At 53.7% G+C, this 115,343-nt stretch carries 101 protein-coding genes and 1 tRNA gene (1 of these 102 running past the window's edge); 39 read left to right on the top strand and 63 right to left on the bottom strand.

From position 1 onward, the window contains the following. Positions 1–6: 6 nt before the first annotated feature. The 5 genes from OH144_RS16295 to OH144_RS16275 all read right to left on the bottom strand — a co-directional run bounded on the left by OH144_RS16295 (position 7) and on the right by OH144_RS16275 (position 3,520). Positions 7–213, bottom strand: coding sequence for a hypothetical protein (locus OH144_RS16295; RefSeq protein ID WP_266203335.1), 207 nt, complete (start codon positions 211–213; stop codon positions 7–9). Positions 214–232: 19 nt separating this feature from the next. Continuing rightward, positions 233–412, bottom strand: a complete 180-nt coding sequence (locus OH144_RS16290; protein ID WP_266203334.1) for a hypothetical protein — start codon at positions 410–412, stop codon at positions 233–235. Between the two features lie 48 nt (positions 413–460). Continuing rightward, the gene (locus OH144_RS16285) at positions 461–1,168 is read right to left on the bottom strand and encodes a methyltransferase domain-containing protein (protein WP_266203333.1); all 708 of its coding nucleotides are present in this window, start codon (positions 1,166–1,168) and stop codon (positions 461–463) included. Further along, positions 1,143–2,270 (bottom strand): type III polyketide synthase, encoded by a 1,128-nt coding sequence (locus tag OH144_RS16280; RefSeq protein WP_266203332.1) that lies wholly within the window; start codon positions 2,268–2,270, stop codon positions 1,143–1,145. The genes OH144_RS16285 and OH144_RS16280 overlap by 26 nt, the downstream gene beginning before the upstream one ends. Before the next feature lie 131 nt (positions 2,271–2,401). Then, a complete protein-coding gene (locus OH144_RS16275; protein ID WP_266203331.1) occupies positions 2,402–3,520 on the bottom strand; it encodes an NAD(P)/FAD-dependent oxidoreductase in 1,119 nt (372 codons plus the stop codon). Between the two features lie 170 nt (positions 3,521–3,690). Between OH144_RS16275 and OH144_RS16270 the strand changes: the two genes are divergently transcribed. After that, positions 3,691–4,077 carry a T9SS type A sorting domain-containing protein gene (locus OH144_RS16270; RefSeq protein WP_266203330.1) on the top strand — a complete coding sequence of 129 codons (387 nt, stop codon included), beginning with the start codon at positions 3,691–3,693 and terminating at the stop codon, positions 4,075–4,077. A 75-nt stretch (positions 4,078–4,152) separates the two neighbouring features. Here the strand turns inward: OH144_RS16270 and OH144_RS16265 are convergent, their stop codons facing one another. From OH144_RS16265 to OH144_RS16245, 5 genes are all read right to left on the bottom strand, one after another. After that, positions 4,153–4,497, bottom strand: a complete 345-nt coding sequence (locus tag OH144_RS16265; RefSeq protein ID WP_266203329.1) for a hypothetical protein — start codon at positions 4,495–4,497, stop codon at positions 4,153–4,155. Positions 4,498–4,655: 158 nt separating this feature from the next. Further along, the gene (locus OH144_RS16260; protein WP_266203328.1) at positions 4,656–5,711 is read right to left on the bottom strand and encodes an ArsO family NAD(P)H-dependent flavin-containing monooxygenase; all 1,056 of its coding nucleotides are present in this window, start codon (positions 5,709–5,711) and stop codon (positions 4,656–4,658) included. A 141-nt stretch (positions 5,712–5,852) separates the two neighbouring features. Further along, positions 5,853–5,924: transfer RNA gene (locus OH144_RS16255), tRNA-Arg, on the bottom strand. 294 nt (positions 5,925–6,218) lie between these two features. Continuing rightward, entirely contained in the window at positions 6,219–8,405 is a 2,187-nt protein-coding gene (locus OH144_RS16250; protein WP_266203327.1) for a TonB-dependent receptor, read from the bottom strand. A gap of 83 nt (positions 8,406–8,488) precedes the next feature. After that, a complete protein-coding gene (locus OH144_RS16245) occupies positions 8,489–8,788 on the bottom strand; it encodes a DUF6660 family protein (RefSeq protein ID WP_266203326.1) in 300 nt (99 codons plus the stop codon). 199 nt (positions 8,789–8,987) lie between these two features. Between OH144_RS16245 and OH144_RS16240 the strand changes: the two genes are divergently transcribed. Continuing rightward, positions 8,988–9,629 (top strand): trimeric intracellular cation channel family protein, encoded by a 642-nt coding sequence (locus OH144_RS16240; protein WP_266203325.1) that lies wholly within the window; start codon positions 8,988–8,990, stop codon positions 9,627–9,629. A gap of 101 nt (positions 9,630–9,730) precedes the next feature. Here the strand turns inward: OH144_RS16240 and OH144_RS16235 are convergent, their stop codons facing one another. Next, positions 9,731–10,933 (bottom strand): Pycsar system effector family protein, encoded by a 1,203-nt coding sequence (locus OH144_RS16235; protein WP_266203324.1) that lies wholly within the window; start codon positions 10,931–10,933, stop codon positions 9,731–9,733. Between the two features lie 378 nt (positions 10,934–11,311). On the opposite strand from OH144_RS16235, the gene OH144_RS16230 reads away from it, so the two are divergent. Together OH144_RS16230 and OH144_RS16225 are read left to right on the top strand one after the other, a co-directional pair. Beyond that, positions 11,312–15,130 (top strand): metallophosphoesterase family protein, encoded by a 3,819-nt coding sequence (locus tag OH144_RS16230; protein WP_266203323.1) that lies wholly within the window; start codon positions 11,312–11,314, stop codon positions 15,128–15,130. Between the two features lie 75 nt (positions 15,131–15,205). Next, positions 15,206–16,222 (top strand): DUF6268 family outer membrane beta-barrel protein, encoded by a 1,017-nt coding sequence (locus tag OH144_RS16225; protein ID WP_266203322.1) that lies wholly within the window; start codon positions 15,206–15,208, stop codon positions 16,220–16,222. A 1,084-nt stretch (positions 16,223–17,306) separates the two neighbouring features. Here the strand turns inward: OH144_RS16225 and ppk1 are convergent. From ppk1 to OH144_RS16205, 4 genes are all read right to left on the bottom strand, one after another. Next, positions 17,307–19,427, bottom strand: a complete 2,121-nt coding sequence (gene ppk1, locus OH144_RS16220) for a polyphosphate kinase 1 (RefSeq protein WP_266203321.1) — start codon at positions 19,425–19,427, stop codon at positions 17,307–17,309. A 45-nt stretch (positions 19,428–19,472) separates the two neighbouring features. Next, entirely contained in the window at positions 19,473–19,967 is a 495-nt protein-coding gene (locus tag OH144_RS16215) for a SixA phosphatase family protein (protein WP_266203320.1), read from the bottom strand. 191 nt (positions 19,968–20,158) lie between these two features. Further along, positions 20,159–21,346, bottom strand: coding sequence for a GTPase HflX (hflX, locus tag OH144_RS16210; protein WP_266203319.1), 1,188 nt, complete (start codon positions 21,344–21,346; stop codon positions 20,159–20,161). A gap of 3 nt (positions 21,347–21,349) precedes the next feature. Then, a complete protein-coding gene (locus tag OH144_RS16205) occupies positions 21,350–22,078 on the bottom strand; it encodes a c-type cytochrome (protein WP_266203318.1) in 729 nt (242 codons plus the stop codon). A 139-nt stretch (positions 22,079–22,217) separates the two neighbouring features. On the opposite strand from OH144_RS16205, the gene rfbC reads away from it, so the two are divergent. Then, positions 22,218–22,760 (top strand): dTDP-4-dehydrorhamnose 3,5-epimerase, encoded by a 543-nt coding sequence (gene rfbC / locus OH144_RS16200; RefSeq protein ID WP_266203317.1) that lies wholly within the window; start codon positions 22,218–22,220, stop codon positions 22,758–22,760. A 379-nt stretch (positions 22,761–23,139) separates the two neighbouring features. On the opposite strand, the gene OH144_RS16195 is transcribed toward rfbC, so the two are convergent. Further along, positions 23,140–24,438: a UDP-N-acetylmuramoyl-tripeptide--D-alanyl-D-alanine ligase gene (locus OH144_RS16195; protein ID WP_266203316.1), complete on the bottom strand. Its 1,299-nt coding sequence runs from the start codon at positions 24,436–24,438 to the stop codon at positions 23,140–23,142. A gap of 164 nt (positions 24,439–24,602) precedes the next feature. Here OH144_RS16195 and OH144_RS16190 point away from each other — a divergent pair, with 164 nt between their 5' ends. Together OH144_RS16190 and OH144_RS16185 are read left to right on the top strand one after the other, a co-directional pair. Continuing rightward, positions 24,603–26,840 (top strand): FG-GAP-like repeat-containing protein, encoded by a 2,238-nt coding sequence (locus tag OH144_RS16190; RefSeq protein WP_266203315.1) that lies wholly within the window; start codon positions 24,603–24,605, stop codon positions 26,838–26,840. Continuing rightward, positions 26,840–27,226: a hypothetical protein gene (locus OH144_RS16185; protein ID WP_266203314.1), complete on the top strand. Its 387-nt coding sequence runs from the start codon at positions 26,840–26,842 to the stop codon at positions 27,224–27,226. The genes OH144_RS16190 and OH144_RS16185 overlap by 1 nt, the downstream gene beginning before the upstream one ends. 801 nt (positions 27,227–28,027) lie before the next feature. Here the strand turns inward: OH144_RS16185 and OH144_RS16180 are convergent. From OH144_RS16180 to mfd, 8 genes are all read right to left on the bottom strand, one after another. Then, on the bottom strand, positions 28,028–28,804 hold the full coding sequence (locus tag OH144_RS16180; protein ID WP_266203313.1) for an amidohydrolase: 777 nt from the start codon (positions 28,802–28,804) through the stop codon (positions 28,028–28,030). Between the two features lie 83 nt (positions 28,805–28,887). Next, positions 28,888–30,036 (bottom strand): methionine aminotransferase, encoded by a 1,149-nt coding sequence (locus OH144_RS16175; protein ID WP_266203312.1) that lies wholly within the window; start codon positions 30,034–30,036, stop codon positions 28,888–28,890. A 56-nt stretch (positions 30,037–30,092) separates the two neighbouring features. Beyond that, a complete protein-coding gene (locus OH144_RS16170; protein ID WP_266203311.1) occupies positions 30,093–30,671 on the bottom strand; it encodes a uracil-DNA glycosylase family protein in 579 nt (192 codons plus the stop codon). Between the two features lie 142 nt (positions 30,672–30,813). After that, positions 30,814–31,245: a hypothetical protein gene (locus tag OH144_RS16165; RefSeq protein WP_266203310.1), complete on the bottom strand. Its 432-nt coding sequence runs from the start codon at positions 31,243–31,245 to the stop codon at positions 30,814–30,816. A 199-nt stretch (positions 31,246–31,444) separates the two neighbouring features. Beyond that, positions 31,445–32,272 (bottom strand): hypothetical protein, encoded by an 828-nt coding sequence (locus OH144_RS16160; protein ID WP_266203309.1) that lies wholly within the window; start codon positions 32,270–32,272, stop codon positions 31,445–31,447. A gap of 163 nt (positions 32,273–32,435) precedes the next feature. Continuing rightward, on the bottom strand, positions 32,436–32,843 hold the full coding sequence (locus OH144_RS16155; RefSeq protein WP_266203308.1) for a response regulator: 408 nt from the start codon (positions 32,841–32,843) through the stop codon (positions 32,436–32,438). A gap of 406 nt (positions 32,844–33,249) precedes the next feature. After that, positions 33,250–34,857: a PAS domain-containing protein gene (locus OH144_RS16150; RefSeq protein WP_266203307.1), complete on the bottom strand. Its 1,608-nt coding sequence runs from the start codon at positions 34,855–34,857 to the stop codon at positions 33,250–33,252. A 144-nt stretch (positions 34,858–35,001) separates the two neighbouring features. Next, positions 35,002–38,379, bottom strand: a complete 3,378-nt coding sequence (gene mfd, locus OH144_RS16145) for a transcription-repair coupling factor (RefSeq protein ID WP_266203306.1) — start codon at positions 38,377–38,379, stop codon at positions 35,002–35,004. 285 nt (positions 38,380–38,664) lie between these two features. Between mfd and OH144_RS16140 the strand changes: the two genes are divergently transcribed. Next, positions 38,665–39,057, top strand: coding sequence for a hypothetical protein (locus tag OH144_RS16140; protein ID WP_266203305.1), 393 nt, complete (start codon positions 38,665–38,667; stop codon positions 39,055–39,057). Between the two features lie 90 nt (positions 39,058–39,147). On the opposite strand, the gene OH144_RS16135 is transcribed toward OH144_RS16140, so the two are convergent. The 4 genes from OH144_RS16135 to OH144_RS16120 all read right to left on the bottom strand — a co-directional run bounded on the left by OH144_RS16135 (position 39,148) and on the right by OH144_RS16120 (position 43,067). Then, positions 39,148–40,332 (bottom strand): IS4 family transposase, encoded by a 1,185-nt coding sequence (locus OH144_RS16135; RefSeq protein WP_266203304.1) that lies wholly within the window; start codon positions 40,330–40,332, stop codon positions 39,148–39,150. A 188-nt stretch (positions 40,333–40,520) separates the two neighbouring features. Continuing rightward, a complete protein-coding gene (locus OH144_RS16130; protein ID WP_266203303.1) occupies positions 40,521–41,066 on the bottom strand; it encodes an REP-associated tyrosine transposase in 546 nt (181 codons plus the stop codon). A gap of 254 nt (positions 41,067–41,320) precedes the next feature. Next, positions 41,321–42,379 (bottom strand): coiled-coil domain-containing protein, encoded by a 1,059-nt coding sequence (locus OH144_RS16125; RefSeq protein WP_266203302.1) that lies wholly within the window; start codon positions 42,377–42,379, stop codon positions 41,321–41,323. Between the two features lie 61 nt (positions 42,380–42,440). Continuing rightward, the gene (locus tag OH144_RS16120; RefSeq protein WP_266203301.1) at positions 42,441–43,067 is read right to left on the bottom strand and encodes a hypothetical protein; all 627 of its coding nucleotides are present in this window, start codon (positions 43,065–43,067) and stop codon (positions 42,441–42,443) included. A 370-nt stretch (positions 43,068–43,437) separates the two neighbouring features. On the opposite strand from OH144_RS16120, the gene OH144_RS16115 reads away from it, so the two are divergent. Continuing rightward, positions 43,438–43,821 carry a nuclear transport factor 2 family protein gene (locus OH144_RS16115; protein ID WP_266203300.1) on the top strand — a complete coding sequence of 128 codons (384 nt, stop codon included), beginning with the start codon at positions 43,438–43,440 and terminating at the stop codon, positions 43,819–43,821. 115 nt (positions 43,822–43,936) lie between these two features. Here the strand turns inward: OH144_RS16115 and OH144_RS16110 are convergent, their stop codons facing one another. Together OH144_RS16110 and OH144_RS16105 are read right to left on the bottom strand one after the other, a co-directional pair. Continuing rightward, positions 43,937–44,383 (bottom strand): PepSY-like domain-containing protein, encoded by a 447-nt coding sequence (locus tag OH144_RS16110; protein ID WP_266203299.1) that lies wholly within the window; start codon positions 44,381–44,383, stop codon positions 43,937–43,939. A 105-nt stretch (positions 44,384–44,488) separates the two neighbouring features. Further along, on the bottom strand, positions 44,489–45,889 hold the full coding sequence (locus OH144_RS16105; protein WP_266203298.1) for a mechanosensitive ion channel family protein: 1,401 nt from the start codon (positions 45,887–45,889) through the stop codon (positions 44,489–44,491). 219 nt (positions 45,890–46,108) lie between these two features. Here OH144_RS16105 and OH144_RS16100 point away from each other — a divergent pair, with 219 nt between their 5' ends. The 4 genes from OH144_RS16100 to OH144_RS16085 all read left to right on the top strand — a co-directional run bounded on the left by OH144_RS16100 (position 46,109) and on the right by OH144_RS16085 (position 50,114). Then, complete coding sequence (locus OH144_RS16100) at positions 46,109–46,633, top strand: DUF2911 domain-containing protein (protein WP_266203297.1); 525 nt, start codon at positions 46,109–46,111, stop codon at positions 46,631–46,633. A 950-nt stretch (positions 46,634–47,583) separates the two neighbouring features. Then, positions 47,584–48,549, top strand: coding sequence for a DUF2157 domain-containing protein (locus OH144_RS16095; protein WP_266203296.1), 966 nt, complete (start codon positions 47,584–47,586; stop codon positions 48,547–48,549). Beyond that, the gene (locus OH144_RS16090; RefSeq protein ID WP_266203295.1) at positions 48,539–49,627 is read left to right on the top strand and encodes a DUF4401 domain-containing protein; all 1,089 of its coding nucleotides are present in this window, start codon (positions 48,539–48,541) and stop codon (positions 49,625–49,627) included. Before OH144_RS16095 ends, OH144_RS16090 begins: the two co-directional genes overlap by 11 nt. After that, positions 49,617–50,114, top strand: a complete 498-nt coding sequence (locus tag OH144_RS16085) for a GDYXXLXY domain-containing protein (protein ID WP_266203294.1) — start codon at positions 49,617–49,619, stop codon at positions 50,112–50,114. Before OH144_RS16090 ends, OH144_RS16085 begins: the two co-directional genes overlap by 11 nt. 534 nt (positions 50,115–50,648) lie before the next feature. On the opposite strand, the gene OH144_RS16080 is transcribed toward OH144_RS16085, so the two are convergent. After that, on the bottom strand, positions 50,649–51,575 hold the full coding sequence (locus tag OH144_RS16080) for a glutamate--tRNA ligase family protein (protein ID WP_266203293.1): 927 nt from the start codon (positions 51,573–51,575) through the stop codon (positions 50,649–50,651). Between the two features lie 49 nt (positions 51,576–51,624). Further along, a complete protein-coding gene (locus OH144_RS16075) occupies positions 51,625–51,951 on the bottom strand; it encodes a hypothetical protein (protein WP_266203292.1) in 327 nt (108 codons plus the stop codon). A 211-nt stretch (positions 51,952–52,162) separates the two neighbouring features. Here OH144_RS16075 and OH144_RS16070 point away from each other — a divergent pair, with 211 nt between their 5' ends. Then, positions 52,163–53,137: a sterol desaturase family protein gene (locus OH144_RS16070; protein WP_266203291.1), complete on the top strand. Its 975-nt coding sequence runs from the start codon at positions 52,163–52,165 to the stop codon at positions 53,135–53,137. Between the two features lie 92 nt (positions 53,138–53,229). On the opposite strand, the gene OH144_RS16065 is transcribed toward OH144_RS16070, so the two are convergent. From OH144_RS16065 to OH144_RS16010, 12 genes are all read right to left on the bottom strand, one after another. Beyond that, a complete protein-coding gene (locus OH144_RS16065) occupies positions 53,230–53,868 on the bottom strand; it encodes a hypothetical protein (RefSeq protein ID WP_266203290.1) in 639 nt (212 codons plus the stop codon). A gap of 71 nt (positions 53,869–53,939) precedes the next feature. Then, on the bottom strand, positions 53,940–54,407 hold the full coding sequence (locus tag OH144_RS16060) for a hypothetical protein (protein WP_266203289.1): 468 nt from the start codon (positions 54,405–54,407) through the stop codon (positions 53,940–53,942). A gap of 39 nt (positions 54,408–54,446) precedes the next feature. Further along, the gene (locus OH144_RS16055) at positions 54,447–54,893 is read right to left on the bottom strand and encodes a GNAT family N-acetyltransferase (protein ID WP_266203288.1); all 447 of its coding nucleotides are present in this window, start codon (positions 54,891–54,893) and stop codon (positions 54,447–54,449) included. 154 nt (positions 54,894–55,047) lie between these two features. Further along, on the bottom strand, positions 55,048–55,632 hold the full coding sequence (locus OH144_RS16050; protein ID WP_266203287.1) for a hypothetical protein: 585 nt from the start codon (positions 55,630–55,632) through the stop codon (positions 55,048–55,050). A gap of 48 nt (positions 55,633–55,680) precedes the next feature. Then, positions 55,681–55,935, bottom strand: coding sequence for a hypothetical protein (locus OH144_RS16045; protein ID WP_266203286.1), 255 nt, complete (start codon positions 55,933–55,935; stop codon positions 55,681–55,683). A gap of 102 nt (positions 55,936–56,037) precedes the next feature. Continuing rightward, on the bottom strand, positions 56,038–56,646 hold the full coding sequence (locus OH144_RS16040) for a DUF7010 family protein (RefSeq protein ID WP_266203285.1): 609 nt from the start codon (positions 56,644–56,646) through the stop codon (positions 56,038–56,040). A 146-nt stretch (positions 56,647–56,792) separates the two neighbouring features. After that, the gene (locus OH144_RS16035; protein ID WP_266203284.1) at positions 56,793–57,500 is read right to left on the bottom strand and encodes a toll/interleukin-1 receptor domain-containing protein; all 708 of its coding nucleotides are present in this window, start codon (positions 57,498–57,500) and stop codon (positions 56,793–56,795) included. Positions 57,501–57,609: 109 nt separating this feature from the next. Beyond that, positions 57,610–58,179, bottom strand: a complete 570-nt coding sequence (locus OH144_RS16030) for a hypothetical protein (RefSeq protein ID WP_266203283.1) — start codon at positions 58,177–58,179, stop codon at positions 57,610–57,612. Positions 58,180–58,284: 105 nt separating this feature from the next. Further along, on the bottom strand, positions 58,285–58,515 hold the full coding sequence (locus OH144_RS16025; RefSeq protein ID WP_266203282.1) for a hypothetical protein: 231 nt from the start codon (positions 58,513–58,515) through the stop codon (positions 58,285–58,287). 3 nt (positions 58,516–58,518) lie between these two features. After that, positions 58,519–58,728 carry a hypothetical protein gene (locus OH144_RS16020; protein WP_266203281.1) on the bottom strand — a complete coding sequence of 70 codons (210 nt, stop codon included), beginning with the start codon at positions 58,726–58,728 and terminating at the stop codon, positions 58,519–58,521. Positions 58,729–58,914: 186 nt separating this feature from the next. Then, positions 58,915–59,472 carry a lipocalin family protein gene (locus OH144_RS16015; RefSeq protein WP_266203280.1) on the bottom strand — a complete coding sequence of 186 codons (558 nt, stop codon included), beginning with the start codon at positions 59,470–59,472 and terminating at the stop codon, positions 58,915–58,917. A 9-nt stretch (positions 59,473–59,481) separates the two neighbouring features. Then, positions 59,482–59,913 (bottom strand): GNAT family N-acetyltransferase, encoded by a 432-nt coding sequence (locus OH144_RS16010; protein ID WP_266203279.1) that lies wholly within the window; start codon positions 59,911–59,913, stop codon positions 59,482–59,484. Positions 59,914–60,257: 344 nt separating this feature from the next. Between OH144_RS16010 and OH144_RS16005 the strand changes: the two genes are divergently transcribed. From OH144_RS16005 to OH144_RS15995, 3 genes are all read left to right on the top strand, one after another. Then, positions 60,258–60,755 carry a YajQ family cyclic di-GMP-binding protein gene (locus OH144_RS16005; protein ID WP_266203278.1) on the top strand — a complete coding sequence of 166 codons (498 nt, stop codon included), beginning with the start codon at positions 60,258–60,260 and terminating at the stop codon, positions 60,753–60,755. Between the two features lie 173 nt (positions 60,756–60,928). Next, positions 60,929–61,714: a TerC family protein gene (locus OH144_RS16000; protein WP_266203277.1), complete on the top strand. Its 786-nt coding sequence runs from the start codon at positions 60,929–60,931 to the stop codon at positions 61,712–61,714. A gap of 930 nt (positions 61,715–62,644) precedes the next feature. After that, complete coding sequence (locus tag OH144_RS15995; protein WP_266203276.1) at positions 62,645–64,957, top strand: M20/M25/M40 family metallo-hydrolase; 2,313 nt, start codon at positions 62,645–62,647, stop codon at positions 64,955–64,957. A 209-nt stretch (positions 64,958–65,166) separates the two neighbouring features. Here OH144_RS15995 and OH144_RS15990 read toward each other — a convergent pair whose 3' ends face one another. The 4 genes from OH144_RS15990 to OH144_RS15975 all read right to left on the bottom strand — a co-directional run bounded on the left by OH144_RS15990 (position 65,167) and on the right by OH144_RS15975 (position 67,997). Then, on the bottom strand, positions 65,167–65,829 hold the full coding sequence (locus OH144_RS15990) for a hypothetical protein (protein ID WP_266203275.1): 663 nt from the start codon (positions 65,827–65,829) through the stop codon (positions 65,167–65,169). Positions 65,830–65,938: 109 nt separating this feature from the next. Further along, positions 65,939–66,124, bottom strand: coding sequence for a hypothetical protein (locus OH144_RS15985; RefSeq protein WP_266203274.1), 186 nt, complete (start codon positions 66,122–66,124; stop codon positions 65,939–65,941). A gap of 184 nt (positions 66,125–66,308) precedes the next feature. Continuing rightward, positions 66,309–67,325 carry a dipeptidase gene (locus OH144_RS15980; protein ID WP_266203273.1) on the bottom strand — a complete coding sequence of 339 codons (1,017 nt, stop codon included), beginning with the start codon at positions 67,323–67,325 and terminating at the stop codon, positions 66,309–66,311. A 111-nt stretch (positions 67,326–67,436) separates the two neighbouring features. Continuing rightward, a complete protein-coding gene (locus OH144_RS15975; protein ID WP_266203272.1) occupies positions 67,437–67,997 on the bottom strand; it encodes a DUF4864 domain-containing protein in 561 nt (186 codons plus the stop codon). Between the two features lie 139 nt (positions 67,998–68,136). Here OH144_RS15975 and OH144_RS15970 point away from each other — a divergent pair, with 139 nt between their 5' ends. The 3 genes from OH144_RS15970 to OH144_RS15960 all read left to right on the top strand — a co-directional run bounded on the left by OH144_RS15970 (position 68,137) and on the right by OH144_RS15960 (position 70,994). Further along, on the top strand, positions 68,137–68,928 hold the full coding sequence (locus tag OH144_RS15970; protein ID WP_266203271.1) for a phosphatase PAP2 family protein: 792 nt from the start codon (positions 68,137–68,139) through the stop codon (positions 68,926–68,928). A gap of 45 nt (positions 68,929–68,973) precedes the next feature. Beyond that, positions 68,974–70,245 (top strand): zinc dependent phospholipase C family protein, encoded by a 1,272-nt coding sequence (locus OH144_RS15965; RefSeq protein WP_266203270.1) that lies wholly within the window; start codon positions 68,974–68,976, stop codon positions 70,243–70,245. Positions 70,246–70,481: 236 nt separating this feature from the next. Continuing rightward, entirely contained in the window at positions 70,482–70,994 is a 513-nt protein-coding gene (locus OH144_RS15960) for a hypothetical protein (RefSeq protein WP_266203269.1), read from the top strand. Between the two features lie 77 nt (positions 70,995–71,071). On the opposite strand, the gene msrA is transcribed toward OH144_RS15960, so the two are convergent. Next, complete coding sequence (gene msrA / locus OH144_RS15955) at positions 71,072–71,572, bottom strand: peptide-methionine (S)-S-oxide reductase MsrA (RefSeq protein WP_266203268.1); 501 nt, start codon at positions 71,570–71,572, stop codon at positions 71,072–71,074. Positions 71,573–71,662: 90 nt separating this feature from the next. On the opposite strand from msrA, the gene OH144_RS15950 reads away from it, so the two are divergent. Next, the gene (locus tag OH144_RS15950) at positions 71,663–72,745 is read left to right on the top strand and encodes a DUF3616 domain-containing protein (RefSeq protein ID WP_266203267.1); all 1,083 of its coding nucleotides are present in this window, start codon (positions 71,663–71,665) and stop codon (positions 72,743–72,745) included. 74 nt (positions 72,746–72,819) lie between these two features. Next, positions 72,820–73,278 carry a hypothetical protein gene (locus OH144_RS15945; protein WP_266203266.1) on the top strand — a complete coding sequence of 153 codons (459 nt, stop codon included), beginning with the start codon at positions 72,820–72,822 and terminating at the stop codon, positions 73,276–73,278. A 74-nt stretch (positions 73,279–73,352) separates the two neighbouring features. Here OH144_RS15945 and OH144_RS15940 read toward each other — a convergent pair whose 3' ends face one another. The 3 genes from OH144_RS15940 to OH144_RS15930 all read right to left on the bottom strand — a co-directional run bounded on the left by OH144_RS15940 (position 73,353) and on the right by OH144_RS15930 (position 75,785). Further along, on the bottom strand, positions 73,353–73,649 hold the full coding sequence (locus OH144_RS15940; RefSeq protein WP_266203265.1) for a hypothetical protein: 297 nt from the start codon (positions 73,647–73,649) through the stop codon (positions 73,353–73,355). An 84-nt stretch (positions 73,650–73,733) separates the two neighbouring features. Next, a complete protein-coding gene (locus tag OH144_RS15935) occupies positions 73,734–75,254 on the bottom strand; it encodes a hypothetical protein (RefSeq protein WP_266203264.1) in 1,521 nt (506 codons plus the stop codon). Positions 75,255–75,338: 84 nt separating this feature from the next. Continuing rightward, a complete protein-coding gene (locus OH144_RS15930) occupies positions 75,339–75,785 on the bottom strand; it encodes a hypothetical protein (RefSeq protein ID WP_266203263.1) in 447 nt (148 codons plus the stop codon). A gap of 366 nt (positions 75,786–76,151) precedes the next feature. On the opposite strand from OH144_RS15930, the gene OH144_RS15925 reads away from it, so the two are divergent. Beyond that, positions 76,152–76,799 (top strand): DsbA family protein, encoded by a 648-nt coding sequence (locus OH144_RS15925; protein ID WP_266203262.1) that lies wholly within the window; start codon positions 76,152–76,154, stop codon positions 76,797–76,799. Here the strand turns inward: OH144_RS15925 and OH144_RS15920 are convergent. Both OH144_RS15920 and OH144_RS15915 read right to left on the bottom strand, forming a co-directional pair. Further along, positions 76,781–77,206 carry a hypothetical protein gene (locus OH144_RS15920; RefSeq protein WP_266203261.1) on the bottom strand — a complete coding sequence of 142 codons (426 nt, stop codon included), beginning with the start codon at positions 77,204–77,206 and terminating at the stop codon, positions 76,781–76,783. The genes OH144_RS15925 and OH144_RS15920 overlap by 19 nt on opposite strands. 197 nt (positions 77,207–77,403) lie before the next feature. Beyond that, a complete protein-coding gene (locus tag OH144_RS15915) occupies positions 77,404–77,625 on the bottom strand; it encodes a hypothetical protein (protein WP_266203260.1) in 222 nt (73 codons plus the stop codon). Positions 77,626–77,786: 161 nt separating this feature from the next. Between OH144_RS15915 and carB the strand changes: the two genes are divergently transcribed. The 5 genes from carB (at position 77,787) to OH144_RS15890 (ending at position 85,971) form a co-directional block, all read left to right on the top strand. Next, complete coding sequence (gene carB, locus OH144_RS15910) at positions 77,787–80,600, top strand: carbamoyl-phosphate synthase large subunit (RefSeq protein ID WP_266203259.1); 2,814 nt, start codon at positions 77,787–77,789, stop codon at positions 80,598–80,600. A gap of 845 nt (positions 80,601–81,445) precedes the next feature. Then, entirely contained in the window at positions 81,446–81,727 is a 282-nt protein-coding gene (locus OH144_RS15905; protein ID WP_266203258.1) for a DUF4834 family protein, read from the top strand. Between the two features lie 41 nt (positions 81,728–81,768). Next, positions 81,769–84,225, top strand: coding sequence for a YfhO family protein (locus tag OH144_RS15900; RefSeq protein ID WP_266203257.1), 2,457 nt, complete (start codon positions 81,769–81,771; stop codon positions 84,223–84,225). Positions 84,226–84,380: 155 nt separating this feature from the next. Then, on the top strand, positions 84,381–85,286 hold the full coding sequence (locus OH144_RS15895; RefSeq protein WP_266203256.1) for a 1-aminocyclopropane-1-carboxylate deaminase/D-cysteine desulfhydrase: 906 nt from the start codon (positions 84,381–84,383) through the stop codon (positions 85,284–85,286). 49 nt (positions 85,287–85,335) lie between these two features. Beyond that, positions 85,336–85,971: a DUF4230 domain-containing protein gene (locus tag OH144_RS15890; protein ID WP_266203255.1), complete on the top strand. Its 636-nt coding sequence runs from the start codon at positions 85,336–85,338 to the stop codon at positions 85,969–85,971. A gap of 144 nt (positions 85,972–86,115) precedes the next feature. Here OH144_RS15890 and OH144_RS15885 read toward each other — a convergent pair whose 3' ends face one another. Both OH144_RS15885 and OH144_RS15880 read right to left on the bottom strand, forming a co-directional pair. Beyond that, positions 86,116–86,766 (bottom strand): hypothetical protein, encoded by a 651-nt coding sequence (locus OH144_RS15885; RefSeq protein WP_266203254.1) that lies wholly within the window; start codon positions 86,764–86,766, stop codon positions 86,116–86,118. A gap of 122 nt (positions 86,767–86,888) precedes the next feature. Then, on the bottom strand, positions 86,889–87,374 hold the full coding sequence (locus OH144_RS15880; protein WP_266203253.1) for a regulatory protein RecX: 486 nt from the start codon (positions 87,372–87,374) through the stop codon (positions 86,889–86,891). Positions 87,375–87,579: 205 nt separating this feature from the next. On the opposite strand from OH144_RS15880, the gene OH144_RS15875 reads away from it, so the two are divergent. The 3 genes from OH144_RS15875 (at position 87,580) to OH144_RS15865 (ending at position 91,608) form a co-directional block, all read left to right on the top strand. Then, positions 87,580–88,458 carry a DMT family transporter gene (locus OH144_RS15875; RefSeq protein ID WP_266203252.1) on the top strand — a complete coding sequence of 293 codons (879 nt, stop codon included), beginning with the start codon at positions 87,580–87,582 and terminating at the stop codon, positions 88,456–88,458. A gap of 166 nt (positions 88,459–88,624) precedes the next feature. Beyond that, a complete protein-coding gene (locus OH144_RS15870) occupies positions 88,625–91,216 on the top strand; it encodes a DUF5686 and carboxypeptidase regulatory-like domain-containing protein (RefSeq protein ID WP_266203251.1) in 2,592 nt (863 codons plus the stop codon). Between the two features lie 86 nt (positions 91,217–91,302). Beyond that, positions 91,303–91,608, top strand: a complete 306-nt coding sequence (locus OH144_RS15865) for a hypothetical protein (RefSeq protein WP_266203250.1) — start codon at positions 91,303–91,305, stop codon at positions 91,606–91,608. 690 nt (positions 91,609–92,298) lie between these two features. Here the strand turns inward: OH144_RS15865 and OH144_RS15860 are convergent. Further along, on the bottom strand, positions 92,299–93,246 hold the full coding sequence (locus OH144_RS15860) for an EamA family transporter (protein ID WP_266203249.1): 948 nt from the start codon (positions 93,244–93,246) through the stop codon (positions 92,299–92,301). Positions 93,247–93,494: 248 nt separating this feature from the next. Between OH144_RS15860 and OH144_RS15855 the strand changes: the two genes are divergently transcribed. Then, on the top strand, positions 93,495–95,951 hold the full coding sequence (locus tag OH144_RS15855) for a bifunctional UDP-N-acetylmuramoyl-tripeptide:D-alanyl-D-alanine ligase/alanine racemase (RefSeq protein ID WP_266203248.1): 2,457 nt from the start codon (positions 93,495–93,497) through the stop codon (positions 95,949–95,951). Positions 95,952–96,216: 265 nt separating this feature from the next. Here OH144_RS15855 and OH144_RS15850 read toward each other — a convergent pair whose 3' ends face one another. Next, positions 96,217–96,354: a hypothetical protein gene (locus OH144_RS15850; RefSeq protein WP_266203247.1), complete on the bottom strand. Its 138-nt coding sequence runs from the start codon at positions 96,352–96,354 to the stop codon at positions 96,217–96,219. Positions 96,355–96,572: 218 nt separating this feature from the next. On the opposite strand from OH144_RS15850, the gene OH144_RS15845 reads away from it, so the two are divergent. The 6 genes from OH144_RS15845 to OH144_RS15820 all read left to right on the top strand — a co-directional run bounded on the left by OH144_RS15845 (position 96,573) and on the right by OH144_RS15820 (position 110,134). Next, the gene (locus OH144_RS15845; RefSeq protein WP_323134740.1) at positions 96,573–96,824 is read left to right on the top strand and encodes a FeoA family protein; all 252 of its coding nucleotides are present in this window, start codon (positions 96,573–96,575) and stop codon (positions 96,822–96,824) included. Positions 96,825–96,834: 10 nt separating this feature from the next. Beyond that, the gene (gene feoB, locus OH144_RS15840) at positions 96,835–98,988 is read left to right on the top strand and encodes a ferrous iron transport protein B (protein WP_266203246.1); all 2,154 of its coding nucleotides are present in this window, start codon (positions 96,835–96,837) and stop codon (positions 98,986–98,988) included. Positions 98,989–99,747: 759 nt separating this feature from the next. Continuing rightward, positions 99,748–102,993, top strand: coding sequence for a SusC/RagA family TonB-linked outer membrane protein (locus OH144_RS15835; RefSeq protein WP_266203245.1), 3,246 nt, complete (start codon positions 99,748–99,750; stop codon positions 102,991–102,993). Between the two features lie 10 nt (positions 102,994–103,003). Continuing rightward, positions 103,004–104,440 (top strand): SusD/RagB family nutrient-binding outer membrane lipoprotein, encoded by a 1,437-nt coding sequence (locus OH144_RS15830; protein ID WP_266203244.1) that lies wholly within the window; start codon positions 103,004–103,006, stop codon positions 104,438–104,440. An 891-nt stretch (positions 104,441–105,331) separates the two neighbouring features. Further along, positions 105,332–108,613: a SusC/RagA family TonB-linked outer membrane protein gene (locus OH144_RS15825; RefSeq protein ID WP_266203243.1), complete on the top strand. Its 3,282-nt coding sequence runs from the start codon at positions 105,332–105,334 to the stop codon at positions 108,611–108,613. Positions 108,614–108,625: 12 nt separating this feature from the next. Then, positions 108,626–110,134, top strand: a complete 1,509-nt coding sequence (locus OH144_RS15820) for a SusD/RagB family nutrient-binding outer membrane lipoprotein (protein WP_266203242.1) — start codon at positions 108,626–108,628, stop codon at positions 110,132–110,134. Positions 110,135–110,298: 164 nt separating this feature from the next. On the opposite strand, the gene OH144_RS15815 is transcribed toward OH144_RS15820, so the two are convergent. The 5 genes from OH144_RS15815 to OH144_RS15795 all read right to left on the bottom strand — a co-directional run bounded on the left by OH144_RS15815 (position 110,299) and on the right by OH144_RS15795 (position 114,903). Continuing rightward, positions 110,299–111,015, bottom strand: coding sequence for an SAM-dependent methyltransferase (locus OH144_RS15815; RefSeq protein WP_266203241.1), 717 nt, complete (start codon positions 111,013–111,015; stop codon positions 110,299–110,301). A gap of 295 nt (positions 111,016–111,310) precedes the next feature. After that, positions 111,311–112,081: an alpha/beta fold hydrolase gene (locus tag OH144_RS15810; RefSeq protein ID WP_266203240.1), complete on the bottom strand. Its 771-nt coding sequence runs from the start codon at positions 112,079–112,081 to the stop codon at positions 111,311–111,313. A 22-nt stretch (positions 112,082–112,103) separates the two neighbouring features. Beyond that, on the bottom strand, positions 112,104–113,156 hold the full coding sequence (gene selD, locus OH144_RS15805) for a selenide, water dikinase SelD (protein ID WP_266203239.1): 1,053 nt from the start codon (positions 113,154–113,156) through the stop codon (positions 112,104–112,106). Positions 113,157–113,161: 5 nt separating this feature from the next. Further along, on the bottom strand, positions 113,162–114,190 hold the full coding sequence (gene mnmH, locus OH144_RS15800) for a tRNA 2-selenouridine(34) synthase MnmH (protein ID WP_266203238.1): 1,029 nt from the start codon (positions 114,188–114,190) through the stop codon (positions 113,162–113,164). Continuing rightward, positions 114,190–114,903 carry a pyridoxine 5'-phosphate synthase gene (locus tag OH144_RS15795; protein WP_266203237.1) on the bottom strand — a complete coding sequence of 238 codons (714 nt, stop codon included), beginning with the start codon at positions 114,901–114,903 and terminating at the stop codon, positions 114,190–114,192. The genes mnmH and OH144_RS15795 overlap by 1 nt, the downstream gene beginning before the upstream one ends. Positions 114,904–115,077: 174 nt before the next feature. On the opposite strand from OH144_RS15795, the gene OH144_RS15790 reads away from it, so the two are divergent. Then, positions 115,078–115,343, top strand: the 5' portion of a protein-coding gene (locus tag OH144_RS15790) for a GatB/YqeY domain-containing protein (protein ID WP_266203236.1). Its footprint extends 196 nt past the window's final position; the window shows 266 of its 462 coding nt (coding positions 1–266); the start codon lies at positions 115,078–115,080; its stop codon lies off the right edge, out of view.

Here is a 115,343-nt window from a genome sequence, read left to right as displayed (position 1 = left end):
TAATCTTTAATCCCGCTCCCGCAGCTTATCCTCATCGCGCTTTTTTATCGGGAAGATCATGCGGAGGACAAGGTAAATGATAGGAGCCAGGGCCAGCGTCAGGATCACAATCAGGATGACCTTCAGCGCTTTGAAGAAAATGGTGATGGCCAGTGCCGAAAGAATAACGGAGACCGAGAAAAGAATCCAGAAGTTAATGGTTTGTCTGCTCATGGTTAATCTTTAGAGAATACTACGAGGACGGGCGCTCCCCGGTGGTAATCCGAACGACATACATGAAGAGCGGGAACAGATAGAGCATCAGCTCTGACAGCGTTGGTGCCGCCCCTTTGTTAGCGACAAGTACAAGCGCGAGCAACGTATAGGCAAGTACCAGCCACAAATGGAGGCGCAGGGGGAGAAACTTGTTCATCGGCTTTTTCTTTCAGTATATTGAAAATAAAGTATAAATAAGAGATGTTTATACTTTGTGCAGCAGCAGCTGCCACCGGAACGCCCACATCCAGCGCAGTTCATACTTCGTGATGTCTGCCTGCCGCACCAGCTCCTCTAGTTCCCGCCTCCTGAAGGCCCGCCAGACCGAGAGTGGCGCATCGTTTTTAACCAGGTATGAGCGCGAGAAAGCTGCCGTGATATACTTGATGGAATAGTAAGCCAGCCAGTGCCGGTGCAGGTCGTTGATGACGACGGCCATACTTGCCTGGTGGTGCAGTTGCCGGAACATGCGCACCAGCTGCGCATCGGTAAAGTGGTGGCAAAAGAGGCTACACACCACCACGTCATACTTCTGTTGGGCGAATTCCTCCGAGAAAACATCGTGCTGCTGTACCTGCACCTCCGGGAAGTCGTGGCAGTGGCGGCGGGCATACTGCACCATAAACTCGTTGGCGTCCACGCCCACCAGCTCTACCTGTATACTTTTGCTCCGGGCCCAGCGGGCCATGCTTTTCAGGGTGTCGCCACCGCCGCAGCCAATGTCGGCAATGCGCAGGTGCCGGGGTTTATACTTGGCCACCAGTTTGTCAAGCGCACTCAGTACCACCTTATGCCCGCCCAGCCAGTTGTTGATCACCTCCAGCTCCGCCAGGTTGCGCCGCAGCTCCTCGCCCGTCAGCGTCAGGTCGTCCATCAACTCCGGCTCGCTAGACCGCTGCCTCAGCATGTGCATAGTGGACCTTGAGTAACATCGACTCCAGGGTTAGGCCAGGCCCGAAAGCAAAGCTCAGCACCGGCTCGTTCTGCTCCTGCGGCGTCAGGGTCTGCATCAGCTCCTTGAGCACAAACAGCACCGTGGCCGACGACATGTTGCCGAAGTCGCGCAGCACCTGGTAGGCAAAGCGGTTGTCGTGGCGCGTCATGCCCAGTTCCTGCTCTATCACCTCCAGAATGCGGCGGCCGCCCGGGTGTATGGCAAATAGATTGATCTCGGAGATAGTGGTCTTCAGCCCCTGCAGCAGCCGCTCGGTCAGTTGTTTAATGCCTTTCTTGATGAGGTCGGGCACGTAGGAGGAGAGCGTCATCTCAAAGCCGGTGTCGCCGATGTGCCAGGCCATGTCGCGCTTGCCGGCCGGTGCCAGGTCGCAGTGGAACGACTGCAGCTCCAGGCTCACCTGCCGGCAGGGCTGCCCCTGCATCAGCACGGCTGCCGCCCCGTCGCCAAACAGCGCGTTCGACACCAGGTGGTCCTGCTCCGGGTTTTTCTGGAAATGAATGGTGCAGATCTCAGTGCACACCAGCATCACCTTTGCTTCCGGATTGGCCCGGCAAATAGCATCGGCCAGTTTAATGGCATTAAAGGCGGCATAGCACCCCATAAAATTCACCGACGTCCGCTGCACGCAGGGCGAGAGGATCAGCCGCTCCACCAGCTCAATATCCAGCCCAGGCGCATACATGCCCGTGCAGCTCACCGTGATCAGGTGCGTCAGCTCGCGCAGCTCCGTTGGCCCAGCTTGCTCCAGGCAGCTGCGTATGGCTTTCTCCGACAGATCCACCGCATGGCGGCGGTACACATCCATGCGCTGCTGCACCGTGGGGAAAGGCTCCAGGGTGGGGGTGTTGGGGAAGAAGGAGAAGTTGCCATTCTGGCGGGTATAGTCTTCTAGCACACTGTAGCGCTGGCCGATGCCCGACACGCGGTAGAGCGCCCTCAGCTTGCGGGTGTCCTGCTCGCCGAACTGCAGAGCGGCGGCCATGAAGTCCGCCACCTGCATCTGTGGTATTTTGTGTGGCGGGTTTGCCGTGCCGATGGCGCAAATGTAACTTTTCATGTAGTACCTGTTCGGGGTATGGACTGGTGTAGCGTATTTCAGGAGAAAACATGGAACGGATGATCCGCACACGGTAAAAAGAAACACGCTAGTTTAGTACGGAAGCAGCTGGTTATAAGATGTGAGCAGGATCAGAAAGGGCGGCCGTGCGTCTGCCGCATGATCAGCTGCACCGCAGGCGGCGCCAATTTCAGTAGCCCCACCGCCGCCTCCGAGAGCAGCGGTCCGCCGAACAGCCGCTGCACGGCCCGGCCCAGGCGCAGGCGGCCGGCAAACTGCTTTTCCCAGGCCAAAGTATACTGCCGCTCCAGCTCCTGGCGCGTAAGGTTTTCACCAAAGTATAAGAGCACCTGGTCGGTGGCGATTTTGGCGGCGTGTATGGCCATGGCCATGCCGTTGCCGCAAAGTGGCGTGATCATGCCGGCCGCATCGCCGCACAGGAGCATATGGTTCTCCACGCAGGTTTTGGTGGAGAAGGAGATCTCGTTGATGACCTCGGGCTGCGGGTACAGGAACTCGGCCTCTGTGAAGATGCGGCGCAGGTGCGGGTTGCGGTAAAGTATGGCCTGCTCCATGGTGGGTATGGAGCCGTGCTGTTTCAGGTTGTCGCGGGTGGTGAGGTAGCAGAGGCAGTACTTGCCCTCCTCAATGGCCGAGGTGCCGGCGTAGCCATCCTTAAAGTTGTGCAGGGCGATTAGGTCGCGCGGAAAATCATGCCTTACATGGTACTTCACCCCGATGTAGGGCGAGCGTGCCCGGAAGAAGCTGCGCTGCAGCTGGCGGTCCAGGTTAGAGCGTTTGCCAAACGCCCCGATGGCCACCCGGGCATTTATACTTTTTCCACCTGACAGGGAGGCTGTGAATTCGTCGTTGGTAAAGCTTATTTCCTGCACCGTTTGCTGCAGCATAAACTGCACGCCCTGCCGCTGTGCCAGCTCAAAAAGGTAATTGTCGAGGGTGTAACGGCTCAGTCCGAAGCCGCCTAAATCCAATTTTGCCTGCAGCGCGTTGCCGGTGGGGGAGGTAAGCATGAAGCGGCTGATGCGGGCGGGGGCAAGGGGGCTGATCTGAGCGCCGAGCCTGAGCAGGTACGGCAGCGCTTCGTTGGAAACATACTCACCACACACCCTGTGGAAGGGATAAGTCTTTTTCTCGACGACTACCACCTGGAGCCCGGCCCTTGCCAGTCCCAGTGCACTTACCAAGCCGGCCAGCCCACCGCCAATCACCACTACATCTTTTTTTGTCAAGACTTTAGTTCTTTATGAAATAAATTTTGTCCAACTTTGCGGGTGCCTATTTAGTGAACATCCCTATTTTAAGGGGTATAACGACGAACAAAAAAATAAGGCAAGCGTTTTTAATATTGGAACGACTTTTGTCTTATACTTTACGTAAAGTATTTCGATAACCGATTTATATGAAGCAAATTATACTTTCTCTATTTACATGTTTCACTGTGCTGTTTGTGCAGGCGCAGGCTAAAGCCCCTGTGCAGGTGCAGGAGACGAGGCAGCAGGCACAGGCAGATAAGAATCCGCTTGGGCTGCAGCAGGACGAAGACGTGGCTATTTACCCTAACCCCAGCAATGGTGTGTTCACAATTTCCGTGTCTAATTTAGAGGCGCAGGAGGTGGAGCTGACCATCCTTAACGTGATCGGGAACGAGATTTACCGTGAAACGATAAAGCGTACCGAGCCTAAGATCTCCAAAACTATTAACCTGGACCGCCACGCCAAAGGGTTATACTATGTAAAGCTGGAGGCGGATAACTACAGTGCCGTGCGGCGCGTGGTAATAAAATAAAATCAGAGAAGATCTTGCTATAAGGAAGCGGCTGCTCTTGCAAAAGGGCAGCCAATTTTTTTGCCCGGGATATACTTATGGCTTCTGCTCCGGGAGTATGGTTTTCGGCACAAAGCCGGTGTACTGCATGGTGTCCTGCCGGATACGAGCCTTGGCGAACATGGCGTGGGCAGTGTCGAGAATGTGTATTTGTTGGGTAGTGTCGAAGTATGCGACGGAGGGCGCCTCAAAGTCTGGCTGGCTGTAGAGCTTGCCGCTAATGAGCGGCTTAGTACTGTAGATGACATCGGCCGGCAGAGGGGCTGGCTGGCCTGTTTCGCTGGCTACAGTGGCCCGCTCCTCGTTCTGCACGTGGTCGGTTTTGCCGGAACAGGCGCTCAGGCAAAAAACGGCAAGGGTGATGAGGAGGAATAGCTTCATGTGTGGCGAAAAGAGTATATCTTGTTATATATATGTGATTTTGGCTATAATGTTACAAAAACCTGATAATAGTGTTTAGCCACCGCTTTATAACCTGCTAAAACAGCCTGTAGCAAGCAGCTCCCTCAGATCAGCCTGAAGTATAACTGCTCCGAGCGTTAGCCCTCCGCCAGGTAGGCCTGTACCTGCTTCACCGTCTCTCTGGCCGATCTGCCCACACCAATAAGTGTGGCAGAAGCAAAGCCGGTCCAGTTGCCGTAGCCCACCAGCCACAAGCCGGGGCAGTTTACGGCCCTGGTTCCTTCGGTACGCACTTTGCCCTCCGCTGTAAGTACGTCTAATGAGGCCAGGTGGTCCAGCGCGGGGCGAAAGCCGGTGCACCAGATAACCGCATCGAACTGCCCGTGGCTGCCATCCTGCCAGATTACCCCGGTCTCATCCATGGCCTTGAAGGTACGGACCGCATGCAGCACGTTGCGCTCCCGCGCAGCTTTTACCGGTGGCACCATCACGATGTTGCCCAGGTTCAGGTGCTCGGCCTTAAACTCGCGGCCTTCTTTCTGGGCGTAGTACTTGGCCGAAGCCACATCAAATAGCACGCGCCCGTCCACATCGTCGGGCAGGAAGCGCGGCGTGGTGCTGGTGGCCCACACTGTTTCAGCCACCTCCGATGCATCGGCCAGGATCTGCGCGCCAGAGTTACCCTCGCCTACCACCAGCACCCGCTTGCCCCGCAGCGGCTCCGGGTTCTTATACCTTGACGAATGCAGTTGTAGCCCTTTAAAGCTGTCGCGGCCGGGTATGGGTGGTACGTATGGCTTTTGCCAAGTACCGGTAGCGCTTATCACTGCCCGGGTCCGGTAGGTCCCGTCTGTGGTCTGAAGTATGAACCCGCCGTTCAGCCCGCGCTGCACCGCCTGCACCTGTACCGGCCGCTTCACCGGCAACCGGTAGCGCTCCTCGTACTGGCGCAGGTAACGGATTACCTCCTCGCGGGCCGGGAAAGCCTGCCGCGACTTTGGCATCAGCCAACCGGGTAGTGAGCTGTGTTCGGAGGGGGAGAAAAGTGTGAGCGAGTCCCAAGCATGCTGCCAGGCACCGCCGGCCGCCTCCTGGTCATCCAGTATAAGGTAGTTCAGGTTGGTTCTTCGCAGGAAGTAGGCACAGGCCAAAGCACTCTGGCCACCGCCTATGATGATAAGGTCGTATGTCATGCGTTTCAATGCCTGCTGATTTCTGGTCGGCAATGCTTATCGTGCTGGCTTAAGGTACATACTTTCCGGTGATTTGCCTTGGGTTAGCTGGGAAAGTATAAACTACAAATCCCCTCTGTGGTGAGCAGAGGGGATTTGTAGTGGCCCTGCCAGGAATCGAACCTGGATCTAGAGTTTAGGAAACTCCTATTCTATCCATTGAACTACAGGGCCTTGAAAGTGAGAAGTTTATCGAGCAACTGCCAGCGTAATTTCAGCCCATTTACTTAAGAAGCACTACACTTTGTTTTACACGACTATAGCTGCTTTTAATTTCGGACGAGCAAAGATAGCTTTTCTGAGCACATCATACAAAGCTGTAGTACGTGTAAAGTATAAACAGGTACTATTGGCAGAATAAGCTGAGGTCGAACAGCCGTAAAAGTGTAGCTGCTTCGCCATTTTCAGCCCCCTCGGCACTCTCCTCACAACAAGCACAAAGTCTCACTATCTTCCCTTCGATCATACTTACAAGAGATTCAGCTTTATACCCCCGTTTATGACACGACCGTCCACTGGCGCGTAAATTTCATGGAACTCCGGGTTCCGCATGCTGCCGCTGTAAATACTGCCAAACTTGCTCTGCCGGGTGTCGAAAATGTTCTCGAAGTTGAGGAACAGGGAAAACCGCTCGAACATCTTCTCTATCATCACCCCGTTTATCCAATAATCACGCCCGCTACTGCCATCGGTCAGTCGCTGCGGGCTGAAATAGTAGGCTTCCAGGCCGATGCGGAAGTTGTCCTCTTTTTCCAGCATCAGCACCGTATTTACCCGGTGCTTGGGCGTGAGCGGCATGTCGTTCACTTCTCCGTTATAGTGTTGCCTGGCATCGGTGTACGTATAGCCCAGAAACAGCTTTACCCACTCGTAGCCGAACTTCATGTTGGTTTCCACGCCCTTTGTGTCCACGTGCCCGTTGGCATTCCGGAACTCATACAAGTTGTCCGGGCGCAGCGTGAGAATAAGCGGGCTGCGGAGGTAGGTGTAGAAAAACATGTGGTTGATGCTGAACGTCACATCTTCCCCGATAAGGGTGTTGAAGTTCACGTCAGCATTACCTCCTATGGAGGTCTCCGCCTCCGTCTGGCTGATGTTGAGCGGAAGGATGTTCCGGAACGTGATATCCTCTGCCTCCTGGGTGAAGATGGTCGGTGCCTTGTAGCCCATTCCGCCACCGATACGGGAGGTGAGGCGCTCGCTTACCTTGAACAGGGCCGAAACCCTTGGCAGCACGAACAGCCCTTTGCTCTTGTTCGCTGGCGAAGGCGTTACATAGTCGGTTCTCAGGCCAGACTCCAGCACGAACCACTCCACCGGCGAAAATGTATTCTGTGCAAAGGCGCCGATGATGGTGTTATCATAATCCCTTGCCCCAACAGCATCGGCACTCCGCTCCGAGAAATCGTCCGTCCAGAGGTTGGCGCCTATTACCCAGTCATGTTTTTCGCCGGTAAGGCTGTAGGCCGCTTCACTGAAACTGGCGGTTTGCTTTCCATCGAAGTCATAACCGGGCACGGCAATATCCCTGTTGAAGAAGCTCAGGCTGTTCTTCACCGACAGCATCGCTTTCTCTGACAGCCGATGCTCCAGGTTGAACTGGGTCGACAAGCGCTCCGTGTTGTTCTGCTCAAAGTATAAATCACCTTCCTTCTCATCCATATAGCGCATGTCACCACCCAGTCGCTCTTCTTTAGAGGCATTCAAACCCAGGGAAAGTTGGGTGCGCTCGCTCGGGTAGAAATAGACGGTGGGGTTGGCTGTATACCGCTCAAACTCCGGGATGGCAGAAAAACCGATGTCGGCCGGGTCATAGGCCTGGTTGGTGTTTCTGGATGCAAACACCGTAACACCGAAATCCCCGAACCTTTTGCCGTAAAAGCCACTCAGGTCAAGCCCGTTGGCGCTGGTAATGTTAGCCATCAAGCTAAGCTCCCCTTCCTCCGTCGGCTTTTTGGTGATCAGGTTGACGAGTCCCGCGATCGCGCCGCCACCGTATAGTGTGGAAGAACTGCCCTTGATCACCTCCACCTGGTACAGGTTCAGTGGTGGGATCTGCATGATGCTCAGGCCGCTGGAAAAACCGGAGTAGAGCGGGAAACCGTCCTGCAGGATCTGCGTGTAGCGGCCATCCAGTCCCTGGATACGAATGTTGGCGTTGGCGCTGGTGGCTGATGTCTGCTGCGTCTGAATACCTGTGCTTTCACTCAGGAGCATCCGGATGTCTCCTGGCTTCATGTTCGCTTTCTCGCCCAGTTCTTCCAGCGTAATGGCTTCCACCCGTGTCGGGATGTCTTCAATGGTGCGGCTGCTGCGTGTGGTGGTCACCACCACCTCTTCGAGCTCCTCACCGCCTGGCGCTAACAAAACGATCAGCGGCGTTGTTTGGGCGAGCGGAAAGAGCAGGGTGTCGAGCCTGTCTTCGTATCCGATATAGCTGAACCTGATTACGTGCCTTCCCTCGGGTATACTTCTTAACTCAAGTTCGCCGGCGGCATCGGTGCTTGCCCCTAGCGTTGTCCCTTCAACGGAGGCGGTCGCCCCGATCAGCGGTTGCTTTGTTTCGCTATCCCGGATGATAGCTTTTAGTGTATGCTGGCTATAGGCCACGGTGCTGCTCAATAGCATGAGCAATACAACGATGTATTTCTTCATTCTGGTTTATCTAATGCTAAAATAAAGGTAAGTACGACACAAAAATGTATCGCATTAAAAGTGGCAAAGTCGCGCTTATGGCATTAGCTTAGCCTGGGAGGCTGCCAGATGGAATGATAGAACTGCGGAATGTGCCTTTGCCCGAATTCTGCAAACAGGTTGTGTGTCGGGGTAATAAGCGAAGCCGTTTCAGCGGTGGTGTCCGCCAATGTGAAACCGATGCAGGAGGAGCAACTGTAAAAGGGAGAGCAGGCGTCAGCCGCGTCTTCAGGATGATCCGCTTGCTCGGTTTTAACCTCGGTGGCGCAGTTATCGGAGATGCAGCAGGGGGAAACCGAGAGCACCAAGGTTAACAGGGCTAGTATGACAGTCACTACCTTCACGCCCCAAAAGTAAAGCCTCTAACCTAAACCTACAAGCTATTAGGGCAGAAGGCGGCAATGAAAGGGGCAATTTTAAAGTATGGATTTTTATGCATCCGAATGAAAGTTCTCGAAAAAGCTTACCGCTCAATTAAATTCGTTGGGTAACTTCCCGGCCTGAAAGTGGCGTTTGCTGCCAAAACCACATAGAAACAGAAGTATGGTGATTATCTCCGGAATAGATTTTACAGATGTCTTAGACCTTGTAGGGACCTTCGCCTTTGCGACAAGCGGTATCAGGCTGGCTTCCGGCAAGAACATAGATTGGTTTGGGGCCTACATCATCGGGCTGGTCACAGCTATTGGCGGTGGTACAATCAGGGATCTGCTGCTGGACGTTACCCCTTTCTGGATGACGGATGCATCTTACCTGATCACGACAGGGGTAGCGTTTCTGGCAGCCATCCTCTTTAAAAATACACTGTTGCGATGGGGCAACACGTTGTTTCTGTTCGATACCATCGGGCTTGGGCTATTCACCATTGTGGGTATTGGCAAGAGCCTGGATGCGGGGCTACCCTTTTGGGTGTGTATCCTGATGGGCGCCATCACGGGTTCGGTAGGCGGGGTTATCCGGGACGTGCTGATTAACGAGGTGCCGTTGCTGTTTCGGAAAGATATCTACGCCCTTGCCTGCATAGCCGGCGGCTTCGCCTATTTCTTGTGCTACCAGTTTAATCTCCCGAACGCCGTTACCGAGCTGTCCGCTGTGCTGACAGTGATTACCATTAGAGTGATGGCCGTAAAATTCCACATACAACTGCCCATACTTAATTTGGATGACACGGAGAAAGAAGGTTAAGGGCGCCGCTAGGAGGCATAAGCTATAGTATAACGGAAGTATAAAACTACGGCGCCAATGGTTTTATACTTCGGAGGAACTGCCGCAGCACAGGCCCCGCGTCAGGAGGAGGTAACTACGGCAAACACAAAGCCCATGACGGTAAGCACCAGGCCCACCATAAAGATAGTATAGGAGACGCGCAGGATCTTATACTTGCGGTCCAGTACCTCGCCCAAGTAGTAAATATCGGTGATCATGTTGTTGTACAGCGATTTCTTGTCGCGCATGATGTCGTGCATGCCTTGCTGGAACTCCTCCAGCGGCAGGTTGGTGAAGTTGCCGAAAAACAGCAGGTTCACTTTGCGGGTGTCCAGCTTCTTATTTTTCTTTTTCTTGAACGTGAAGCTGGTTACCTCCGGCTGTGCCGAAATAATGGCGAAAATAACGGAGCCCAGCGTGGTGAGCAGCAGAATGCTGATCGGGATAAGGAAGGTGCGGTGCGTGGTATAGTCGGTGCCGACAGTTGATGTTTTGGCGCTGAGGTACGTGATGATCACCGAGATAATGATGGCGTTGAGGCTGATCATCATGTTCGCCTTGTTGTCGGCGATCGCGCTCAGGTCCAGGTGCGTGCGGTAGGTGTTGCGGAACATTGTCTCAATGCCGCGCTTGGGCTGGGCCAGCGTTTTGTGGCTCTTCTTCTCCTCCTTTTTCTTCTTTTCAATCTCCTTGCTCAGGCGGCTGCGCTGCTCCTGTATGTTCAGCCCCAGCTGCGAGGCAAACTTGCGCTGTGCCTGGTTGGTATGGAAGGTGGTGGAAAGCAGGAAGTCCATTTGAAACTGCTCCCACTCGCCGTCGGTAAAGAATTTATCCTGGAAGATCTCCCACTCCACGCGCAGCAGCTCAGCCGTGGCAAAGAACGTGTCCTTGCCAATGTTGGCCATGTCGGCATCCACCAGCAGTTCCTGCAAAAGTGTCTCGGGCTCCTGGTCGTGCTTGGTAGCCATGATCATTTCCGTGATCAGATGGATACGTTCCTGAGGGTACTGCTTCTCCTGCAGCCATTCGGTAGCGATCAGCACGCTTTCCGCCTCGTGCCCGTCGTAGGTGTTTACATAGCCGGTGTCATGAAACCAGGCGGCCAGAGAAAGGTCCTGCAGCTTGTCTTCTGCCAGGTTGCTGCGCTTGCCAAGGTCCTGTGCCTCGGCTACTGTCTCAAAGGTATGTTTGTAGTTATGATAAACGAGCTTTCTTGAGAGCCTATCCTTAAAAAGCCTGAAGACATACTCCCCGGCTTGCTTTATAATTGTCTGGTCTTCCATAATTGGTTTTGTAGCAGCGCCAGGCACGCAAAAAGCGACAAAGGGCAGCCCGGCGGCAGGTGCATGGTGCGTGGCATATGGTATCTGCGGTTACGGTAAAATCAGCATTTTGTTAGTGAGAAACAGTAAAGCAGGGGTGTTGGGCGGTAATCTGCAAGGTAACAACTAAAAGCGACATTGCCTCGTTTATGAATTCCAGTTCTGCCGTTCCAGTGGCGCCACTGCGGACAAGGGAGGCTATGTGAGAGAAAACGCCAGCCCGCGTATAATCCCTCCTCTGGCTATGCCCGTACTTACAGCTATACTTTGCGGGGCATCTGCCAAGCGGAAAGCGCAGCAGTGCGTGCCTTACGGCAGGTGTACTAAGCCAACAAAACTATGATCAAACCATTACAGCATACACAACGGCTGTTGGTGCGCCACGGGTGGTGTGTGCTGCTGAGCCTGCTTCTATCAGCCTGTATCTCCACGGAGCCGCAATACAGCAGTGAGGCCTTTGCCTGGGAGCGGGAGGCTCCTGCCCCCGACAACGACGTACTTTACACCGTGTTCCTGATCGGGGATGTGGGCGCGCCTGACCCGAATGGCGAGCCCTCGCTGCAGCTTATGCGCAAAATGATGATGGAGACCGGGGAGAGCAGCGCCACTGTCTTTCTGGGCGATAACGTGTACATGAACGGCCTCCCGCCCGAGGGGAGGTTTGACCGGGAGGAGTCGGAGAGGCGCCTGAGGGACCAGCTCGACATCCTGAAAGGGTACCCCGGCGAGAAATACATGATACCCGGCAACCACGACTGGAACCACAGCGGCCGCGGCGGGCTGGAGTACGTGATGCGGGAGCAGCGCTTCGTGAACGACTACCTGACGGAAGAGAACATTGTGGTGGGCGGCGATTTTTACGTGCCCGGCAACGGCTGCCCCGGCCCTTACGAGGTGAAGCTGAGCGACGACCTGGTGATGATCGCCCTGGACTCGGAGTGGTGGCTGCACCCCTTCGACCGGCCCTACGGCGACAACAGCAACTGCGGCACCGGCACCGAGGGCGAGATGCTGCTAAAGCTGGAGGACATTATCGAGAAGAACAGCGGCAGCGACATCCTGATCGTGGCCCATCACCCCCTGATGACACGCGGCGAGCACGGCGGTTTCTTCACCCTGAAAGACCACATCTTCCCACTGACCATGCTCCGCGAGTGGATGTACCTGCCGCTGCCGGTCATCGGCTCCATTTACCCTTTTGCCCGCAAGTATGGCGGCATCCTGCAGGACATCCCGCACCCGCGCTACCAGGCCTATGTCCGGGGCCTGCTCGATATCTTCAACAAGTATGATAACATTGTGTATGCCGCCGGCCACGAGCATGCGCTGCAGTACTTCAAGTATAATAACCTGGCGCACATTGTGAGCGGCTCCGGCTGCAAGACCGACTACGTGAAACCCGGCGTGGCCGAGTATGCCCACAAGGTAAAGGGCTTTGTGAAAACAACCTATCACCGGAATGGGGAGGTATGGGCCGAGTTCTGGTCGCCCGAAGGCAAGGGCGAGACCGGCAAGGTTACGTTTCGCACACTGCTCTACTCTAAAAAACCACGCGAGGAGCGCCCGCGGCCGCACGACGATACCAACTACGCCGACAGTACCATCACCTTGGCGGCCAACGTGGAGTACCGCGCCGGCGTCCTGCATACAACCCTGCTGGGCGAGCATTACCGCCAGGAGTGGGCCACGCCAATAGAGGTGCCCCTGCTGGACATGAAGACCGAGCAGGGGGGGCTTACTCCCTACCAGAAAGGCGGGGGCAAGCAGACGGCCGCGCTGAAGGTACGCACACCAGAGGCCACCGAGTACAGCCTGCGCACCGTGGACAAGGACCCCACCATGTCGCTGCCGCCCTACCTGCGCGAAACGGCCGCCCGCACACTGCTGCAGGACCAGATATCGGCGCAGCACCCCTATGGCGCCCTTATTATACCGCCGTTGGCCGATGCCGCCGGCGTGTACCACACCAACCCGGAGCTGGTCTACATCCCCAACACTCCTTACCTGCGCCAGTACCAGGATGAGTTCAGCAACACGCTGGCCTACCTGGAGGAGGACGCCGACGAGAACCACGAGAACACAGCCAGCCTGGGCAACGCCAAAAACCTGGTAGGCACCGACAAGGTGCTGGACGAGCTGATGGAGGACAACGACCATGAGGTGGACCAGCGCGAGTACGTGCGGGCGCGCCTCTTCGACATGCTCATCGGCGACTGGGACCGGCACGAGGGGCAGTGGCGTTGGGTGGAGGAGGATAAGCCCGACAAAGGCAATCTGTACACCCCCGTGCCCGAGGACCGCGACATGGCTTTTTTTAAGGCCGATGGGGTGCTCCCGTGGCTCGTAACCCGCAAGTGGGGCATCCGCAACATCCAGAACTTTGGCTACGACTTTGAGGATGTGGTGGGCCTGAACCTGAGCGGCATCACGCTGGACCGCACACTTACCTCTAAGGTAACACGCGAGGAATGGCTGCAGATAGCCGAGGACATTCGCCGAAGCATGACCGATGAGGTAATAGAGCGGGCGGTGCGGGAGTGGCCTGAACCGATCCGGGAGCTTTCGGCCCCGGAGATAACAGCCAAGCTGAAGGCCAGGCGCGAGCAGCTGCCGAAGGCCGCCGCCGAGTACTACGACTTCCTGGCGCAGTACGTGGACATCACCGGCAGCAACAAGCACGAGCGCTTCCTGATCAAGCGCCTGAACGATGAGCAGTTGCAGGTGATCGGGTACAAGACCAGCAAAGAGGGCGAGCTGCGCACCGAAATCTACAACCGCACTTTCCTGACAGACGAAACAAAGGAAGTGCGCATCTACGGCATGGGTGGCCGGGATGAGTTTATCATTTCGGGCGATGTGGACGAAAGTATACTGGTGCGCATCATTGGCGGCAAGGACGAGGACATCATCACCGACAACTCCAGCGTGAGCGGACTGAAGAAGCACACGGTGGTGTACGACACGGAGCAGGGCAACCAGTTTACCTTTAGCAGCGAGACAAAGGATAAGACTGAGCCGTACGAGGAGGTCAACCTCTACGACCGGGATAACTATAAGCTGCCCTACGTGGGGCCGCGCCTCTCGGCAGAGTATAACGTGGAGGATGGTGTGTTTTTGGGGGCAGGCATACTGTGGCGCACGCACAAGTTCCGCAAGGACCCCTACGCTGCGCAACACCTGCTGGAGGCTAACTATGCTTTCCGCACCAGCTCCTATAACCTGGAGTATACCGGCGATGTGCGGCAGGTGCTGGGCTTTTGGCACCTGGGCCTGAACGCGCACCTGCAGGGGCCGCAGTTTCAGCGCAACTTCTATGGCCTTGGCAACGAGACCCGCAAAGACCCGGAGGTAGACAACAGCTATTACCGTGTGCGCTACGAGCGCCTCTCCCTGAGCGCGCTGCTTTACCGGGAGCCGTTTGCGTTCGTGAAGATGGGGCTTGGGCCTACCTATGACAGGTTTAATGTGGATGACCCCGAGGGGGAGAGTTTCCTGGTGGACCAGGCGCGGGCTGGGCAGCTGAGAGAGGGTACCTACAACGTGGAGAAAGGAAGGTTCGAGGCACAGCATTACCTGGGGGCAAAGGCCTTCTTTAACCTGGAGGTGTTGGGCAGCGGCAGCACAGAGGCCAACCCGCGCATTGGCATGCGCTGGTACAACACCATCAGCTACAACCACCAACTGGGGGCGGAGGGGCTAAGCTTCACCAACCTCAGCACCGAGTTCCGCTTTTACCTCACCCCGAACTTCCCGTTTAAGCTTACCTGGTCTGGGCGGCTGGGGGCGGCTCGCAACTTCGGCGACTTCCGCTTTTACCAGGCCAACACCCTGGGCGGCACTGAGAACCTGCGCGGCTACCGCCGTACCCGCTATGCCGGGCGCGGCAGCGTGTATGCCAACGGAGAGGGCCGTCTGCACCTGCTTGATTATAACTTATACTTAACCCCTGGCAAGCTGGGCATCCTGGGACACATAGATGCTGGCAGGGTATACTATGCCGGCGACCCGGACAGGGGTTTCCTGCGTGACCTGCACATGGGCTATGGCGGCGGTGTGTGGGTAGATATGCTGAACCGCACGGTCGTGTCGCTTACCTACTCAGTGGGAGATGACGACGATGACGATCTGTGGCTGCTGAAATTCGGCTTCTTTTTCTAACTCTTATCTGAACAAAAAGTATAACCGGGAAAGCAGGCATCCCTTAAGATAAGCCTGAATGAAACCTACAGAACTATGAAAAACCTATTACTGCTGACTACACTTTTCTTTATACCCTTCTTTTTGGCGGAAGCGCAGGTAACACCCGAAACAGAGGTGCTGGAGGAGTTTGCATCCCCTGGTGTGCGCGGCGAAGGCAAGCCGCGCGGAGTGGTGGTTAGCTACGAACGCCTGCCTGGCTTTGGCATAGAATCCGAATCGGATAACCCCAGGGTGGGCGATGGCTCCGGGAGGATAGACCGGCATAACAAGTTCTCGGTGCGGGCCTTTGCCCCACTCCTGAACAAGCCGCAGGACAAGGTGGTGATCGGCTTTAACTATGAACTGGAGGAATTTAACTTTGGGGGCCTTACACCGGCCTCCTACGACCTGTACCGCTACCTGGAGGACAAGAACCTAAGAAGCATAGGCTTGCAGGTGTTGTACCTGCACTCGCTTAACGAGCGCAACTTCTACTTCATACGCGTAAAGGGCGAACTTAACGGCGATTACACCCGTGACAACATCAACGTGTCGGATTACCTGAAGGGCACCATGGACTTGGCTTACGGCTGGAAGAAAAGCCCGGACTATGTCATTGGGGTGGGCCTGCAATGGGGCTATACGTTCGGGCGGCAGAGGGTGTACCCGGGCGTCCTCTACAACCGCACCTTCAATCCGAAATGGGGGGTGGAGTCTATCTTCCCGGCCAATTTAAGGGTCAGGTATAACCTGAACGAGAAAACGCTGTTCTACGCCGGCTACCGCCTGGAGGGAGCTAGCTACAACCTGTATGTGGATGAGCCGCCGCTGTCAGAGTTCGAGGACCTGGAGTTGCGCCGTACCGATATAAAGGGCCTGCTGCGCGTGGAGCGCGAGATTTACGACTTCCTGTGGTTTGCTGTGGAGGGAGGCTTCCGGCAGTACTACAGGCACCGCCTCTATGATGATGTGGGCTCACGGGATGAACTGATCGAAAACGACCTGGCTGGCGCCGGGTATGTGGGTGTGGAGCTATACCTGGTGCCACCCAGAAGGTTTACCCAGAAGTAAGCGTGGCGCATCTGGTAAGTATAAAGCCTAAGCTGCGATGTTTGTGGAAGTGTAAAATAAACCTTTGGCCGCCTTTTTCCATGGTGCAAGTCTTCAGACTTGTATCCTTCGATGAGGTCAAGTTTGCAACTTGACTGGCTTGAAAAGCCATACTTGCTTTGGCTATACTTTATAACTCAAGTTGCAATTAACCCACCCCTGCCCCTCCAAGGAGGGGAATTTCGCAAAAGAGTAGGTGATCCCCCTCCTCGGAGGGGTTAGGGGTGGATTTACACCTGCACATCATGAGTAGATCGCAACTTGGGTTTTATACTTGCCGATTTATACTTTGCCATACTTTTGCTAGCGCAAGCTGAAAGTCCCGAAGCATTTCGGGGCGTCCGCTGTGCCTTTTTATACTTGCTGTTCCGGACGTCCTTGTCCGGAACTCTGCCTGCTGCGGACTTCCTAATCCGCAGCAGGCCATACTTTTATACTTGCCAGTTTATACTTGCTGATTCATACACTGGCTATACTTTATACTTTGTCTCTACTTGCCGCTGCTTCCTTCCACTTGAGGCAAGCTATCCTTTCTAGCCGCCGCTGATCCTCCAGACTTACAAACCTACAGTTGCATTTCCAACTTTGGTGCTCTCCAGCCCGAGAGGGCTCAACCCAAGGACTGGGAACAGATTCGATAGCTGCTGCCTTTGCTACACAACAAGTATAGACTGTCCCTCTTTGAGGATAGAGTCATTTCATTCTAGCAAAATAGGATCAAAAATTACTGTCATTCTGTTAAGAAACTTGGTGGAAGGGAGGTTAAGCTATTGCTACTAGCCCACAAGAGATCCCCCGAAACAAGTCCGGGATGTGCCACTTTCAGGATGACAAAAGAGAGAACTTAACGGCTCTACCCTTTGAAGGGGCAGGGGGATGTTAATCGTCTGCAGAAGCTCTCTCCTGTTCTGGGGTAGGGGACCTCGATAAAGGAGAGGTGGAGGGGTAGGATAAAGACAAAAATAGCCTGGCCCCGGCTACACGAAGTATAGCTGGAGCCAGGCTGTTTCCGAAGGTATGCTTTAGAGCAAGGGTTTATACTTTTCTACTCCTTTTCTCTGGGCTCGCAGGCGGCTGCCGTGTCCGAGGGCACCAGCTCGCGCAGGTACGCGTAGGCAGCGTACTGCGCCCGCACGTTGGTCGGCGCCTCTGGCTTCAGATAGCTGTTGTCCACGGTGCGGGTTTTGGTGTCGTCCTGCAGCTGCAGGTCTATGATGTGGCGCACCTGCTCCACCAAGTCGGGCTGGTAAAGCGGGAAAGCCACCTCCACGCGCCGGTTCAGGTTGCGGGTCATCCAGTCGGCAGAGGCGATGTAGAGCTTTTCCTCGCCGTTGTTGTGGAAGATGTAGACCCGCGCGTGCTCCAGGTAACGATCCACGATGCCGCGCACCTCAATGTTCTCGCTCACGCCCTGCACGCCCGGCTTCAGGCAGCAAATGCCCCGCACCAGCAGCTGTATCTTCACGCCGGCCTGGCTGGCCTCGTACAGTTTCCCGATCATGCGGGCATCCTGCAGCGCGTTCATCTTCAGGATCATACTTGCCGGCAGGCCCTTTTTGGCGTTTTTGATCTCCCGGTCGATGAGTTTAACAAAGCCCTGGCGCATGTTGATGGGAGCTACCAGCAGGTGCTCAAACTTCTTATCGGTCTGCCTGTCGATGAAGAGGTTGAAGACCTGCTCCACATCCTTCGTCAGGCGCTTATCGGTGGTAAAAAGGGCGTGGTCGGCGTAGATTTTAGAGGTGGTCTCGTTGTAGTTGCCGGTGCTCAGGTAGGCATAGTTGACTAGCTTGCCTTTCTCGTTTCGGGTGATGAGGCCCAGCTTGGAGTGCACCTTCAGGTCAGGGACGCCAAAGATGACGTTGGCCCCCGCCTTTTGCAATTTACCGGCCCAGTAAATATTCGACTCCTCGTCGAAGCGGGCCTTCAGCTCCACCACCACCGTTACCAGCTTGCCGTTCCTGGCCGCCTTTACCAAGGCCTTGGCTATCCTGGATTTATCGGCCACGCGGTAGAGCGTGGCGCTCATGGCGGTTACCTTCGGGTCCTGGGCAGCCTCGTCGAAGAGGCGCAGCACGTAGTCGAACGACTGGTAGGGGTAGTGCACCAGGTAATCACGCTCTTTCATGGCGGCAAGTATACTTGGCTCCTGCTCCAACTGCGGGTGTATGAGCGTGGGCTGCGGATCATACTTCAGGCCAGGCAGGTTAAAGTCCGGGAACCCGAAGAAGTCGCGGAAGTTGTGGTACTTGCTTCCCTCCACCAGCTCCTCTTCGGTAATGCCGGTGTGGGCCATCATCATGTCCAGCAGGTCCTGCGGTGTTTCGGGGTCGTAGAGCAGGCGGGCGGGGTAGCCGGTCTCGCGCTTCTTCAGACTCTTCTGTATCTTGGCCATCAAACTACCCGATACCTCCTCCTCAATGTCCAACTCGGCATCCCTGGAGACCTTCACGGCATGGGCGGCAAAGGCTTTATACTTTGGAAACAGCCTCGGCAGGCAAAAGCGGATCACATCGTCTATGAACATCACGTAGCGCTGCTCGTTTACCGTTGGCAGTTTTACGAAGCGACCGCCATGTTTTTTGGTGGGGATCTCCAGCATGGCGTAGCGCTCTGCCTTGCAGTCTTCCTCCGCCGGGTCCCACATCTTCACTCCTAGGTATACGGTCTGGTCGCGCAGGAACAGGTGGGTTTCGGTTTCGTCCAGGATGATGGGCAGCAGCAACGGCTCCAGCGTCTCTGTGAAGTAGTCATGCACCCATTCCTTTTGCTTGGGGTTCAGGTCGTGCTCTGTCAGCATGTGGATGTCGTGCTCGCGCAGGTCGGCCAGAATGCCGTCACGGAACACCTGCCCGAACTCCTCCTGCTGCCGGTGCACCTCCTGCAGCACCTGATCCAGGGTCTCCTGCGGTTCCTCGTCCAGCTTGCTGCGGGTCTTTGGCTTTAGTTTGATCAGGCGTTTGAGGGTGGCCACGCGCACTTTAAAGTACTCGTCCAGGTTAGACGAGAAAATAGCCATGAACTTGATGCGCTCCAGCAGAGGCACGGTTTTGTCCTTGGCTTCCTGCAGTACTCTATAGTTAAAAGCCAGCCAGCTCAGCTCGCGGTTAATGTAAGGTGGTTCTGAACTTGCTTTCAGCTTCTTTTCTTTCTTTTCTTCCATCATTTGGTAAAGTATGCTTTTATCCCGGGGCGGAATGTAAGGGTGTTGTTATTGGCGGTTCTTCGGGAAGTCGTGGAAGAGCAGGGTTGCGTTTTCTTTGGAGATGTCGAACCAGCTCTCGCAGTCGAACTGCAGGCCCACCACGCCCGCGGTAGGCAGGCTCCCGATCGGCTCCTGCGACAGCATGTTGGCGAACTCGGAGAGGGCCTCGTTGTGGCCCACCAGCAGCAGGCTGTCTACTTCGGCTGGGGCGTGCTGCACCACCTCCAACAGGTCGTCCCGGTCGGCGCCGTAGACACGGGTGTCTACCAGGATGTCATCCGGGTCGTAGTCCAACTCCCTGCTTACCAGCGTAGCCGTACTAATGGCCCTCACGGCTGGGCTGGAGATGACGAGCTGCGGTGCCACGCCCCGTGCCGCCAGTTCCTGCCCCATCAGTGGGGCGTCGTGGCGGCCGCGTTTGTTCAGGGGGCGGTCATGGTCGCTGATTCCCTCAAACTTCCAGCTCGATTTGGCGTGCCTAAGAATATATAGCGTCTTCATATGATTTCTGTTTCTAAGCCACCCTTGCAGCCATTTAAATGGCCGCAAGGGTGGCTTAGCTACTTACTGAAAGTATGGGTAAATGGTTGTGCCGGCCTGGTTAGGCCCGGCACTGGACAAGGTAAGGCACAAAAACAAAAGCCCACCGCCTGCCGGAGCAGGGGTGGGCTTTTTAAAGTATAACCGGCAACCTATACGTTGTTCGGGTAGCGCTGGAAGTGGATCTCAGCCACACGGCGCTGCAGCTCCTCGCGCAGGGCATCGATGTTAAGCTTGTCGGTGGCAGAGATGAACATGGCAGGCGCATGCTCCTTGGCCATGTAGGTGGCCTTCAGGTCGTCGATGGAGGGGCGCACGTCAGCCTCCTCCTCTCCGAGCTCCTCTTCGCGCTGCTTCAGGTACTGGTCTATCTTGTTGAACACCAGCAGCACCGGCTTCTCCGCTGAGTTGATGTCCTTCAGTGTCTCGTTCACCACAGCGATATGTTCCTCAAACGAGGGGTGCGACACATCCACCACATGCACCAGCAGGTCTGCCTCGCGTATCTCATCCAGTGTGGACTTGAACGACTCGATGAGCTTGGTAGGCAGCTTGCGGATGAATCCTACCGTGTCGGAGAGTAGGAAGGGTACGTTGTCGAGCACCACCTTGCGCACGGTGGCATCCACGGTGGCAAACAGCTTGTTCTCGGCAAACACCTCCGATTTGGAGAGCAGGTTCATGAGCGTGGACTTACCTACGTTCGTATACCCCACCAACGCCACACGCACAATGCCGGCGCGGGCCTTGCGCTGCTCAAAGTTCTGTTTCTCGAACTTTTTGAGTCGCTCGCGCAGCAAGGCTATCTTGTCGCGCACGATACGGCGGTCCGTCTCAATCTCGGTCTCACCGGGGCCCTTCATGCCGATACCGCCTTTCTGCTTGGATAAGTGCGTCCAGAGGTTGGTGAGGCGCGGCAGCAGGTACTGGTACTGGGCCATCTCTACCTGGGCATGGGCCTGGGCGGTTTTGGCGCGCAGGGCGAAAATATCAAGTATGAGCAGGCTTCGGTCCACAATCTTGATCTGCATCTCGCGCTCAATGTTGCGCACCTGCGAGGGGCTCAGGTCATCGTCAAAAATCACCATGTCCACCTCGTGCTCCTTTACATAAGCCTGTATTTCGTCCAGCTTCCCGCTTCCCACAAAGGTGCGAACATCGGGCTTGTCGAGCTTCTGCACAAAGCGTTTCAGCGTTTGGGCGCCCGCCGTTTCAGCCAGGAAGGCAAGCTCGTCCAGGTATTCCTCTGTCTGCTCGTCGGTTTGGCGGTAGCCTGGCACTGCCACCAGCACAGCCGTTTCCTGCGGTTTAGAGGTTTCGAAGAATTTTTGTTTAGCCATTCATTATTTTTTAAGCGTCATGGTATAAGTGGCCAGCGCCTCCACTTCCTCATCGGATAGCTGGCCGCCAAAGGCTGGCATCAGGCCGCGGCCCTTTTCGATTACGTGTACACGATTGTTTTGGCTCAGGTTGCTTACCTGCAGGTTAGAGGCGCCGCCCAAACCTCTGGCTCCGTCGGCCCCGTGGCAGGTTTCGCAAAGGTGGGTATAAATGGCTTTGGCATTGGATAGTTGTGCCTCGTTCATGGCTGCCACAATCCCCTGCTGTGCCTCCGCCGATTGGCTCAGGCTCGCATCACCTGTTTCGGCTGCGTCCGTTTCAGGCGTGGCCGTGATGGCTGAGGTGGCATTCTGCATCGCACCGGGCTCTTGCAGGGTCAGGCTCTTGGTTTCGGCCACGCCGTAGATGTAGCCGAAAAGCAGCAGTGATGCGCCGGCCAGCACTTTACTCTCGCGCCTGATGCCCACTATACCTAAGGGGATGGCCAGCACCACCAGCACGACTTTCAGGATAAGCCAGGCAGGCACACCCTGGTAGCTGTAGAGCAGGAAGCCGCCGGTTACAAGTATAAGCGTGCCAAAGATAATATCCAGCATGCGGGTTTGCCTGCGCGCCCTGGCTAGTGCCTCGTGCCTGTTTAGCAGCAGCAGCACGGTTTTGTAGGCGAACAGGAGCAGGAACAAGACCACCACCAGTACGTGCGTGTGCAGAAAGACAATCGTTTCTTGCATGTGTATACTTTGGTTGGATGAATAGCCGCAAATTACATTAAAATTTCTGATGCTGCGGGCAAAACAGCTAACTTGCGCCTTCATAAACCCGGCGGCCCTTGCAAAGTATAGATAACTTGACGCACTGCAATAATTAGCAATGGATCACAAACTTTTCCATATCAAGGGCTTGATCGAGTTCCAGCCACGCATCTTCCGCGACGACCGCGGCTATTTTATGGAAACCTTTAGCCAGAAGTGGTTCGAGCCACTTGGCCTGAAACCCGTTTTTATGCAGGACAATCAATCTGTATCTGCAAAAGGCGTACTGCGCGGGCTGCACTTCCAGAAGCCGCCGCGCGCGCAGGCAAAGCTGGTAAGGGTATCTACAGGCAAGGCCCTGGATGTAGCGGTGGACCTGCGTAAGGACTCTCCAACCTACGGGCAGCATGTGGCCTGTGTGCTTGATGCGGAGCGGCACAATGTTTTCTATATCCCGGAAGGGTTTGCGCATGGCTTTGTGGCTCTGGAGGATAACACCACCTTCCTCTATAAGTGCACCGATTTCTATGCCCCCGAAACGGAGGGTGGCATCCTTTGGAACGACCCCGCCCTGGGCATCGACTGGGGCATCGCCGAGCCGCTGGTATCTCCAAAGGATGAGGTGCTGCCGCTGCTGGAGGATTTCAGCTCGCCGTTTTAAGGCTAGTGATCAAGTATGATTTTACTTGATTTAGACGGATTTTCGCTTACAAATAAGAAGGTCAGCCATTTTAAATTAAAGTGGCTGACCTTACCTTTTCAAGTCTTATTCAGATAGAATAGAGACGCAACGTATTGCGTCTCTACACAGCCTGTTAACCGACCTATCCCAGTTAATCTCAGGGCTGTTTCCTTCTGGTAAACTCGTTCGTTATGGCGCGAGCGTCCACGCTCGTGACCGGCTATTTTGGGCCTCCGGCCCAGTCGAACTACAAATCCATCCTCATAACAAGGCGCGGGTTGCAAACCCGCGCCAGCAAGTGGGGAATGAAACCGCCCTGCCACTTAATCCGGACTCGGGCAAAATCAGTTAGATCCTACTAATCACTGGTCTTCAACTCCTCCACCAGCGTCTCCAGCCCCATCCCCCGCGAGCCTTTGATCAGCACATAACTATCTGCAATGGGGTTCTTGCGCAGCCAGGTTTGCAGCTCCGGCTTGGTTTCAAAGTATAAAAAGTTCTCGTTTACCCCGGCGGCATACTGCATGTCCTTGCCGCAAAGTATAACCGTGTCAAAAGGCTGCTGGGCTACCACTTCGCCTAAAGCTCTATGCTCGGCCTCGCTCTCAGGGCCCATCTCAAACATATCCCCCAGTATAACTACCTTGCGTGGGGCATTCATACTGCCAAAGTTGCGCACGGCGGCGGCCATAGAGGTGGGGTTGGCGTTGTAGGCGTCCAGAATAATGGTATTGCTGCCCTGCTGCAGCACCTGCGAGCGGTTGTTTACCGGGCTGTAGGCGGCGATGGCCTCGTTGGCTTGCTGCAGCGGCACGCCAAAGTACTTGCCAATGCAGGCGGCAGCGGCCATGTTCTCGTAGTTGTAGCTGCCCACCAGCTGCGTATGCACCACGTTGCCTTCCTCGTCCTTATACACCACGTAAGGTGAGGCCTCCAGCAGCTCGCTGTGGTAAAAATCGTCGGGGGCAGGGTAGGTTACTTTGCTTTCGATGCGGCGGCTCATGCGCATCAGGTGCTCGTTGCCGGTGTTCACAAACACGGTGCCGCCGTGCTCCAGCAGGTGCACGTACAGCTCGCTCTTGCCGCGCGCCACGCCCTCCAGGCTGCCGAATCCTTCCAAATGCGCCTTGCCGATGTTGGTGATCATGCCGTGTGTGGGCAGAGCGATACTGGAGAGTAGGGCGATTTCGCCGATATGGTTGGCTCCCATCTCAATAATCGCCATCTCGTGCTCCGGGGTGATGCGCAGCAGCGTGAGCGGCACGCCGATGTGGTTGTTCAGGTTGCCCTGCGTATAAAGCGTGTTGAATTTCCGGCTCAGTACCGCGTGTATCAACTCCTTGGTGGTGGTTTTGCCGTTGGAGCCCGTAATACCGATGACCGGTATACTTAGCTGGCGGCGGTGGTGGCGCGCCAGGTCCTGCAGCGCCTGCAGCGTGTCCTCCACTACAAATACATGCTCCGAGGCCATACTAGGGTCATCCACCACGGCATACTTGGCTCCCTTCTCCAGCGCCATAGCGGCAAATTTTGCCCCCTTGAAATTCGGCCCGTTCAGGGCGAAAAACATACTTTGGTCCTGAACGGCGCGAGAGTCGGTGCTGACGTGGCGGCACTCGAGGTATTTTTGGTATAGAAACTCGATCGTATTCTGCATGAAATGCTTAAATTTAGCTTGCGTCTGATGCTCCTAACTTACGTTGCTTGGGCGCTGAAAGTATAGCGGCACAATATACACCCAATTCGCCAAAAACGACAGCAGCCCGACTTACGTTCATCAGCATAACCTGCAGCCCCAACCCGGCGGCCAACCTCAAAACTATGAAAGTGTACCTACCGCTTCTGTTTATACTTTTATCCCTCTCCGGAGCCTTGGCGCAGCAGCAGGAGCCGCTCCGCTTCCGGATGAGCCAAAGTATACCCGTTACCTCCCCTGCCGGTACGCTATCGGAACCCTGGAGCGGTGGCCTTAACGCGCCGCAGTTCTCTACCATCGACCTGAACCAGGACGGGCAGGACGACCTGTTCGCCTTCGACAGGCACACGGGCAAAGTATACACCTGGCTGGCGGTGCAGGAGGCGGGGCAGTGGCAGTATACCTATGCGCCGGAGTATGAGAGCGTCTTTCCGAGTGAGTTGGCCTACTGGGTACTGCTGCGCGATTACAACTGCGATGGGCTGAAGGATGTGTTCACCAACTCCCCGCTGGGGATACGTGTGTTCCGGCAGGAGCCCGGTGAGCCGCTGCGCTTCACGCAGGTAACGGACGGGCTGCGCTACCGTAACGGCCGCGTGAACATGCAGATGAACGCCACAGACATCCCCGCCTTAACCGACATCGACGGCGACGGCGACCTGGATATTCTCCTCTCCAATTTCTCGCAGGGTAGCTACCTGGAGCTGTACCTGAACATGCAGGCAGAGCAGGGCCTGCCTTGTGAGTCGCTGGTGTATGAGCAGCAAAGCAGCTGGTGGGGCGGCATTACCGAGTGCGACGGCTGCAACGAGTTTAAGTTTGGCGAGCAGTGCGGGAGCAGCCACGGGCAAAGTATAGCGGCCCCCATGCACTCGGGCCACGAGGGCTCTACTCACCTGCTGCTCGATATGGACGGGGATGGCGATATGGAGCTGGTGCTGGGAGGCGTGGCCTGCCAGAACCTGGTGCTGATGGAGAACAAAGGCGACCGGAACAATGCGCTGATGGATGGATTTCTGCCAGACTTTCCTGCCGCAAACCCGGTAAGTTTTGACCTCTTCCCGGCTGCTTTTTACGAGGATGTCACCTTTGATGGCGTGCCCGACCTTCTGGTTACGACCCAAGCCTTTGAGGAGATACGGGACATGGATTTTCAGCGCTCCACCTGGCTCTACCGCAACACAGGCGCCGCTGATAAGCCGGCATTTGCGTTTGTGCAGGATGGTTTTCTGCAGAGCCAGATGATCGACCTGAGCGAGGGAGCTTATCCGGCCTTTGCTGACCTGGACGGCGATGGCGACCTGGATATGCTGGTAGGCAATGATGCCAGCTACCGCAACAGCACCTACAGCGGCTCCCTCAGCTTTTACCGCAACACCGGCAGCCCCACCCAACCTGCTTTTGAGCTGGTAACCGATGATTTTCTGAAGCTGCACAACCGGCCGTATTATAGTATAAAGCCTCTTTTTGCTGATGTGGACGGCGATGGGAATCCGGATCTTATACTTACCCTGAAGGGCACCAGCATGGGGAGCAGCCGCATCGTGTGGCTCCGCAACCTGGCCGCCACCGGCCAGCCGTCGGCCTATGACTTTGCCCAGCAACAGGAGCTCCTCAAAATTGCCGATGGCGACACCCCGGCCTTTACCGACCTGGACAATGACGGCGACCTCGACCTGCTGCTGGGCAAGTCGGCCAGCAACCTGGAGTTTTACCGTAACACCGGCACCGCTACCGCCCCTGTTTATACCTTAGAGAACAGCAGCTTCGGCGGTATTGGCTATGACTTTGACAGGCGCTACTTACACCCCTTCATCTATGACATTGACGGAGACAACGTCCCGGATCTGCTGACGGCAGATGATAGTGGCGAGTTGCGCATCTACCGCAACATCACCCAAAACCTGAACGCCACCCTCACCGCCGAAGCCGAGCTGCTGGAGAACGAGCTGACGCAGCAGGTGCAGGCAACCAGGCTAGGGCGCGGGCTAAGTGTAGCGGCGGCACCCTTGGGCGGCGAGGATAAAGTATACCTGGTGCTGGGCTCCAAAGGCGGCGGCTTATACTTGCTGCAGCAAACCTCTGGTAACGTAGCCACCCCGGATGCAGGCGAGAAACTCACGCTAACAGTTTACCCCAACCCACACGACAGGGCTGCGGCGGAGCCGGTAAAAGTGCAGGCCTCGGAGCCGGTGCAGCTGGAAGTGTACGATGTGGTAGGCAAGCGCGTATACCGCAGCCCGCACCACAAGTATAGCCGCACCCACACTTTATCCGTGCAGGGGCTGCAGGCAGGTATCTACATCATCCGGGCCGTTTCAGAGCGGGGTGGCCATACTTCTGTAAAACTGATGGTGCGCTGATGCAGGCATTTCTATACTTCGATCTTGCGGAAAACACATCCTTTCATAAGCCGGTGGTGGAGCAGGTGCGGCAAAGCATGCCCTCCGTTTCCGTACTTGATCTGGATGCAAAGTCTGATGAACTGCTGCAGCACTATGCCCTGCGCCTGCTCCGGGAAAGCGAACAGGCAGTTATATGTATAAAAGCAGGCGCGGACACAGCCGATTTCGGTAGTCTAATGCCGCTGCTGGAGGAACTGTTTGAGGAAGGCAGGCAGCGGCTGGTGCTGCTACAGGGCCAGCACCCACGTCTCCAGCGCATTTTTGCCGCCCGTCCGCATCTAGCGTTTAAAATGGTAAAGGAGGAGCAAGTGGTGGAGGAGGTAAGGATGTTTCTGGAAGTATGATTGGTTTTGGTTGGGCCTGGTGGGAAGCCAAATTTCTCCGTTTTCTTTCCTGGTGCAAGTCTTCCGACTTGTATCCTTGTATGGTGCCGAGCCTGTGATTTGACTGGTTTGCTTCGGCCATGCTATATACATCGGCAATACTTGCTGGTTTATACTTTGTACGATCGCTGGCGCGGGTTTGCGACCCGTGCCTTCTTTGATGTCGGGTTTGCAACCCGACTGGCTCAGAGAGCCATACTTCATACTTGGCTATACTTTTATACTTTAGGTTATACTTGCTGCTATACTTTCACTGGCGCAAGCGTCCGCTTGTGCCTTCGCTTAGCCGCTGCTGTTTGCAACTGGACACAAGCTTACTTGCTAGCTGCCGTTCATCCTCCAGATTTACATACTAATCGTTTCACCTCATACTTTGTTGCTCTCAAGCCCGAGATGACTCGTCCTGGGGGTAGGGCCCCTCGATAAGGGCATCGCGCTGTGTACATTTCTTTTGCTCCTGCGTCGCAATGCCTTCGGCACCGGAAATCTACAAGGCGCTCAACCCAAGGACTGGGTTTCAGTTCAATAGCTTCTTGCTATGCAATGTGAACCGAAGTCCCCCTTTGAAGGGGGTAGGGGGATGTTCCTCCAACCACTCTTGCTATAAAACTTATACTTGAGCAGTGGCAATAGCAGGCTCCCCTCCTTAGGCAAGGAGGGGAAGGGGTGGTTGGACTAGGTACTGCCAAGCTCCCTCTCCTGTTCTTAGGAGAGGGTTAGGGTGAGGTTAAATTCCCCTCCTTGGAGGGGCTAGGGGTGGGTTTATACTTGCAAGCTAAACCTGTCGGCATCCAGGTGCGCCGGGAAAGCCTCTCTGAAATCCTCTAGCTCCTGTTTACTCAGCGTTAAAGTATGGATGCCTTCTGCCTCAGCAGTATCCAGCAGGTGGTAGCCCTTGGGGTGGATAAAGGCGGAGTCACCGGAGTAGGGATGGTTGTTTCCGTCGGTGCCTACGCGGTTCACGCCCACTACGTAAGCCAGGTTCTCGATGGCGCGGGCCTGCAGCAGCGTGCGCCAGGGCTGGCTTCGAACTTTGGGCCAGTTAGCCACATACAGCAGCAGGTCGTAGGCATTGTCTGTGTTGCGGCTCCATACCGGGAAGCGCAGGTCATAGCACACCAGCGGGCATACATTCCATCCCTTCAGCTCCACCAGCAGCCGCTCGTTGCCAGGGGTATACGTATGGTGCTCTTTGGCCATCCGGAACAGGTGCTTCTTATCGTAGGTGGCATAGCTGCCGTCGGGGCGCACCCAGTAGAGGCGGTTCAGAAACCGATCTGCTTGCTGTACCATTACACTGCCGGTCAGCACCGCCTGGTGCCGCTGCGCCTCCTGCTGCATCCAGTCCAGAGTGGTCGTATCGGCCTCCTCCGCTATCCCTTCCGGGGTCATGCTGAAGCCGGTGGTAAACATCTCTGGCAGCACGATCAGGTCGGTTTGCGGGGCTGCAGCGGCGAGCTTCTCCGAAAACATCCTTCTGTTGGCTTCGGCATCATGCCAGTGTAGTTCCGTCTGTACGATTGTTACGCGTAAGTTCATGGTTATTGGTTGCTCGTTATTCGTTATTAGGATGGAGAATCAAGCACGAAGATTCTTCTGCCCATCATCCTTCTTCTTTAAAACTATACTTTAGCCAGCTTCTCTCCGGCTGCCCGCAGGGTATCCTCGCTCTTGGCAAAACAGAAACGCAGGTACTTGTTGTCGGTCTTGTCGTGGTAAAAGGCTGAGACGGGTATGGCAGCCACCCCGGTTTCGGTCGTAAGCCGTTTGGCGAAATCAAGGTCATATGCATCGGAAACGCCACTATACCTGGCCAGCTGAAAGTAGGTGCCTGCCGATGGGATGACCTCGAAGCGCGTCTGCCGCAGCTGCTCTAAAAAGAAGTCGCGCTTTGCCTGGTAGAAGTCCGGCAACTCCAGGTAATGGTTCTCCTCATCCATAAAATCAGCAATGGCCAGCTGAAAAGGCGTGGCGGTGCTGAAGGTGATGAACTGGTGCATTTTGCGCAGCTCGCTTGTTAGCTGCGGCGGCGCTATGGCATAACCCACCTTCCAGCCGGTGGTGTGGTAGGTTTTCCCGAACGAGGAGACTACAAAGCTTCGCGCGCGCAGCTGCGGGTGCTGCAGGGCGCTGTAATGCTGCTGCCCGTCAAACACCATGTGTTCGTATACTTCATCGCTCAATACCAGAATATCCGTTCCGTCCAGCAAGTTGGCCAGCCTACCCATATCCTGTTTTGTCATCACGGCGCCGGTAGGGTTGTGCGGTGTATTGATGATGATCATGCGGGTGCGGGAGGAGAGGCGCTTTTTCACCTGGTCCCAGTCCACCGAGAAATCCGGCAGCGCCAGCGGCACGTAGATGGGCGAGCCGCCGCACAGCCTAATAACAGGGGCGTAGCTGTCGTAGCAGGGCTCCAGCACCACCACCTCATCACCCGCCTTTACCACCGCCGCTATGGCTGCGTTCAACGCCTCCGTGGCCCCGGACGTAACGGTGATCTCCGTGTCAGGGTCAGGGCGGAAGCCATACATTTTCTCTGTTTTCAGGCTGATCTTCTGGCGCAGCTGCGGCATGCCGGCCATAGGCGCATACTGGTTAAAGCCCTCGTGCATATACCTGGTCACCAGGTTTATCAGTGGCTCCGGGCAGTTAAAGTCCGGGAAGCCCTGCGACAGGTTAATGGCCTTGTGCTCGTTAGCCAGTGCCGACATCACCGTAAAAATGCTGGTGCCTACGTCAGGGAGTTTGCTCGAGGGGTAGTTCATCATAAAGCTTGGGGCAAGGTGTGTATACAGTGCTACAGGAACTAAATATACGAATATTTCTAGATGATAGCTTGCACCAGCTGCTGCACATACGGTATGGCATCGGCCTCGAACCACGGGTTGCGCCGCAGCCAGAACTGATTGCGCGGTGAAGGGTGCGGCATGGGCATGTATTGAGGTAAGTACTCGTGCCAGTTAGCGACTGTTTCGGTTAAGGTAGGCTTAGCCTGGCCTCCCAGAAAATAGTCCTGCGCATACTTGCCGATGAGCAGCGTGAGCTGTACATGGGGCAGTTGCGCCAGCAGGCGCTGGTGCCAATGTAAGGCACACTCCGGGCGCGGCGGCAGGTCGCCTGACTTGCCTTTGCCGGGGTAGCAGAAGCCCATGGGAATAATGGCCACCTTGCCGGCGTCGTAGAACGCCTCCGGTCCCAGCCCCAGCCACTGCCGCAGGCGCTTGCCGCTCTGGTCGTTCCAGGGGATGCCGCTGGCGTGTACTTTGGTGCCCGGCGCCTGCCCCACTACCAGTAGCCTGGCGGAGCTGCTGGCTGCCAGCACAGGCCTCGGACCCAGTGGCAGGTGTTCTTCGCAGATGCGGCACGCCCGCACCTGCTGCAGTAAACTCTCCAGTTCCTCCATCCCCGTAAAGTTACAAAGTATAGGGCAGGAGAGTAGCGCCTCAAGGGTAAGATTTTATACTTCCAGCGTACAAGTGCCCAAAAAAGCGAAAGCCGGCAATACCGGCTTTTATCTTTTATACTTCAGGAGAAGAAGAAATAGGTTAATCCTCATAGTCCTCCCAGAAGCCGTCGTAATGACGGGGTGGGCGGCGGTGCGGGTGTGGCATCAGCGGATCCTCGAACCAGCGGTCTTCCACGCGTTGGTTGCTCGGGTCGAAGTGCACGTCGCGCTGGCGCCAGACAGGTTCATGGGGAGGGCGCTGCTCGCCCCGGTGGTGGTGCTGGCCTGGGTGGCGCGGCTGGTAACGCTGCTGCTCTGGCAACCACTTCTCCTCCCGGTGGTACCTTCCCTCACGCTCGAAACGGTCTGTGTCCTCGGGGTAATGGCCTTGCTGTTGCAGGTGGGTGGCCGGCATAGGCTCTCCCCAACGGCTCCTGAAGTCGTTGAAATGCTCCGGGTGGTGTGGGCGGCGACGGTGCTGGTGGTGCTCCCAGTGGTGCGGGTGTCTTGGGTCTTGCTCTTCGTGCTGCATGCTGTGTCTCTTTAATAGTAAAAAAATATCCCTGAAAGGCCTGAGGTGTATAGGTGTACGGCGTGATAACCAGGATGTTCTTTTTTAAGATAAGCAAAAAGCCTAAAATAACAAAGCCAGCTGGAGGGCTGGCTTTGTTATTTTACTAACTAAAACTAATCTACTACCAAATCTACCTAATCTAGTAGACCTATACGGTTCAGCGGCGATAGCGTTGGTTTCTATCGGTGTCTTTGTAGTAATTGTCTCTACCTGAGTCTGTTTCATCGGCCCAGCGCGGACCGCCCTCATACCCTCTGTCGAAGTTGCGGTTGCGATAATTCTCAGAGCCATAGCGCTTGTGCGAGTCCAGGCGGTCTGCACCGCTCACGTGGTGCTGGCGCGGGCGGTACTCAGGGTCATCAGAGTGCCAGATGTCATTCCAGGTGTCCTTTACCCGCTCCATGAAACCACGGTGGTCGCGTGGGTATGGCGCTGTTTCCTCGCTGTCCGGAGTATAGCGGCCTTCGGTGTACCAGTTATGCGATCCGCTGCCGTAGCGGAAATCGTCGTCCTTATAACGGCTGCGCGTGCCCGGGCCCTCGTTCCAGGGGGCGTTGCGGCGATCGTTCATGTCGCTGTAGTTGCCCTGTAGCGAGCCTCCCGGTGTTTGCGGGCGGTGCATGCCCTGCTGGCCGCCGCGGTTGCCATGGTTCAGGTAAGAGTTCTCATCACGGTAGGCACTGCCGCTGCGGCTGCCGTAGTGGTCGCTGAGATGGGCGTTGCGGCCCTGGGCATACGTGGAGTTGCGGTCGTGCTGGTAGTTCTCGCCATACCTGCGCTCGTTGCTGTCTTGAGCTCCCCGCGGGCTCGGGCCAGTATGGAAGTAGTTGCCCTCACCCCATTCACGGGTATTGCCTTGGCCACCACGGTAGCCATAGCGCTGTGCGGACTGTCCCTGGTGCTGGTGGTCCCTGTCGTGCAGTTCCTTGCCTATCTGCTGGTTATTGCGCCCGCTGCTATCACGGTTCATTGGTTCGTTTTCCATTTTAAAATCCCTATATTGATGTTTTACAATGCATTAGCTCTAAAAGGTTGGGCTTATATTTACGGCAATGCAGGGGCTATAGTTAGCGGGCGGCAGGCGGCCCAAAAAAACAGCGGCCCCCTTACAGGTAAGGGAGCCGCTGCCGTAGCCGGTAAAACAAGGGCTAGAAGTACTCCTGCACAATCTCGCGCACGTCGGCTTCAGCCAGGGGCTTGGAGTAGTGTTTGCGCACGTCCGGGAAAGCTTTCAGTTTCTCCAGGTCGTAGAAGCTGGCGGAGGAGGTGAGCATGAGCAACACGGTGTCGCCTTTCTGCTCCGGCGTAAACTTCTGGTACTCCTCCAAAAACTCAAAGCCATCCATCACCGACATCTTGATGTCCACAAAAATGAGGTCGGGGCGGGGGTAGCCTTCTACACCGGCAAAGGCATGCTCCAGGTAATCCAGGCCCTCTTCGCCGTTCATCACCACCCTGATGTCGGGGGCAGCCTCCAGGCGGGCAAGCAGGCGGTGGTTCAGGTAGTTGGTGGTTTCGTCGTCGTCGATCAGAAGAATCGTGTTCAGCTCTTTCATAGTGGCTACTTGTTGTAGGTATTATATATTAACGTATGTATCCGAGATTATTTCTGCTTCGTGCTGCCCCGCAAAGGCCCTAAAACTACAACGCCAGACAAAAGCAGTTTATTTAAAACCCGCTACGTGATAGGCCACAAGTAGGGTTAGTAAAGTATAAGGTGTTTAAGATAGCTTTTATTCCTGCGAAGGCAAAATATGCACACTTCATCTACTACGAGTAGTAACAGCCAGCAGGTGGGTATATGTTTAAACTTTGTGCCGATACAGCGCCACTTCCCTATTGCTCCCGCTCTAGAAGCACGTTTTGTTACCGGGGCCTCTTCGCCTCCGAGCCGGAAGCCAGGGGCAAAGGTAGCGCAATGTAACGGCAGTTGTCTTAGAAGTGGTTTTTGATGCGTTCCCGTCAATCAGGAGCGCCGGACCTTGTTGCCCTTTGCTCACACTCCACCAACTCTGTTACCTCTACCGCAGACATCAGCACGCCCTCTACGTGCCGGTTGGGGTCGAGCAGGGGCTGGAACTGTATGTTAAAGTAGGCGTCTTTCTGTGGCTCGCCGTAGTTGGGGGTAACAGGAACCAGTACCTCCTTAAAGCTGACCGGCTCCTGCTGCTGGTACACCTTGTCGAACACTTCGGTAAAATTGATAGGTTGCGTTTCGGGCCAGATCTCGTTTGCGGGTTTGCCAACGTAGTGCCTGTTGCCGTACATTTTAAAGACACCAGGGGTTACGTAACGGCAGACATGGGCGGGCCCCATGAGCAGGCAAAGGTGCGCAGGCAGCAGGTTCAGGATATTGGCGAATTGCTGCTCCTTAAGCTGCATCTGTGTAATGGTCTCGCGCAGCTCGTCAATATCGGTTATAGTGCCAATCCAGAACTTTACGTTGCCCTGCTCGTCGTACATCGGGGCGCACCTGTCCAGAAACCAGCGGTACTGCCCGTCTATATGGTTCCGGATGCGGTACTCCTGCTCAAATACATGCCCCGTCCTTGTCGCCTCGTTCCAGGAGGTAAGCACAAGGGCCGAGTCTTCTGGGTGGATGGCGTTTATCCAGCCGTCTACCTGTCCCTTGGGGATGCCTGTATACTCATACCAGTTGTCGTTAAAGTAAATAGCCCGCCCCTTGGCGTCTGCCATGAAAGAAATATAGGGCAGCTTCTCGAGCAGGTGCCAGAAACGCGCATTGGTCTCTTTCAGGTTTTCCTCCGATTGCCTGCTCTCGGTCAGGTCTATCATGGAACCGACGATACGGATAGGTTTTTTTGTGATATCGTAGATAAAGTAACCCTGGTCCAGTACGCGGGCATAGGACCCGTCCGCTTTCCGGAATTCATACTCGCAGGACCAGAACCTGTTTCCGGCTGAGGTTGCCTGTTCGAAGCTCCTGTTTACTGTTGCGATATCCTTCGGGTGCACCCGGCTTAACCAGGCTTCCTTTCCCGAGCCCATCTCTTCGGGCTTATAACCAAAGGCATGCTGCAGGTTACCACCCCAAGTCGTTTTGCCTTTTTCGATGTCATACTCCCAGGTTACTGCATTGAGGGTACTGGTGAGCAGCGACAGCCGCTCTCTGTTTTGCTCAATCAGCTGCTCCTGCAGCACGGAAGCTGTTACATCGCTGGCTTCCTGCAGGATGTAAACAATGTCGCCCGCTGAGTTTAGGATGGGTGAATGAGTGGTGTTCCAGTACCTGCGCTCAAAGCCTCCATCCACAAGCGGAACATCATAGCGCACCGTGGGCATGGTATGAGGCTTTTGGGTTGCCAGCACAGCATTGAGCGAAGCGATCACGTTCTGCTTGCTGTGCTCATCTGTCTTAGCAGGGTTTTCAGGAAAGGTATCCAAGATATGCTTCCCGAGGATATCTGCGATCTTGAAATTGGATGTGCAGGCGTACAGATCAGTGGCATCCAGCACCTTCAGCTCAGGAGACAGGAGCAAGTATAAGCCAGGCAGTGCCCTGAAGACGAGGGCGAAATCTGGGGAGGGTTTGTTGGCGGTTACCTGCATGGAGCAACTGGCTTTAAGAATTGGTACCTAATCACTAAATTTACATAGTATACGGTTTAGAACAGCAAAAAACTGCCTGCGCCTGCCGCTCTTTTGATAAAAAAGCGGCAGACGCAGGCAGTCGTAAAGCAGTAATTAGGCAGGTCAGACTTTGGCCGATGCCATCTCTCTCACTCCGAGTCCCTCAAACACCTCCTTTGCATCCTCTATACTTTGGATGTCCTCCACGATCACGATCAGTTTGCTTTTGGCTTCCTTCAGGCGCGAGCGGCGCGGGTGCTGCTGCACATACTTGAGTATATTGCCAAACGTTTCGGACTGAAAGTACTTGTCGTTGTTCTCGCTGGGCAGGTAACCTTTCATCACCTCTTTCTTGATGGTAAGTTTCTCGAAGCCCAGTTGCTGCGCCTGCCACCTTAATTTCACGATCTCCACCAGCTGCTGTACCTGCGCCGGCAAGGGCCCGAACCTGTCCACTATACTTGCGCGCAGTTTTTCCAGCTCATCCAGGTCTTTGGTGCTGTCGAGTTTGCTGTAGAGGTTCAGGCGTTCCGAAATGTTGCTTACATAGCTCTCCGGAATCAGCACTTCCATATCCGTTTCGATGTTGCACTCCAGCACCGGCTCTATAAACTCGGCCAGGTTATCGCCCAGGAACAACTCTCTGAATTCGGTTTCTTTCAGCTCTTTCACGGCATCGTCGAGTATCTGGTGGTACATATCGAACCCAAGGTCGGTGATAAAGCCGCTTTGCTCACCCCCCAGCAGGTTGCCGGCCCCGCGGATATCCATGTCGCGCATAGCAATCTTAAAGCCTTCGCCCAGGTCGGAGAACTCTTCCAGCGTACTTAAACGCTTGCGCGCATCGGAAGGCAAGCCAGCCACAGGAGGCGTAAGCAGGTAGCAATACGCTTTTTTGTTGGACCGGCCTACCCGGCCCCGCATCTGGTGCAGGTCCGATAAACCGAACATGTGGGCGCGGTTGATGATGATGGTGTTGGCGTTCTCGATGTCCAGGCCCGACTCGATAATGTTGGTCGATACCAGCACGTCATACTCGCCGTTCACGAACTTCATCATGCGCTTTTCCAGTTTCTCAGGCTCCATCTGGCCGTGCGCGAACGTTACCTTGGCATCCGGTACCTGGCGCAGGATCATATCAGCGATCTCCTCGATATCCTTGATGCGGTTATGGACAAAAAAGACCTGTCCGCCGCGCTTCATCTCGTTTACCACAGCATCGCGAATCAGCACCTCGTCGAACACATGCAGCTCCGTTTTTACCGGCTGCCGGTTGGGCGGCGGCGTGGCAATCACGCTCAGGTCGCGGGCACCCATCAGGGAGAAGTGCAGCGTGCGCGGAATCGGGGTGGCCGTAAGCGTCAGGGTATCCACGTTTACACGCATCTCCTTCAGCTTGTCTTTCGTCTTCACACCAAACTTTTGCTCCTCGTCTATTACCAGCAGGCCCAGGTCTTTAAACTTCACATCCTTGCTCACGATGCGGTGCGTTCCGATCAGGATATCCACTTTGCCTTCGGCCACGCGCTTTAAAGTTTCCTTGGTATCCTTGATGGTTTTAAAGCGGTTGATGTAGTCTACGGTTACCGGGAACTGCTCCAACCTGTCGCGGAACGTGCGGTAGTGCTGCATGGCAAGTATAGTAGTAGGCACTAGAATGGCGACCTGCTTGCCATCGCAGGCGGCTTTAAAAGCGGCACGTATGGCTACCTCAGTTTTACCAAAGCCCACATCGCCGCACACCAGGCGGTCCATCGGGTGCGGTTGCTCCATGTCAGCTTTCACATCCTCCGTAGATTTTGCCTGGTCGGGGGTGTCCTCGTAAATAAACGACGACTCCAGCTCGGCCTGTAAAAAGCCATCTTTGGAGTAGGCATAACCCGGTGCGGCTTTGCGCTTGGCGTAAAGGCTGATAAGCTCGGCTGCAATATCTTTAACCTTGCTCTTTACCTTCTTCTTCTTGTTCTCCCACTCTGGCGAGCCCAGTTTGCTCATACTTGGCGGACCACCCTCTTTGCCGCTATACTTGGAGATTTTGTGCAGCGAGTGAATGCTGACGTACAGCAGATCGTCGTCGCGGTACACGAGCCGGATGGCTTCCTGCAGGCGGCCGCCCACTTCCACTTTCTCGAGCCCGGCAAAGCGGCCGATGCCGTAATCCACGTGCGTAATATAATCGCCGGGCTGCAGCGAGCGCAGCTCCTTCAGCGTCATGGCCTTTTGCTTGGAATGTCCTTCCTTGGCCTTGTGCTGGTAAAACCTGTCGAACAGCTGGTGATCAGTGTAGCAGGTTACCTTGAGTATCTGGTCGATGAAGCCCTCGCGCAGCGAAAGGCCCAGGTGCTGGAAACGCACATCATGGTCCAGCTCATCGAAGATCAGGGTGAGGCGGTTGATCTGGCGCGGAGAATCGGTGGCGATGATGTTCACAAAACCATCGCCCTGGTGCTCGTGCAGGTCTTTTACCAGCCGCTTAAAATCTTTGTTAAACGAGGGCTGCGGCTTGGCCTGTAGCTGTATCACCTCTGCGGATTTGAAATGGAAACGCTTTCCGATCTCCACCACGTTAAAGTTGTCGAGCAGCTTCTTGAACTGCTTTGGCGTCTGGAAAAGCTGCTCGGGGTCCGAGACGATCTGCGTGCCGCCGCTACCGGCCATCATCTTCTCGAAACTGTGCGAGGCCTTGTCAAAATACTCCTCGATCACGTCCAGGGTCTGGCGCACATCCTTAAACCAGAGGTTCGTATTTTTAGGAAGGAAATCCAGGAATGCCTCGCGTGTTTCCTGCAGCAGTTTGGTCTGCACATTGGGGATGATCGAGATGGCCTTTTTCGTCTCCACCGACAGCTGCGTGTCCGGGTCGAAGGTGCGTATACTTTCGATCTCGTCGCCGAAGAGCTCAATGCGGTAGGGCAGGTCGTTGGCATACGAGAACACATCCACAATACCGCCGCGGACAGCATACTGGCCCGCCTCGTACACAAAATCGGTGCGCTCGAAGCCATACTCGGCCAGCATCTCGCTCAGAAAGTTTACGTCCAGCTTCGCGCCCACCTTGGCACCCAGCGTATTCTCCACCAGCGATTTCTTGTTGATCACCTTCTCCGTGAGCGCCTCCGGGTAGGTCACGATCAGCTCGCCTTTGTCGGTTTTGCTGTTGAGGCGGTTGAGTACCTCGGCGCGCATCAAGATGTTAGCATTCTCGGTATCGTCAAAGCTGTAGGGGCGCTTGTAGGAGGTCGGGAAAAGCAGGATCTCCTTCTGGTCGCCCAATAGGTTTTTGAGGTCGGTATAGAAATAAGCGGCCTCCTCCCGGTCGTGTAGCACGAAGAGTTGATGCTGCGGATTCAACGTATAAACTGCCGACGCCATCACGGCATCCAGGCTGCCTGCCATGCCTTTGAGCTGCAGGCGGTAAGGCTCTTTGGCTTTTAAACGTTCGGCAATGGTTTGCACCACGCTGTCGAGGCGGTACAGTTCTAAAAAATCAGATATTTTCATTCAGTTCTATCACAAAACAGCAAAGGCAGAACACAGGGCTTTTCGGTTAAGCCGTGTTCTGCTACTTCTTCTTTACAAAGATACAGTTTTTAGAAAACACTGTGGAGGAGGAGAAGGTTGCGGGGGAGGGGGAGGTTATTTTCTTTTTTTTTCGCCGCGAGATAAGATAGAAAAATAATATCTTTCGGTGCTATGGAAACACCCTTGCTCAGGTACAGATTAACAGAGCCTTTGGGCTTCGGAACAAAGGTGTGCGCTATAGTTATTATGATTGGAGGCATAGCCTTGGCCATAACTCAGCCTGTAGGAGGCCTAATTCTGATCGTAGCCGGTATCTTTCCATTTTTATACTTTAAGTGCCTTGAAATTGATCCCTATAACGGGACATACAGAGTTGGGGTGCATGTGTTGGGGTATACTATAGGGCAGCAAGAGCCTTTCCCGGGCATCAAATGCATCTTCCTGAAAAAGAACAGAACGATTCACCAGTCTACGGTGCGCTCTTGGTCACAGACTGTCTCTACTTCGTTTGATGGTTACCTCTGGCTGGAGGATGGCACTAAAATACTTCTATCACAGGACGGTAAAAAAGAAGTAGCTTTACTTAAACTGCAGCCCTTTGCGGATGAACTGCAGACAAGTATCAAAGATTTGACAGCTCCGTTTTCTCAGGCGTAGTGCCCGCCCTTTCGGGCGTGCAATCCGACTTCTACAGCTGCCCCCCCCTCCGCTCTTTCGGATTTGCAATTAGGAGTGTTCGGAAGTTGTTTACGTTTTCATATTGGCAAAGACAATCTCTGGTTTTCCTCCTGCTATGACGATAAGCAAGGCCGTGATACGTTCATCAAGCTCCATGGCAAATCTTCTTTTGGCGGTTTTGTATCCCAGCTCATTTACTTTCCTGTAGACCAACAGCATCATGGCCAGTATCAGCGTCATGTAAAGGATGATTTTGATACCGTTGAGGCTGACCGTGAGCAGATGGGAGAGGTTGAGCTCCTGCTTGAGAAAGCGGAAGAAGACCTCTATGTCCCAGCGCCTGCGGTAGAGCCTGGCAATGGCCTTAGCCGATACGTCAAAGCGGTTGGTGAGCAAGGGAATCACTTTGCCTTTGTCGGTCACAGCTTTGATGAGGCGAAAAGGCACCTCGACCTGCTTGCCATGGGAGTAGAGCCAACACAACTCATCGCTGAGGATGCGCACGTTGCCTACCCGCTCTCCAGCCGCCGTCGAGAAACAAGTGCCGGTTTGGCAGCGGGCATTCTTCTTGAGCCGGGTGATAAACCAAAGCTGCTTTGCATCTATCCGGCAAAAGCTCCTGCGCTGCTGCACGCCCCTGTCGAAGACAACCACGTTGTCCTCGGCTGCTACCTGGCCCAGGATAAGCCTGGCAATGGTCTTGTCCTCGCTCAACTCGGATTGTTTGGAAAACAGCTCCACGGAGGAGGGAAACAGGTCCTGCAGGGCCAGCGTGTACTTGATCTGTTTTTTGCCGTCCTTCTTGCGCCCCACACGCATACCGGCCTCCAATTTGTTGGCCTGCTCGCAAACCATGGTCGAGTCAACCCGGGTAATGGAGTGGCCTGCTGCCTGCTGCTCCCCGTAGTGGCGCGAGAAGAGGTGATAGACCTGCTGATAGGCCTGCTCAAAAAAGCTCACTGGCATGGTGGCCAGCCTGTCGGAGAGGGAGCTGTGGCTGATCTGGGAAGAGGCATCGAGCTTGGCAAATGCCCGGAACTTAGCTGTGTTGAAATAATCTGCCAGGCTCCGCTGCCCTATTCTCTCATCACTTATCAGACCGTAGAGCAGTAGGTAAAACATGCTGCGCCCATACAACTTATGCACCTTGTAATCAACTCTCGTCTGATGGGCAAGAGCAGAAAAGCTCTCCTCGGGAATATACTGCAGTAAGGATTCCACGCTTACTTTGGTAGAGGATATAATAGCGGCCATAACTTTTATGCATTATCCCTTCTTTTACGATTCCATAACTCTTCCGAACACTCCTAATTGCAAATCCGAAAAAGCAAGTGTCTTGGCAAATCAAAAAAGCAATGGGAAGTACAGATCCACGCTACTGCCGCCGCTCTTCGGGATTTGTAATCCCGAAGTACCTACTATGAGGATTTGTAATCCGACCTTTACTCCAGCAATATAACATCCAGAAGCCCGGGTTGGCCAGCGTAATTCAGTGCTGAACTATACAGGTAATGCTCTGGCTCGGCTACAATTTCAGCTACTACAGGGTTTTGATGGATGTACTCCAGCTTCTGCTCCATGAACGCATTTGTGTGTAGTTCTTTGGCTTCGTTGCCGTCCAGCCAGAATTTGAAGTTCTTGGTTTTTAAATCATTGGTCGCTGTATAAGCAAAACGGTTGAGCAGCCAGTCTTTGCGGCTTTCGTTTTCTTCCTGTATGGCCTTTAGGATAGCTTTGCTGGAGAACTTTTTAAAGTCACGAAGTATGTCTGAAAGGTTATACCCGTCTCGTGCTCCGACAATTAGATGAAGGTGATTGCTCATCAGGCACCAGGCGTATAGCTCCAGCCCTTTGTGCTGCTGGCAATATCTTAGAGAATCTATCAGAATATGCCGGTATGTTGGGCGGGTAAATACATCCACCCAATCTACTACCGTCAGTGTGAGGAAGTATAAATAACCTGCATGTATTTTATTCTTCAGTCCCATGCAGGTTTGTACGGCTGTTCGGGGCGGATTATAAATCCTTGTAGTAGAAAACTTTCGGATCGCGAATCCGAAAGAGCGGGACAACCATGCCCAACCATGCCGCAAGTTTAGCGAGAACGCAACTTGTGGCTTGCGATGAGGCCAGTTTGTAACTGGCGAAAGTATAAGAATGAAAGAAACACCAGTTACAAACTGACTACCATAAATCACCGCCAGATACCGCTGCGCTCAAACTGGCGGTATAAATTACTCCCCTACTTCAACAGCACCCTGATCATCTGCGGATCACTTTGCAAAGTGCGGAGGTTCTGTTTTAGCTGCTCCAGCTCCCGGTGCAGGTCTTCTTTGGCTGATTTGAACTTCTGGTCCATTTGTTTGGGAGTGCCGCAAAAGCGGGTGTAAAAGCCAGCGTTCGGGCCAGTTAAGAAATCATGGAGCTCTGCTTTTAGCTCCTCTACCTGGTCAGTCAGAATTTGCACGTAATACTGCAGCTGCTCATCGGGAAGTGTGCCCAATGCCTGGCCTTGTTCCTGCATAAACTCCATCTGCAGGCGCAGCAGCTCAAAAAAGTCGTCGTGGTGGTAGGCCTGGGTGACGCGTTTCATCGCTTCCTCTTTCCAGGCGCGTTTGGCTTCGTCGCGCTCTTTGTCGGGGTGAAGCTGCTTGGCCAGTTCGGTGTACACGCGGCGGCTGGCCTTGCTGATGTTGCTGAGTTCGGCTTTCGCCTGGGCTTCCTTGGCCAGCTGCGCTTTGGTTTTGCGGCTTTTCTGGCGGTTCTGTTTTTCCCGTTCCCTTTGCTCCGTTTCCCGGTCCAGTTGCGCCTGAATGCGCTCAAAATCATCCAGATCTTCGAATTCATCCTCTAACCCGAGCTCATCAGGTATAACCTCCTCTACATCTTCCGCTGCAAAGGTGGTGCGTTCGGCATAGGTGAACTCAGCATACTTGTCGTGCAGCTCCACCATGTCGCGGCGCTCGTAGCTGGAGACCAGGTCGAAGGTGATATTCTCGATTAGCGCAGCCAGTTTTTCTTTCTCCCGAAAGCTGAAGATGGATAGCGCATACGCGGCATCCAGTAAGTATGCCAGCTCCACGCGCCTCTCCAGCTGCTGCTCAATAATGGGCCGCAACTCCTTTTCGATACGCTTTTGGGCCAGGTTTATACTTTTACGCCCGGCAGCTAATTCCTGCTTCAGTTGCCCGATCTGCTCCGTTTTCTGGTTGAACTCCTGCTGCAGCTTGCTCAGTTTCCGGTTGCCCGGGGAGGTGATTTGTGGGGTAAGTGAAGGAACAGGTTTATTGGAGTGGGGCATACGAGTTGGCAAAGGTAAAACGCAAAGACCTGCAATTTACCAAAATTTTTAGCCTCATACGTTACTGCTGTGCATCGAAAGGGATGAAGCGGCCGTTCTGCAGCATGTATAACGTGGTGCGGTTGTCTTCTATCACCGAGATGCCATCTGTCTTCAGGCTGGTCATTTGCTGCCGGCGCGGGTTGCGCACCAGCGAGTCCTGCGGGGCCAGTCTTAGCTGAAAGGTGCTGTAGCGGCTGCCGTTCAGCTGTTGGGCAGGGTAAGCGGCTACTTTCACCTCCTGTGGTTTCCGGGTATAGTCGAGGAAGGCCAGGATGTGGATGGAGTCGTTCTGCAGCACCTGCACGGCATAGTCCGGGGTGCTGTTGCCGTTGAGGTTGCCGCGCAGGTAGAGCGGGTTGTCAACCTGCGCCGTTTTGTTGGCCATAGCCTGGTCGGTGAGGGTGGCAACCTGTGCCTGCGGCTGCTTTTGCTGCAGCAGTCTGGTCAAGGTGTCGGGGAGCGGGTGCAGAATGGTACCCTCTTCGGCCACCTGCGCGATGCTGTCGATGGTGGCTTTGGTTCCGGTGTCTACCTGTTCCGCTATCAACTCATCGCTGGCAGCGCGGTTATAGTTACCGTCGGCCGAGTCGGAGCCGCAGGAGGCCAGGAGTATAAGTATGGCAGGTGCTATAAAGTATAATTTCATCTGTATTGGTTTAGCGGTAGTTCGTCTTAAAGTATGATTCCATACCAGGCCGCCCTCCGGAAGGTTGCAAAGTATAAACTGCTGGCCTCACGGAGCTTATAAAACCTGTAACCGCTTTGGTAAGTCCTCCAACTTAAAACGTTTCAGGAAGCTCTCTGCAGCGGTTATACTCTCAGGTTCCCAACTTAACGTGTCTGTAGTCTTCTGTGCGTCTACAAGGTATAGCCCTCCGCTTTAGCACAGGCGCACACAAGCCAGGTGTTCAGGACAAAGGGCATTTTAGCGCATTTTTGTCAACTCCGCTCTTCCCATACCAGTTGCATACAGCGGCGTAATACCTGTATAGTCTCACTCAAAAGGTATAGCTGCTATGAGCCAATTGGAGCAAAATAAACAGAATGCCATCGCTTTTTACGATCTGATGTTCAACCAATGCCGTCCGGGCGAGGCAATCAACAGGTATGTAGGCGAGGTATACATCCAGCACAACCCGCATGTAGGCGATGGCAAGGATGCCTTTGTCGAATACTTTGAGCGGATGGCGCGGGAGTACCCGGGAAAGAAGGCTGAGGTCAGGCGCGTGCTCGCAGAAGGTAATTATGTCGTGTTACACTGCTGGCAGCACTGGCCTGGCGACTCTGACTATGCCGGCATCGATATTTTCCGCTTTGATGAACAAGGCAAAATCGTGGAGCACTGGGATGTGTTGCAGGTGATTCCGGAGACCTCGGCCAATGACAATACCATGTTCTAAATTTTTCGTTACCTGATGCACAGGGTTAAGTATACTTTACGATCGCTTAAAATAAAAAGCGCCTGAAACCATAGGCTCCAGGCGCTTTCCATATGCTTATACTTTTACGTGTGCGTTAGTCCCAGTAAGCGGGATCCGTCACTTCTTTGCCATCCGCAGCGAAAACAACTTTTTTGTCCTCGCCTTTCTGGTCCAGCTCTACCTGGTAATAGGTAGTTCCGTCTTTCTCCAGTTGCTCCACATCGTCGAGGCGCATGCCTTTGTAGCTTTGATCTATGGCGGCTTTCACGGATTGGGGCAGGTCTTTTTCCATCACGTCGCGCTTGGTCATCAGAATCTTGCCCGATGGGTCTATCAGCACATTGTGGTCTATTCTGTCCACATCGAAATCCGCTTCGTAATTAGCGCCATCCATCTCCCATTCCAGGTCGGTGGCATTGGCGTACTGCTGTGTTAAGACAGCCGCTACTGCTTGTGGTACATCTTTCGTGGCTACATCCTGTGCCTGGGCGGCTATAACTGAAGCTCCAACAAAGGCAAATCCAACTAATATCTTCTTCATGTCTCTTAACTTTAAATGTTAAATAATATTTTGAAGTGTAAACTTACGGCACGAATCTGAAGCAAATCTGAACTATCTGCTTGATTGATAGATATATGGGAAGTTCTATGCTTTGTCATTGCCCTGAAAGCTGGTCTGAACTGGTATGCCGCTGGGGTCAATGAACTGCAGCTGCTGGCGCGGGTATACCGGTATAATCTTTTTGCGGTATTCGGGCTTGGCCGTTTCCCTGGCCAGGCGCAGCGACAGCTCGCTTTTCCATTTGCGGCGCTCGCGGGCACCCACCAGGTAGCGGACGATGATGTTGGTCCAGGATTCCTCCATGGAGACAAAGACCTGCGGCTTTTCGGCGATGTCGTAGTCCAGTCCGGAACGTTCCAGCAAGGCGGTATAGCCACGGGCCGGCTCTACCATGTAATTACCCAATAACTCCTCGGCCACTTTCCCGATCACCTCCATCGAGAGCGGCAGGTCAGATTCGTTTGCCACGCTAATGGCCAGCTCATCCCATACATAAGGGAAGTCGCGGGTAAGGTTGATGACGGTGCCGGTGAGAATCTCGTTGTTAGGGAACGTAACCAGGCGCCCTGTAGGCTGCTCGGCATGCACAAAACCTGGCTGGTAGGGGGCACCAATTTCCCAAACGGTGGTGGTCAGGAAGTCGATCCGGTAAACATCCCCAAACACGTCGCCCACGCGCACCCTGTCGCCCACCCGGTAATAGCCCTGGAAGGAGTTGAGCAGCCAGCCCGTAAAGCTCTCGATCGGCGTCTGCAGCGCCCACGACAGCGCCAGGCCGATCAGGCCAAGCGAGCCCAGAAGCGCCCTGATGTCGCCGGCCACCACACTAATGGCTATCCCTATGGCCAGCAGCCACACGGCAATAGAGAACAGCGAAATAATGGCGTTGGAGCGCTCCCAGCGGCCCAGCACCTTATGGAGCAGCAGCCGCAGCAGCCGTACCGCGCCCCAGGCCAGCAGCAGCATGCCCAGGGCTATCAGCATTTTGGGCAGGTTGTAGAAAAAACTATCCCAGAGGCCCTGTAGCGCACCTATCGCCTCGCTTGCCGACTCCTTGCTAGACAATACTGCTGCGGTGTCTTCTGCTGCCGCGGCTTGTGCCACGGAGTCGTTGGCCAACAGGTCCTCCACGGCTACTTCCTCAATAATGGCTACCGTGTCTACGGTTTCCTGCTCGCTGCCTTGCGCCAGCCCCGCCTCGCCAGGAGCGAAAAGCAACATGATAAAGCCCGTAATCGCCACTGCCAGGATAGAGGCCTGCCGGAAGTTTTTCAGCCTGCTTTTAGCTCCCTCCACGGCCGAACCGCGCGTTGCCCTTCTCCGGGTCCTGATTTTACGGCGGGCTCTGCCGATGGTCCGGGAGCTGCGGCCTGTGCCGTAAGTATAATCTGCCTCTGTGGTGTAGCGGGCGCTGCCGTAGCTAGCTTTTCGCGGAAGCCTGCGGGCGGAGCCTCTGGTGTTCCGGCTGTTGTATGATGATGGCATGGGCGTTCGTGTATATTGCTGTCGGGGCCTCGTTTCAGACCTTAACCTCCCTATACGGAAGAATACGGTGAGATTTATCTATCTGATGGCACGGAAGGTCCGCTGCGCCATTTTGCCGTGAAGAGCCGGTCTTTATACTTGCTGCTGATAACCAGAAGGATAATTCATACCTGCGGCAGGTTTTTACGTATCCATTCTTTGAACTAAAACAATAATGCTATGTACAAACCAAACCTTACAAAGATATGCATGCTGCTGATGGGTGTGCTGCTCTCTTTTAGTGTGTATGCGCAGGACGCCAAACCCAAAGCCAGTCCGGCAGCCACAGCCACCGGCAAAGTAGGCGACGCCACGGTTACAGTAAACTACAGCAGCCCATCGGTAAGGGGCCGCAACATTTGGGGCGATCTGGTTCCTTACGGACAGGTATGGCGCTCCGGTGCCAACGAGGCCACTACCGTAACCTTCGATCAGGATGTGATGGTAGAGGGTGAGAAGCTGGCGGCGGGCACCTACAGTTTCTATACTTTACCCTCTGAGGAGGAGTGGACGGTGATCTTCAACAAAAATGCCAAGCAGTGGGGCACGGAGTACGACGAGAGCCAGGATGCGCTGCGGGTACAGGTAACGCCTCGCGAATCCGGCGAGATGAACGAGCGCCTGAAGTATGAGGTAACCGACGAAGGCTTGCTGCTGAGTTGGGAGAATCTGGAGGTGCCGGTTAGGATAACGGCTAGCAAGTAAGCTAAGCGTATGCGTTAAGAAAAGGGGCAGTTGCATTGTAGCAGCTGCCCCTTTTTGTTTATACTTTCAAAATTGCTTTTGCCTATTACCGGAGGCTGAGTATACTTTATACTTAAGCTATTCCGCTGTTCCGGAAATCCGTGCCCGGAACCTCTCTGCTTCGGATCTCCAGATCCAAGTAAACCATACTTTATACTTGGCGTTTTATACTTGCTGCTATACTTTTATACTTTGCTGGCGCAAGCGTCCGCTTGTGCCTCTCTTAGCCGCCGCTTGCTTCCACTGGAGCCAAGCTATCCTTACTAGCTGCCGCTGATCCTCAGTCTTACTAACCTATCGTTTCATCTCTGGCTGTGGTGCTCTCCAGCCCGAGAGGGCTCGTCCTCGGGCATCGCGCGGTGTACATTTCCTTTGCTTGACCTGCGGTCTCCGCAATTTCGCTAAAGCGAAACCGGAAATCTACAAGGCGCTCAACCCAAGGACTGGGTATCAGTTCGATAGCCACTGCTATTTGTCATCTCGACCTTTGGGAGAGATCTCTTTAGAATTCCCAATTGATCCCTCGCGCTGCTCGATAGGACAGGGAAAGGAGCAAGTATAACTCCCTCTCCTGTTTTTAGGAGAGGGCTGGGGTGAGGTGAAATGCTCTTCCTCGGAGGGGTTGGGGTGGGTTATACTTTTGCTGATAATAACAGCAACTATAAAACTTATACTTCAGCATCAGTAATGCCAGGCTCCCCTCCTTGGCTAAGGAGGGGTAGGGGTGGTTGGACCCGGTATTAGCTCCCTCCCCTGTTTTTAGGGGAGGGTTGGGGAGGGGTAATCTTCCCATAAATCCCCATCCAGACCAAAGACACTTACACCCAAAAAATCTCCCCAATCAAAGTACAAATCCATATTGTTTCCAAGCTGCTGATTCTGTACTTTTCTCTTTGCTAAGCGCAAGGCCTATGAGACAAAGCATCACCCGGGAGCTGATTTACAGCATTGCCCGGCACAGTAACTGGCACGCAGCCAGTATCGAAAACAAACTTCGGAGCGAGGGGCTTTACGCCACACCCCGCAACTGGGCTACCTTTATCCGGCTGTTCTTGCTGGGCGCGGGTGCCAGTTTTACACTGGCGGGCGTTATCTTCTTTTTCGCCTACAACTGGGCCGACATGCACAAGTTCGTGAAGCTGGGCCTGCTGGAGTTCCTGGTGCTGGCTATCACCATCGCCGCGCTTGTGCCCAGCTTCAGTAAAACCCTCCGGAATGTGCTGCTCACAGCCAGTGCCGTGCTGGTGGGTGTGCTGTTTGCCGTGTATGGGCAGATCTACCAGACCGGTGCCAATGCCTTCGACTTCTTCTGGGGCTGGACCTATTGCGTGGTGCTGTGGGTGCTGGTGGCCAACTTTCAGCCGCTGTGGTTTGTGTTTCTGGCGCTGCTCAACACTACGTTTATACTTTATACCCAGCAGGTAGCCACCCACTGGGGCTTCGCGCTGGTGCTGGATGCGCTGTTTATACTTAATGCCGGGGCCGTGGTGGTGTGGGAGGTACTGGCGGCAAAAGGAAAGGTAAACGTGCAGCACAGGTGGTTCCCCAGAATAGTGGGGCTGGCGGCGATTGCCTTTATTACGGTAAGTATGATCTCGCTCCTGTTCAACAATTTTAGGGAAGACTATGGGTTGGCGCTTTTGTTGGGCTTTGGCATGTATGGCACGGCCACCTGGTACGGCCTGCGGGTGCGCGAGCTGTTTTACCTCACGGCTGTTCCGTTCAGCGCCATTGCCTTTTTGACGGCGCTCATCCTCCGGGTGGGGGAGAACCTACCCGAGCTGATGCTCATGCTGGCCACGGTGTTCGTGATTGGCAGCATCACCTTGCTGGTGCAATACCTGGGCAACCTTTACCGACAGTGGCATGGCCAATAATGATAACATACAGCTCGATGCGCTGCTACAGGAGATTGCGCAGGAGCAGCCCGGCTTCACCTACGACCAGGACAGCATAGCGGCGGAAAACACTGCCACGGCATCGCTGCTAAAGCGTGTGCCGATCAAGGTCCTCACTATCCTGGGCGGTTTGCTGGGCATGGGCACCTTCATTGGGTTTTTGCTGGCGGCGGGCTTGTATAACTCCAGTTTGGGGATGCTGTTCTTTGGCCTCTGCGGGTTGGTTGGAGCGGAATGGCTGATCCGAACGAACAAAGAAGCCGCAGCAGATTCAGTCAGCGTTTCGCTCTACATCATGGGCTATGTGCTGCTGGCTATCGGAACCGGGCAGTTTGCAGAAGAGGTGGTTGATAGTGATACAGCTGTGGCGTTGGTGCTGGCTTGCGCGGCGGCGGTAGCCATCGGGATTTCCGTGAGCGCGATCGGGGTATTTGTCGCGGTGCTGGTGCTCAATGGGAGTCTGTTGAGCCTGATCTTTATCAGTGAAGTTTTTTCGCTCTCGCACGGGTTTATTGCCCTGCTTGCCTTCACTCTTACCTACCTAAGTTTGAACGAAGCGAAGCTGATCGCTGCTTCCCGCCGCTTTGCCCTGGTGCTCGGTCCGGTGAGGATGGGCGTGATCTTCTCGCTGGTGATTACATTAGGGTTGTTTGTGCATCAGAAGTTTCTTGCTTCCCCCATTGAGCATTTTTGGGTCTCCAGCCTCTTCCTGATTGCTTGCCTGCTGCTGCTCGTGTACCATGTAGTAAAGGATGCGGCCATATCCAGCCTAAAGACCAAACTGGTGATGTATACCAGCACGACGCTGCTGCTGGCGCCTTTTATACTTACCCCTTCGGTGCCGGGGGCGCTGCTTATACTTCTGGCCAGCTTTTACATCGGCCACAAACCAGGCTTCTGGGTGGGCTTGCTGGCCCTCGTATACTTCATCATCCTCTACTACTACGACCTGAACATGACATTGCTCGCCAAATCCGGGGTGCTGGTGGCGAGCGGGCTGCTGTTCCTGGGTGGGTTTATACTTCTCAACAATTACCTCAAACGCCATGCTGACTAAACGGACGTTCATCATACTTACAAACCTGGTGCTGGTGCTGGTGATGTTTAACTTTTCGGTAGCGGAGAAGGAGGAGGTGCTGGAGCACGGCGAGCTGGTGCTGCTGGAGCTGGCCCCCGTAGACCCGCGCTCGCTCATGCAGGGCGACTACATGCGCTTGAGCTACGCCATCAGCCAGGCAGAGGAGCTGGAAAAGCTGCCCGCCAGTGGCTATGCCGTGGTAACGCTCGATGAACAGCAGGTGGCGCATCTGGTCCGTTACCAGGAAAACGAAACCCCGCTGCACGCGCAGGAGCATCTGCTAAAGTATACCAAAGGCGAGTGGAGCATCAACCTGGGTGCCGAGTCATACTTTTTCGAAGAGGGCCAGGCCAAGGTGTTTGAAGCGGCCGAGTATGGTGGGCTGAAGGTAAATGAGAAAGGCAATAGTATCCTTATCGGGTTGTATGATGCGCAGCGGCAGCTGATTCAGCCGGAGCGGAAGTAAAGGTTAGCGATTTTTGTTCTGGAAGTCCTTATTTCGTGTAAGTTATACTTTTATACTTTTGCTATACTTTCATACTTTGCTGGCGCAAGTCTTCAGACTTGTGTCCTACTATGAGGTCAAGTTTGCAACTTGACTGGCTCGCAGAGCCATACTTTATACTTGCTTCAGCTATACTTTCCCAGAGCCACAGCATCCTTCTGTTTGAACCAAGCTATACTTACTAGCTGCCGCTGACCCTCAATCTTACTAACCTATCGTTTCATCTCTGACTTTGGTGCTCTCAAGCCCGAGAGGGCTCGTCCTGGGGGTAGGGGCCCTCGATAAGGGCATCGCGCGGTGTACATTTCCTTTGCTTGACCTGCGGTCTCCGCAATTTCGCTAAAGCGAAACCGGAAATCTACAAGGCGCTCCACCCAAGGACTGGGATCAGATTCGATAGCTGCGGCTATACAACATGAACCGGACTCCCTCCCCTGTTTTTAGGGGAGGGCTGGGGAGGGGTGAAGCAGTGGGTTAGGGGTGGTTGCAATGCCGCTACTTTGCCTGCAGCTCCTGCCTGCTCATCTTCCGCAACTCCTCCAACCTGAACCTATCCAGAAAACGCTGCGCATCTGTTATACTTTCCTGCTGCCAACCCAGCATGCGGGCCATGGTTTGCCAGAACGCTTTGCTGCTGAGCCCGCTTTTGCGCATCTCCGAAATAGAAAGCGAATCGTGGGATTTGGAGAGTTTGCCGCCCCCGGGCTCCAGCACCAGCGGGTGGTGCACAAAGTTTATACTTGTAAACGCCTCCGCACCAAGCAGCCGGGCCAGGTAAAGCTGTGCCGCCGTGGAGGTGAGCAAATCCTCGCCCCGCACAATGGTGTTTATGCCCATCTCCAAATCATCGGCCAGCGAGGCAACCTGATAGGCCGGAATGCCCTCCTTGCGCAGCACCACAAAGTCAGGGATCTCCTCGGCTAGCCTTACCGTGCAGGTCTGCAGCAATTGGTCGTTAAAAGTAATTTCGGTGCCCTCGGGAATGCGGAGGCGCCAGGCAGTACCGTTTTGCTGCAGGGGCAGCCGTTCGTGGCGGCAGCTGTGCAGGTGGCAGTTGCTGCCCGTGTGCACAGACAGCTGCTTACGGGAGCAGGGGCAGGCGTAAACAACTCCCTGTTCTACCAGTTGCTGCAGCAGGGCATGGTAGCGCGGCAGGCGCAGGTGCTGCGAGTAGTTTTTCAGAAAATCCTCGGCATCGGCAGGGCCTTCATCGTAATCCAGCCCCATAAAGTGCAGCGTCTCGAAGATATCCTGCAGGTACTCGGGCCGGAAGCGGGCATTGTCCAGGTCATCAATGCGAAGTATAACCGTGCCGTTTTGCTGCCGCGCCAGCGCCCACGTAATAGCAAACGAGAGCGCATTGCCCAGATGCAGGTAGCCGCTGGGGGTAGGGGCAATGCGGGTTTTCAGCATTTGGGGCATAATTTATACTTCGGTTGCTACGGCTGAGGGTTTACACTTTTAATGGCAGTTACGCTTCCTGTTTCTGAATGATCCACTTGTCGGTAGCGTGCTTTCTGAGGGCGTAGTATCCTACGGGCAGATCGGCTAACGCTAGTATAGAGGCGTCCAGCTTTATGATTTCACCAAGTCCTACAACCCTGGCAACGCGCTCAAAATCCTCCAACTCATCATTGCTAAAGAACTGCCAGGCGCCGTCATCAGCATCATGCGATACGTGCGTGATCGGCTTCTTTTCTTCCAGAACAAAGGAGGGGGTGAAAACTGCCGTATTGAGCGGCTCTATAAATCTTTTTGCTGACTGAGCTTTCTTTTTACCAAATCCGAACAAGGCCATGGCTAAGGTTAAGGAGATAAATTTTATGAATTAAATTGACGCCCAAAAAGGCATCATAACTCACTGTACCTTCGGCTCCTACTTTCGCGTATATAGGGTTTACCTAATCCGCCCAGATAGGACTTAGGCTTAAATTTACGTAATTTAGAAAAATCCGCAGCGCCCGCTTTTTCCGGGGTGCGCCATTTTTTACTTGACCCGTCTTTAGTTTATGGAAATCCTGTTCGATCAGATGCCCAACCCTTTTACGTATTTTGTGCCCTTGTTTTTCCTGTTGATCGTGGCCGAGGCCTATATCAGCTACCGCGAGGACAAGGAGCTCTACAGCCTGAAGGACTCGCTTGCCAGCACCTGGGTAGGGCTGGGGGCCGCCGCGCTGAACACGCTCACCAAAGCGTATCAGATCGGGCTGTTCTTCCTGTTCTACCAGCTTTTTGAGCCGCTACGCGTCGAGTACCTGGGCTACGATAACCTGGGCTGGGCCTGGTGGGTGTGGGTGCTCTGCCTCATCGGCGACGACTTTAACTTTTACTGGCACCACCGCTTCTGCCATACCATCAGGCTGTTCTGGGCGGCGCACCTGGTGCACCACTCCTCCGATAAGTTTAACCTGGGCACTGCCTTCCGCAACGGCTGGACCATCTTCCTCTACAAGCCTGTTTATTGGCTGTGGCTTCCTATACTTGGCTTTAACCCGGTGATGATCGCCCTGTGCATGTCGTTCAACTCGATTTATCAGTTCTTCCTGCACTCCACGCTGGTGCCCAGGATTCCGGTGTTCGGGCAGATCTTTAACACGCCTTGGGTACACCAGGTGCACCACGCTCGCAACATAGAATACCTCGACCGTAACCACGGCGGCATCCTCATTATCTGGGACAGGATGTTTGGCACCTATATGGATAAGGACAAGCACCTGAAGACAGAATTCGGAGTGCTGCACCCGCCTACCAAGCACGATCCTCTTACGCTAAACTTTCATGAGTTTAACGATATCTGGAAAGATGTACGCAGCGTGAAGTCGTGGAAAGCGAAGTTTATGTATGTTTTCGGCCCTCCTGGCTGGAGCCACGACGGCAGCCGCAAAACCTCTAAAATGCTGCAGCAGGAGCTGGAGCAGCAGCAACAGCAGCAGAAAGCCATGCCTGCTCAGCAAGAAGAGCAGGTAGAGTTGGTGGCTCAGTAGCAGAGTTAAACCAAAACAGAGCCGCCCCCGAAGTATGATCTTATACTTCGGGGGCGGTTTTTTTATGCGGGACTCATACTTTGCCACTGCGCCTAGTAGCCGGCCAGTATGTACTTGTCCTTGCGCAGCTTCCGGAAAATGGAGCGGGCCAGGTGGTTGTTCAGTGTATCGTAACCGGCGGAGATGCCCTCGACCAAGGAGTTGGCGTACCACACGGGCTGCATCGAGTTTACATCGATCAGATAGGTGTGGTACGACGTGCTGGGCTGCGAGCTGGCGGTGGTGCTGCTCACGTGCTCAAAGTGGACGGTGGAGTAATTCGTGCTATACCAGTAGTTGCCTTGCTTCACGAACAGGATGCCGTCTACGCCGGTAGCGCGTACTTTTTGCAGGAACTCACTGTAGCCGATGTCGGTGTTCAGGTCAAACACCTCCGACGACTTTACCAGCCTGGTTTGGGCGCTGGGGTGATCCAGGTTGCGGACCAGCGTCTTCTCCAGGTGCCTGCGATATTTCTCGTTCTCCAGGTTATTGAACTTGCCCCGGATGTGCTGCTCATAGGTAATGGAGTCGAGCTGGCTTATCTCGGCTGTGGCGCTCACCACCAGCGTCATCAGTCCAACGTACTGTTTCTGGGGTTTCTTTACTTTGGCCGTGGAGGTAGAGGTAACGGCGCAGCCGGAAAGCAACAAGAGGCAGAGTGCCAGCAAAGGTAGTACTGTCTTCGTCATGATTAGCAGTGGGTTTTGGGTTATGAATTACACCTTAAAATAGTATAAAAAGTTATAAGGTGCAATCCGGTTTACTCCTCCCTGGCTGTGAACCCCACCGGAATCAGCAGGTCGCCCTTGTCGTACATGTTCAGGTACAGGCTTAGCGTATCGGTGCCGCCCTCCCAATATACTTTGTACAGGTCCAGCATGCCGGCGTTGCCGAACAGGCCGTTTGGGGTGTCGAAGGCGCAGCAACTTCCTTCGCGGTAATAGCCTACCGCCTCGCCGTTAGGGCCCAGTAGCGCGTTCAGGAAGCGCCTCTCGTTCAGGGGGCCGCTTTGCTCGCGCGCACCGCCCACCTTTATCGCGTTCTTTTGCTCATAGCCATAGGTCTTGTCGTCAGCGTGTGCCGTTAGCTTATAGGTTCTGTCGTCGAGGTGTTCCACGGCCGTGGTGCGGGTGTCGCCGATGCCTTGGTTGCTGCCGGTGCCCTGCTTTTGGGTGGCGCAGGCGGTAATAATAGAAGCGGCAACAAGGGAGAGTATAAGTTTTTTCATGTGGGGGTGAGTTATGGTTTAAGGTGATGTTTTTCTACTTTATACTTTGGCCAGCGGCATGCGCATCTGGTAGAGGTCGAGGCCTTTGGCCCAGAAATCTTTCTCTGTCTGCTCCAGCGCAAAGCCCACCTTCTCATAAAACCTGTATACCAGCTGTGTCGTCCGGACGATGACCATGTTTATACCGGGCTTGCTGCTGATAACCTGGAGCCGGTGCTGCAGGAGCTGTGTGCCAATGCCCTTGCCCTGAAAGTTGGGGTGAATCATATCCCAGGAGATGCGGGCCAGGTGCTCATCGGGGAAGTAGTTGATGCCGCCTGCGCCGACCAGCTTCCCGCTTTCTTCCACTACAAAGTAATCCTCCACGTGCTCTTCCAGGTACGCTGCAAAGTCGCTCTCTTCTTCCGCTGCGAAGTAGGTCGGGGTATTGAGGCGCAGCAAGTATAAAAGCTGCTCTTTGTCTGCCGGGGTGTAGGGTCGGATCATGTGGGGAAGTATAAGTTACTGCGCGTTTATCAGCTTAAAGGACTTTCCGATCTCATCCAGCAGCGGGAGGAATGCTGTGGGTATGGATAGATGGTGCCAGCGGCTCGGTTTTTTTCTTATTTAGCAACAACAGGCCCGCCATACTGTTCTTTTTTCATAGCCGGGGATTGTGTTTACTCAACGATAACAGGAGAGCGAACCTGGACGAGGCATATACAATTCCTGGGCGGATATACAGATACAACACGAGCCCCACTAAACATACTAATGCCCCAAATCCAGTTGGAAGCACGGCACCAAATGTATAGGTCATCCCAACCACGAACCCAAGCAGGCACTCGGCTCGATAGATTGGGAAGAAAATGGCAAGAGGGAGCAATGCTAAAATCAGGTAGTCCGTAATATCAGGATACCCAAAAGTAAAGCAAGCGGCTATTAGGATTCCGAACAGCAAAGCGCCTGCAAAACCATAAAGTACGCCTGGTAAAAGCCTGCGAGCTTCAGCACCTTCATACTTGTCGAAGGCTCGCTTTTGGATGCGATACAGGAGAAACAAAGTCAGCAAAGGGAGCAACAGGGCACCCCACCAATTCGAAATGGCGGGCAAATCTTTATTTGCCGAAATATGATGACTTGGCACGCCTCCGTGATAATGGTCCCAGATCAGAAGTGCCCCTACAGCAATGGATGCTATGCCTGTAAGGTAAAGGCGGGCTTTAAACAATTGCTTCTTATCCATAAATCCTGTATTGAATTTATCTTTTTAGTTTATTGGCACTCTGTCGGTTTATACTTGGCTGCTAATACTTGAAGGATTGGCGTAGTGGCAAACTTGGAGCATTTCATTGTCATCCAAACATAATAAGCCATTAAATAATCGGGCTAAAAATGGGTCTGCTTTTCTCATTCGCCCATCACCAGGTGTAACGGAGGTTGCATACACCTTAATCAAAACCTCATTGCATTTAGGAACGGGTTTCTCGTTGTCCTGTAATTCCAAGACATCTGCAGTTCCGTATCGCTCATAAATAACTGCTTTCATAAAACCTGCTTCGTTGTGCTTGTATAGTTGCCACCAAGGTATTTGGCTTTGCGGTGGCGTAGCTACTGTAAATGTGTTGTTGGCGGCTGGCTATTAGTCCGATTAATTATATAAGGGCGATTTTCTCCTGCGAAGTGTGGCAAGCATGACAAGGCCAAATACGATCTCAATAGCTGCACCCACCAGAAGCGTTGTATGGGAAGGTGAGTCCATGGTAAATAGCAGGTAGGCTGCCATTCCTAATCCAATGCCTAAGGCCCAGTAGAGCCTTGCACTGTAGAGCGTCGCAAACATCAGATACCTGCCCCCGATGATAAGGAGCATGCCCTGGAAGAACCATTCTACTTTTTGAAAAGACAGTCCATAGGCCAGGGGTATGCACATGATCATGAATACAGTTCCTTCCATGGCAAGCCTGCCCAGGGGATTACCTTGTGCGTGAGTACCTCTAGCTCCCAGAATTTTATTGAGCAGAACGCTGACAGGGTGAATAAGAACGCCTCCGGGAAGTAAGGTCCAAACCGCTTTTTCAGGCGATACATATATGGCTACAAGTGCTGAAACAAGCCAAACCGTTCCTGATACCACCACCCCAGGGTAACCATGCAGGTAGGCAGCACGCATATCCTGCTGGGCGCTTTTCATGTGCTGTAAATCTTGTACAGTGCCTTCTGTAACTTGATCTACGTTTACTAAGGTCGTCTTATTCATCCGATTTAGAAGTATGAGAATTCCGAGTAAGCTTCTAATTTTTTGATTTGTTACACTTTCTGGCTAACGGTTAGTATAAACGGCGGCGGAGGCCGTCGGCCGATGCTGGCGTTTATACAGTGTTGTGTTTCGTTCTTTTATTTTTGTTATACAGCTTCTTCTTCAACCTCCACTAATTCTGCTAATTTTAATGCAATTTTTAGCAATGATTCTTCATTAGTGTCAAGGCCACTTCTTGAACCTAATAATGGACTTACTTCACGAAGTCTGTCAAATGTGGTATTGTGTACAATCGGAACGAGTAAATCGCGTGCTAGAAGTGCTGAAAGTTCTTTATCTGCAATACCTTCATTTCTTACTCTTTCTAAAAAGGATGGCGTTACCAAAACTAACCCAACTTTTGATTTGGCTAATCCTTTGTCAATCTCGCGAAGTAATGATGAGCCTAATAAAACATCCTTTTCGCTAAACCATACAGATACTCCATTTGCCTCGAGCAAATCGTGAAGTTCCTTTGCAGCACCTTTTCGGTCATCCCAAGCGTGGCATAGAAAAACATCCCGAAGGTCAGGTGTAATTGAGCGTCTCTCAATATTTTCACGAATTGGTGTTAGTGTTCGTACTTCCGTTGGTGTATAATAAACACCAGATGAAGGTCTGGACCATCTCGGTTTACTGCTCCTTGAACTTCCCCCTCCGGAACTTCTACTTCCGTAACTACTGCTACTTGAAGAGTAAGATGAAGTATAGGATGGATATGAGCTATATCCGCGAGAACGTCCTCCGCAGGCAGGGCAGTCAGCTGCTGCGCTGGCTGTTCTATGTCCTCTTGATGGTGCTGTACATCTTGCCATATATTTTATTTATTTTTTATTTTATGAATTAAACACAACGGTGCTGGTACAGGCTGCGGGCGAGGCGCAGCTGAGTATGGAGCCTGTGCGGTGTTGGCGGAAGCTGTTTTCAACCACCAATTGAATTTCTAAAAAACCTATAACATTCTTCTGTACTTATGTTGGCTACAACGTTAAAGTACCAATCACCACCGTCTTGTACTTCTACTATTTCTTTTTTCCAGTCTTTGTGGTCAAATTCGCTCTCTTTGGAAAAACAGTTTATCCAAATCAGTTTCTGCCCCTTTTCATTTATGCCCCCAAAATATTGTCTTCTATAAGTGGAAAGGTCATTGACTTCTCCGATAGCTAAACTGTCAGCACCTATTTCATCAACTTCTGCACATCTTCTCAGGATTCTCTCGGCAATTACAATATCATCAAGCGAAGGTGTAAAGGGAGTAATAGTGTCTTTTTCCTTAGGTCTTAATAGCATGCTAAATGTAAACACATCACGGTTTGGTGACTCATGCTCGCTGAATACCACACCAGAGAAACTATCAGTTTCAACAAGTACGTTGGCAGAACTATCTATAGAAGTAACTGAGTATTCCATACCGTTAATTTCCTGTGTTTCTGTCTTACTGCTGCACGACGTGAAGTATAGCAAGATTATCAGCAAGAATATAAGGTGCTTCATTTTCCTTTATAGTTAAAGTTACCGCCAACTAGCAGCTAAACGGAAGTTTATTCGGCTTATCTGCACTATATGTGGAATAGCACGATGTGCCTCTTTCTAAGCCATTCATTTAGTTAAAGCCTCGCCTTTTTGCGGCAGCAGTTTCCGTAGCAGAAAATAAACGGCGGCATACACTACTGCCCATGAGGCAATATCAATTACAAACTTCATGTTGAATAAACCTTCGCTGAGCAAATCATACTCAAACCCGACGAAGGTGTGCACGAGCTTCACAACAACATAGGTTATTAAAAGCGGGATGAAAGCCGCGCGTTTAGAGTCCATTCTCATGTTCATTCATCAGGCTATAAAAAACCCATAGATGTAGGCGCCCGCTACTATGCCCAGCACCAGCAACAGGATAACGTTGGCTATGAGCGGGATTTTTACATGTCTCTTCTTCTTTGCGTCGTACAAACTGCTTCCCATAACAAGTATAAGCAGCAGTGAATTGATGGCGGTCAGTGCTTTGTTGATCGTCATCCAGATATCTCGGAAGGTTAGTGCCATGGGCTTTTCTCGGTTATGATGAAGTAGTATAGTGGCAAAACAATATAAGAAATTTTCAATAATACTGTAGCACCATTGAAATATTTTATACTTGCGTTATACTTTGTAGATGCCCGCGCACAAAAAAACAGCTGCCAAAGTATAATTACTCTGGCAGCTGCGCTAAGTATAAATCAGTAAGTATAACTAGCCTTGCGTAAAGCAGCTCTGGTCGGTTAGCAGCAGCCTCTCCACCGGAAACCCCTTCAGTTCGGCCAGTTGCACCAGCCGCTCCAGCACGTCCTGGTCCAGGGTGGGGGTGCGGGAGAGGATCCAGAGGCTTTCGCGGTCGGGTGCGCCTACCAGGGCATAGGCATAGTCGGGGTCCAGCTCCAGCACCCAGTAATCGCCCCGGAAAGGCCAGAAGAACTGCACGCGCAGCTTGCTGTTATTGCTGCCCTCCACCGGAAATCCCTTGCCCTCGGCCACTTCCAATTTTCCATTCGGCCCGCCTTTGCGGCAGGCGTTCTGCACCTCCACATACCCCCCGCCGGGGTTCAGGCTGTACTCAGCGTACACACAGTGGCAGGATTTTTCGTATCGCTGCGGCAGGCGCGCAATTTCATACCAACGGCCCATGTAGCGGTTCAGATCCACGTGGGCCACGGTTTTAAGCGGAGCATGGTTGCGGCTGCGGCTGGTAAGTATGGCCGCACCGGCCAGCACGGCTCCGGCGGTAAGCAATAGCTTGGTCTCCTTTTTCATAGTTTCTGGTTAAAGCCGTTTGGCCATCAGGTAGTGCTGTATGGTTCCGAACAGCAGGTGTGTCTTCTCTACTGTTTCATACCCGTTGCGGCGGTAAAAGTTCACGGCATTTTCGCGGGCCTGCAGCGTGATGCGCTCTGCTCCCAGGGCGCGGGCGCGGGCCTCCATGTACTGCAGCAGCAGGTCGCCGAGGCGCTTGCCCTGCTGGTCGCTGCGGATGCCCATAAAACGCAGCTGCCCCTCCTGCGGCGCGCTCAGGTGCAGGCGGCACACGCCCAGGGCCTCCCCGGCATCGCTTACCAGCATGGCATGAATGGCGGTGGCATCGTCGTCGGCGCGCTCGCTGCCCTCGGGCTGTCCCCAAGGTTGGCGCAGCGTCTGGTAGCGCAGGCGGTAATACTGCTCAAATTGTCCGGGCGTGGCGGGCTCTAGGATTCTCATTGTGTAATGGCTTACTGGTTATAGGGTTGGTTTATACTTTGTTTTGCGTGAGGGATGGAGCGGTTGTCTGAGCTCCTCCGAAAGCTTTCTGAGAGCGAGCCGCGAGAGCCCGACGGCTGTGCCGGCACGCCCCAATGACACCTCTGCCCCCTCTCTTGCTTATACTTTAAAATCTGATTCTGCTATACGTGGCAGTTCCGGCAATTAACCCGTGCCGCCATTTAACGTGCCGCAGGTTACGCATTGCCTGACGCTGCAATTAGCAACTAACAATTAGCAATTAAGCAATAACTTTGTACGCAAAATTCAGGTAAATCAATTCTTAAAAGCATAAGTATAAAACTATGGCATCTTTCGACATTGTAAGCAAGGTAGACCCGCAGACCATGGACAACGCCGTGAACGTGGCCCGCAAGGAGATCCTGAACCGCTACGACTTCCGCGACACCAAAGGCAGCATCGAGTTCGACAAGAAAAACAACGTGGTGAACATCGCCATGGAAAACGAAATGCGGGTGCAGCACACCGAGGACGTGCTCATCGGTAAAATGGTGAAACAGGGCCTCGACGCCACCGCCCTCGACTTTACGAAGGAGGCCTACCAGTCTGGCGCCATGCTGAAGAAGGATATTAAGGTGAAGGCCGGTATTGATAAGGAGACTTCTAAAAAGATCATGAAGATCATCAAGGACAGCAAGCTGAAGGTGTCGGCCGCCATAATGGACGAAACCATACGCGTTACCGCCAAGAAGATAGATGACCTGCAAGGGGTGATTGCCCTGCTGCGCACTAACGCCGAGGAGATAGGCATGCCGCTGCAGTACGTGAACATGAAGAGCTAAAAACTGAATTGTTGGTTGCTGATTGTTGGGGAATTCACCTTAGTAAGTTGCTACGTTCATTAATTGCCAAGACAGCGTGCCGCGGGTGTTTTTTGCCTTTTGATAAACAGCAAGCAGCCTATATAAGTATAGCTAAAGCAATTAACAATCAGCAATCGACAATTAAGTAGACTATGGAAATCTTCGCCAATCCGGATACCTGGATAAGCCTGCTCACCCTGACCTTTATGGAGGTGGTGCTGGGCATCGACAATATTGTTTTTATCTCCATTATTGTGAGCCGTCTGCCGAAGGAGCAGCAGGCTAAGGGGCGCAACATCGGCCTTACGCTGGCGTTGGTGTTCCGCGTGATCCTGCTCTTGTTCATCTCCTGGATCGTGAGCGCCTCCGACCCGATCTTCTCAATCAATCTGCCGTTTACTGAGGAGGATTTCGCCGTCTCGTGGCGCGACATCATCCTTTTTGCCGGTGGTTTGTTCCTGTTGGCCAAGTCTGTTACCGAGATCCACAACAAGCTGGAGGGCGAGGAGGAAACCCATGCCGAAGGCAAGGCATACGCTACGCTGGGCCAGGTGCTCATCCAGATCATCCTCATCGACATCGTGTTCTCCTTCGACTCCATACTTACGGCCGTAGGCCTGGCGCAGGAGGTGATCATCATGATCATCGCCGTGATCCTAGCCATGATCATTATGCTGATTTTTGCCAAGTACGTGAGCGACTTCGTAAACAAGCACCCTACGGTGAAGATGCTGGCCCTGGCCTTCCTGCTCCTGATCGGCTTTATGCTGGTGGTGGAGGCGCTGCACCAGCACATCCCGAAAGGCTACATCTACTTTGCCATGTTCTTCTCGCTGTTAGTAGAAATGCTGAACATGCGCCTGCGCAAGAAAACCACACCGGTACACCTGCGCCAGAGCGAGATAGTAGATACCGAGGAGCAGGGAGTTGTGAAATAATTTACGTCTAGGAAGTATAAAGCAGCACCGGCACCCCTGTAACAGGCGGTGCCGGTGCTGCTTTATACTTTGTGTCATAGTCAGGGCTGGGGGCATTCATTGTAGGACAGGCGGGGGACTCCGGTAGTTGCTTTGGCTAAAGTATAAGTTTATAGCTGGAGCTGGTGTCCTCGCGCGGACAGGTCACGACCTGTCCCTACAAGTATAAACCTCTCCCTAGGCGTCCGCTCTTTCGGATTTGCAATCCGGAAGTATGGTTTTATCAGGATTTGTAATCCGGTTTAACACTTTGCCAGCTGTAGAGCTGCGGCTAAAAACTAAAAGCCGGATTGCAAATCCTCTTATTAGGTGCTTCGGGATGATAAATCCCGAAGAGCAACTGGTAATTCTGTAGCACCGGGTCCAACCACCCCTGCCCCTCCTTAGCCAAGGAGGGGAGCTCTGTTCAAGCTTCGTCAGCGGCGGCTATCGAATCTGATCCCAGTCTTTCCGTGGGGGTAGGGGCCCTCGAAAAAGAGCGCCTTGTGAGATCCGGTGCTCAACTTGTTGAGCAGCCCGAGACACGAGGGCAGGAGGGAACACAGCGCGATGCGGGAAGACGAGCCCTCTCGGGCTGGAGAGCACCAAAGCGTGCTATGAAAAGAGCAGGGTAAACAGCCGTGGATGAAGCCGCAGCTAGCAAGTATAGCCAAAGCAAATATTAAAGTATGGCTAAAGTATAAACTGGCAAGTATACACAGGGCCGAGGAAAAAAGGCACGGGCTGCAAGTCCGCGCCAGCAATGGATATTTACTCTGCAAAGTGTAGCGCAGAACAACTAAGCAAGAATAGTAATCGAAACCATAGGCCCGGAGGAGGCAAAACCTTACACCTCAAGCAGCTTATCTGCAGATTTTAAGTATATTAGCTACATACTATACAAATTTTACCATGCGCCACACTGCTGTTGCTGTTTTGCTGCTGTTCACGCTGGTAGGGCTGTCCCTGCTGAGCCTCTGGCTGCTGACCCCACCAGCGCCTGTGCCTGCCGATGCTCCTGCCACCGAGTTCTCCGCGGAGCGGGCCATGGTGCATGTGCGGCAAATAGCGCAGCAACCGCATGCCATGGGTACAAAGGAGCACGCCAGGGTGAGGAACTACCTGCTGCGGCAACTGGAGCGACTGGGGCTGGAGCCGCAGGTGCAGGAGGCCGTTGCTGTGAACGGAGAGGGCGGGGCAGCCACATTGGGGTATGTATACAACCTGATCGGGCGCTTAAAAGGCACCGGTGAAACGGGCAAAGCCATCCTCCTGATGGCCCATTACGACTCGCAGCCCAACGCCCGGGGTGCCGGCGACGATGGCGCTGGCGTGGCTGCCATCCTCGAAACCATCCGCGCCCTGCAGCAGGAAGGGCCACTGCAGCACGACGTAATCGTGCTGCTCACCGACGGCGAAGAGTATGGCCTGTATGGTGCCCGCGCTTTTCTCAGGCACCCCTGGGCAGAGGAGGTGGCGCTGGTGCTCAACCTGGAGGGCCGGGGCAACGAGGGGCCAAGTATGACCTTTGAGATGAGCCCGCAAAACGGCTGGCTGGCCAAACAGTACACCCAAGCCGCGCCCTACCCCTTCGTAAGCTCCCTGGGCTACGAGATCTACAGCCGCATGCCTAATGACACCGATTTCACCGTGTTCCGGGAGGACGGCTACAGTGGCCTGAATGCTGCGTTTATAGATGGCTTTGTGCACTACCACAAGGCCACCGATGCGCCCGAAAACCTGAGCCTGCGCAGCCTGCAGCACCACGGCAGTAACCTGCTGGCCCTTACCCGTCACTTCGGCCATACTTCTTTAGCGCAAACCAAAGCCCCCGACAGGGTGTTTTTCAACGCCATCGGCTCATGGGTGATCAACTACAAGCCCAACCTGAACCTGCTCTGGGTAGCCTTGTCTACGCTGCTGCTGTTTGTAACGGTGCGCGTGGCGCTGCAGCAGGGGGTGGCAAAGGTGCGCGGAATTATCATGGGCTTTTTGTTGTACCTGCTGCTGGTGGTCGCCATCACCTTCCTTTTTTACCCGATAAACGAGCTGGTGTGGGCGCAGCTGCCGCTTTCGCACCGGCATAATGGCTTGTATAGTTCCGATGTCTTTTTTGCGGCGTACCTGTTTCTGGCGCTGGGGCTTTTTCTGCTCCTGAGCCGGCTCGCGCTGCGCTGGATGCGGGTGGTTTCGCTGCTGCTGGGCGTATTTATACTGCAGTTCATCCTTTTGCTGGCCCTGTACCTGCTTATGCCGAACGGGTCTTACCTGCTCCTGTTCCCGTTGCTGTTCAGCCTGGGCGGGGCGTTGGCGCTGCTGCTGATGGGCTGGGGAGGAGACTCCGAATTAGAGCCGAAGTATACTTTAATCTTACTGCTGACAAGTGTGCCGGCTGTGTTTATGCTGCTGCCCATGGCGCAGGTGGTGTTCATGGCCTTTTCGCTGCAACTGCCCTATGGCACCGTGCTGCTGGTGCTGCTACTAGCCGGACTGCTGCTACCGCTGCTGGTCTTCGTGGCGCGCGCCCTTGGCTGGAAAGGTATGCCGCTGCTGTCGCTGCTCTTTCTGCTAATAGGCGGGTTGCTGACATTGATGGCCATTGCAGGGGAGAAGCCTTCCGCCGAAAAGCCGCTGCACAGCCATGTGAGTTACTACCTGAACGCGGATTCCGGCAACGCCTGGTGGGCCTCCCGCTTCCATACCACCGATGATTGGAACCAGCAGTTCTTTCCCGACGCCACCACCGCGCCACTTACGGAGATGTACCCGCATGCCTCTATCCAGTACCTGAAGAATAAGGCTGAACCACTGGACCTGCCTGCCCCGACAGCCCAGGTGCTGCAGGATTCGGTGGCTGGCGGGACGCGCATCCTTCGCCTGAAGCTAGCCTCGCCGCTCGGTGGCGCCCACCTGGAGCTGGCGCTGCAAGCTGAGGACCCCGGAGCGATTGATAGTATAAAGCTGGCGGGCGAGGACCTGCAACTAAAGCCTGTAAAAACCGATGGCGGAGAAGTATACTTTACCCGTTTTCATGGCCTGCCCGAAAGCAAAGAGGTGACGCTGGAGCTTCGCCTGCATCCTGGCACGCCGCTTACGCTGCACCTCCTCGACCAGAGCATTGGCCTGCCGCAGCAGTTGGTAAAAACGCCCCGCCCCGCCCACGCTATTCCCGACCAGGGCCGCGACAGCAATCTGACGGTAGTACGGAAGAGCTATACTTTCTAAATGAGAAGGCAGCACTAGGTATGGCTATTTTGTCCTCTAGGGAGGGGGGTAAGCCGTAAGAGCTTCACCATTGGGGAGGGTACTAAGTTTCTTCCAGAAGGATAATGCCGTTTATACTTCAGGCTAACACTGTCCTTGTGCTAATACTGACAAGTATAAGCATGAGATATGGAGGAGGTAAGTATAAGTATAAGTATAAGTATAGGTTTTTATTTCCAGAGGTCGGAGGCTTTACGGGCCATCCGGAAGAAAAGCTCGCGCTCCAGTCCTGCTACCTGCCGTGCCTCACATTCGGAGTAGCCGTTTTCCACTGCATTCAGGTAATCATAATAGAGCTGGGCCAGCTCCAGCGAGTCGTCCTCAAAGCATTCGGACAGGTCTTCGGAGGCCTGCTTCTCAGGCTCAAACACTTTAGAGGGGTATAGCCTGTCGAGTTGGTAGATGAGGTATTTCTGGCGTGTTTTGTTCGACTTTCCGCCAAACAGCTGTTCCAGGGGCAGGTCCTCTTCCTCGTTCTCCTCCAGTGCCTCCAGGTCATCCTCCACTGCCAGTGGCTCATACACGATGATGTCGTGGCCGGTGAGTTCCAGGTACTCCCCGAACTTCTCCTTTACCGGGATAAGCGTAGGCGAGTCGTAGGGTTGGTCCAGGAGCTCTGCCATGTGCAGGGCTATCTCTTTGCCTTTCTCGCCGGCGGCGATCAGTATCTGGTTAAACTGGCAGAAATCGCAACCAAGGTACACGAATTTATACTCATCGTCGAGCACCGTAAAGCACCAAAGCGTGATAAACTCGGTGTCGTCTATCACCACCGTGTCGATGTATAGTTCGTTTATCTGAACGTAGCGTGGCGAATAATCCTGAGCATCCATGGTGTTAAGGCTTTAGGTTCTGGTTGCGGCGCAGTATAGGTACTATTACTGCGTATACGGAGTTTAAGCCCACATGGCAAATAATCTATATACAAATTTGAGCCTGTGGTTAGTCGTCGTGGCGGCGTAGGTAGTAAATAATTCCGCCCAACAGCGTAACCCCAATGCGAATTGCCCAGCTTGCTGTTTCGCCAAACTGGTTTAACCAGTTGATTACTACTAAGTTAGCACCTGTAAGTCCGAGCGCAAGCGAAACCAGCCCCGCGAGCAGCAGAAATAATCCGATAAATTTCATACGTATAAGTTTTTTAGTGAAAGAGCTGTTTTCGTAAGGCAAACTTGCAAAAAGCCAGTTTTACCTGACTGCCTCTTTCTCTAAATATAGTAATTTATAAGTATAAAACCAGCGGATTTTGCCTTAGCTCCAACAATGGGTACAGGGGCAGGGATAGCCATATTCTCAGGAAACCCACAGGGGCTCAGCTCCAGATGCGCTCTATAAAGCGGCGGGCATTGCCGTGCGCCAGCTTCTGCAGCTGCTCCTTAGAATACTGCTCTTCCAGGCGCTGCAGGATGTAGGCATAACTGCTGCCCGCCTGCTCGTATTCCTTGTAATAAAACGGATAGCGGCTGCGGTCCGGCTCATCGGCAAAGTAAAAGTAATCAGCTCCGAAGCAGAGGGCATCCTCCGCACCGTGGTCAAAGCCATAGGTTATGTGCTGCAGCAGGGCGTCAGAGGCCTCCGTGTTCAGGAACTTGCGCAGAAAATTCATCCCGATCAGGCCTTTGCGGCGGATGATCTCCTGCGTGAGCTCGTCGGGCAGGTTGCGCTCGTGGTGCCACACCGGCCTGAAGTTGGAGTGGCTGGCGATGACAGGAATGTCCAGCCGCTCGGTATCGATGTGGTTCAGGATGTCGAAAGCCAGGGCGTCGCTGGTGTGGGAGAGGTCTACAGCGATGCGTCGGCCGTGTAGGTAGTCGAGCAGCATGCGGCCATCGGTAGTGATGCCGTGGCTGGGGTCCGAGGAGTTGCCGCCGCCAAAGCGGTTGGCGGTGTGGTGGGTAAAGCTGATGTAGAGGACACGCCCGCAAACTTCTATTATCTTCTCCAGGCGCTTAAAGCCCTCCTCCAGGGGCTCAGCCTCCTCGCAAAAGCCGGCAGCGTTCTCGATGGCGGCCACCATGCCCGTGCCTCCCTGGCGCTGCATCGCCTCCTGCAGCTGCCCCGCATCGGTTACGGCAATCAGGCAGTTATCGGCATCGGCCAGCTGGCGGAACATATCGCGCTGCAGCGCTGCAAAACGGGTGCTGCCGGGGCCGGTGGCGGAGTAAAGGGCCATCACCTGCAGCTTCACGTTGCCCTCTACTAATGCCGGCACTGCGCAGCCAATTTCCTCTATCCTGTTCATGTCCGAATGGGGCACATCGGTCAGGTATACCAGTAGGTCGCAATGCAAATCGATAATGGGCAGGCGGGTGGCGGGCGTTTGGCTCATGTGCGGAAGTGTGGGTTCTGGGGCTTAAGTTAAGGCAAAATTCGTATTCGTGTAAATACCCTGGCAAAGCAAAGTATGATTGCCTTTCGCTTTGTTGACATTGTTACCGGCTTACAGGTTACTTGTGAAATGAACCTCTTCCATACGGGCTATCCCCTCGGTCATCCAGCAGTCCTTGTAGGTGCCGCGGCGCTGCTTGGTAAGTATAAACATAAAGGCCTCCCGCTGCCCGTCCGGGGTTTCGATCACCACCAGTTGGTAGGCGTTTTTGCCGGCCACTACGAGTTGGCCAGTTTTGTAACTTTTAAAGTTCAGGATTGGACGATATGCAGGCTCTCGAACCATCAGGCGGAAGTGTTTCAGCGGCCCCAGGTAAGCTCTGTTGGAAGGCGAGGAGAAGTTGAACAGGGTGATCACGCCGCTGTCGGCGGGGTCGTTCTGCTGCAGGGCGTGTAGCTGTATACTTACCACCTGGCGTGCCGAAAGGCCCTTGTCAGGCTTTAGGTATGTCCATTTGGAGGTGTGCGCTATGTCCGGGCTGGCAGATGTATAGGAGGCGTAGTGGTGCTCATCCACAGTGGGCATGGCCGGAAACTGGATCCAGAACAACACGAGCAGCAGCACGCCAATAGCCAGCATGATTTTGTCGAATATGTTGTCGTGCGCCTTCATGTAAATATGTACTTTATTTAGGCAGCGATGGTTGTGGAACCACCGTTTTTTGGGGTAAACGGGTGCCAGCAGCCTGCCAACGATTCAAAAACACGTAACAAAGTATAGCGACTCCGTATATTCTCAGCAGCGGCATACGATGAAAAGATACCTCCTGATAGACAAAGTACGGTCCACGACAAGCTGGGTGCTACACCGGCCGGTGGTGGCGCGCCTGCGGCAGCGGTTCCCAAGGCTTACCACGTTTGTGGCCAACCGCTTCGATACAAGCTATTTTATAGGCCTGCCGCTCACGCTGGTGCTGCTGGTCGGGGCCGTGAACGCGATGCTGCTCTCTAACCTGGCGGAGAGCGTGGTGGAGGCGGAGTGGGTGATACAGGTGGATGAGAGGTTCAACGCCCTGCTCTACGACATGCGCACCGGTTGGCTGAGCCGCACCTTGTACGCTGTTACCTGGTTGGGCGGGCAGCAGGCCGTGTTTGTGATCGGGGGACTGGCTACGGCAGTGCTGCTGCTGCGCAGGAGGTGGCTGTACATCGTGGCCTTCTGGCTCGCTATGGGCGGGGTGGGGCTGTCGGTAAGGTTTGGCAAGAAGATCATTAGCCGCGAGCGCCCGGCCCAGGACATGGCCTATTACGCGGTGGAGCACTTCTCCTTCCCCAGCGGCCACTCCACCACGGCGCTGGTACTGTTCGGCATGCTGGCTTATTTCCTCTACCGCCACGCACGTGTAGCCTGGCAACGGAAACTGGTGGTGGTGCTGTCGCTCCTGCTCATCGGGCTGGTTGGCTTCAGCCGCATCTACCTGGGGGTGCATTTCCTGTCGGATGTGCTGGCCGGCTTCCTGCTGGGGGGGCTGTGGCTGTTGGTAGGCATCAGCTTGGTGGAGGTGCTGCTGTATCGAAGGCAGCGGGATAAGGGCTTGCGCTAAAAGCGATACCATACTTTTTGCGTGCCCCTGCGTAACAGGTCTGATATGAACCTTATACTATATAGAGGTCTGCTGTGCCTCCTCCTGCCGGTGCTCTCCCTCTTGCCGGCGCAACCCGCCAAAGCATACGGCGTGCTCACGCATCAGGCGGTGGTAGATGCCGTCTGGGACAACAGCCTGAAGCCTCTGCTGCTCCGGCGGTACCCCAACGCTACGGAAGAGGAACTGAAGAAAGCGCATGCACATGCCTACGGCGGCTCCATTGTGCAGGACATGGGCTACTATCCTTTTGGCAACACCTTTTTCACCGACCTTACCCATTATGTGCGCAGCGGCGATTTTGTAAAGAGCCTGCTGCGCCACGCTGACACCGTAGAGGAGCTTGGCTTTGCCCTGGGGGCCATGGCGCACTTCAACGCGGATATCTACGGGCACCCCATCGGCACAAACAAAGCCGTACCGCTGGTTTACCCTAAGGTGCAGCGGGAGCATGGCCACACCGTAACCTATGCCGATGATGCCATCTCGCATATAAAAACTGAGTTCGGCTTTGATGTGCTGCAGGTGGCGCGGGGCAGCTACGCCCCGGAGGCCTACCAGGAGTTCATCGGCTTTGAAGTAGCGAAGGAGCTGCTGGAGGAGGCTTTCCTGGAAACCTATGGGCTGGAGTTGGGGGAGGTTTTTACCAGTTTGCCGCTGGCCATCGGTAGTTACCGCTACACGATCCGGGGCATCTTCCCGGAACTGACAAAGGCGGCCTGGCAGGCAAAGAAAAGCGAGATTCAGGAGGCGCAGCCGGGGGTAACCAAGCGGCAGTTTACGTACCGCATGAGCCGGGCCGGTTTTCATGAGCAGTGGGGCCGGGAGTATGAGCGCCCGCACTTCTTTGCCCGCGCCGCGGCGTGGGTGATAAAGGTGCTGCCCAAGGTGGGCCCGCTGCGCCCGCTGGCCTTTGTGCCCCCTACCCCGGAAGCCGAGGAACTATATCTGGAGAGCTTTAACGTGACCGTGGACAAGTATGGCGCGATGGTGAGGCGGCTGGGGCAGCGCCCCCCGCAACTGCAGAACCTGCAGCTTGATACCGGCAAGCCCACCCGCCCCGGCAGCTATCCCCTTACGGACGAAACCTACGCCGAGCTGCTGAAGAAGCTGGCCAAAGGAGAGTTTAAGCAGGCTGATAAAGCCCTGCAGCGGCACCTGCTTTTATACTTTGAGGAGGCGAAAGCTCCTGACGGCAGCGACAAGGAAGCGCTGAAGGAGTGGAAGGAAGTGCAGAAGCACCTGGTGCTGCTGCAGCAATTGCATGCAGCTAGGTAGGCCCCACCGTATTGCATAATTCTTGCACTTGTACGTGAATGCCCTTTTGAAACGGGTGAGGGCTATAAACCACCGAGAGAGCAGTGCTGCAATGCAAAAATATGGCGCCAAACGTAACTAAGCTCTGAGTTTAACGATAAATATAGTTACGGGCCTTGGTTTAGCCGCAGAAACGGCAGTTATACCGGCACGGGAAAAATTGTACCATTTTTAACCAGACACATAAAAGACAGACAATGGAAACGAACAAGAATAACAACACGACCAGTAACAACACGAGTTCTCAGACACAAGGCCAGGCCAGAACCAATACCACGCCTTCCAGCGGAACACAGGGTAGTTCAGGCCAGGGCAGCTCGTCCATGAGCGGCGGCAGCCAAAGCGCCCAGGGCCGCAGCAACCAGCAGGCAACTACCGGTAAAGGCGGCATGAAGGATATACAAAGCAAGCTGACTCAGTTTGGCAGCACCGCAGCCACTAAGTTTAACAACATGACCACTACGCAGAAAGCCATGGTAGGGGGTGCCGTACTGGCATTGGGTGCCGGCTGGATGGCCATGAGCCAGAAGAACAAGAACAAGATAAAAGGCCAAATCAGCTCAGCGGCAGGTACTGCTAAAGAGGCGATGCATAACATCAACGCGAAGCAGCAACAACAGCAGCAGAACAGATCAGGCAGCTCATCAGGCAATATGTCAGGCAGCAGTTCCAGCTCGGGCTCGTCGGGCACCAATGCCCGCGTAAAGTAAGCAGGGGCTAGTGAGCACAACAGAAAAGCCGGGCCATACAGGTCCGGCTTTTTTGGTGTGTTACACACATGCGCCTGTCAGCTGGTGCGGCAGCTGGCCTCGCCGCGCTTCATCAGGTACTGCTGGTGGTGTTCCTCGGCACGGTAAAATGCATCGGCAGGCACGATCTCCGTCTGTATCTGGCGGCCGCTGAACTCCGGCGACTGCTGCCAGTTCTCCTTCGTGGTCTCGGCCATCAGGCGCTGCTCGTCGCTGTGGTAAAACACTACGGAGCGGTACTGCGAGCCCACATCAGGCCCTTGTCTGTTGAACTGCGTAGGGTCGTGGGCGTGCCAGAACACCTGCAGCAGCTGGTCATAAGTCACCTGCTGCGGGTCGTAGGTTACCTGTACTACTTCGGCGTGGCCGGTGCGGTCGGAGCATACCTCCTGGTAGGTCGGGTCAGGAACATGGCCACCCATGTAGCCCACCTCAGTGTCGGCCACGCCGGGTGTGTTGCGGAAAGTCTCTTCTATGCCCCAGAAGCATCCTGCCCCAAACGTGGCTTTCTCAAGTTTTTTATTTTCTGATGATTCCATACTCTTTCAATGCTTTACCCCTGGCCCGGTGCGTTACCTATAGGCAGGGCAATCCCGTAAGATGCCTTATCCATACTTTAAAACCGTAAAATGAAGAAGAAGGTTATACTTCAGTTCGACCCCAGACTAAGCTCAAACCCAGAGGGGAAGCACGTGCGCGACGGCCTGTCCGCAGCCCTTTGTACCGGTAACAATCTGTGGGTCAGCTGCGATGAGCGCACCACCATCGAGCGCCTCACGCGGCAGTCCGACGGCTCCTACGCCCAGCATCAATCTTTTAGCCTGGAGGACTTTATTGACCTGCCCGCCAAAGGCGAAAGCGAGATCGATATAGAGGGCATGGGCATTGCCGGCAATTACCTCTGGATCATGGGCTCACACAGCCTGAAACGCAGCAAGCCCAAGCGGCACCAATCCACCACGAAGCAAATGGAACGGCTGGCCCGCGTAAAAAGCGACCCCAACCGCTACCTGCTGGCGCGCATCCCCATCCTACAGGACGAGTCCGGGAATTATACGCTGCACAAAGAGGCAGACGATCCGGAACAGCCTGGCCATACGTTGGTGGCGGCACAACTACACGGCGATACCCACAGCAGCATCCTGACCGAGCTGCTGGCGCAGGACGAGCACATCGCACCTTTTATGAACATCCCGGGTAAGGATAACGGCTTTGATGTGGAGGGGCTGGCCATACACGGCAAACGCATTTTTATAGGGCTGCGGGGGCCGGTGCTGCGCGGCTGGGCTATGGTGCTGGAGGTGGAGGCCGAGGAAGATGAGGAGGGCAAGCTGCACCTGAGAAAGCTGGAGAACGGAAAGCCTTACAAAAAGCATTTTCTGAACCTGCGCGGCAAGGGTATCCGTGAGCTCCGCTTCTTTGGGGAGGATCTATACTTGCTGGCTGGCCCCACCATGGACCTGGACGGCGTGATCGCCATTTACCGCTGGCCCAATGCGGTGGGGGAGCCCGAGCAGATGGTGCACCATAACGAGCTGCACCGGCTACAGGAGGTGCCGCACGGCACCGGCAAGGACACGAGCAAAGACAAAGCCGAGGGCCTGGCCGTGCTGGACGAGCACCATGTGCTGGTGGTGTTCGACAGCCCGATGGACGAGCGCAAGCAGGGAGAGGACGCCGTGTGGGCCGATGTGCTGCGTGTGGCGGAGTAAGTGTAACCTTAACCAAGCAAACGGCCTATACTTGTTAAAAACAGCCTGGTGCTGCTAACCTAAACGAAAAAACTATGAACAACGCTATAAGAGCAATGGCAGGCGGCCTGGCCGGTGCCTGCGTGCTTACGCTGGTGCACGAAACGGTACGCCGCCTCGTGCCCGATGCCCCACGCATGGATGTGCTGGGCATGCGCGCCATCTCAAAACTGATGAAAATGTCTGGCGAGGAGCCGCCGCAGGACAAGGAGGAGTTGCACAACTGGTCTCTGGCCGGCGATATTTTCTCTAACTCGGTTTACTACAGCCTGGCCGGAACGGGCAGGGATGCCTGGTGGCGCGGAGCCATACTTGGCGCAGCGGCCGGGGCGGGGGCGGTGCTGCTCCCGGGGCCACTGGGGCTGGGCGAGGAGCCGAGCAACCGCACCCCCAAAACGCAGGCCATGACCATCGGCTATTACCTGCTGGGGGGCATGGTGGCGGCTGCCGTGGGCTACGCCCTCAGCGGCGATGAAGAGGCGGAGGAAGTATAACCCCCATCAGGCAGGTAACAGGAAAGGCAGGCACCGTGTAGTGCCTGCCTTTCCTGTTAAAGTATAAATAGCTGTTAGTTCCCGCCAGTAGTCGTTCCTGTCGTGGTTCCCGTTGTCGTGCCAGTGGTGCCGGTAGTTGTTCCGGTGGTAGTTCCGCCAGTAGTACCCATGTTGGTGGTGTCACCCATTGTATCGTTCATGGTTGTGTCGTCCATCATGGTATCATCATCCATCATGCCGTCGTCCATGGTCTCTGTCTCGGTGGTGTTGGACTCGGTTTCTACCCCGGTGGTATTTTCGGCGCTGCAGCCTGTTAAGGCCGTGGCAGCCAGCAGCGAGCCGGCAAATAAAAATGCATATGTTCGTTTCATAGCTTTAAGTTCAAGTTAAGTTAGAATCCCTTTTACGTGATTCCCCTAAAAGGGATAATACGTATGCTCGCCCCGGATTTATACTTACTCTGGTTGGTTGGCGCAGCTGCAGAGCACCTCGCGGGTAGGCACGGCCAATTGGTAGTCGGGCAGCGAGGGTTCTTTCATGTAGACGACCTCCAGTTGTTGGATAGGTTGCTGCGGGTGTGCCTCGTTCCAGCGGCGCACCAGGTAGTTACAGTAGTAGGGCCGCATGTAGGCGTTGTGGATGAAGAGGTAATTCTCGGAGTACTTGCGCCAGCGGTCGTTCTTGAACAGCGATACCACCGAGGCCGGCTTGCTGTAGTTTACCTCCTTGCCCTCCTGGTTCAGGTCTATGTTGATGCCGTTTTCGGTGTGCCCCTCCAGCACATACCAGCCGTCATCCTTAAACACCGTAGGCGAAAACATGCCCCAGTGCTGGTCCAGGCGCAATAGGTAGCCCAGCCAGCGGCTGCTGTCCGGTATTTTGTGGAGGGGCAGGTGCGTGGTGCTCAGGTTCCACCACACGCAGTAGAACAAGGCCACCGCTACAAAGCCGTTGCGCACAGACGACAGCAGGTGCTGCGGGAAGAAAGGCCTGCGCCAGTTTACCTGCACGTTTATACTTACAGGGCTGCTTAGTTTGCTGAAAATGTTCCTGAACTGCCCCATCCCGGGCCTTCGAAACGATCCCAGCACGCGCCTGTCGAGCCAATCCATGGCGAAGGAAGGCAGCAGCCCGGCTACAGAGGCGATGTTGATGAGGTAAAAGAGCCCCACAAACAGCGTCAGGCTGATACCGATATGAAAACCAACCAGCACCACCACCACCACCATCCGGAAGAACCTGTTATACCACGGAATGAGCAGCAGGAAGGGCAGCAGCAGTTCGGTGTGCCAGGCAGCCAGGGTAAGTATGCGCAGCAGCTCCGGGTAGGGGTAAATAAGCCGCCCCGCCGGCATCAGGATCTGGTCGAGGCTGAGGGCATAGTAAAGGGCGGTGCCGTCGGTGTGCCATTCCGGCGAGTTCTTGAGCAGCGCAGTGCTGAAGTAGACCAGCCCCACCTGCAGGATGTAGGCCATGGTGGCCGCGCTGAAATAAGTTGTTTGCTGCGGGGTTATACCTTGCCTACGCGCCTGCATGGCATCGGCAGCATAGAACCGGCCCCAGGGCAGAAATATACCCCAGAACAGCAGCATCCGGAGGAGGTCGTCGCCGCCCTGCTCGATAAGCGGGTTACGGTTCTGCAGCGAGAGCAGTAGCAGCCAGGTGACCGCTGTGGAGAGCCGTGTTTTGTAGCCCAGCAGCATGCAGCAGGCAAAGCCGGCGGCAAGTATAAAAAGGGCCAGTTGGAACTGCCAGAGCCCGCTGAGCGCGTGCAGCGAGAAGAACTGTGGCAGCCACAGGTGCTGGTGCAGCACGTGCAGCGGCAGTACCCCCATGTTGGAGTAATGCGCCTCCATGTCGGTTGCCCGGATAGCCAGGTCCAGCAGCACGATGCCCGCCAGCCATATCCGCATCAGGGCCAGGGCCCGCAGGTCTACGGTAAACACTTTGCGCAGGTATAGCTCCAGGTACTTCATCGGCTACAGGTTACACGTAAAAGCAGAAAGGCAAATACCGCATGGTGTCTGCCTTTCTTGTTATCGAATCAAGATTACTTATGGTTACATGGTTGTGGTACCGGTCGTTGTGCCTGTTGTAGTACCGGTGGTGGTTCCGGTAGTGCCGGTCGTCGTACCTGTTGTCGTTCCAGTCGTGGTTCCTGTGGTAGTACCGGTGGTGCCGGTTGTGGTGCCGGTAGTTGTTCCAGTGGTGGTGCCGGTCGTCATGCCAGTGGTTGTTCCAGTCGTCGTGGTACCAGTGGTCGTGCCAGTCGTCGTACCTGTTGTGGTACCGGTCGTTGTGCCTGTGGTGGTGCCGGTCGTGGTGCCGGTCGTCGTTCCAGTCGTGGTTCCTGTTGTCGTGCCGGTGGTGCCGGTCGTAGTGCCATAATCCTCTTCAGTTGTATCCATTCCCTCGCTGTCGGTCGTGCTGTCAGAAGTAGTGCAGCCGAAAGTAAAGGCAGTTATTGCGAAGGCTGTGGCGCAGAAGGTAATCAAGTTCTTTTTCATAGCATTAAGTGTTTGTTTTACATGTTAGGTTAACTTAATGTTGATTCTACGAACTATCGCATAAAAAGTATAGATATTGTACATAGTTTGAAGCTGTACTTTCCTATAAAACAGCTTTTTATATAGCCATAATATTTGTAAAGTACCATGGGCGCTCGCTAGAGCGTCTGGGTAACAGGTATTTAGATGCGCTTTTGAGGCCCAGACCTTATCTTGGTGCCTCTCCACAGGGGCAGGCAAGCAGAGCGCAGGTATAAATCCGGCTGAAGTATAAATTAGGACTGCTACCTTGCCGCTAGGGCTCCTTTTGCCAAACCTTTGCGCGCCCGGCTGGTTAAGCAGTAGCATACATAAGAAGATCATCAAATGGAGAAACCAAAGATATACTATGTGCAGGATGCCCTGTGCGGCTGGTGTTATGGCATGAGTCCCGTTATCACGCGCCTCTTTGAGGAGCAGGAGTATACGTTCGAGGTGCTGAGCGGTGGCATGATACGCGGCAACAACGTGCGCCCCATCAGCGGCATGGCCGCCTATATCAAGCAGGCGGCCCCTCGCCTGGAGGAAATGACCGGTGTAAAGCTTACAGAGACCTACCACCGCGAGATCCTGGACAAGGGCACGTACATGAGCAACTCCGAGCCGCCGGCTGTAGCCATGGCTATACTTAAAGAGCAGTTCCCGGAGCGGCAGGTACCCCTGGCGGCAGCCATACAGCAGCAGCACTTTGTGGAAGGCCTGGACCTGAACCAGGTGGAGACCTACCTGCCGGTGGTGCGCGCCTTCGGGGCAGACGAGGCGGATTTCAAGCAGAAGTTTACCGATGAGAAGTACCTGGCAAAGGCGCGGGAGGAGTTTGAACTGGTGGAGAACTGGGGGATAAACGGTTTCCCGGCGATAGTCTGCCAGGCAGGCGGGAAGCTATACCTGGTTGCGCGCGGCTTTCAGCCTTACGAGCAGCTGAGCGCCACGCTGCTGCAGGTGCGGCAGGAGGCTCAGGCGGCCGGAAAGTGATTGTCTTCGGACGCTTTTATAAGCCACTCATAGGCGGAGGTCAGGTCCTCAAACACGGCTACCTCAAAGGGAAAAGGCTTTACCTTACTGGTATTCATGAAATACTGGAGCTGCTTTTCGGCAGCAGGGTCAAAGGAGTTGATAAAGGCGAAGCGTTTTAGCGGGAGCTTGCGAAAACCTTTCAGGAATTCCTGCAGGGTCCAGCGGGAGTCTTCCAGGGAGATGGGGGGCAGCAGGCGGCGGTCTGCAATAGCGTAAGGTACTTTCATCTCTTCCATCAGGTGCAGGAAGTGGAGGAGCGTATCCCGGTACTCCTGGCTCGTACAGGCCCCATACCACTGGCTTACGATCACGTTGTGGACTGCATAGTACTCGATGTGGTGAAAAGGGGTAGAGGCTAGAACCATAGGCCGCTGTTTAAGGTCCGTTTACATTTCTTAATGTTAGGGAATTATCTACTGAAATCCAAAGGGAAAACCGCAGTATAACTGAAAAAAATGATATAAATACGTACACGTTATACCGTTTGCTCAGGCGCGGCTGGCAGGTTTGCGGGCGGCAGTGAAAGTGCGGCCCGCAAACCTGCCAGTTATAGTTTGCCGCCTTACTTGGTGCGCAGGTTGTTGGCGTTGCTGCCGTCCAGTTTACGGGTGTCCGCCTCGTCTTTGGCGGCCACGTTGCCGCCTTCTTCCTTGCCCTCCGGCTCGTTGTCGAGTATGCCGGTTTCCTCTTTTTTCACCCCTTCCAGCGGTTCCGGGTTCTCGTCGGGCAGGCGCTTGCTCTCGTCGGCATTCGTAATGATATCGTCTTCCTTGGGCGTTTCCATGATGTTTGACTTTAATTTTATACTTATAGGTACTGCCAAATCAGCCGCATTGTTTTTGCTTAACGAGGGGAAATTCTGCAAAATAATCCGCGCCCGGGCACTTTTACGTTGCGAGCCCCAACATTTTGCCTTAACTTTGGGCAATTTATACATACCAGCCAATGCCTAAAGACACCTCCATTAAATCCGTTCTCATCATAGGCTCTGGACCAATCGTTATCGGCCAGGCTTGCGAATTCGATTACTCTGGCTCCCAGGCCGCCCGCTCTTTAAGAGAAGAGGGTATAGAGGTCACACTTATCAACTCCAACCCGGCTACCATCATGACAGACCCGGTTACGGCGGATAATGTGTACCTGAAGCCATTGGAGAAGAAGTACATCATTGAGATCCTAGAAAAACATAAGATTGATGCCGTGCTGCCCACCATGGGCGGCCAAACAGCCCTGAACCTGGCCATCGAGTGCGACAAGGCCGGAATCTGGCAGAAGTATGGCGTGCGTATTATTGGTGTAGACATCAAGGCCATCGAGACGACCGAGGACCGCGAGGAGTTCCGTCTGAAGATGCTCGAGCTCGGGGTGAACGTTTGTAAGGGAGAAACGGCTACCTCGTTCCTGGAAGGAAAAGAGATAGCCCAGGAAATCGGTTTTCCGTTGGTGATTCGCCCTTCGTTTACCCTTGGTGGTTCGGGGGGCGGTTTTGTTAATACCCCCGATGAATTCGATGCGGCCCTTACCCGCGGCCTGCACGCCTCTCCAACCCACGAGGTGCTCATCGAGCAAAGCATCATGGGCTGGAAAGAGTATGAGCTGGAGCTGCTGCGCGATAACCTGGGCAACGTGATCATCATCTGCTCTATCGAGAACTTCGACCCGATGGGCGTGCATACCGGTGACTCTATTACCGTGGCGCCGGCCATGACGCTGCCCGACACGGTATATCAGCAGATGCGCGACCTGGCCATCAAAATGATGAACGGCATCGGGCAGTTTGCCGGCGGCTGTAACGTGCAGTTCTCCGTTAACCCGGACGACGACACCATCATCGCCATTGAAATCAACCCGCGTGTTTCCCGCTCGTCGGCACTGGCCTCTAAAGCCACCGGGTACCCGATCGCGAAGATTGCCGCCAAGCTGGCCATCGGCTATAACCTGGACGAGCTGAAGAACGCCATCACCAAAACAACATCGGCCTACTTTGAGCCTGCCCTGGATTACGTGATCGTGAAGATCCCGCGCTGGAACTTCGACAAGTTCCCAGGCGTGAACCGCACGCTGGGCCTGCAGATGAAGTCGGTGGGTGAAGTAATGGGTATTGGCCGTACGTTCCAGGAAGCCTTGCAGAAAGCCTGCCAGAGCCTTGAGATCAAACGCAACGGCATAGGCGCCGACGGCAAGGAGATAACCGACTACGACAAACTGATCCACGGCCTGGCCAACCCAAGCTGGAACCGCCTGTTCAACATCAAGGATGCCATGCGCATCGGCATCCCAACCAGCACCATTCAGAAGCTGACCAAGATCGACCCCTGGTTCCTGGCGCAGATCGAGGAACTGGATATGATGGAGAAGGAGATCGAGAAGTATAGCCTGAGCACCTTGCCGGCAGAGCTGCTGCGTGAGGCCAAGGTAAAAGGCTACGCCGACCGCCAGATTGCCCACCTGCTGCGCTGCAAGGAAAGCGAAGTGTTTAACGTGCGCAGAGAATTGGGCATTAACCGCGTGTACAAAATGGTGGATACCTGCGCGGCCGAGTTCGAAGCCAAAACGCCATACTTCTACAGCACCTACGAGGGCGAGAACGAAAGCATCGTCTCTGATAGAAAGAAGGTTGTCGTGCTGGGCTCAGGTCCGAACCGTATCGGGCAGGGCATTGAGTTCGACTACAGCTGCGTGCATGGCGTACTGGCTGCCAAGGAGTGTGGCTACGAGACCATCATGATCAACTGTAACCCCGAAACGGTAAGTACAGACTTCGATATTGCCGATAAGTTATACTTTGAGCCGGTGTTCTGGGAGCACATCTACGAGATCATACTTCATGAGAAACCGGAAGGCGTGATCGTGCAGCTGGGTGGGCAGACAGCCCTGAAGCTGGCCGAGAAGCTGGACCGCTACGGCATCAAGGTAATGGGCACGAGCTACCAGGCACTGGACCTGGCTGAAGACAGAGGCTCGTTCTCTTCTCTGTTGCGCGACCTGAGCATTCCGTATCCACCGTTTGCCGTGATAGAGACGGCCGAGGAGGCACTGGAGCTGAGCAAGGAGCTGAAGTTCCCGCTGCTGGTGCGCCCAAGCTACGTACTGGGTGGCCAGAATATGAAGATCGTGATCAACGAGAAGGAGCTGGAAGCGCACGTGATCGACCTGCTGAAGGACCACCCGGGCAACAAAGTGCTGCTCGACCACTTCCTGGACAACGCCATTGAGGCCGAGGCCGATGCGATCTGCGACGGCGAGGATGTGTACATTTGTGGTATCATGGAGCACATCGAGCCGGCTGGTATCCACTCCGGCGATTCGTATGCAGTGCTGCCTCCGTTTGATCTGAGCGAGAACGTACTCAATCAGATTGAGGAGTACACGAAAAAAATTGCGGTGGCCCTGCAGACAGTGGGTGTGATCAACATCCAGTTCGCGATCAAGAACGAGATTGTCTACATCATCGAGGCCAACCCGCGTGCTTCGCGTACGTTCCCGTTCATTGCTAAGGCCTACCGTGAGCCGTACATCAACTACGCTACCAAGATTATGCTGGGCGAGGCGAAGGTGAAGGACTTTAACTTTAACCCGTACAAGAACGGCTATGCGATCAAGGTGCCGGTGTTCTCTTACAACAAGTTCCCGGAAGTGAACAAGGAGCTTGGCCCGGAGATGAAGTCCACTGGAGAGGCCATCTACTTTATTGATGACCTGCACGACGATTACTTCACGAAAGTATACTCCGAAAGGAACCTGTACCTGAGTAAGTAAGAAATATAAATTGAACGTAAGCCCTCCCCTGGAAACAGGGAGGGCTTACTGTTTTAGATGCCTTGGTTATACTTGAGCAAGGGGTGATGCTACACCGTATCCAACCACCCCTACCCCTCCTTATCAAAGGAGGGGAGCCTGTAGTTACTGTGGCTAAAGTATAAGTTTCATGGCAGCTGGTATCGCGCGGACAGGTCGCGACCTGTCTCTACAAGTATAAACCCACCCCTAGCCCCTCCGGGGAGGGGAATTCTCCGCAGTTGATTAACATCCCCCTGCCCCCTTCAAAGGGGGACTTATACTTGTTCCATAGCAATGGCAGCAGCTATCGAAATGATACCCAGTCCTTGGGTTGAGCGCCTTCTAGATTTCCGGTGCCCGTGAGGGCATTGCGACAGCAAAGGAAGGGAAAACAGCGCGATGCCCGAGAACGAGCCCTCTCGGGCTTGAGAGCACCAAAGTATGAAGTGAAACAATCAAGGTTGTAAGGCTGTGGATGAACAGCAGCTAACAAGTATAGCTTGGCTCAGGTTACGGGAAGCAGGGGCTAAGAGAGGCACAAGCCGACGCTGGCGCCAGAGAAGTGTCGGAAAGCTGCAGCTATGAAGTATAAATCACCAGGTATAAAGTATAGCCAACGTATAAACCTGCTAACAAAAGTATAACTCACCCTCCCAGGCCTGGAACCAACCCCTCCAAACCTGCATTTCAGAACTTTACTCCTTATCTTTGCCGTACACCGCCAAAACGTCAGATAACAAAAAGCTGGCAAAGGAGTTGTAACATAGTATCGGTACTGTTTTTGCAGTGTGCTTTACACACATATACAAAGAGATTTCAACGCGATGATCAAGTTTATATTCGTTACCCTGCTCATTATTTTCTTCATCCGTCTGGTGGCGCCAACGCTGTTCAGGTGGCTGCTGGGGATGTTTATCCGGAAGAAAATGCGCAACGGGGCCTTCTTTTACTCTAACATGCACCAGCAGCAGCGCCAGGCGCAGCAGCAAAGCCAGAACGGCAATGGCCGCGCCAAAGGCGATGTTAAGATCGACTACATCCCGGAGCAGCCGGAGCGCAAGTCTTTCAAGGGCGGCGAGTACGTGGATTATGAAGAAGTGAAATAAAACTCCTATCTTTCAAACTCTATTTTGGGTTTTTGAAAGACATGACAACTTCCTTCAACTTTAAGCGCGATGTGCTGCCACATGCCATCGCCGTACTTATTTTCCTCATCCTGACGGCGGTATACTTCTCGCCCGTCCTTTTTCAGGACAAAGGCCTTGCCCAGCACGATATCCTGCAGTTTAAGGGCGGCGCCAAAGAGATTCAGGATTACCGCGAGCGCACCGGCGAGGAAGCCCTCTGGACCAACTCCATGTTCGGCGGCATGCCGGCTTACCTCATCCAAACAAAGTTTCCCGGCGATTGGTCGGGCTACATCCACAAGATCCTGACATTCGACCTGCCGGCCCTGGCAGGTAATATCTTTATCACGTTGCTTTGCGCCTACATCCTGTTGGTGGCCATGGGCATGAGCACCTGGCTGGCCATTATAGGGGCGGTGGCTTTCTCCTTCACGTCCTACAACCTCATTATCCTGGAGGCGGGCCACAATACCAAGTCGCTTACCATTGCTTACATCCCGATGGTGCTCGCCGGCCTAATTTACGCGCTGCGCCGGAACCTGTGGATCGGAGCCGCGCTGTTTGCCGTTGGCCTGACGATGAACCTGCATTTCAACCACCTGCAGATGACCTACTACATGCTGCTGCTGGTGCTGGTGTTTGGCGTGGTGGAGATCATCTACGCCGTAAAGCACGGAACCTTCGCGGAGCTGCTGAAGCGTGGGTTGGTGCTGCTGGTGGCGGTCATACTTGCCGTAGGCGTTAACTTCGGCAGGTTGTATACTACGGCCGAGTATAGCGAGTACAGCATCCGGGGCAAATCGGAGCTGACGCAGCCTAACAGCGGCGACAACGTAGGCACCGGCCTGGACCGCGAGTATGCCTTTAACTGGAGCTACGGCGTAAGTGAAACCATGACGCTGCTGATCCCGGACTTCTACGGCGGCAGCAGTAGCGCCCCACTCGATACCGATTCCGAAACCTATAACGCCTTTACGAAAATGGGAGCCGCCCCGGCACAGGCGGAGCAGCTGGTAAAGCAGGGCCTGCCGATGTATTGGGGGCCGCAGCCCATGACGAGCGGTCCGGTTTACGTGGGCGCCATCGTCGTGTTCCTATTCGTGCTGGGGCTGTTCATCGTGGACCGCCGCTGGACGAGCTGGCTCGTAGCCGGCACCATCCTTTCCCTGCTGCTGGCATGGGGTAAGAACTTCGAGGCTTTCAACTACTTCATGTTCGATTACTTCCCGCTCTACAACAAGTTTAGGGCGGTGTCATCAGCCTTGGTTATTGCCCAGATCACGATTCCGTTCCTGGCTATACTTGCCCTTTGGAAGCTGATCAACGAAAGAAGCCAGATCAAAGATCTGGATAAGAAACTGCTGATATCCGGGGGTATCACCGCCGGTATCTGCTTGCTGGTGTGGCTGTTTGCTGGCACCGCGAGCTTTATATCCGGAGCCGACCAGCATTTGATTCAGGCGCAGTTCCCGATTGACGCCATCCGCGCCGACCGTGAGAGCATGATGCGCTCCGACGCCTTCCGCTCGCTGGTATTTATAGTGCTGGCTGCCGGTCTGCTATACTTCTATGTGAAGAACAAGGTGTCTGCCACGGTGGCGGTAGCTGGTGTAGGTATACTGGTGCTGGTGGATCTGTGGTCGGTGGACCAGCGTTACCTGAACAACGGGGACTTTGAGCGCCGGGTGGTAGAGAACTATTTCAGCCCAACCCCGGCCGACCAGATGATCCTGCAGGACAAGGAGGATACGGCGAGAGGCCTGAGCTACCGCGTGATTAATCTGCCGAATCCGTTTAACGATGCCCGCACGTCTTACTTCCATAAGTCGGTAGGTGGGTACCACGGAGCCAAGCTGCGCCGTTACCAGGACCTGATCGACCGCCACATTTCGCGAAATAACCTGGAGGTGCTGCGCATGCTCAACACCCGCTACGCGATCACCGGTGATCCGAAGCAGCCGGTGCAGCGCGTGCCGGACGCCTTGGGCAACGCCTGGTTTGTGGAGGAGGTGCAACCGGTTGAGTCGCCGGATGCCGAACTGGATGCCTTGACGATGTTTGATGCCGGTGCCACCGCCGTGATCGATGTGAGCAAATTCCCGGTAGAGCGCCGCTACTTCAGCGCCGACAGCGCCAACATTAAGCTGACGGAGTATGAGCCGAATTACCTCAAGTATGAGTATACGGCAGCCAAAGAGGGCTTGGTGGTGTTCTCTGAGATCTACTACCCGGAGGGCTGGCAGGCGTACCTGGACGGGGAGCCGGTAGAGCATATCCGCGCCAACTACGTGCTGCGCGCCATGGAGGTGCCGGCCGGCAAGCACACCATCGAATTTAAGTTCGAGCCGGATTCATACTTCACTGGTAACACGATCTCCCTGATTTCTTCCATCCTGCTGCTATTGGTAGTGGCGGGCGCCATTTTCTACGCCGTGAAAACAAAACCGGTAGAGGAACCAATTGTGGAGAAAGTGTAGGAAGTTAGAGAGTTTAGGAGTTAGAGAGTTTAAGAGTAAGTGAATCTTAATCCTGTATATCCTTTCATCCTGCAAATCCTGATTCAGACATTCTACCAAGTATAAAGTACAGCCCTGGCTTTTGCCGGGGCTTCTTTTTTACCAATATTGTAAGTATGGAAGAGGCACCGCTACAGAAACTGGAGGACGAGCTGCTGCAGGAGCAGGGCGTGGAGCTATGGGTGAAACGTGAGGATTTGCTGCACCCGCACATATCGGGTAATAAGTGGCGCAAGCTCAAGTATAACCTGCAGGAGGCCCAGCAGCAGGGGCAACTTACGCTGCTTACTTTCGGCGGGGCCTACTCCAACCACATTGCGGCCACAGCAGCAGCGGGCAAGGAATACGGCTTCAAAACCATCGGCATTATCCGGGGAGAGGAGCATTTGCCGCTCAATCCCACCCTTCGCTTTGCCACCTCCTGCGGCATGCAGCTGCACTACATCAGCCGCGAAAAGTATAAACTAAAAGCAGAGTCGCATTTTCTGGAAGAGCTTCAGCAGCAATTTGGCAACGTGTACATGCTACCAGAGGGCGGTACCAACCTGCTGGCCGTGAAAGGCTGTACCGAGATCGTGCAGGACATCGACCTGAAGTATGACTACATCTGCTGCGCCATGGGCACCGGTGGCACGCTGGCGGGCATCGTGGCTGGCCTGGCAGGGGCGCAGGAGGTACTAGGGTTCCCGGCCCTAAAAGGCGGGGAGTTTTTGCAGCAGGAGGTGGAGGAACTGGTGCAGGCTTACAGCGGCCGTACGTACAGCAACTGGCACCTCCTCACGGGTTACCACTTCGGGGGCTACGCCAAGGTAAAGCCGGAACTGCTGGCATTTATGGAGGACTTCAAAAAGCAGCACCACATCCCGCTGGAGCCTATCTATACCGGCAAAATGATGTATGGCCTGTTTGATCTGATACGGCAAGGCTACTTTGCCAGGGGCAGCCGCGTGGTGGCGGTGCACACAGGTGGTTTGCAGGGCAACGCCGGTTTCAGGGAACGGCTGGGGGTACAGATTTTGTAGCATAATATTTGCAACGCCGTATCTGTACCTGAAATCATACTGGCACCCAATGCTCTTACTTCGTTTTCTTATCAAAATTTTACCCTGGGTTATACTTCTCTCGCTCGGCATTTTCCTGTGGCGCACCGTTAGTGATTACTTCAGCAAGCCGGAAGCAAAGGCGGAACCGGAGGTGGTGGTGAATTTTAACACCGTGCTTACCTCGGTGGAGGATCTTGGGCGCATGGAGCTGGTGCGCTATAATTTTAAGGATGTGGTGGAGTACGAAAAGGAAGTATCGCGGTGGATACCCAATTCTAAGGTGGCGCTGATCGTAACCGGCGAGGCGGTGGGCTGCGTGGATTTCACCAAAATTACCGAGGCCGACATCCAGTTTCAGGGTGACTCGCTGGTGCAGGTGGCGCTGCCGGAGCCGGAGGTGTGCTACTACAAGATCGACCATAGCCAAACCAAAGTTTTCAGCAAGGAGAACACCTACTTCCAGGATGCCGACCTGGTGCAGGAAAGCTACAAGTATGCCGAGGCCAACGTAAAAAAAGCGGCCCTGAACTCCGGTATACTTAACCAAACGAAGGTAAACGCTGAGAAAATCCTGAAGCCAATGCTGGAAGAGATAACCGGCCGCCGCGTGGTGCTGGTACCCCAACGCAGAATCCAGAACCCGGAACTGGGGCCGAAGCGGTAGGGGGTTTAGTTAATGTTCATTTAGACCATCTATATGAACAGTGGCTGATATAGGAAAGGCCCGAGCCAAATGTTAGATAAGAAAATAGAGATTATGGCGCTACCTCAGCTAACAAACTATTGCTAAGCTATCAGCCTAACTAGCTTACCAGGCTATGAACCAATAAATTGCTGAGCCATCACTTCTATTTATAGCCACACCTTTTGAGTAACCTTCTTTCCATTCTTCAGGCAAATATTCACCAACATTCCTATCGGCCGAATCTGTTACTCGTGATGCATTGGCTTCTAAAACATAAATAGTATAGTCTTTAGGAAGCCTATTGCTCATTTGTCCATTTTTAGCATTAATGTTCTGCCAAAAATTAGGTACTGGCAGGTAATAGCCTGAGCAATTAATTGGTCTACTCTTCGCTGATTGGAATGTATTTTTAAACCCCCATTCAGTGAGCCTTAAAAATCTATTTACAATTAAAAGACAAGAATCATCTGCCTGATATTTCGCTATTGATGATCCGTTTAAAGCTTCACTCAAAGTGTTAATTGCTTCGCTGTCTAACTCTAGGTTTAGTTGCAATCTTACATTACCTGCATCCTCACCAGATTCGTAAACATATCCCGACATTAGGAATAAGTCTTTTGGGAAATGACTTACCAAAGTGTCTGGATAGCTTTTTTTGATTTCCAGAAAGTTGTACTGCGTTACGTTCTTCGGCACATAGTCCTTAGAACCACATGAAAATGAAGCTAAAAGAAGAAGGAGTGTTGCTGTTCTTGCAGCATAGTAATTAAGCATGAATAAGTTTAAGTTTTAATGCAAGGCTCTCACGCTAGGTAAGCGTAAACACACGCTTATCACCACTATGTCTAGAGTACTTTTAAATCTTAGAGCACAACGCTCACTCAATATACTAAACTTTAACTCTCCTCCAGCCCCTTCAGCGCATCCTGGATCAGGTCGTTCTCATAGCCTTTGCTCATGAGGAAGTACGTTAGCTTTTGGCGGCGGGCGAAGGGGTTTTTCTCTTTCTCGGTGGCGTTTTTCTTTTCCAGCAGCTGCAGCAGGTGCTGCTCGTATAGGTCGGGGTCAATCTCTTTCAGGCCCTGCTTGATGCAGTAGTCGGAGATGCCTTTGCTTTTGAGGCCCTGCATGATCTTGCGGCGGCCCCACTTCTTCAGGCCATACTTGCCGCGCACGTAGCTCTGGGCGTAGCGCTCCTCATCAATCAGTTTCTCCTGGCTCAGGCGTATGATCAGTTCCTCCACATCGTCGGGCTCCAGGCCGTAGGAGAACAGCTTGTCGCGCACCTCCTGCTGCGTGCGGTCCTGGTAGGCGCAGTAGGAGGCCGCTTTAATCAGCGCCTCCTTGGGGGTGTAGGTTTTCTGCTTCTTGTCGCGTTCCAAAAGTATAAATCAGCTTTTACAAAGATAAAACAAGTTTAGGAGTTAGAGGGTTTGGGAGTCTGGGAGTTAAAAAGTTTGGAAGTTAGAAAGTTTAGGATTAATGAATTTTAATCCTGCGCATCCTTTAATCCTGCAAGTCCTGATTCAGACAAGCAACAATTAACAACTAGCAATTATACTTACCTTTGCGGCAGGAAAGTACATTATGAAGTTATCAAAAGGAGTGATATACATGCTGCTGTCGACGTTCTTTTTCGCGTTGATGCAGGTGTGCGTGAAGTGGGTGCCGCATATTCCGGCGGAGGAAATCATTGTATTCCGGTCGTTGGTGTCGCTGGCGATCAGTCTGGTGTTTCTGCGCAGGGCTGGGGTGAGCGTGTGGGGCAACAATCGCAAATGGCTGTTCGCGCGTGGGGCCTTCGGGGCGGTGGCCCTGATCCTGTTCTTCAACGTGCTGCAGAATATTCCGCTGGCTACGGCGGCCACGCTACAGTACCTGTCGCCCATTTTTACGGCCATACTGGGCATCTTTATCGTGAAGGAGCGGGTGCGGCTGTGGCAGTGGTTCTTTTTCCTGGTGTCGTTTGCAGGCATACTGGTGATAGAGGGCGTGGAGACGAACGTGGACAGTTTATACTTGTGGCTGGGTGTGGTGAGCGCCCTGTTTACGGGCGTGGCCTACAGCATTGTGCGCAGGCTGAACGTGCAGGAGCACCCCTTGGTCATTATCTTCTACTTCCCGCTGGTAACGCTGCCGGTGGTGGGCATTTATACTATCTTTAATTGGGTGCAGCCCGAGGGTTGGGATTGGGTTATACTCCTGCTGGTGGGCCTGTTCACGCAGCTGGGGCAGTACTACATGACGCTCTCCTACCAGCACGAGGAAATCTCCAAAGTGGCCAACCTGACTTACATCGGCATTATTTACGCGCTGCTGTTCGGCTTCTTTTTCTTTGGGGAGCTGCTCAACGGCTGGACCTACGTAGGCATGGCGCTGGTGCTGCTTGGGGTGATCCTGAACGTACAGTACAAAAACAGGCTCAGCAAAAAAGCAACCCTGGCCGCTGAACCTGGCTCTAAGTAAATAGAAACCCTCGTCATGTACCATACTTGAGCTGTGGGTTTGCTCCTTCATATCTTTCATAAATTGTGGCTTGGGTTAAAGTATAAAAAGTATAGATTTTGGCGTTAGATTAGGACGTTCCTACGTATCTTTTTAGCTGATATGTTTGCTACTAACCCTTTAGCACATGCGCCACACTTTCCTGCTATTGCTGCTGCTTTTATTGCCTGCCCTAAGTATGGCGGGTGTACTGCGCGGCCGCGTAACCGATGAGCACAACAAGGGCCTGCCGTTTGCCAGCATCTACATCAAAGAGACCGCCAGCGGCACCGCCACCAACGACCAGGGCCTGTACCAACTGCAGCTCAGCCCCGGCACCTATACCCTGGAGTTTAAGTATGTGGGCTACCGTGCCCATACCCAAACCGTAACGGTTGGCGAAGCAGCGCAGGAGTTAAACGTGCAGCTGCAGCCTGAGGTGCTCAACCTGAAAGAGGTAGTGGTAAAAGCCTCCGACGAAGACCCTGCCTACGCCATTATGCGCAACGCCATCCGGCTGCGCAAGTACCACCGCGACGAGGTGAATGCCTGGAGCGCCCGCGTATACATGAAAGGCGTGGCCCGCATGGATAAGGTGCCCTCCAAAATACTTGGTGTGAAGATCGTGGATGTGGATACGGGCATCGTGTACCTGTCGGAGTCGGTGTCGGAGTTGGCCTTCAAAAAGCCCAATAAAATTTCGGAGCGGATGATTTCGAGCAAGGTGAGCGGCCAAAAGAAAGGCTTCAGCTTTAACCAAGCCTCGGAAATGAGCATCAGCTTTTACGACCCGCTGCTGAAGGTGGAGGGGCTGAGCGAGCGCGGCTTTGTGTCGCCGCTGGCCAACAACGCCTTCATGTTCTACCGCTTCGAGTACCTGGGCACCTTCCAGGAGAACGGCCGCACCATTAACAAGATCAAAGTTATCCCCCGCCGCAAGCACGACCCCGTGTTCGCGGGCAACATTTACATCGTGGACGGCAGCTGGCGCATCCACAGCACCGATTTAAGGCTCACCAAGGATGCCGGTATTGAGTTCGTGGATTGGATACGGGTGCGGCAGGTGTACGCGCCGGTGGCTGAGGAAGTATGGATGCCGGTGTCGCAACGCTTTACCTTTGAGGCCGCCGGACTTGGTTTTAAGGGCGGCGGCTATGCCATGGGCGTTTACTCCAACTATAAAGTGCAGCCCGCTTATGCCCGTCCGCCACGCGTAGAGGAGGTGGAGCCAGAGCCGACGCCGGAAGCAGCGGTAGCCGCAGCCAAACCAGCCAAAAAGCCAATGTATAAAGTAATAGAACCAGAAGAAGCAGCTCCGCCGGCGCAACCGGTGGTAAGCGATGAGTTGTTTAGCAAAGAGGTGCTGCTGGTGGAGAAAGACGCCAACAAGCGCGACTCGGCCTACTGGGCTTCCGTACGGCCGGTGCCGCTTACGCAGGAGGAGGTAGTGGATTACCATAAAAAGGACAGTATGGAGGTGATCCGTAACTCCCGGCCTTACCAGGACTCGCTGGATGCGGTGCGCAACAAGCCATCCTTTGGCAGCTTTTTGCTGGGCGGCTATACGTACTCCAACAGCTACGAGCGCAAGTTTTACCGCTTCGACCCGCTGCTGAGCCTAACGGGTGGGCCAAGCATTCTGCAGTATAATACGGTGGAGGGCGTGGCGGCTGATGTGCGTGTAAACTACCGCAGGAATTTTGAGGACCGTCGCAATTACCAGGTAGAGCCGGCGGTGCGCTATGGTTTCAGCAACGAGAAGCTGAACGCCAAACTGCGCCTGAGCTACCAGTACGACCCGATCAAAAACAGCACCATCAGCCTGGAAGGCGGGCGCTATGTGGCCCAAATCAACAACCTGGACCCTATCTCACCTTTCGTGAACACGCTCTATACCTTGCTGGCCGAGCGCAACTACCTAAAGCTCTACCAGCGCGATTTCGGGCAGATCAGCTACCGCAGCGAACTTTGGAACGGGCTGAGCCTGAGCACCACCCTGAATTACGCGCACCGCATGCCGCTGGAGAACACAGCTGATTTTACCTTCCGGGACCGTGGCACTGACGAGCCGGGCCGCTTTACCTCCAACGTGCCGGATAATGCGGAGCTGCCAGATGCGTCTTTCTCGCCGCACCAGGCCCTGACGGTTACTGCCGCGTTAAGTATAAAGCCAGGCATGCGCTACATCTCCCGCCCCGACAATAAGATCAACCTGGGGTCGAAGTACCCAACCTTTACCCTGAGTTACCGCGGCGGCCTAAAAGCTTTGGGAGGTGATGTGAAGTATAACACGGCAGGATTAAGCATTGCCGATGAGGTAAGTTTTGGCTTGCTGGGCCGCAGCAAGTACAGCGTGCTGGGGGCCGTGTTCTGGGGAAAAGAGGACATGCGCCTGCTGGACTACAAGCACTTCAACGGCAACCGCACCCTCATCGCAGGCACCTATGAAGGCTTCCAACTGCTGGACTACTACCGCTACAGCACCAACAACCGCTACCTGGAGGCGCATTACGAGCATCATTTCAACGGATTTTTGTTCAACAAAATACCGCTGTTCCGAAAGCTGAAGTGGCAGGAGGTGGTGAGCCTGAATTACCTGAACACGCAGGCCTCGCGGCACTACCTGGAGCTGGGGCTGGGCATCGAGCATATCTTTAAAGTATTCCGGGTGGATTTCGTGACCTCGTTTCAGGAGGGCAATAAGGCCAGAACGGGTGTGATGGTAGGCTTCGGGTTCTGAGGCAGCAGGTTAGGCACATGATGCTGGATAACCTAAATAGCGCGGAGGCCGTTAAAAATAGCCAAATAACTAATCAACGACGAATCATGAAGACATCAGATATATTGAAACCAGCGTTGGCGCTGGCGTTTTTTGCTGTAGTAGGCTTTGGCTGCGACAATAGGGCTGAAAGAATAGAGGAAGAAGATACCACAGGAACCGCAGAGGCGGTGGTAGGGGGGGATGAAGGAGCCGCAAACTTAACTGAGCCGCGCCCAGCGCCCATCGGCGATACAGCCGTAACCGGGGAGCAGGCCGACCAGTTTGGTAACCCTGAGCCGAACGTAGACTCAGCCGCCCGTGAGTTGCAGCGCTTGGATGAGCAGAAACAGCGAGGCACCACCACGAACTAAAGGACAAAAGGTGTAAAAATCGCCTCACCAGCTACTGTTGGTGAGGCGATTTTTGTTTTTGAGGGGTGTTTTACCTCACCCCAAGCTTCTCATAAGAACAGGAGAGGGAGCTTCCGGTTACCGTTCCCACCACCCCTGCCCCTCCTTGTCCAAGGAGGGGAGTCTGTCATTACTGTGGTTAAAGTATGAACTCCGTTTCTGTTGGTATTGCGCGGACAGGTCGCGACCTGTCCCTACAAAGTATAAACCCACCCCTAACCCCTCCCAGGAGAGGAATTCACCCCACCCCCTCCCTCCCCTAAAAACAGGGGAGGGAGTTATACTTGCCGCTATACATAATTGTCATCTCGAATGAAATGAGAGATCTATCGGGAATTCTAAAGAGATCCCTCCCAAAGGTCGAGATGACAAATAGCAGTGACTATCGAATCTGATCCCAGTCTTTGGGTTGAGCGCCTATGCGAGTTTTTCCGGTGCCGCAGGCATCGCGAGGCACGAGGGCAGGAAAAGCTCCCAGCGCGATGCCCGAAGACGAGCCCTCTCGGGCTGGAGAGCTCCAAAGTCAGAAATGCAACAATCAAGGTTGTAAAGCCGTGGATGAACGGAAGCTAGAAAGGATAGCTCGGTTCCAGTTGCGGGAAGCAGCAGCAAAGACACACGGACGCTTACGCCAGTAAAACAGAGGCAGAATTACTTCACCACCGCTGTAGTCCCCACAGGCGGTATCACCAATCCATCGCCCCGTTTCCTGCGGCCTTTCAGGTTGATGTTGTAGAGGATCACCGAGATAAAGATCAGCACGTAAGCCGCTACTTTGGTGCCCGTGGTTTGCTCGCCAAAGTATAAAAAGGCCATCGTGAAGTTGAGGATCGGGTTGATGTACATCAGGATGCCAATGGTGCCGGAGGTCAGCTCTTTGAGGGCATAGAGGTTCAGGAACAGCGGCAGCACCGTGAAGCCAGCACTCAGCAAGCCCACCTGCACGAAAAAATGCGTATCCAGCCGGGCATTGCCACCGGTAAAGAAAGTATAAAAGGGTCCGATGATAGCAAAGGCCAGCACCAACTGCAGCTTCAGGAGCACGATCTTATCATACGCCTTCAGGATACGCTGCGTGATCAGGTAAAAGGCATAGCTCAAGGCTATGAGCAGACTGAACAGCAGGCTCGTAATCTCGCCGCTGCCTATCAAGGCACAACTCAGCGCGCTCAGACCGATAGCCAGCCACTGGTTGGTGCGCAGCTCCTCCTTGAGCAATAAAAAGCCGAGCACCGCCGTAAGTATAGGGCACAGCAGATAGGAGAAGGAGCCAGTTTGGATGTCGATGTGGTTGACCACGTAAATAAAGGACAGCCAGTTGGTGGTGAGCAGCACCCCGCCCAGGAAAGTATAAAGAATGAACAGGCGCTTCTCGCGCGCGTTGGAGCTCTTCACTTGAGTTAGCGTTGCCAGCAGTTGCTTACGGCGGAAAAGCAGCGAGACAAGCAGCAGCAACCCCACCGACAGCGCTACCCGGAAGTATAAAATCTGCCCGCTGGGATACTCAGCAAGCGCTTTAAGCGGAAAGGGGATAAAGCCCCAGATAATAAACGCTGCTAGGCCCGCCGCATAATATGGTTTTTTGTTTAGTGTTTCCATGGAAAGCCGGAAAAAGGGTAAAGCGAGCAAAGGTAGAGAATTGTTGGTTGTTGATTGCTGATTGTTGGATGGTTAAATTGTTAATTGTCTGAATCAGGATTTACAGGATTTTAGGGTGAGCAGGGTTTTAGTTTCGAAATCACTCATTCACTCATTCAAAACTCCCAAACTCTCTAACTCTAAAACTCCCCCAACTTTCTAACTTTCTAACTTTTTAAGTTTCTAACTTTGCCAATCAAGTATAACGCATGCTCACGTTTCAGCAGCTACAAAGTATAACCGGGGGCAAGGATGTACAGTTTGTGCAGCCACTGCCCATTGTGCACCTGCTCACCGACAGCCGCAAGCTATCGCAACCGGCGGGTTCGGTGTTTTTTGCCATCCGTGGCAAGTATAACGATGGCCACAAATACCTGCCACAACTGTATGCCCAGGGCGTAAGGCAGCTCGTGCTGGAGCAGGGCGAGCCGGAGCAACTGAAGCAGCTGTACCCGGAGGCGAACATACTGCTGGTAGATAGCAGCCTGAAGGCGCTGCAAAAGCTGGCGGCGTGGCACCGGGCGCAGTTCCGGGTTCCGGTGATCGGGATAACGGGCAGCAACGGAAAAACGATTGTGAAAGAATGGCTTTCGCAACTGCTGAGTCAGGATGAGCTGGTGGTGAAGAGCCCGCGCAGCTACAACTCGCAACTGGGGGTGCCGCTGAGCGTGTGGCAACTGCAGTCTAACCATACCCTGGGCATTTTTGAGGCAGGTATCTCGCAACCCGGCGAGATGGAAAAACTACAGCCCATTATCTGGCCAACCATCGGCATTTTCACCAACATCGGCACGGCCCACGACGAAGGTTTTGCCTCCCGTGAGCAGAAAGTGCAGGAGAAACTGAAGTTGTTCAGGGAGGTGGAACTGCTGTTTTACTGCTCCGACTACGAACTGCTGCACCAGGCGGTGCAGGCCCAACATATAAATTCCTTTACCTGGAGTCGCCAGTATCCGGAGGCTAACCTCTACATAAACGCTACCACCACCGCCGGCCACAGAACCATTGTGGTGTATACTTTCGGGGGCGAGAAGCAGCGCCTGGCTATTCCGTTTACGGACGAGGCCTCCGTAGAGAACGCGCTCCACTGCCTGGCCATACTGCTGCACCGCCGCCTGCCGCTCTCCGAGCTTCAGGACCGCCTGGACCGCCTGCACCCGGTGGCCATGCGCCTGGAGATGAAGGAGGCCATCAACGGCTGCTACCTCATTGACGATACCTACAATAACGACCTGGCAGGCCTGGCCATCGCCCTGAACCTGCAGGCCAGCCAGCCGCAGCGGGGGCAGCACACGCTCATACTTTCCGATGTGCTGGAGTCGGGCTTGCCGGAGACAGAACTCTACCGAAAGGTGGCGGAGCTGGTGCAGGCGCACCAGGTGCAGCGGCTGATTGCCATCGGTCCCACCATCAGCAAGTATAGCCACCTGTTCCCAACGGCTGCGTTCTATACTTCCACCGCTGATTTTTTAAAGGCTTTTGATCCTGCTAATTTCCGCAACGAGGTAATCCTGGTGAAAGGGGCGCGCGTGTTCGGGTTCGAGAAGATTGTGCAGGCCTTTCAGCAGAAAGTGCACGGCACGGTGCTGGAGGTGAACCTGGATGCACTGGTGCACAACCTGAACTACTACCGCGCCAAACTGGCCCCGGACACCAGGCTGATGGTAATGGTAAAGGCTTTCGCCTACGGCAGCGGCAGCTTCGAGGTAGCTAACCTGCTGCAGTTCCACCGGGTGGATTACCTGGCCGTGGCTTATGTAGACGAGGGCGTGGCCCTGCGCGAGAACGGCATCACGCTGCCGATCATGGTCATGAACCCCTCGCCGGACAGCTTTGCCAAGCTGCGGCAGTACAGCCTCGAGCCGGAGATTTATACCCTGGAGCAGCTGCAGGCCTTTGTGGTATCGCTGGAGTCGGATGCGGAGTATAAAATCCACCTGAAGCTGGACACAGGCATGCACCGCCTGGGCTTTGAGGAAGAAGATTTTGAGGCCCTGTTTGTCTTGCTGGAGCAGCACCCGCAGGTGCAGGTGGTCAGTACTTTCAGCCACTTGGCCGGCGCCGACGAAGCCATTCACAACGATTTCTCGCAGCTGCAGATCTCCCGTTTCAGAAGTATGGCAGCCAAGCTGGAGGAGCGTCTGAAGTATACACTCATCAAGCATATCCTTAACTCGGCGGGTATCGTGCGCTTTCCAGAGCACCACCTGGACATGGTGCGCCTGGGCATTGGCCTTTACGGCGTGGAGGCCACAGGCTCGGAGCAGGAGGCGCTGCGGCCCGTAAGTACGCTCAAGACCACCGTCTCGCAGGTGAAAAGCATTAAACAGGGCGATACGGTGGGCTACAGCCGCAAAGGCGTTGCCGACGCAGCTAAAACCACTGCCACGATCGCCATAGGCTATGCCGACGGCTATGATCGCCGCTTCAGCAATGGGGTGGGAGAGGTGCTCCTCAACGGCCATCGCTGCCCCATCATCGGCAACGTGTGCATGGATATGAGCATGGTAGACGTAACGGGCGTGGATGTAAAAGCCGGGGACACGGCCATCGTTTTCGGGCCGGAGCTGACGCTGGTGGAACTAGCGCAACGCGCGGGTACCATTCCCTATGAGCTTCTCACCAACGTAGGCACCCGGGTAAAGCGTGTCTTCTATTCGGAGTAAGGGTTGGATTTGAAAATGTGCTGATGAGGGTATGTGTAAATGTGAGGATAGGCTACTAAACTCCGTGTCATCTAGGAAGGATCTTGTTGGCAAGCTGTATATAAGTCTGCATGCTCCTGAAAGTATGGCAGGCATAACGCTAAAGTATAAATGGAGTCCTCTGGCCGCTTCGATTTATACTTGAACGCAATGTGGCGGGGCACACCACCTGTTATGGCGCATATGGTAAGCGCTGCGCTGCTTGTGCCTGTACATACAGGTAGGTTCAGACTTGGGGAAGTATAAGTATAAGTATAAGTATAAGTATAAGTATAAGTATAAGTATAAGTATAGCGCACTTAAGTCTGAAGGCGCCCCATCCTGTATAGACACCAGGCGCCGCTGCACAAAAGTCTTGCGCCATGGCTGGAAAATAAAAGCAAGCTCTCATTCCTTAGTCATTCACCGGCGCTTCAACTTACCACCGCATTACCCATTATTCAATCAGCACATTCTCTAACCTCCTCATCCCCACACGCCTGCGCACCCGGATTTCCAAACGATTAATTCTTTTGCTTTAAAGTTGAACACCTTGTAACTTGCAGTTGTTTATAAACAGTCTAAATAAAGGAGAGGCGAGACGTGCAACACAAGGCAGAAGAGCATAGAAAAACCAGGTCGGTGCGTGACATGGAGATAGGTGAGCAAGGTGTGATCAGCTCTCTGGAGGACCCGGAGATGGGGCTGAAGTTGCTGGAAATGGGGTGCATCCCTGGTACAGAGGTAAAGTTGAACAGCCGTGCCCCTCTCGGCGACCCAATTACCATCATCGTCAACAACTACACCCTCTCCCTGCGTCTAGACGAAGCCGAGACCATATTACTCAAGCAGTAGATTCCTTTTCATGACTGTAGCTACCCAACCTGAAATAAGACCGGCTAAGCAAGGTACTGCCCGGCCGGCAGAGGTCAAAATTGCCCTGATTGGCAATCCCAACTCTGGCAAGACATCGCTGTTTAACCAACTTACCGGCCTCAACCAGAAGGTGGGCAACTTCCCGGGTGTTACAGTCGATAAGAAATCAGGCTATAGCCAGCTTACCCCGTCTATCCGGGCCGAGATCATCGACCTGCCAGGCTCTTACAGCCTATACCCTAAGTCAATGGACGAGCGGGTGATAACCGACCTGCTCTACGATACCCGGGCAAGACACTTCCCGGATCTGGTCGTGGTGACGGCCGATGCCTCTAACCTGAAGCGCAACCTGCTACTATTCACACAGCTGGCCGACCTGCAGATACCGGTGGTGCTGGCCCTGAACATGGTGGATGTGGCTGAGCAGGAAGGTGTAAAGATTGATGTGGAGGCGCTGCAGCGTGAGCTGGGCGTGCCGGTTATACCTATGAACGCTCGCAGAGGAAGTGGAATGGCTGCCCTAAAGATTGTGGTGACGCAGCAGCTGAACGCGACCGAGAAGTCATTCTTCACAGTGCCCGCTGACCTGCAGCCATTGCTTGAAAGTATAAAAACACGCTTTGGCCTCAGCAACGATTACCTGGCGCTGCAGTATGCCCATCTGTACAGGAGTCTGAAATTCCTGCAGGAGGAGGACGTTGCCTGGCTGAGCGAGCAGCTGGAGAAGGCGGGCTTTAAATCCAATGCGCGGCAGGCCGAAGAAACCATTGCCCGCTATACCCGCATCAACGAGTTGCTGCTGGATGCCGTGCGCGTGGAGAAGGCTGATAAGGACGAGAAGTTCAGCAACCGCCTCGACCAGATCCTGACGCACAAGGTGTTTGGCTACCTCATCTTCTTCGGTATTCTCTTCCTCATCTTCCAGGCTATTTTTGCCTGGGCCAGCTACCCCATGGACCTGATTGACGCCAGCATCGCTGCGCTCAACACCCTGATCCAGGAGAACTTTGAAGGGCCGCTGATTAATCTGCTTACCGAAGGGGTAATTGCTGGTCTGGGCGGCGTGCTTATATTTATACCGCAGATCGCTATCCTTTTCGCTTTCATCGCCATACTGGAGGAGACCGGCTACATGGCCCGCGTCACCTTTATGATGGACAAGGTCATGCGTAAGTTCGGCCTGAACGGGAAGAGTGTGGTGCCGCTGATCTCTGGGGTGGCCTGTGCCGTGCCGGCCGTCATGTCGGCGCGTACCATCGAGAACTGGAAGGACCGCATGATCACCATCTTCGTGACACCGCTGATGAGTTGCTCGGCCCGTATACCGGTCTACACCGTATTGATCGCGCTGGTAGTGCCCGAGACGTACTACTTCGGCTTTATGAACCTGCAGGGGCTGGTGCTGATGGGCCTGTACCTGATCGGATTTGTGGCGGCCATACTTTCTGCATTGCTCCTCAAGGTTATCCTGAAAGCCCGTGAGCGCAGCTACTTCATCATGGAGTTCCCGACCTACAAGATGCCCCGCTGGAAAAACGTGGGCCTCACGATTGTGGAGAAGGTAAAGGCGTTCGTCTTTGAGGCCGGTAAAGTGATCGTGGCCGTCTCGATCATACTTTGGGTGTTGGCCTCCTACGGCCCCGGCGACAGCTTTGAGCGGGCTGAGCAGCAGGCGCTCGCAGAGGCGCGTGCCGAAGGGCTGACCGAGGAGCAGACCGAGAACAGGATCGCCTCGCATCAACTGGAGTCTTCTTACGCCGGTGTTATTGGCCATGTCATAGAGCCGGTTATCAAGCCGCTGGGCTACGACTGGAAGATTGGAATAGCCTTGCTTACCTCCTTTGCCGCCCGTGAGGTGTTTGTGGGCACCATGTCCACCATCTACAGTATAGGCGAGGAGGAGAACGTGACCACGATCAAAGAAAAGCTGATGTCGGAGAAAGACGCCAACGGTGACCCCTTCTTCACACCGGCACGCAGCTTCTCGCTCATGATCTTTTACCTTTTCGCCATGCAGTGTGTGAGCACACTGGCCATCGTCCGCCGCGAGACCAAGAGCTGGACCTGGCCAGCAGCCCAGTTGCTTTACATGAGCGGCCTGGCCTACGTGATGGCCTTCATCACGTATCAGTTGTTTCGCTAAGTTATAGGGCATAACACAGTATAAACAACAGCACCCGGGGCAGATTTCTGCCCCGGGTGCTGTTGTTTTAGGATAAAATTAATATAGAGTTGGTGGCGCTAATCCCCTTGCCACTTTCATAACCCGCCTTTCCGCGATTTGTTTAGTAATTCCCTGTCTCCTTTTTCTTTATTTCCGTATAATATTTATATGTTTTTTGCAATTTAAGTGCATATCAGGAGAATATGCCAATGCAATTAAAATAAGCCTTATATGGAAAGATTGTAATATATAAAGCTTTGATTGCCATTAAGTTGCGGTTTGTTGGGTCCCCCGTGAAGGAGAGGAAAAGCCAGGCTTTCCACCTTATTTTTAATGATATTTTAAGAGTATAACTTTTTCAATAAAGTACAGGTCTGAATCACTGAAAAAGTATGTGCTATGGGAGAGTTTCTACTAGTTACTTAAGCATGCGTATCAGGAGTACGCCATTTTTCCCTACAGCTTTTAAAGGCTGACCACAAAACATTACTAATTAGCTTGATACAAGCCGGAGCCAAGGCTTGGCCATGGAGATGGCCACAGCTTCGGTATCTGCTGGGGTAGCACAAGTTTGGCTGCTGCCAGACCTGCTTCCCCCGTAATTGCCAGTGTCTCAGATCCTCTAAACCAGAGTGAGTCTGGTGCGCTGCGCTGTATAGCAAGCCCTCCCTTCGCCCTGTGTTTTTCCTTTGAAAACTATTTACCAAACTCTATTACTCTCACTTAAACTAAAACACAATGAAGAAAATTCTATTCCTGAGTCTCTTGCTTGTGACAGTCCTGTTGCACCAGGGCATGGCACAGGTAAGGACCATCACTGGTAGAGTGACGGATGCATCTACCAATCAGCCGTTGCCAGGCGTTACCGTCCTGGTAAAGGGTACTACCGTTGGTACTGCCACCTCGGGAGATGGCAGCTACTCTCTTAATGTGCCGGAAGGCAGCAATACACTAATGTTTAGCTTTATCGGCTATGAGACGGTAGAGCGCAATATCGGCAACGCCACCACTGTGGATGTGGCGCTGGCGACGGATGCAGAGCAACTGGAGGAGGTGGTAGTGACCGCCCTGGGTATAGAGCGAAACCGGAATGAGCTTGCCTATTCGGCACAGGAAGTAAGCGGGGAACAGATTACCCGGACCAGGTCCACCGACTTCGTGAATACACTTTCAGGCAAGGTGGCCGGTTTGGATATCAGAACCAACAATACCATGGGAGGATCTACCAACGTGGTGATTCGGGGGTACTCCTCCATTACTGGCAACAACCAGGCACTGTTTGTAATAGATGGCGTGCCGGTGAGCAATGCCAATAACAACACGAACCCCAGGATTGCGCAGCAAAATCCTGACTTTGGTAACCAGCAGGCGGGTGGCGTAGGTACAGACTGGGGCAACGCTGCGGCAGACCTTAACCCTGATAACATTGAGTCGGTGAACGTGCTGAAGGGAGCGGCCGCAACGGCTTTGTACGGCTCCCGTGCGGCAAACGGCGTAATCATGATCACCACTAAGAAAGGGCTCAAAAACAGCCTCAATGTTGTAGTGAACAGTGGTGTTACCTGGAGCCAGATCGATGAGAGCACCTTTATCCGTTACCAGAAAGAGTACGGAGGCGGATATCTTCAGAGGTTCCGCACACCGCAGGACTTGGGTAGCGGCGTGGCTCCGGTAGTGAGGTTTCAGGATGATGCCTCCTATGGCCCACGGTTTGACCCGAACCTGCAGGTGTACCACTGGGACGCGATAGATCCATTCCATCCGAATTTTGGCCAGACGAGGCCTTGGGTAGCAGCGGACAACGATCCTAGTACCTTCTACGAAACAGGTGTTAACTCCAACCAAAGTATAGTAGTTAGCGGTGGCGGGGATAGAACCACCTTTAACCTGGGCTATACCCGAAACGATATAAAGGGTAACCTCCCTAACAGTACCATCGACAAGGACCTCTTCAACTTTACCGGTTCATACGATGCCACCGACAAGTTGACAGTAAGTGCCTCTGCTAATTACTCGCGTACGGTGGCTGTAGGCAGGTATGGCACAGGCTACAACGGCCGTAACCCGAACCAGGCCTTCAGGCAGTGGTGGCAAACCAACGTGGATATTGAGGAACAGCGGGAGGCTTACTTCAGAAACCGCCAAAACATTACCTGGAACTGGAACAGCAGCAACACAGGGCCTATCTACACTGATAACCCCTACTGGTCGCGGTACGAGAACTTTTCGAACGACAACCGGGACAACTTCTATGGTTACGCTTCTGCCACCTACAAATTCACAGACTGGTTCAGCCTGATGGGAAGGGCTGCCTTCAACACCACTACTGATATGCAGGAAGAGCGTGTGGCTGTGGGAAGTGCAGATGTAAGCCAGTACGCGAGGTTTAACCGGGACTTCAATGAGGCGAACTTCGACCTTATAGCCAACTTCAATAGGAATATAACCGAGGATATCAACCTGACGGGCTTATTGGGAACTAACCTGCGCAGGAGCCGCATGAACTCCATCCGGGCAACGACTAACGGAGGGCTTGTCGTTCCAGGGTTGTATGCCCTGTCAAATTCCGCTAACCCTCCTACGCCACCACTTGAGGAAGGAGAGCGCATCGGGGTAGATGGTATCTTTGCCAACGCAAATATTGGATTCAAAGAAACGGCGTTTCTTGAGCTCTCAGCCCGCCGGGATAAATCTACAACCCTGCCCGAGGATGACAACTCATTCTTTTACCCTGCCGTGGCAGCGAACGTGGTCTTCTCGAACTTACTAGAACTGGAGTGGCTGACCCACGGTAAAATAAGGGCAAACTATGCCGAGGTAGGCAACGATGCGCCGGCACTGAGCTTGCTGGATGTATATGATAAGCCAACAGGCTATGGAAACATCCCGCTCTTCTCGCTTCCGGATATAAAGAACAATGAAAACCTTAAACCTGAGCGGCAGGAGAGCTTTGAAGCAGGTGTGGAGGCCGAGTTTTTTAACGGGGTGTTTGGATTTGACTTCACCTGGTATACTTCCAAAACGGTGGATCAGATTATACCTGTGAGTACCACTGCGGCATCGGGCTACACCCAACGCTTCGTGAACGCAGGTGAGGTGGAAAACAAAGGGATTGAGGTGGCAGCATTTGTTACCCCTGTAAGGACAACAGATATTGCCTGGACAGTGAACCTTAACTTCTCGCGCAACAGAAACGAAGTGCTGAGTTTGTATGAGGACGTGCAGAACATTCCGCTACAAAACTTCCAGGGCGGTGTTTCGCTCAATGCCGCCGTGGGGCATCCCTATGGCGTTATCAGGGGCAACGACTTTGTCTACACCAACGGCCAGCGAACAGTTAACTCAGACGGTTACTACATGGTCTCCCCTGAGGCAGGCCTGATCATTGGCGACCCTAACCCGGACTGGCTGGGAGGCGTGAATAACACCTTTAGCTACAAGGGGATAACGCTTGCCTTCCTGGTGGACATCCGCCAAGGGGGCGACATCTTCTCGCTGGACCAGTGGTATGGTGAGGCCACCGGCTTGTATCCACATACGGCAGGGCTGAATGATAAGGGTAACCCCTCACGATTGCCGGTTGCAGAAGGTGGTGGTATCCTCTTGCCAGGCGTTAAGGAGGATGGCAGCCCGAACGATGTCTATGCGGAAAACCAGGATGGTAATGGCTTGACCCCCTTCGGCTATGCGGCGAATAACTTTGTTGGCGCGCCGAGGGCCTGGTATGTCTATGACGGCAGCTTTGTGAAGCTAAGAGAGCTTGCACTGACCTACGCTTTGCCACAGACCCTACTTGAGAATATTGGTTTTATAAAGGGGGTAGACCTGCAACTGATAGGCCGCAACCTGTGGATCATCCACAAGAACATGGAGTACTCTGACCCGGAAGAGGGCATCAGCTCTGGAAATGCAGGCCGAGGTTATCAGAGTGGGGCCTACCCGGCTGTCAAAACCTATGGATTTAATGTCAGATTGAATTTTTAAGAGTTAGAAAATGAAAAAGATACTTATATGCCTGTTCTCCATGGTGCTGGCGGCATCATGTGTAGATGACCTGGATGATTATAATGTGGATCCGAAGAGAACGTCGGAAGCACCGCCGGCTACGCTTTTCACCTATGCGGTTCTGAGCCTGTCGGATGTGTTAACGACGCCCAATGTAAACTTCAATAACTATAGGTTCTATGTGCAGCACTGGACCTCTACCCAATACCTGGATGAGCCGAGGTACAACATGACATCCCGCCTGATCCCGCAAAATATGTGGCAGGAGCTCTACCGGGATGTGCTGGCGGATCTTAAGGAGGCCAAAAGGCTGGTAACCGAAGACGAGTTTCTGGAGGCTGAAGTGAAGAATAACCAGCTGGCGCAGATAGAGATGATGGAGGTATACACCTGGTTTGTGATAGTGACCACCTGGGGCGATGTTCCCTATACGGAGGCACTTGATCCTACGAATTCTCTGCCCGCCTACGATGATGATCGGGCGATCTACAACGATCTTATTTCCCGCCTTAACATGGCCCTCGGGCTTGTAGACCCTGCCGCAACCGGGTTTGTAGAAGGAGACGTGTTTTATAGCGGGAATATGGATCAGTGGCTGAAGTTTGGCAATTCGCTGAAGTTGAAGATGGGCATGGTGCTTGCCGATGTTGATCCGGCCCAGGCTGGGGCACTTGTAGAGGAGGCTGCGCCGAACGTGTTTACGAGTAACGCGGATAACGCAGTTTTCCCTTACCTGAGCGCCCCTCCAAACAACAACCCTATTTCTGATAACGTATTAGGCCCCTTTTCATCCAGAGAGGACTATGTTGCTGCCAATACCTTGGTTGATATAATGAATGAGTTAGATGACCCAAGAAGGCCGGAGTACTTTACGGATGTTGATGGAGAGTTTAGAGGAGGGATATACGGCTATGAAAACGTTTATAGCGATTTCTCCACCGTGAGTGAGAAAATAGCCGACCCTACCTTTGAGGCGCTGCTGCTAGACTATTCAGAAGTAGAGTTCCTGCTGGCAGAAGCTGTGGAGAGAGGCTTTAATGTGGCAGGAACAGCGGAGGAGCATTATAATAAGGCTGTTACGGCCTCTATTACTTACTGGGGCAGATCAGAGGAAGAGGCAGCGGCTTATCTGGCGCAACCCGATGTAAACTATAGCACCGCCCCGGGGGACTGGCGCCAAAAAATAGGTACGCAGAAATGGATAGCGCTGTATAACCGCGGGTTTGACGCTTGGCTATCATGGCGAAGGTTAGATGCCCCGGATTTGCAGCCTCCGGTTATAGAAGGGGCGTCTTCACTGATCATACCGAAGCGCTTGATCTATCCTATCAACGAGCAGACGCTTAATCCTGAGAACCGCGATGCGGCTGCAAGCGCTATTGGTGGAGACGAGGCCAGTACCCGCCTTTTCTGGGATGTTCGGTAACAAAGCGCCTTGGCTAAGTATATGGACAAGCAGATTTAAAAATTAGGTAGTAGTCTTCTTCATTGGAAAAGGCTCCCGGCTTCCGGGAGCCTTTTGTTTTGTTGCCGCCCTAGCCTGGTGAGACCATTTCTGTAGCTGATTTTGGGTTTGCTGAAGCATTCCTCTTTGGACACATGAGTGTTCTTACAGGCCTTGATAATCAACAGTCAAAGCATGTTGGCGTTCAGTCTTGCCTGGCAAGTAGTAAAATATATAAATAAACTTATAAAATATTAGTGCTTTAAATCAGTTTCTTCGTAACTTAACTTTTAGAAGCAATTGCAGCATCGCATTAGCAGGAAATCCGTAATAGGAATCGCCCTAAAGAAGATAAAAGTATGCCTCGTCTCTCAAGCTTGCTGCCTTTTGTGGGTGTTGGATGGGAGGTGTTGATACAGAGGTTTTTAGAATGGAAATGCGCCGTGATTATCATTTAAAGGATCAGTGGCAGTATTCAAAAAAATAAATAATCATTTGTTAATACGATTGCTTTTCAATAAACTTGTTGAATAGTATCTCACCTTAAACAAACATTTTATGGTTAACTCTTTACTCTTTTTCAGTATACCCTCGCGGTATAGTACATATCCCCCCTCAAGTAATACCAACACTCAAGTCTCTTAAATACTCTCACTCGGTTAGAGTGTAAAGTTCGCCCAGCATATAGCTATGTCGGGCTGACGTGTTTAAGGGACTAAGAAGTCGTTTCTAGCTGCTGCAGAGGCTCGTGCACCTGTGTGTACAGGTGTGCCTTGTCCGCTGCCGTTGTATCTGTTAATTTCCACTAAGGCAGCTTTGCCTTGAACAATTGATAATTATTTTTACCTAACTCTCACTTTAAACTAAAACACAATGAAGAAAATTCTATTCCTGAGTCTCTTGCTTGTGACGGCCCTGTTGCACCAGGCCATGGCACAGGTAAGGGCCATCACTGGTAAAGTGACGGATGCTGCTACCAGCCAGCCGTTGCCAGGGGTTGCTGTAATCGTAAAGGGTACCACTGTGGGTACTACCTCTGGTGTGGACGGCTCTTATAGTATTAATGTGCCGGAAGGCAGCAATACGCTGGTTTTCCGCTTTATTGGTTACAAAACCGTAGAGCGTGCAATTGGAAATGCCTCTGCGGTTGATGTTGCCCTTGAAACTGACTCCGAGCAGCTGCAAGAAGTGGTGGTAACTGCCTTGGGTATCGAAAGAGAGAAAAGAACCGTTACTTACGCTACTCAAGAGGTAGAGGCTAAAGACCTGAACATTACGCAGAACGTTAACATTAAGGACGCGCTTGCCGGTAAGGTAGCAGGTGTTCAGATCAACGGACAGGCTGGCTCTAAGCTGGGGCAGTTCGGTAAGATCCGTATCCGTGGTGCCATTTCTCTAACTAGCGATAATGATCCTCTTTACATTATAGATGGCGTTCCTGCAGATCCGAATGATGTGGATATGGAGAACGTGGCGTCTGTAAACGTGCTGAAAGGACCAAACGCTACCTCTCTTTATGGCCAGCGCGCTGAATCCGGTGTGGTAGTAATTACTACGAAAAAAGGTACAGGTAACATCTCTGTAGAGGTTGCCAGCTCAACTATGTGGGACAAAGTGGCTTACCTGCCTAAGTACCAGAACCAGTATGGCGGTGGTTATCATCAAGATGGTGCTTTCGGTACTTTTGATTTCGCTGCTGGTGCTGAGGGAACACCTTATCCAGCTGAGTGGGAGGTTTTCAATGGTAAACGCTACCTGCTATGGGATGAAAACTATGCAGACGAAAGCTGGGGGCCTAAGTTTGATGGTCAACAATATGTGCCATGGTATGCTTGGTGGCCTGGGACGGCAGAGAACCCGAACCCATACTTTGGGCAGACTGTTGCCTATGAGGCTCAGCCAGACAACATTAAAAATTTCTATGACACTGGTGTAACGAAGAAGAACTCCATCGCATTTGGCGGTGGGAACGAGAAATACAATGCTCGTATTTCCTACACCAACTTGGATCAGCAGGGTATCACCCCATTCACTGATTTGAAGAAACATTTCATCACTACGAATTTTGGTTTCAATGCCACCGAGAAACTCCGTGTAGATGCCAATATTCGTTATACTACTTCTGAGATTACTGGTGACCAGGCAGATGGTTACAGCAACCAGACCTCTGGTATGTTCAACTCATGGTTCTCGCGAAATGTTGATACTGACAAGTTGAGAGAGCTGAGAAACCTGGAGACTCCAGGTGGATATTCTACATCCTGGAACTGGTGGGGACCTGACTACTATACATATTATGGCGGTGGCTTTGAGAAGCCTGCATTCTGGTTTAACCCATATACGTTCCTGGAACGTTATGAGCAGAAGAGAAGCAATGATAACTTTACTGGTAGTTTGTCTGCCGCTTATAGTTTCAACGACAACTGGAAGTTGACGGCAACTGGCTCAAGAACTGCCACAGAATACCTCTTCGAAGAATACTTTCCTACCTCACTTTCTAGTTCTGCTGCAGCAGACCTGTACAACCCCTGGAGCAATGCCTTCGGACGCTACGACCTTTCTGAGTCTGAGAACAACTTCAGTTCTGACATTAGATACGAGAATGAGTTCGGGGACTTTGATATCAACGCCTTCGTAGGTGGAAACATCAGAAAGAACGACTATAGTCTTTTCCAAGCTCGCATGAACCCAGGTGCCAATACCGGTGGGTTGATCATCCCTGACCTGTACATCTTCCCGAACGCTGGTATCACGCCAACCCCTCAGACTACTTTCAGAGATAAGGAGGTACGAAGCATTTACGGTAATGCCTCTATCGGTTTCAGAGATATGATCTATGTAGATGCAAGCTACAGAAGAGACTGGAGTTCTGCGCTGCCTAACGATAAAAATGGCTACGGCTACCCAGGTATCGGTACCAGCTTTATCTTCACTGAGCTGATTGATGGTTTCGAAGCTCTTTCATTCGGTAAGGTAAGAGCTGGCTGGGCACAGGTAGGTAACGACGTTGCCGCACAGCGCATCAACCCGGTTTACTCTCTCGGCTCTCAACCATGGGGTGGCTCTAACCTGCTGGTATACAGCAAAACACTGCTGGTTGACCCGAACATCAAGCCTGCTCTTAACACCTCCTTCGAGGCTGGTTTTGACTTGCGATTCATCAACAACAGAATCGGAGCAAGCTTTACTTATTATGATGAGACTCGAAAAGATGAAATCATTCCAGTAAGTATCTCTACTACGACCGGTTACAGTGACTTCCTGACAAACGCTGGCGCCTCTTCTAGAAAAGGTGTAGAAGTAGCTATTGACGGTGATGTGTTCAAGTCAGATAACAGCTTTAACTGGAACATTCTGGTTAACTATGCCAGAAACAGAACCACGGTAGATGAGCTTCCTGAAGGATTGGATGCAATTTCAGCTCCAGGTGGTAGCGATGATTGGGAGTTTGTAACAGTTACGCATGAACTTGGCAGCAACTGGGGCCAGTTGAGAGGCATTGGTTTTGCTACAGACGAAAACGGCAACCGCATCGTGAACGAGAACGGTCTGTATGTAACAGAGGCTAACAAATACTTCGGTTCTGTGCTACCAGACTTTACTGGTGGTATCCTGAACAGATTCAGCTACAAAGGCCTGTCACTAACAGCCGCTATCGACTTCCAGAAAGGTGGTAAGTTCTTCTCGTTATCAGAGCAGTGGGGTTACTATTCCGGCCTACTTGAAGAAACTGCCAGCATCAACGACAAAGGCAACAACGTGCGTGATGCAGTTGCTGACGGTGGTGGCGTACACGTAGTAGGTGTTACACCAAATGGTGAGGCTGTTGATACTTATATAGAAGGTATTGACTATTACCAGCAGTTCAACGCGAACTCTATTGCAGAGCCATTCGTGCACGATGCCAGCTTCATCAAGCTGAGAGATGTTAACTTATCTTATGACCTCTCTAGCCTGTTTAAAGACGGAGCCCTGAAGAACAACGTGATCAAAGGCGCTACTATCGGCGTGGTGGGCAGAAACCTGTGGCTGATGTCTGTATCTGACGATAACTTCCACCGTTGGGATCCATCTGAGCTTTCTCAGACTTACGGTGAGAACGCACAGTTGCCAGGTACAAAGAGCTATGGTGTAAATGTTAGACTGACATTCTAAAAATTACGAATAATGAAGAAAAGATTTATATACTTGGCATTGGGACTTGTGCTTGCACAGGGCTTTACTGCCTGCGAAACAGTGGACTTTGGGGATATCAACGAAAACCCTAACGGACCCAATGATCCATATCCTGCGGGGCTATTGTCTGGAGCCATTCAGTCTTTTGCAACAATGACTGGCCGCCAGGGTGTTCTGAACCCGACATTGTATGTACAGTACCAGTCTCAGGTTACGTATACAGACGAAATGCTGTATGCTGAGACGCCTGCCTCTTGGGCAACATACTATAACCGTGTCCTGCCTAACTTGAATGCAGTGATCGATATCGCACGCGATGAAGCACAGCACACACCTGAACTACTTGCGCAAGGTGATCCTAATCTGCAGCTAGGTGAGGCGCTGATCTTCAGAGCGATCGTGTTGAAGAGACTAACGGATACTTGGGGTGACGCACCTTTTACAGATGCCTTTAAAGGACTGGATAATCTCACGCCAGCATATGACACGCAGGAGCAAATCTACACACAGCTGATCGCAGACCTGCAGGAAGGCCGCGACCTGTTAGCGGAGGGTGGAGACGTTGCACCAATTGGTGATATCCTGTATGATGGGAACCTTGACAACTGGCAGAAGCTTGCCAACTCTGTGTTGATGCAGGCTGCCCTGCAGCTGTCTGAGGTAGATGCTACTTCTTCGATTGACGCTGTAGCTGTGTTCAACGAAGCATTGAATCATCCAGCCGGTGCCATCGAAAAGATAGAGGAAGAAGCATGGTTCAGATATGAGTCGCTGACAGCTTACCAGAACCCATTCAACCGTAACAGACGTGCTGACTACTTCCTGGCAGACGAGTTTGTGGATGCGTTGCAGGGTGATCCAATGACTGCTGAAGGGTCTTTGAACCCAACTTCTAATAAAACTTTCGATGCCCGTATTAAAGTGTATGGCACTTCAGCAACGGCAGAAGGTGTACCTTACGGCTATAATGACGAGAGTGGTACTGGCAGAAACAAGATGTCGACCATCATTTGGGCTGCAGAGGCTCCACTTCCAGTAATGACTGCTGCTTATACTTACCTAAACAGAGCAGAGGCTGCTGCAAGAGGCTGGACGGATGAGGTAGCAGCAGACATGCTTGCCGAAGGCATTCAGATGTCTTTTGCAACCTGGGATGAGAAAGCTGGTGCTAAAGTGGACTTCCGCCCAGAGGAGATCAGCACCTATGTGGCAGCCCGTTTGTTAGACGCTACTACCGTTGGCATGCTGCAGGTAATTGGCGAAGAGAAGTGGAAGGCATTGTATCCGCAAGGTTTTGATGCTTGGGCAGAATGGAGAAGAACAGGTTATCCTGCCTTGAATCCTGCTGAGGATGCACTGAACGACGGTGCCATTGCCAGAAGATACAATTACCCTGTAGAGGAAGCTACATTGAACAACACGAACTTACAGGGAGGTATATCTGGTTTAGCACCAGCTACTGATAAAAACACTTCCCGCGTGTGGTGGGATGTTGAGTAGTGGAAGCTTAACGCGCAAATGAATCATAAAGTAGATAGATAAGAATACTAGGTAGTAGTCTTCTTCATTGGACAAAGGCTCTCGGTTTCCGGGGGCCTTTTCTTTTACACGCAAAAAGCCCCGGCTCATACTATGAGCCGGGGCTTTTTGCGTGTAATCAATGTCTACCTATAAATCAAAAACACCGCTGGCTGCTTGTGTATATCCGGCAGCTTTCCCTTCCACTGGCTGATGCTTTTGGTCTGGATAAACTCGTGCTCCGGGGAGGTGATGTTGGCGGCAATGCAGAGTTTGGTGTCGGGGTGAAGGGTGGCGAGCAAATCCTCTAAAAGCTTGTTGTTACGGTAAGGCGTTTCCATGAAAATCTGCGTCTGGTTACGTTGCTGCATCTCCTTTTCCAGCTGGCGCAGTGCCTGCAACCTGTCGCGCTTCTCGATGGGCAAATAGCCATGGAAACAGAACTGCTGCCCGTTAAAGCCGCTACCCATCAGGCTCAGCAGTATTGCCGAGGGGCCGGCAAAGGGCACCACCTTTATACTTTTCTGATGCGCATACTTGACCACTTCGGCACCCGGATCAGCGATGCCGGGGCAGCCTGCCTCTGAAATAATGCCGGCATCTATCCCTTGCTCCAGCAGCGGTTTCAGAGAGGCCTGTACCTGCGCCGGGGTGGCATCCTTATCCACCTGCACAAAGTTGAGCTGCTCAATCACCAGTTCCGGGCAAATGCTCTTCACATAGCGGCGGGCCGTGCGCAGGTTCTCCACGACAAAGTATGTCAGGTGCTGCACCGTCTCCTTTACCTGCGGCGAGATCACCTGGTCTTGTGTTCCCTCAGCAAGTATGGTCGGTATCAGGTACAAAATGCCGGTCTTTTTCATGCAGCAAAGGTAGGGGTTTAATTGTTGATTGTTAATTGCTGATTGTTGAGGCCTCAAATGGATAAACGAAAACTGCCACAGCTTTGAGGCGGTGGCAGTTCATATTTTGTCTAAATCAGGATTTTCAGGATGAGGAAAGACCTGTAGAATTTACTCATCCTGTTACACTGCAACTGTAGCGTTGCAGTGTGGTGCATCCTACCATGCTACAGTAGGTGATGGGTTTGAGTAAGATCAGGTTTAGGCGTCATAAACTGAAACCTATACAACATTTTAACCCCTTTAATCACCGGTTTTAGTCAGTGCTCAGGAACCTGGTCACCAGTTCGTATACTTGGTCAGGTGCCTCGGCGTGTACCCAATGGCCTGCCTCTGGTATGGTCTCTACTTCTACCAAGGTAAAGAGGTGCTCTATGTTGCTGTAGATATCCTCCTGCTTGATGTAGCCGGAGCGTCCGCCCTTAATGAACAGGGCGTGCTTCTTGAACGGCGTGTCAGAGGTAATGGCAGCGGCGATATGCTCATAGTTCTTCTCCAGTACATCCAGGTTCATGCGCCAGCCAAAGGTGTTATCCTCCTTGCGGTAGAGGTTCTTCATCAGGAACAGGCGCACCTCCTCTTCTTTTATACTTTTTGCCAGCTGCTGATCTATTTCGCTGCGGCTGGTCGCCTTGCTTAGGTCCACCGACTGCAATGCCTCTATGATTTCGTCGTGGTGCGGCGGGTAGGCCTTAGGGGCAATGTCTACCACAATTAGCCTGGTAAGGCGGGTGGGGTATTTCAGGGCATACTTCATCGCCACCTTGCCGCCCATGGAGTGTCCCATAATGGCGGGAGTGGGAATCTGCAACTCGTCTACCAGGCGCAGTACATCATCAGCCATGGCATCGTAGTTATGCTCCTCGTCGTGGGGGGAGCGGCCGTGGTTGCGCAGGTCTACCAGAAAAACATTATAATGTTCTGCCAATCGCTTGGCCAGGGTTGCCCAGTTATCCAATGTGCCAAACAAGCCGTGCAGAATCAGCAGCGGCTGGCCGTGGCCCATTTCCTTATAGTGTAGTTTCATGTGCTCTATAAATGATCAATGCTTATAGTACCTGAATTAGTTGCTGCGAGTTACCACGCTCTTTCAGCACACCCAGAGGCTCCAGTTGCAGGCCGTACTTCCCGAATACGGCCAGAACGTCCTCTCGACCCGCCGGATCAACAGCAACCAACAGGCCGCCGCTGGTTTGGGGGTCGCAGAGCAGGTGTTTCTGGTCCGGGGTGAGGCCGGCTATCTTGTGGCCATAGCTGTCGAAGTTGCGGTGTGTACCGCCAGGCACCGCTTTCTGTGCCAGGTACTCCAATGCCTCCGGTATCACAGGCACTTTGTCAAAGTATACTTCAGCGCTTACGTTGCTGCCCTCGCACATCTCAGATAAGTGGCCCAGCAAACCGAAGCCGGTTACGTCGGTCATGGCTTTTACCTGGGGCAGCTGGCCCAGTTCCGCACCGATTTTATTAAGCTGCATCATTTGCTGTGGTGCCAGTTGTGCGTGCTCCGGCTTAAGGATGGCTTTCTTTTGGGCAGTGGTCAGTATGCCCACGCCCAGTGGCTTGGTTAAGTAGAGCTCGCAGCCGGCGGAGGCGGTGTCGTTGCGTTTCAGGTTCGGGATGTCGAGCATGCCGGTTACGGCCAGCCCGAAAATAGGCTCAGGGCTGTCGATGCTATGGCCGCCGGCCAGCGGAATGCCAGCCTCGTGGCAAATGCTGCGGCTGCCTTCCATCACCAGTTTGGCAACCTCGGGCGCGAGCTTATCCACAGGCCAGCCCAATACGGCAATCGCCATCATGGGCGTGCCGCCCATGGCGTACACATCCGAAATGGCGTTAGCGGAGGCAATTCTGCCAAAGTCGAAGGCATCATCCACAATCGGCATAAAAAAGTCGGTGGTGCTGATCACGGCGCGGTCGTTTCCGATGTCGTACACGGCGGCATCGTCGCGGGAGCTGTTGCCTACCAGCAGGCGCTTTTCCTCGGGGTAGGTGATGTCGGAGTGTAGGATAGAGTCGAGCACCTTGGGTGCTATTTTGCAGCCGCAGCCAGCTCCATGGCTATACTGGGTAAGTTTTATACTTTGGGCAGATATCTCTTCCATAACAGTTAAATCAGATGGTGTTGTTTGGCGAAGGCCAGCACTTTGGCGGCGTTTTCTTCGGGGTTTATACTTTGTAGCTCCAACTGCAGCACGTGCTGCTTTTTGGCCAGTTCGTAGCCATAGGCTTTGTCGTAGTAGGTGAGGGCAATCTCTACCATTTTCTCCATGTCGCCGGTTTCGATAGCCTCCAGCGCCTCCTTGGTGGCCAGCCCGCCCAGGCGTTTCTTTACTTTCAGGATGGCTGCCTCCAGCAGGGTTTTATCGGTTTGGCAATACTCTTCTGCCAGTTTCTGCACCCGCAGCGGCAGCGGCACATGCAGCACGATAGCTGGCGCCTGCTGCATCTGGTCGAAGAATGGCTTTGGGAGCTGCGCCCGGCCGATGGTTATACTTTCGTCTTCCAGCCAGACAGGCTTGGCGCTGTCAAGTGTAAGCAACTCGGTTCCCAGCAAATTCTCGAAATGCTCGGTTGAAGGTTGCGGGTCCATGCCTATACTTCCGAAGGCAGAGCCTTTGTGGCTGGCAAGTCCTTCCAGATCGATTACCTGCTGGTGCTGCTGTTGCAGGTAGGGCAGCAGGTCCGTTTTCCCGCTGCCGGTAAAGCCGCTAAGTATAAGTAGCTTGCGCGGTTTCTCGAACTGCTGGTGCAGGTACTGCCGGTAAGCTTTATAGCCGCCCTGCAGCAGGTATACGTTGAACCCTGAAAAGTCGAGGAGCCAGGCCATGGCCCCGCTACGCATGCCGCCGCGCCAGCAATGCAGCAGCACCTCTTTCTCAGGGGCCAGTTTGGTTGCCTGCTTCACAAAGCCCGACATCTTTGGTCCGAAAAGATCCAGGCCAATTAATACAGCCGGGTCGTGGCCCTGCTGCTTGTAGGCGGTGCCCACTCTGGCACGCTCCTCATCCGAGAAAATAGGGAAACTTTTTGCAGCCGGCATGTGGCCGACGGCATACTCCTTGGGAGCGCGGGCATCCAGCACGGGCAGCCGCTCCGACAACCGCAGGAATTCTTCTATGTTTATACTTTGCAACACTACTTAAGCTGGCGAAGGTAAAGCTGGATCGTGTTTTCCAGGCCAAAGTATAAAGCATCGCAGATAAGAGCGTGGCCGATGCTTACCTCCAGCAAGCCCGGCAAGGTGTCGTGCAGGTATTTCAGATTGTCCAGGTCCAGGTCGTGCCCAGCGTTCAGGCCGATGCCGAATTCCTGCGCCTTTTTAGCGGCAGCCAGGTATGGCGCAATAGCCTGCTCGCGGTCTTTAGGGAAGCCGCTGGCGTAGGCCTCGGTGTACAGTTCCACCCGGTCGGTATCCACCAATGCGGCGCCTTCTATCATCCGTTCCTCCGGATCCACAAAAATGGAGGTGCGGATGCCCAGTTCCTTCAGCTCCAGGATCACGTCCGTCAGAAAGTCTTTGTGCTTTAGGGTGTCCCAGCCGGCGTTGGACGTAATTGCATCGGGGGCATCGGGTACCAGGGTGGCCTGTGCCGGCTTGATCTCTTTTACCAGTTTCAGGAACTCCGGCGTCGGGTTGCCTTCGATGTTAAACTCGGTCGTCACCACTTCTTTCAGGTCGTACACATCCTGGTAGCGGATGTGGCGCTCGTCGGGGCGCGGGTGCACGGTGATTCCCTGTGCGCCGAAGCGCTCGCAGTCCCTGGCAGCCTGCACAACATTTGGCCTGTCGCCGCCGCGGGCGTTCCGCAGCGTGGCTATTTTGTTTATATTTACACTCAGCTTTGTCATGGCTCTGATTTGCGGGCCGCAGCCCTGTCGTCTTCTTACGTAATAGAATGACTAAATTAACGGAATTTTGTTTAAGATGACAGCCTCTTGCACCAGCCATACATGCATATAAAAGGGCGCAGGCCACGTAAGCAATAGCACCTCAACCAGATAAAAGTATAAAACCAGAAAACTATGACTCTAAAACAACGCATCGATGCCGATATCAAACAAGCGATGTTGGCCAAGGATAAAGCCCGTCTGCAGGCGCTCAGAAGTATAAAATCCCAGATTATGCTGGCCGAGACCGAGAAGGGCGGCACCGAGGGCATCACGCCGGACACTGAAATGAAACTCCTGACCAAAGCTGCCAAGCAGCGCCGCGAGTCGGCGGAGCTGTATGCCCAGCAGGGCCGCGCCGACCTGGAGCAGGTTGAGTTGGCGGAGCTGGCCGTGATTGA

This window comes from Pontibacter kalidii, from assembly GCF_026278245.1.
GTDB classification, from domain to species: Bacteria; Bacteroidota; Bacteroidia; order Cytophagales; family Hymenobacteraceae; genus Pontibacter; species Pontibacter kalidii.
This window is presented reverse-complemented; position numbering and strand designations above follow the sequence as displayed.

Bases quoted from the DNA above. Each gene is read 5' to 3' on its own strand.
- OH144_RS16295 (WP_266203335.1), bottom strand. From the start codon at position 213: ATGAGCAGACAAACCATTAACTTCTGGATTCTTTTCTCGGTCTCCGTT.
- OH144_RS16290 (WP_266203334.1), bottom strand. From the start codon at position 412: ATGAACAAGTTTCTCCCCCTGCGCCTCCATTTGTGGCTGGTACTTGCC.
- OH144_RS16285 (WP_266203333.1), bottom strand. From the start codon at position 1,168: ATGCACATGCTGAGGCAGCGGTCTAGCGAGCCGGAGTTGATGGACGAC.
- OH144_RS16280 (WP_266203332.1), bottom strand. From the start codon at position 2,270: ATGAAAAGTTACATTTGCGCCATCGGCACGGCAAACCCGCCACACAAA.
- OH144_RS16270 (WP_266203330.1), top strand. From the start codon at position 3,691: ATGAAGCAAATTATACTTTCTCTATTTACATGTTTCACTGTGCTGTTT.
- OH144_RS16265 (WP_266203329.1), bottom strand. From the start codon at position 4,497: ATGAAGCTATTCCTCCTCATCACCCTTGCCGTTTTTTGCCTGAGCGCC.
- OH144_RS16260 (WP_266203328.1), bottom strand. From the start codon at position 5,711: ATGACATACGACCTTATCATCATAGGCGGTGGCCAGAGTGCTTTGGCC.
- OH144_RS16250 (WP_266203327.1), bottom strand. From the start codon at position 8,405: ATGAAGAAATACATCGTTGTATTGCTCATGCTATTGAGCAGCACCGTG.
- OH144_RS16240 (WP_266203325.1), top strand. From the start codon at position 8,988: ATGGTGATTATCTCCGGAATAGATTTTACAGATGTCTTAGACCTTGTA.
- OH144_RS16235 (WP_266203324.1), bottom strand. From the start codon at position 10,933: ATGGAAGACCAGACAATTATAAAGCAAGCCGGGGAGTATGTCTTCAGG.
- OH144_RS16230 (WP_266203323.1), top strand. From the start codon at position 11,312: ATGATCAAACCATTACAGCATACACAACGGCTGTTGGTGCGCCACGGG.
- OH144_RS16225 (WP_266203322.1), top strand. From the start codon at position 15,206: ATGAAAAACCTATTACTGCTGACTACACTTTTCTTTATACCCTTCTTT.
- ppk1 (WP_266203321.1), bottom strand. From the start codon at position 19,427: ATGATGGAAGAAAAGAAAGAAAAGAAGCTGAAAGCAAGTTCAGAACCA.
- OH144_RS16215 (WP_266203320.1), bottom strand. From the start codon at position 19,967: ATGAAGACGCTATATATTCTTAGGCACGCCAAATCGAGCTGGAAGTTT.
- hflX (WP_266203319.1), bottom strand. From the start codon at position 21,346: ATGGCTAAACAAAAATTCTTCGAAACCTCTAAACCGCAGGAAACGGCT.
- OH144_RS16205 (WP_266203318.1), bottom strand. From the start codon at position 22,078: ATGCAAGAAACGATTGTCTTTCTGCACACGCACGTACTGGTGGTGGTC.
- rfbC (WP_266203317.1), top strand. From the start codon at position 22,218: ATGGATCACAAACTTTTCCATATCAAGGGCTTGATCGAGTTCCAGCCA.
- OH144_RS16195 (WP_266203316.1), bottom strand. From the start codon at position 24,438: ATGCAGAATACGATCGAGTTTCTATACCAAAAATACCTCGAGTGCCGC.
- OH144_RS16190 (WP_266203315.1), top strand. From the start codon at position 24,603: ATGAAAGTGTACCTACCGCTTCTGTTTATACTTTTATCCCTCTCCGGA.
- OH144_RS16185 (WP_266203314.1), top strand. From the start codon at position 26,840: ATGCAGGCATTTCTATACTTCGATCTTGCGGAAAACACATCCTTTCAT.
- OH144_RS16180 (WP_266203313.1), bottom strand. From the start codon at position 28,804: ATGAACTTACGCGTAACAATCGTACAGACGGAACTACACTGGCATGAT.
- OH144_RS16175 (WP_266203312.1), bottom strand. From the start codon at position 30,036: ATGATGAACTACCCCTCGAGCAAACTCCCTGACGTAGGCACCAGCATT.
- OH144_RS16170 (WP_266203311.1), bottom strand. From the start codon at position 30,671: ATGGAGGAACTGGAGAGTTTACTGCAGCAGGTGCGGGCGTGCCGCATC.
- OH144_RS16165 (WP_266203310.1), bottom strand. From the start codon at position 31,245: ATGCAGCACGAAGAGCAAGACCCAAGACACCCGCACCACTGGGAGCAC.
- OH144_RS16160 (WP_266203309.1), bottom strand. From the start codon at position 32,272: ATGGAAAACGAACCAATGAACCGTGATAGCAGCGGGCGCAATAACCAG.
- OH144_RS16155 (WP_266203308.1), bottom strand. From the start codon at position 32,843: ATGAAAGAGCTGAACACGATTCTTCTGATCGACGACGACGAAACCACC.
- OH144_RS16150 (WP_266203307.1), bottom strand. From the start codon at position 34,857: ATGCAGGTAACCGCCAACAAACCCTCCCCAGATTTCGCCCTCGTCTTC.
- mfd (WP_266203306.1), bottom strand. From the start codon at position 38,379: ATGAAAATATCTGATTTTTTAGAACTGTACCGCCTCGACAGCGTGGTG.
- OH144_RS16135 (WP_266203304.1), bottom strand. From the start codon at position 40,332: ATGGCCGCTATTATATCCTCTACCAAAGTAAGCGTGGAATCCTTACTG.
- OH144_RS16130 (WP_266203303.1), bottom strand. From the start codon at position 41,066: ATGGGACTGAAGAATAAAATACATGCAGGTTATTTATACTTCCTCACA.
- OH144_RS16125 (WP_266203302.1), bottom strand. From the start codon at position 42,379: ATGCCCCACTCCAATAAACCTGTTCCTTCACTTACCCCACAAATCACC.
- OH144_RS16120 (WP_266203301.1), bottom strand. From the start codon at position 43,067: ATGAAATTATACTTTATAGCACCTGCCATACTTATACTCCTGGCCTCC.
- OH144_RS16115 (WP_266203300.1), top strand. From the start codon at position 43,438: ATGAGCCAATTGGAGCAAAATAAACAGAATGCCATCGCTTTTTACGAT.
- OH144_RS16110 (WP_266203299.1), bottom strand. From the start codon at position 44,383: ATGAAGAAGATATTAGTTGGATTTGCCTTTGTTGGAGCTTCAGTTATA.
- OH144_RS16105 (WP_266203298.1), bottom strand. From the start codon at position 45,889: ATGCCATCATCATACAACAGCCGGAACACCAGAGGCTCCGCCCGCAGG.
- OH144_RS16100 (WP_266203297.1), top strand. From the start codon at position 46,109: ATGTACAAACCAAACCTTACAAAGATATGCATGCTGCTGATGGGTGTG.
- OH144_RS16095 (WP_266203296.1), top strand. From the start codon at position 47,584: ATGAGACAAAGCATCACCCGGGAGCTGATTTACAGCATTGCCCGGCAC.
- OH144_RS16090 (WP_266203295.1), top strand. From the start codon at position 48,539: ATGGCCAATAATGATAACATACAGCTCGATGCGCTGCTACAGGAGATT.
- OH144_RS16085 (WP_266203294.1), top strand. From the start codon at position 49,617: ATGCTGACTAAACGGACGTTCATCATACTTACAAACCTGGTGCTGGTG.
- OH144_RS16080 (WP_266203293.1), bottom strand. From the start codon at position 51,575: ATGCCCCAAATGCTGAAAACCCGCATTGCCCCTACCCCCAGCGGCTAC.
- OH144_RS16075 (WP_266203292.1), bottom strand. From the start codon at position 51,951: ATGGCCTTGTTCGGATTTGGTAAAAAGAAAGCTCAGTCAGCAAAAAGA.
- OH144_RS16070 (WP_266203291.1), top strand. From the start codon at position 52,163: ATGGAAATCCTGTTCGATCAGATGCCCAACCCTTTTACGTATTTTGTG.
- OH144_RS16065 (WP_266203290.1), bottom strand. From the start codon at position 53,868: ATGACGAAGACAGTACTACCTTTGCTGGCACTCTGCCTCTTGTTGCTT.
- OH144_RS16060 (WP_266203289.1), bottom strand. From the start codon at position 54,407: ATGAAAAAACTTATACTCTCCCTTGTTGCCGCTTCTATTATTACCGCC.
- OH144_RS16055 (WP_266203288.1), bottom strand. From the start codon at position 54,893: ATGATCCGACCCTACACCCCGGCAGACAAAGAGCAGCTTTTATACTTG.
- OH144_RS16050 (WP_266203287.1), bottom strand. From the start codon at position 55,632: ATGGATAAGAAGCAATTGTTTAAAGCCCGCCTTTACCTTACAGGCATA.
- OH144_RS16045 (WP_266203286.1), bottom strand. From the start codon at position 55,935: ATGAAAGCAGTTATTTATGAGCGATACGGAACTGCAGATGTCTTGGAA.
- OH144_RS16040 (WP_266203285.1), bottom strand. From the start codon at position 56,646: ATGAATAAGACGACCTTAGTAAACGTAGATCAAGTTACAGAAGGCACT.
- OH144_RS16035 (WP_266203284.1), bottom strand. From the start codon at position 57,500: ATGGCAAGATGTACAGCACCATCAAGAGGACATAGAACAGCCAGCGCA.
- OH144_RS16030 (WP_266203283.1), bottom strand. From the start codon at position 58,179: ATGAAGCACCTTATATTCTTGCTGATAATCTTGCTATACTTCACGTCG.
- OH144_RS16025 (WP_266203282.1), bottom strand. From the start codon at position 58,515: ATGAACATGAGAATGGACTCTAAACGCGCGGCTTTCATCCCGCTTTTA.
- OH144_RS16020 (WP_266203281.1), bottom strand. From the start codon at position 58,728: ATGGCACTAACCTTCCGAGATATCTGGATGACGATCAACAAAGCACTG.
- OH144_RS16015 (WP_266203280.1), bottom strand. From the start codon at position 59,472: ATGAAAAAGGAGACCAAGCTATTGCTTACCGCCGGAGCCGTGCTGGCC.
- OH144_RS16010 (WP_266203279.1), bottom strand. From the start codon at position 59,913: ATGAGAATCCTAGAGCCCGCCACGCCCGGACAATTTGAGCAGTATTAC.
- OH144_RS16005 (WP_266203278.1), top strand. From the start codon at position 60,258: ATGGCATCTTTCGACATTGTAAGCAAGGTAGACCCGCAGACCATGGAC.
- OH144_RS16000 (WP_266203277.1), top strand. From the start codon at position 60,929: ATGGAAATCTTCGCCAATCCGGATACCTGGATAAGCCTGCTCACCCTG.
- OH144_RS15995 (WP_266203276.1), top strand. From the start codon at position 62,645: ATGCGCCACACTGCTGTTGCTGTTTTGCTGCTGTTCACGCTGGTAGGG.
- OH144_RS15990 (WP_266203275.1), bottom strand. From the start codon at position 65,829: ATGGATGCTCAGGATTATTCGCCACGCTACGTTCAGATAAACGAACTA.
- OH144_RS15985 (WP_266203274.1), bottom strand. From the start codon at position 66,124: ATGAAATTTATCGGATTATTTCTGCTGCTCGCGGGGCTGGTTTCGCTT.
- OH144_RS15980 (WP_266203273.1), bottom strand. From the start codon at position 67,325: ATGAGCCAAACGCCCGCCACCCGCCTGCCCATTATCGATTTGCATTGC.
- OH144_RS15975 (WP_266203272.1), bottom strand. From the start codon at position 67,997: ATGAAGGCGCACGACAACATATTCGACAAAATCATGCTGGCTATTGGC.
- OH144_RS15970 (WP_266203271.1), top strand. From the start codon at position 68,137: ATGAAAAGATACCTCCTGATAGACAAAGTACGGTCCACGACAAGCTGG.
- OH144_RS15965 (WP_266203270.1), top strand. From the start codon at position 68,974: ATGAACCTTATACTATATAGAGGTCTGCTGTGCCTCCTCCTGCCGGTG.
- OH144_RS15960 (WP_266203269.1), top strand. From the start codon at position 70,482: ATGGAAACGAACAAGAATAACAACACGACCAGTAACAACACGAGTTCT.
- msrA (WP_266203268.1), bottom strand. From the start codon at position 71,572: ATGGAATCATCAGAAAATAAAAAACTTGAGAAAGCCACGTTTGGGGCA.
- OH144_RS15950 (WP_266203267.1), top strand. From the start codon at position 71,663: ATGAAGAAGAAGGTTATACTTCAGTTCGACCCCAGACTAAGCTCAAAC.
- OH144_RS15945 (WP_266203266.1), top strand. From the start codon at position 72,820: ATGAACAACGCTATAAGAGCAATGGCAGGCGGCCTGGCCGGTGCCTGC.
- OH144_RS15940 (WP_266203265.1), bottom strand. From the start codon at position 73,649: ATGAAACGAACATATGCATTTTTATTTGCCGGCTCGCTGCTGGCTGCC.
- OH144_RS15935 (WP_266203264.1), bottom strand. From the start codon at position 75,254: ATGAAGTACCTGGAGCTATACCTGCGCAAAGTGTTTACCGTAGACCTG.
- OH144_RS15930 (WP_266203263.1), bottom strand. From the start codon at position 75,785: ATGAAAAAGAACTTGATTACCTTCTGCGCCACAGCCTTCGCAATAACT.
- OH144_RS15925 (WP_266203262.1), top strand. From the start codon at position 76,152: ATGGAGAAACCAAAGATATACTATGTGCAGGATGCCCTGTGCGGCTGG.
- OH144_RS15920 (WP_266203261.1), bottom strand. From the start codon at position 77,206: ATGGTTCTAGCCTCTACCCCTTTTCACCACATCGAGTACTATGCAGTC.
- OH144_RS15915 (WP_266203260.1), bottom strand. From the start codon at position 77,625: ATGGAAACGCCCAAGGAAGACGATATCATTACGAATGCCGACGAGAGC.
- carB (WP_266203259.1), top strand. From the start codon at position 77,787: ATGCCTAAAGACACCTCCATTAAATCCGTTCTCATCATAGGCTCTGGA.
- OH144_RS15905 (WP_266203258.1), top strand. From the start codon at position 81,446: ATGATCAAGTTTATATTCGTTACCCTGCTCATTATTTTCTTCATCCGT.
- OH144_RS15900 (WP_266203257.1), top strand. From the start codon at position 81,769: ATGACAACTTCCTTCAACTTTAAGCGCGATGTGCTGCCACATGCCATC.
- OH144_RS15895 (WP_266203256.1), top strand. From the start codon at position 84,381: ATGGAAGAGGCACCGCTACAGAAACTGGAGGACGAGCTGCTGCAGGAG.
- OH144_RS15890 (WP_266203255.1), top strand. From the start codon at position 85,336: ATGCTCTTACTTCGTTTTCTTATCAAAATTTTACCCTGGGTTATACTT.
- OH144_RS15885 (WP_266203254.1), bottom strand. From the start codon at position 86,766: ATGCTTAATTACTATGCTGCAAGAACAGCAACACTCCTTCTTCTTTTA.
- OH144_RS15875 (WP_266203252.1), top strand. From the start codon at position 87,580: ATGAAGTTATCAAAAGGAGTGATATACATGCTGCTGTCGACGTTCTTT.
- OH144_RS15870 (WP_266203251.1), top strand. From the start codon at position 88,625: ATGCGCCACACTTTCCTGCTATTGCTGCTGCTTTTATTGCCTGCCCTA.
- OH144_RS15865 (WP_266203250.1), top strand. From the start codon at position 91,303: ATGAAGACATCAGATATATTGAAACCAGCGTTGGCGCTGGCGTTTTTT.
- OH144_RS15860 (WP_266203249.1), bottom strand. From the start codon at position 93,246: ATGGAAACACTAAACAAAAAACCATATTATGCGGCGGGCCTAGCAGCG.
- OH144_RS15855 (WP_266203248.1), top strand. From the start codon at position 93,495: ATGCTCACGTTTCAGCAGCTACAAAGTATAACCGGGGGCAAGGATGTA.
- OH144_RS15850 (WP_266203247.1), bottom strand. From the start codon at position 96,354: ATGGCGCAAGACTTTTGTGCAGCGGCGCCTGGTGTCTATACAGGATGG.
- feoB (WP_266203246.1), top strand. From the start codon at position 96,835: ATGACTGTAGCTACCCAACCTGAAATAAGACCGGCTAAGCAAGGTACT.
- OH144_RS15835 (WP_266203245.1), top strand. From the start codon at position 99,748: ATGAAGAAAATTCTATTCCTGAGTCTCTTGCTTGTGACAGTCCTGTTG.
- OH144_RS15830 (WP_266203244.1), top strand. From the start codon at position 103,004: ATGAAAAAGATACTTATATGCCTGTTCTCCATGGTGCTGGCGGCATCA.
- OH144_RS15825 (WP_266203243.1), top strand. From the start codon at position 105,332: ATGAAGAAAATTCTATTCCTGAGTCTCTTGCTTGTGACGGCCCTGTTG.
- OH144_RS15820 (WP_266203242.1), top strand. From the start codon at position 108,626: ATGAAGAAAAGATTTATATACTTGGCATTGGGACTTGTGCTTGCACAG.
- OH144_RS15815 (WP_266203241.1), bottom strand. From the start codon at position 111,015: ATGAAAAAGACCGGCATTTTGTACCTGATACCGACCATACTTGCTGAG.
- OH144_RS15810 (WP_266203240.1), bottom strand. From the start codon at position 112,081: ATGAAACTACACTATAAGGAAATGGGCCACGGCCAGCCGCTGCTGATT.
- selD (WP_266203239.1), bottom strand. From the start codon at position 113,156: ATGGAAGAGATATCTGCCCAAAGTATAAAACTTACCCAGTATAGCCAT.
- OH144_RS15795 (WP_266203237.1), bottom strand. From the start codon at position 114,903: ATGACAAAGCTGAGTGTAAATATAAACAAAATAGCCACGCTGCGGAAC.